Annotated in this window: 115 protein-coding genes; 51 read left to right on the top strand and 64 right to left on the bottom strand. The window is 35.9% G+C overall.

The window, feature by feature from the left end; translation table 11 throughout:
- Positions 1–331: 331 nt before the first annotated feature.
- Positions 332–886, bottom strand: a complete 555-nt coding sequence (locus tag ABMA72_RS16125) for a hypothetical protein (protein WP_393057924.1) — start codon at positions 884–886, stop codon at positions 332–334.
- A complete protein-coding gene (locus tag ABMA72_RS16130; protein WP_393057926.1) occupies positions 886–1,857 on the bottom strand; it encodes a ParA family protein in 972 nt (323 codons plus the stop codon). Before ABMA72_RS16130 ends, ABMA72_RS16125 begins: the two co-directional genes overlap by 1 nt.
- 964 nt (positions 1,858–2,821) lie before the next feature.
- Here ABMA72_RS16130 and ABMA72_RS16135 point away from each other — a divergent pair.
- Positions 2,822–3,628, top strand: a complete 807-nt coding sequence (locus ABMA72_RS16135) for an HNH endonuclease (RefSeq protein ID WP_393057928.1) — start codon at positions 2,822–2,824, stop codon at positions 3,626–3,628.
- A 63-nt stretch (positions 3,629–3,691) separates the two neighbouring features.
- On the opposite strand, the gene ABMA72_RS16140 is transcribed toward ABMA72_RS16135, so the two are convergent.
- Entirely contained in the window at positions 3,692–3,985 is a 294-nt protein-coding gene (locus ABMA72_RS16140) for a hypothetical protein (protein ID WP_393057930.1), read from the bottom strand.
- Positions 3,986–4,436: 451 nt separating this feature from the next.
- On the opposite strand from ABMA72_RS16140, the gene ABMA72_RS16145 reads away from it, so the two are divergent.
- A complete protein-coding gene (locus ABMA72_RS16145) occupies positions 4,437–5,048 on the top strand; it encodes a hypothetical protein (RefSeq protein ID WP_393057932.1) in 612 nt (203 codons plus the stop codon).
- 423 nt (positions 5,049–5,471) lie between these two features.
- Here the strand turns inward: ABMA72_RS16145 and ABMA72_RS16150 are convergent, their stop codons facing one another.
- From ABMA72_RS16150 to ABMA72_RS16160, 3 genes are read right to left on the bottom strand one after another with little or no spacing between them, the layout of a single operon-like run.
- The gene (locus ABMA72_RS16150; protein WP_393058135.1) at positions 5,472–5,897 is read right to left on the bottom strand and encodes a helix-turn-helix domain-containing protein; all 426 of its coding nucleotides are present in this window, start codon (positions 5,895–5,897) and stop codon (positions 5,472–5,474) included.
- Between the two features lie 3 nt (positions 5,898–5,900).
- The gene (locus ABMA72_RS16155) at positions 5,901–6,080 is read right to left on the bottom strand and encodes a helix-turn-helix domain-containing protein (protein WP_393057934.1); all 180 of its coding nucleotides are present in this window, start codon (positions 6,078–6,080) and stop codon (positions 5,901–5,903) included.
- Between the two features lie 23 nt (positions 6,081–6,103).
- Positions 6,104–6,526, bottom strand: coding sequence for a hypothetical protein (locus tag ABMA72_RS16160; protein ID WP_393057936.1), 423 nt, complete (start codon positions 6,524–6,526; stop codon positions 6,104–6,106).
- A gap of 322 nt (positions 6,527–6,848) precedes the next feature.
- Between ABMA72_RS16160 and ABMA72_RS16165 the strand changes: the two genes are divergently transcribed.
- The gene (locus ABMA72_RS16165; RefSeq protein ID WP_393057937.1) at positions 6,849–7,541 is read left to right on the top strand and encodes a hypothetical protein; all 693 of its coding nucleotides are present in this window, start codon (positions 6,849–6,851) and stop codon (positions 7,539–7,541) included.
- A gap of 192 nt (positions 7,542–7,733) precedes the next feature.
- Here the strand turns inward: ABMA72_RS16165 and ABMA72_RS16170 are convergent, their stop codons facing one another.
- A complete protein-coding gene (locus tag ABMA72_RS16170; RefSeq protein ID WP_393057939.1) occupies positions 7,734–8,462 on the bottom strand; it encodes a hypothetical protein in 729 nt (242 codons plus the stop codon).
- A gap of 276 nt (positions 8,463–8,738) precedes the next feature.
- On the opposite strand from ABMA72_RS16170, the gene ABMA72_RS16175 reads away from it, so the two are divergent.
- From ABMA72_RS16175 to ABMA72_RS16205, 7 genes are all read left to right on the top strand, one after another.
- The gene (locus ABMA72_RS16175) at positions 8,739–9,191 is read left to right on the top strand and encodes a hypothetical protein (RefSeq protein ID WP_393057941.1); all 453 of its coding nucleotides are present in this window, start codon (positions 8,739–8,741) and stop codon (positions 9,189–9,191) included.
- Between the two features lie 158 nt (positions 9,192–9,349).
- Entirely contained in the window at positions 9,350–10,489 is a 1,140-nt protein-coding gene (locus tag ABMA72_RS16180; RefSeq protein ID WP_393057943.1) for a hypothetical protein, read from the top strand.
- 60 nt (positions 10,490–10,549) lie between these two features.
- A complete protein-coding gene (locus ABMA72_RS16185; protein ID WP_393057945.1) occupies positions 10,550–14,362 on the top strand; it encodes a hypothetical protein in 3,813 nt (1,270 codons plus the stop codon).
- Between the two features lie 16 nt (positions 14,363–14,378).
- Positions 14,379–14,522, top strand: a complete 144-nt coding sequence (locus ABMA72_RS16190; protein WP_393057947.1) for a hypothetical protein — start codon at positions 14,379–14,381, stop codon at positions 14,520–14,522.
- Positions 14,523–14,545: 23 nt separating this feature from the next.
- Complete coding sequence (locus ABMA72_RS16195; protein ID WP_393057949.1) at positions 14,546–15,394, top strand: serine protease; 849 nt, start codon at positions 14,546–14,548, stop codon at positions 15,392–15,394.
- Positions 15,395–15,397: 3 nt separating this feature from the next.
- Entirely contained in the window at positions 15,398–16,078 is a 681-nt protein-coding gene (locus ABMA72_RS16200; RefSeq protein ID WP_393057951.1) for a hypothetical protein, read from the top strand.
- A gap of 113 nt (positions 16,079–16,191) precedes the next feature.
- Complete coding sequence (locus ABMA72_RS16205; RefSeq protein WP_393057953.1) at positions 16,192–16,893, top strand: hypothetical protein; 702 nt, start codon at positions 16,192–16,194, stop codon at positions 16,891–16,893.
- Positions 16,894–16,936: 43 nt separating this feature from the next.
- Here ABMA72_RS16205 and ABMA72_RS16210 read toward each other — a convergent pair whose 3' ends face one another.
- A complete protein-coding gene (locus ABMA72_RS16210) occupies positions 16,937–17,230 on the bottom strand; it encodes a hypothetical protein (RefSeq protein ID WP_393057955.1) in 294 nt (97 codons plus the stop codon).
- The gene (locus ABMA72_RS16215) at positions 17,227–18,108 is read right to left on the bottom strand and encodes a hypothetical protein (RefSeq protein WP_393057957.1); all 882 of its coding nucleotides are present in this window, start codon (positions 18,106–18,108) and stop codon (positions 17,227–17,229) included. The genes ABMA72_RS16210 and ABMA72_RS16215 overlap by 4 nt, the downstream gene beginning before the upstream one ends.
- Positions 18,109–18,726: 618 nt before the next feature.
- On the opposite strand from ABMA72_RS16215, the gene ABMA72_RS16220 reads away from it, so the two are divergent.
- The 21 genes from ABMA72_RS16220 (at position 18,727) to ABMA72_RS16320 (ending at position 43,208) form a co-directional block, all read left to right on the top strand.
- Entirely contained in the window at positions 18,727–19,110 is a 384-nt protein-coding gene (locus ABMA72_RS16220) for a hypothetical protein (RefSeq protein ID WP_393057959.1), read from the top strand.
- Between the two features lie 41 nt (positions 19,111–19,151).
- Positions 19,152–19,763, top strand: coding sequence for a hypothetical protein (locus ABMA72_RS16225; RefSeq protein WP_393057961.1), 612 nt, complete (start codon positions 19,152–19,154; stop codon positions 19,761–19,763).
- Positions 19,750–21,519 (top strand): hypothetical protein, encoded by a 1,770-nt coding sequence (locus tag ABMA72_RS16230; RefSeq protein ID WP_393057962.1) that lies wholly within the window; start codon positions 19,750–19,752, stop codon positions 21,517–21,519. Before ABMA72_RS16225 ends, ABMA72_RS16230 begins: the two co-directional genes overlap by 14 nt.
- 8 nt (positions 21,520–21,527) lie before the next feature.
- The gene (locus tag ABMA72_RS16235; RefSeq protein ID WP_393057964.1) at positions 21,528–21,869 is read left to right on the top strand and encodes a hypothetical protein; all 342 of its coding nucleotides are present in this window, start codon (positions 21,528–21,530) and stop codon (positions 21,867–21,869) included.
- Between the two features lie 67 nt (positions 21,870–21,936).
- A complete protein-coding gene (locus ABMA72_RS16240; RefSeq protein ID WP_393057966.1) occupies positions 21,937–22,791 on the top strand; it encodes a hypothetical protein in 855 nt (284 codons plus the stop codon).
- Positions 22,781–23,062, top strand: a complete 282-nt coding sequence (locus tag ABMA72_RS16245) for a hypothetical protein (protein WP_393057968.1) — start codon at positions 22,781–22,783, stop codon at positions 23,060–23,062. Before ABMA72_RS16240 ends, ABMA72_RS16245 begins: the two co-directional genes overlap by 11 nt.
- Before the next feature lie 19 nt (positions 23,063–23,081).
- On the top strand, positions 23,082–23,402 hold the full coding sequence (locus ABMA72_RS16250) for a hypothetical protein (RefSeq protein ID WP_393057970.1): 321 nt from the start codon (positions 23,082–23,084) through the stop codon (positions 23,400–23,402).
- Entirely contained in the window at positions 23,403–23,708 is a 306-nt protein-coding gene (locus ABMA72_RS16255; RefSeq protein WP_393057972.1) for a hypothetical protein, read from the top strand.
- On the top strand, positions 23,708–24,430 hold the full coding sequence (locus ABMA72_RS16260; RefSeq protein WP_393057973.1) for a TraE/TraK family type IV conjugative transfer system protein: 723 nt from the start codon (positions 23,708–23,710) through the stop codon (positions 24,428–24,430). Before ABMA72_RS16255 ends, ABMA72_RS16260 begins: the two co-directional genes overlap by 1 nt.
- Complete coding sequence (locus ABMA72_RS16265) at positions 24,427–25,185, top strand: hypothetical protein (protein ID WP_393057975.1); 759 nt, start codon at positions 24,427–24,429, stop codon at positions 25,183–25,185. Before ABMA72_RS16260 ends, ABMA72_RS16265 begins: the two co-directional genes overlap by 4 nt.
- 10 nt (positions 25,186–25,195) lie before the next feature.
- Positions 25,196–26,398: a hypothetical protein gene (locus tag ABMA72_RS16270; protein WP_393057977.1), complete on the top strand. Its 1,203-nt coding sequence runs from the start codon at positions 25,196–25,198 to the stop codon at positions 26,396–26,398.
- A 399-nt stretch (positions 26,399–26,797) separates the two neighbouring features.
- Positions 26,798–27,019: a hypothetical protein gene (locus ABMA72_RS16275; RefSeq protein WP_393057978.1), complete on the top strand. Its 222-nt coding sequence runs from the start codon at positions 26,798–26,800 to the stop codon at positions 27,017–27,019.
- On the top strand, positions 27,012–29,546 hold the full coding sequence (locus tag ABMA72_RS16280) for a helicase HerA domain-containing protein (protein WP_393057980.1): 2,535 nt from the start codon (positions 27,012–27,014) through the stop codon (positions 29,544–29,546). The genes ABMA72_RS16275 and ABMA72_RS16280 overlap by 8 nt, the downstream gene beginning before the upstream one ends.
- Complete coding sequence (locus tag ABMA72_RS16285; protein WP_393057982.1) at positions 29,543–30,931, top strand: hypothetical protein; 1,389 nt, start codon at positions 29,543–29,545, stop codon at positions 30,929–30,931. The genes ABMA72_RS16280 and ABMA72_RS16285 overlap by 4 nt, the downstream gene beginning before the upstream one ends.
- 5 nt (positions 30,932–30,936) lie before the next feature.
- A complete protein-coding gene (locus tag ABMA72_RS16290; protein WP_393057984.1) occupies positions 30,937–32,742 on the top strand; it encodes a hypothetical protein in 1,806 nt (601 codons plus the stop codon).
- Positions 32,739–34,406, top strand: coding sequence for a hypothetical protein (locus tag ABMA72_RS16295; protein WP_393057986.1), 1,668 nt, complete (start codon positions 32,739–32,741; stop codon positions 34,404–34,406). The genes ABMA72_RS16290 and ABMA72_RS16295 overlap by 4 nt, the downstream gene beginning before the upstream one ends.
- The gene (locus ABMA72_RS16300) at positions 34,406–35,467 is read left to right on the top strand and encodes a GspE/PulE family protein (protein ID WP_393057988.1); all 1,062 of its coding nucleotides are present in this window, start codon (positions 34,406–34,408) and stop codon (positions 35,465–35,467) included. Before ABMA72_RS16295 ends, ABMA72_RS16300 begins: the two co-directional genes overlap by 1 nt.
- On the top strand, positions 35,455–38,286 hold the full coding sequence (locus tag ABMA72_RS16305) for a hypothetical protein (RefSeq protein WP_393057989.1): 2,832 nt from the start codon (positions 35,455–35,457) through the stop codon (positions 38,284–38,286). The genes ABMA72_RS16300 and ABMA72_RS16305 overlap by 13 nt, the downstream gene beginning before the upstream one ends.
- A 149-nt stretch (positions 38,287–38,435) precedes the next feature.
- Positions 38,436–41,705, top strand: a complete 3,270-nt coding sequence (locus tag ABMA72_RS16310; protein ID WP_393057991.1) for a hypothetical protein — start codon at positions 38,436–38,438, stop codon at positions 41,703–41,705.
- A gap of 10 nt (positions 41,706–41,715) precedes the next feature.
- Positions 41,716–42,186: a hypothetical protein gene (locus tag ABMA72_RS16315; protein ID WP_393057993.1), complete on the top strand. Its 471-nt coding sequence runs from the start codon at positions 41,716–41,718 to the stop codon at positions 42,184–42,186.
- Positions 42,187–42,374: 188 nt separating this feature from the next.
- Positions 42,375–43,208, top strand: a complete 834-nt coding sequence (locus ABMA72_RS16320) for a hypothetical protein (RefSeq protein ID WP_393057995.1) — start codon at positions 42,375–42,377, stop codon at positions 43,206–43,208.
- On the opposite strand, the gene ABMA72_RS16325 is transcribed toward ABMA72_RS16320, so the two are convergent.
- The 17 genes from ABMA72_RS16325 to ABMA72_RS16405 all read right to left on the bottom strand — a co-directional run bounded on the left by ABMA72_RS16325 (position 43,205) and on the right by ABMA72_RS16405 (position 54,749).
- Positions 43,205–43,768: a hypothetical protein gene (locus ABMA72_RS16325; RefSeq protein ID WP_393057997.1), complete on the bottom strand. Its 564-nt coding sequence runs from the start codon at positions 43,766–43,768 to the stop codon at positions 43,205–43,207. The genes ABMA72_RS16320 and ABMA72_RS16325 overlap by 4 nt on opposite strands.
- On the bottom strand, positions 43,768–44,751 hold the full coding sequence (locus ABMA72_RS16330; protein WP_393057999.1) for a hypothetical protein: 984 nt from the start codon (positions 44,749–44,751) through the stop codon (positions 43,768–43,770). Before ABMA72_RS16330 ends, ABMA72_RS16325 begins: the two co-directional genes overlap by 1 nt.
- A 2-nt stretch (positions 44,752–44,753) precedes the next feature.
- Complete coding sequence (locus tag ABMA72_RS16335; protein WP_393058000.1) at positions 44,754–45,590, bottom strand: hypothetical protein; 837 nt, start codon at positions 45,588–45,590, stop codon at positions 44,754–44,756.
- A gap of 2 nt (positions 45,591–45,592) precedes the next feature.
- Positions 45,593–46,402 (bottom strand): hypothetical protein, encoded by an 810-nt coding sequence (locus tag ABMA72_RS16340; protein WP_393058002.1) that lies wholly within the window; start codon positions 46,400–46,402, stop codon positions 45,593–45,595.
- A 431-nt stretch (positions 46,403–46,833) separates the two neighbouring features.
- Positions 46,834–47,037 carry a hypothetical protein gene (locus tag ABMA72_RS16345; RefSeq protein WP_393058004.1) on the bottom strand — a complete coding sequence of 68 codons (204 nt, stop codon included), beginning with the start codon at positions 47,035–47,037 and terminating at the stop codon, positions 46,834–46,836.
- Positions 47,038–47,288: 251 nt separating this feature from the next.
- Positions 47,289–47,660, bottom strand: coding sequence for a hypothetical protein (locus ABMA72_RS16350; protein ID WP_393058006.1), 372 nt, complete (start codon positions 47,658–47,660; stop codon positions 47,289–47,291).
- 364 nt (positions 47,661–48,024) lie between these two features.
- Positions 48,025–48,852, bottom strand: a complete 828-nt coding sequence (locus ABMA72_RS16355) for a hypothetical protein (protein ID WP_393058008.1) — start codon at positions 48,850–48,852, stop codon at positions 48,025–48,027.
- A gap of 439 nt (positions 48,853–49,291) precedes the next feature.
- Positions 49,292–50,734, bottom strand: a complete 1,443-nt coding sequence (locus tag ABMA72_RS16360) for a DUF4942 domain-containing protein (protein WP_393058009.1) — start codon at positions 50,732–50,734, stop codon at positions 49,292–49,294.
- A 254-nt stretch (positions 50,735–50,988) separates the two neighbouring features.
- Positions 50,989–51,171 carry a hypothetical protein gene (locus ABMA72_RS16365; protein WP_393058011.1) on the bottom strand — a complete coding sequence of 61 codons (183 nt, stop codon included), beginning with the start codon at positions 51,169–51,171 and terminating at the stop codon, positions 50,989–50,991.
- Positions 51,171–51,548 carry a hypothetical protein gene (locus ABMA72_RS16370; protein WP_393058013.1) on the bottom strand — a complete coding sequence of 126 codons (378 nt, stop codon included), beginning with the start codon at positions 51,546–51,548 and terminating at the stop codon, positions 51,171–51,173. The genes ABMA72_RS16365 and ABMA72_RS16370 overlap by 1 nt, the downstream gene beginning before the upstream one ends.
- A gap of 55 nt (positions 51,549–51,603) precedes the next feature.
- Positions 51,604–51,951 (bottom strand): hypothetical protein, encoded by a 348-nt coding sequence (locus tag ABMA72_RS16375; RefSeq protein WP_393058014.1) that lies wholly within the window; start codon positions 51,949–51,951, stop codon positions 51,604–51,606.
- Between the two features lie 269 nt (positions 51,952–52,220).
- Positions 52,221–52,457, bottom strand: coding sequence for a hypothetical protein (locus ABMA72_RS16380; RefSeq protein ID WP_393058016.1), 237 nt, complete (start codon positions 52,455–52,457; stop codon positions 52,221–52,223).
- 14 nt (positions 52,458–52,471) lie between these two features.
- Positions 52,472–52,765: a hypothetical protein gene (locus ABMA72_RS16385; protein WP_393058018.1), complete on the bottom strand. Its 294-nt coding sequence runs from the start codon at positions 52,763–52,765 to the stop codon at positions 52,472–52,474.
- 102 nt (positions 52,766–52,867) lie between these two features.
- Positions 52,868–53,017 carry a hypothetical protein gene (locus tag ABMA72_RS16390; protein ID WP_393058020.1) on the bottom strand — a complete coding sequence of 50 codons (150 nt, stop codon included), beginning with the start codon at positions 53,015–53,017 and terminating at the stop codon, positions 52,868–52,870.
- Between the two features lie 100 nt (positions 53,018–53,117).
- The gene (locus tag ABMA72_RS16395) at positions 53,118–53,492 is read right to left on the bottom strand and encodes a hypothetical protein (protein WP_393058022.1); all 375 of its coding nucleotides are present in this window, start codon (positions 53,490–53,492) and stop codon (positions 53,118–53,120) included.
- Between the two features lie 178 nt (positions 53,493–53,670).
- Positions 53,671–54,090, bottom strand: a complete 420-nt coding sequence (locus tag ABMA72_RS16400; protein WP_393058024.1) for a DUF3846 domain-containing protein — start codon at positions 54,088–54,090, stop codon at positions 53,671–53,673.
- Between the two features lie 302 nt (positions 54,091–54,392).
- Positions 54,393–54,749 (bottom strand): type II toxin-antitoxin system PemK/MazF family toxin, encoded by a 357-nt coding sequence (locus tag ABMA72_RS16405; RefSeq protein ID WP_393058026.1) that lies wholly within the window; start codon positions 54,747–54,749, stop codon positions 54,393–54,395.
- 180 nt (positions 54,750–54,929) lie between these two features.
- On the opposite strand from ABMA72_RS16405, the gene ABMA72_RS16410 reads away from it, so the two are divergent.
- Positions 54,930–55,184, top strand: a complete 255-nt coding sequence (locus ABMA72_RS16410) for a hypothetical protein (protein WP_393058028.1) — start codon at positions 54,930–54,932, stop codon at positions 55,182–55,184.
- A gap of 37 nt (positions 55,185–55,221) precedes the next feature.
- Here the strand turns inward: ABMA72_RS16410 and ABMA72_RS16415 are convergent, their stop codons facing one another.
- The 22 genes from ABMA72_RS16415 to ABMA72_RS16520 form a co-directional block, all read right to left on the bottom strand.
- Positions 55,222–55,617 carry a hypothetical protein gene (locus ABMA72_RS16415; protein WP_393058030.1) on the bottom strand — a complete coding sequence of 132 codons (396 nt, stop codon included), beginning with the start codon at positions 55,615–55,617 and terminating at the stop codon, positions 55,222–55,224.
- Positions 55,618–55,638: 21 nt separating this feature from the next.
- The gene (locus ABMA72_RS16420; RefSeq protein ID WP_393058031.1) at positions 55,639–55,884 is read right to left on the bottom strand and encodes a hypothetical protein; all 246 of its coding nucleotides are present in this window, start codon (positions 55,882–55,884) and stop codon (positions 55,639–55,641) included.
- A gap of 100 nt (positions 55,885–55,984) precedes the next feature.
- Entirely contained in the window at positions 55,985–56,908 is a 924-nt protein-coding gene (locus ABMA72_RS16425; RefSeq protein WP_393058033.1) for a hypothetical protein, read from the bottom strand.
- 242 nt (positions 56,909–57,150) lie between these two features.
- On the bottom strand, positions 57,151–57,303 hold the full coding sequence (locus ABMA72_RS16430; RefSeq protein WP_393058035.1) for a hypothetical protein: 153 nt from the start codon (positions 57,301–57,303) through the stop codon (positions 57,151–57,153).
- Positions 57,300–58,640, bottom strand: a complete 1,341-nt coding sequence (locus tag ABMA72_RS16435; protein ID WP_393058037.1) for a DNA cytosine methyltransferase — start codon at positions 58,638–58,640, stop codon at positions 57,300–57,302. The genes ABMA72_RS16430 and ABMA72_RS16435 overlap by 4 nt, the downstream gene beginning before the upstream one ends.
- 87 nt (positions 58,641–58,727) lie before the next feature.
- Positions 58,728–59,075 (bottom strand): hypothetical protein, encoded by a 348-nt coding sequence (locus ABMA72_RS16440; RefSeq protein WP_393058039.1) that lies wholly within the window; start codon positions 59,073–59,075, stop codon positions 58,728–58,730.
- Between the two features lie 93 nt (positions 59,076–59,168).
- A complete protein-coding gene (locus tag ABMA72_RS16445; protein WP_393058041.1) occupies positions 59,169–59,636 on the bottom strand; it encodes a hypothetical protein in 468 nt (155 codons plus the stop codon).
- 67 nt (positions 59,637–59,703) lie between these two features.
- A complete protein-coding gene (locus ABMA72_RS16450; RefSeq protein WP_393058042.1) occupies positions 59,704–60,591 on the bottom strand; it encodes a hypothetical protein in 888 nt (295 codons plus the stop codon).
- On the bottom strand, positions 60,588–60,890 hold the full coding sequence (locus ABMA72_RS16455; RefSeq protein WP_393058044.1) for a hypothetical protein: 303 nt from the start codon (positions 60,888–60,890) through the stop codon (positions 60,588–60,590). The genes ABMA72_RS16450 and ABMA72_RS16455 overlap by 4 nt, the downstream gene beginning before the upstream one ends.
- Before the next feature lie 105 nt (positions 60,891–60,995).
- A complete protein-coding gene (locus ABMA72_RS16460; RefSeq protein ID WP_393058046.1) occupies positions 60,996–61,520 on the bottom strand; it encodes a hypothetical protein in 525 nt (174 codons plus the stop codon).
- Positions 61,521–61,785: 265 nt separating this feature from the next.
- Positions 61,786–62,412 (bottom strand): hypothetical protein, encoded by a 627-nt coding sequence (locus tag ABMA72_RS16465; RefSeq protein ID WP_393058048.1) that lies wholly within the window; start codon positions 62,410–62,412, stop codon positions 61,786–61,788.
- 287 nt (positions 62,413–62,699) lie between these two features.
- Entirely contained in the window at positions 62,700–63,074 is a 375-nt protein-coding gene (locus ABMA72_RS16470; RefSeq protein WP_393058050.1) for a hypothetical protein, read from the bottom strand.
- 101 nt (positions 63,075–63,175) lie between these two features.
- Positions 63,176–63,460 carry a hypothetical protein gene (locus ABMA72_RS16475; RefSeq protein WP_393058052.1) on the bottom strand — a complete coding sequence of 95 codons (285 nt, stop codon included), beginning with the start codon at positions 63,458–63,460 and terminating at the stop codon, positions 63,176–63,178.
- Between the two features lie 100 nt (positions 63,461–63,560).
- A complete protein-coding gene (locus ABMA72_RS16480) occupies positions 63,561–63,893 on the bottom strand; it encodes a hypothetical protein (protein ID WP_393058054.1) in 333 nt (110 codons plus the stop codon).
- A 689-nt stretch (positions 63,894–64,582) separates the two neighbouring features.
- Positions 64,583–66,049 (bottom strand): hypothetical protein, encoded by a 1,467-nt coding sequence (locus ABMA72_RS16485; RefSeq protein ID WP_393058056.1) that lies wholly within the window; start codon positions 66,047–66,049, stop codon positions 64,583–64,585.
- A 51-nt stretch (positions 66,050–66,100) separates the two neighbouring features.
- Complete coding sequence (locus ABMA72_RS16490) at positions 66,101–66,841, bottom strand: hypothetical protein (protein ID WP_393058058.1); 741 nt, start codon at positions 66,839–66,841, stop codon at positions 66,101–66,103.
- Positions 66,842–66,931: 90 nt separating this feature from the next.
- Positions 66,932–67,924, bottom strand: a complete 993-nt coding sequence (locus tag ABMA72_RS16495; protein ID WP_393058060.1) for a hypothetical protein — start codon at positions 67,922–67,924, stop codon at positions 66,932–66,934.
- 219 nt (positions 67,925–68,143) lie between these two features.
- Positions 68,144–68,665, bottom strand: a complete 522-nt coding sequence (locus ABMA72_RS16500) for a hypothetical protein (RefSeq protein ID WP_393058062.1) — start codon at positions 68,663–68,665, stop codon at positions 68,144–68,146.
- Positions 68,666–68,775: 110 nt separating this feature from the next.
- Positions 68,776–69,051, bottom strand: a complete 276-nt coding sequence (locus ABMA72_RS16505) for a hypothetical protein (RefSeq protein WP_393058063.1) — start codon at positions 69,049–69,051, stop codon at positions 68,776–68,778.
- Between the two features lie 547 nt (positions 69,052–69,598).
- Positions 69,599–69,916, bottom strand: a complete 318-nt coding sequence (locus ABMA72_RS16510) for a hypothetical protein (RefSeq protein WP_393058065.1) — start codon at positions 69,914–69,916, stop codon at positions 69,599–69,601.
- Between the two features lie 521 nt (positions 69,917–70,437).
- On the bottom strand, positions 70,438–70,740 hold the full coding sequence (locus ABMA72_RS16515) for a hypothetical protein (RefSeq protein ID WP_393058067.1): 303 nt from the start codon (positions 70,738–70,740) through the stop codon (positions 70,438–70,440).
- Positions 70,740–70,961, bottom strand: coding sequence for a hypothetical protein (locus ABMA72_RS16520; RefSeq protein ID WP_393058068.1), 222 nt, complete (start codon positions 70,959–70,961; stop codon positions 70,740–70,742). The genes ABMA72_RS16515 and ABMA72_RS16520 overlap by 1 nt, the downstream gene beginning before the upstream one ends.
- Positions 70,962–72,052: 1,091 nt before the next feature.
- Here ABMA72_RS16520 and ABMA72_RS16525 point away from each other — a divergent pair.
- Positions 72,053–73,774 (top strand): hypothetical protein, encoded by a 1,722-nt coding sequence (locus ABMA72_RS16525; RefSeq protein ID WP_393058070.1) that lies wholly within the window; start codon positions 72,053–72,055, stop codon positions 73,772–73,774.
- Between the two features lie 83 nt (positions 73,775–73,857).
- On the opposite strand, the gene ABMA72_RS16530 is transcribed toward ABMA72_RS16525, so the two are convergent.
- Complete coding sequence (locus ABMA72_RS16530) at positions 73,858–75,249, bottom strand: hypothetical protein (protein WP_393058072.1); 1,392 nt, start codon at positions 75,247–75,249, stop codon at positions 73,858–73,860.
- Positions 75,250–75,832: 583 nt separating this feature from the next.
- Between ABMA72_RS16530 and ABMA72_RS16535 the strand changes: the two genes are divergently transcribed.
- From ABMA72_RS16535 to ABMA72_RS16565, 7 genes are all read left to right on the top strand, one after another.
- Positions 75,833–76,360, top strand: a complete 528-nt coding sequence (locus ABMA72_RS16535; protein WP_393058074.1) for a hypothetical protein — start codon at positions 75,833–75,835, stop codon at positions 76,358–76,360.
- A 32-nt stretch (positions 76,361–76,392) separates the two neighbouring features.
- Positions 76,393–77,757: a hypothetical protein gene (locus ABMA72_RS16540; RefSeq protein ID WP_393058076.1), complete on the top strand. Its 1,365-nt coding sequence runs from the start codon at positions 76,393–76,395 to the stop codon at positions 77,755–77,757.
- 14 nt (positions 77,758–77,771) lie between these two features.
- A complete protein-coding gene (locus tag ABMA72_RS16545; protein WP_393058078.1) occupies positions 77,772–79,193 on the top strand; it encodes a hypothetical protein in 1,422 nt (473 codons plus the stop codon).
- The gene (locus ABMA72_RS16550; protein ID WP_393058080.1) at positions 79,190–80,629 is read left to right on the top strand and encodes a type II secretion system protein; all 1,440 of its coding nucleotides are present in this window, start codon (positions 79,190–79,192) and stop codon (positions 80,627–80,629) included. The genes ABMA72_RS16545 and ABMA72_RS16550 overlap by 4 nt, the downstream gene beginning before the upstream one ends.
- Before the next feature lie 212 nt (positions 80,630–80,841).
- Positions 80,842–82,566 carry a hypothetical protein gene (locus tag ABMA72_RS16555; protein WP_393058082.1) on the top strand — a complete coding sequence of 575 codons (1,725 nt, stop codon included), beginning with the start codon at positions 80,842–80,844 and terminating at the stop codon, positions 82,564–82,566.
- Positions 82,567–82,583: 17 nt separating this feature from the next.
- Entirely contained in the window at positions 82,584–84,473 is a 1,890-nt protein-coding gene (locus ABMA72_RS16560) for a hypothetical protein (RefSeq protein ID WP_393058084.1), read from the top strand.
- A gap of 13 nt (positions 84,474–84,486) precedes the next feature.
- Entirely contained in the window at positions 84,487–85,281 is a 795-nt protein-coding gene (locus ABMA72_RS16565; protein WP_393058086.1) for a hypothetical protein, read from the top strand.
- A gap of 293 nt (positions 85,282–85,574) precedes the next feature.
- On the opposite strand, the gene ABMA72_RS16570 is transcribed toward ABMA72_RS16565, so the two are convergent.
- The gene (locus ABMA72_RS16570; protein WP_393058087.1) at positions 85,575–87,512 is read right to left on the bottom strand and encodes a hypothetical protein; all 1,938 of its coding nucleotides are present in this window, start codon (positions 87,510–87,512) and stop codon (positions 85,575–85,577) included.
- 471 nt (positions 87,513–87,983) lie between these two features.
- Between ABMA72_RS16570 and ABMA72_RS16575 the strand changes: the two genes are divergently transcribed.
- The 8 genes from ABMA72_RS16575 (at position 87,984) to ABMA72_RS16610 (ending at position 92,970) form a co-directional block, all read left to right on the top strand.
- Positions 87,984–88,778 (top strand): hypothetical protein, encoded by a 795-nt coding sequence (locus ABMA72_RS16575; protein WP_393058089.1) that lies wholly within the window; start codon positions 87,984–87,986, stop codon positions 88,776–88,778.
- Positions 88,779–88,871: 93 nt separating this feature from the next.
- A complete protein-coding gene (locus ABMA72_RS16580) occupies positions 88,872–89,549 on the top strand; it encodes a hypothetical protein (RefSeq protein WP_393058091.1) in 678 nt (225 codons plus the stop codon).
- A 616-nt stretch (positions 89,550–90,165) separates the two neighbouring features.
- Positions 90,166–90,642, top strand: coding sequence for a hypothetical protein (locus ABMA72_RS16585; protein ID WP_393058093.1), 477 nt, complete (start codon positions 90,166–90,168; stop codon positions 90,640–90,642).
- Positions 90,643–90,649: 7 nt separating this feature from the next.
- Positions 90,650–90,871: a hypothetical protein gene (locus ABMA72_RS16590; RefSeq protein WP_393058095.1), complete on the top strand. Its 222-nt coding sequence runs from the start codon at positions 90,650–90,652 to the stop codon at positions 90,869–90,871.
- A gap of 151 nt (positions 90,872–91,022) precedes the next feature.
- Entirely contained in the window at positions 91,023–91,508 is a 486-nt protein-coding gene (locus tag ABMA72_RS16595; RefSeq protein ID WP_393058096.1) for a hypothetical protein, read from the top strand.
- Between the two features lie 380 nt (positions 91,509–91,888).
- Positions 91,889–92,158, top strand: a complete 270-nt coding sequence (locus ABMA72_RS16600) for a hypothetical protein (RefSeq protein ID WP_393058098.1) — start codon at positions 91,889–91,891, stop codon at positions 92,156–92,158.
- 39 nt (positions 92,159–92,197) lie between these two features.
- On the top strand, positions 92,198–92,449 hold the full coding sequence (locus tag ABMA72_RS16605) for a hypothetical protein (RefSeq protein ID WP_393058100.1): 252 nt from the start codon (positions 92,198–92,200) through the stop codon (positions 92,447–92,449).
- A gap of 245 nt (positions 92,450–92,694) precedes the next feature.
- Positions 92,695–92,970: a hypothetical protein gene (locus tag ABMA72_RS16610; protein WP_393058102.1), complete on the top strand. Its 276-nt coding sequence runs from the start codon at positions 92,695–92,697 to the stop codon at positions 92,968–92,970.
- A 782-nt stretch (positions 92,971–93,752) separates the two neighbouring features.
- On the opposite strand, the gene ABMA72_RS16615 is transcribed toward ABMA72_RS16610, so the two are convergent.
- From ABMA72_RS16615 to ABMA72_RS16635, 5 genes are all read right to left on the bottom strand, one after another.
- On the bottom strand, positions 93,753–94,493 hold the full coding sequence (locus tag ABMA72_RS16615) for a sce7726 family protein (RefSeq protein ID WP_393058104.1): 741 nt from the start codon (positions 94,491–94,493) through the stop codon (positions 93,753–93,755).
- 70 nt (positions 94,494–94,563) lie between these two features.
- Entirely contained in the window at positions 94,564–94,824 is a 261-nt protein-coding gene (locus tag ABMA72_RS16620; RefSeq protein WP_393058106.1) for a hypothetical protein, read from the bottom strand.
- Positions 94,825–95,035: 211 nt separating this feature from the next.
- Positions 95,036–95,560: a hypothetical protein gene (locus tag ABMA72_RS16625; RefSeq protein WP_393058108.1), complete on the bottom strand. Its 525-nt coding sequence runs from the start codon at positions 95,558–95,560 to the stop codon at positions 95,036–95,038.
- A 488-nt stretch (positions 95,561–96,048) separates the two neighbouring features.
- Positions 96,049–96,321: a hypothetical protein gene (locus ABMA72_RS16630; RefSeq protein WP_393058110.1), complete on the bottom strand. Its 273-nt coding sequence runs from the start codon at positions 96,319–96,321 to the stop codon at positions 96,049–96,051.
- Between the two features lie 46 nt (positions 96,322–96,367).
- Positions 96,368–97,309 (bottom strand): hypothetical protein, encoded by a 942-nt coding sequence (locus ABMA72_RS16635; RefSeq protein ID WP_393058112.1) that lies wholly within the window; start codon positions 97,307–97,309, stop codon positions 96,368–96,370.
- 2,309 nt (positions 97,310–99,618) lie between these two features.
- Between ABMA72_RS16635 and ABMA72_RS16640 the strand changes: the two genes are divergently transcribed.
- Positions 99,619–101,223: a hypothetical protein gene (locus ABMA72_RS16640; protein WP_393058114.1), complete on the top strand. Its 1,605-nt coding sequence runs from the start codon at positions 99,619–99,621 to the stop codon at positions 101,221–101,223.
- A 324-nt stretch (positions 101,224–101,547) separates the two neighbouring features.
- Here the strand turns inward: ABMA72_RS16640 and ABMA72_RS16645 are convergent, their stop codons facing one another.
- The 8 genes from ABMA72_RS16645 to ABMA72_RS16680 all read right to left on the bottom strand — a co-directional run bounded on the left by ABMA72_RS16645 (position 101,548) and on the right by ABMA72_RS16680 (position 110,549).
- Positions 101,548–102,381, bottom strand: a complete 834-nt coding sequence (locus ABMA72_RS16645) for a TIM barrel protein (RefSeq protein WP_393058116.1) — start codon at positions 102,379–102,381, stop codon at positions 101,548–101,550.
- A gap of 30 nt (positions 102,382–102,411) precedes the next feature.
- The gene (locus ABMA72_RS16650) at positions 102,412–103,248 is read right to left on the bottom strand and encodes a hypothetical protein (protein ID WP_393058118.1); all 837 of its coding nucleotides are present in this window, start codon (positions 103,246–103,248) and stop codon (positions 102,412–102,414) included.
- 99 nt (positions 103,249–103,347) lie between these two features.
- Positions 103,348–104,931, bottom strand: a complete 1,584-nt coding sequence (locus tag ABMA72_RS16655) for a hypothetical protein (RefSeq protein WP_393058120.1) — start codon at positions 104,929–104,931, stop codon at positions 103,348–103,350.
- A gap of 315 nt (positions 104,932–105,246) precedes the next feature.
- Positions 105,247–105,582 carry a hypothetical protein gene (locus ABMA72_RS16660; RefSeq protein WP_393058121.1) on the bottom strand — a complete coding sequence of 112 codons (336 nt, stop codon included), beginning with the start codon at positions 105,580–105,582 and terminating at the stop codon, positions 105,247–105,249.
- Positions 105,583–106,053: 471 nt separating this feature from the next.
- The gene (locus tag ABMA72_RS16665) at positions 106,054–107,325 is read right to left on the bottom strand and encodes a hypothetical protein (protein ID WP_393058123.1); all 1,272 of its coding nucleotides are present in this window, start codon (positions 107,323–107,325) and stop codon (positions 106,054–106,056) included.
- Between the two features lie 189 nt (positions 107,326–107,514).
- The gene (locus ABMA72_RS16670; protein WP_393058125.1) at positions 107,515–107,907 is read right to left on the bottom strand and encodes a hypothetical protein; all 393 of its coding nucleotides are present in this window, start codon (positions 107,905–107,907) and stop codon (positions 107,515–107,517) included.
- Between the two features lie 595 nt (positions 107,908–108,502).
- Positions 108,503–109,432: a ParB/RepB/Spo0J family partition protein gene (locus ABMA72_RS16675; protein WP_393058127.1), complete on the bottom strand. Its 930-nt coding sequence runs from the start codon at positions 109,430–109,432 to the stop codon at positions 108,503–108,505.
- Between the two features lie 10 nt (positions 109,433–109,442).
- On the bottom strand, positions 109,443–110,549 hold the full coding sequence (locus ABMA72_RS16680; protein ID WP_393058129.1) for a ParA family protein: 1,107 nt from the start codon (positions 110,547–110,549) through the stop codon (positions 109,443–109,445).
- Between the two features lie 259 nt (positions 110,550–110,808).
- On the opposite strand from ABMA72_RS16680, the gene ABMA72_RS16685 reads away from it, so the two are divergent.
- On the top strand, positions 110,809–111,552 hold the full coding sequence (locus ABMA72_RS16685) for a hypothetical protein (protein WP_393058130.1): 744 nt from the start codon (positions 110,809–110,811) through the stop codon (positions 111,550–111,552).
- Positions 111,553–111,563: 11 nt separating this feature from the next.
- A complete protein-coding gene (locus ABMA72_RS16690; protein ID WP_393058132.1) occupies positions 111,564–112,514 on the top strand; it encodes a hypothetical protein in 951 nt (316 codons plus the stop codon).
- Positions 112,515–113,549: 1,035 nt separating this feature from the next.
- Here ABMA72_RS16690 and ABMA72_RS16695 read toward each other — a convergent pair.
- Positions 113,550–113,846: hypothetical protein (locus ABMA72_RS16695; protein ID WP_393058134.1), on the bottom strand; the 297-nt coding region annotated here is incomplete at its 5' end.

Below are 113,846 nucleotides of genomic sequence, written 5' to 3' on the forward strand. Positions count from 1 at the left end.
TTTTGCACTACATTTTTTTGCACTACATTTTTTTGCACTACATTTTTTTGCACTACATTTTTTTGCACTACATTTTTATGCACTACATTTTTATGCACTACATTTTTTTGCACTACATTTTTATGCACTACATTTTTCTTTTTAAGTTTTGCACTGTTGGTCTGACGACACGAACGACAGTAGACCAGGGAAGGATCGATATAGAACTGTGTGCATTCTATATATTTCTTGAGATGAGGACTAAGTGAATAATTCAGGATTGGTTGTGGTCTTACGTCAAGAGGTGGAAGTAGGGAGATGTAGGCCAAGACATAGAAAATTGGCCTACATCTTAAATAGGTAGCTTATTTAAAATTTTGTACTTTGTCTTTGAGTTCGAGTGTCCGTCTTTTATGATTTCTATGAAGTTATGATTTGCTAGCGCCTTTAGAGATGAACTTACTTTTGATTGATTAACATCGTACTTAACAACCATATCCATTCTGCTTAGTATGACGGTATCACTTTTCTGTTCCTTGCTCTCTGCCATTAAACCTGTAAAAAGCTTTTTAACATCTTTGGAAGTTAATTCCTTGTTTTGTATTACAGCAAGGGCTGTACTAGGAATGTCTGTGCTATTAACTTCTTTTTGTAGTTTGTTAATTGTAGAGATCTTGTCTTCTAGTTTGTCTTCTAGTGCTGAGACGCTTTCTTTTAACGTAGTGTTCTCATTTTCTAGCCTTAGAATTTCCTTGTCTTTGCTACTTTGTAGTAGAGTAAGAGAAGACTTTAGTTCAGCAATAATGTTTTCAAGATTGTCTATCTCTGCTTTTGCTGCAATGAGTTCATTTCTCTGGCCGTTTTCTGAGCTTTTTTGCCTGTGTGTCTGTCTGTTTAACTCTCTCACTACTGAATCGTCCTTGTTGTTTCAGTTTGCACAATAGGACAAACAGTGTTTGCTAAGTCAGAGAAGCTTTCTTTTAGAAGTTTTGAGGCCCTAACTCCTTTGTCGAAGATTGACTTTCCATCGTTGATTGAGTTTTGGAGTTCCGCAGTATCCTTAATGGTGAATGGTAAGACCTTTTCACCGAATTCATTTGTCAAAACTTTCCATGCTTCTTGAGAAGCATTTCTTTTATCATTAAACTTGTTAAGAATGATTCTTATTTCTGGTGGATCAATATTCCATTTCTCAGCAGATTCTAAAATATCTTCATTGGTAAGGAAAGATGACTCTATAGACCAAGAATCTGGAAAACAAGGCATAACAACTAGATCGGATGTTATATATGCACTCTCAATGAGAGTAGAGAAAGTAGGGGGGATCTCGAAAAAGATTAGGTCATACTCTTCTAGCCCAATCATTTTCTTGCTCATTAGCGTACTAAGGTTTTCATTTTGAACAAATTTATCAACGCGTCTCGCAGCACTCTTGCATGGCACAATATCTAGATTCGCATACTTTGTTTTCTTGATAGCATCTTTAAAGACAAGATTATCTCTAAATACCTCAAGCATAGTTTTGTAATCTTTACTTAATTCATCAATATTTAAAAGGAAGTTTGATGCACAAGATTCTGGGTCTAGGTCTATAATAAGAACTCTAGCACCTTCTTTAGCTTTTTTTATAGCGGTGTTTGTCGTTAAAAGAGATTTACCTACTCCACCTTTTTGATTTCCAAACGTAACAATTCTCTGAAGAAATCGACAGTTTCTTTTGTCGTATACTTTACGTGCTTGTTCTGAGGTGAGAAGGATTTTACCGGTTTTAGGTTTTGTTCGCTTGATGTTTTCCATACCAAAAAGGATATCTAAGTCGCTTTTGATAGTATTTAAGGATACGTTACAGTTTCTTGCAACTTCACTTGCGTTAATCATCGTCACTCCCTGACAGTTTTGTGCATATTTATACTATTAATCGTAAAGTACTTTTTTCGACTTTCCAAGTACTTTTATTCATATGTTAAATATTTTTTTAATTCATCTGCCATACACATTAATGAACTACATTATAATGAAGTGCAAACAAGTGAAGTTTAAACAGTTGAAGTGTAATCTTTTAAAGTTTAAAAGCGTGAGTCTTAGAAAATTAAATTTTAATAGATACTGAATCAGTTGTTACGCTGATTCTTATTAAACAATAAACAATAAGAACAATGCTTTTTTTAATAATTGGTTAAGCTTTAAAGAAATCAATATATAGGTTTTTATGTTGTAAATAGATCGTGCGCCCCGTTTGAACTTGATGTTAAAGATTGTTTAAGATTAAGGAGGGAAACAGGAATCTTGGCCGAATCATCGAAAAAGGGCAGGTCGAGTATTCATAAGAATTTATAAAAATAAGTAAGAAGATTAAGGGAAATGATACAAAGTTCTGTTGATGATTCTCTCTTTGGAAAAGGTCTGGGTATATAAAATAAATCCTTTTCAAATCTATTTCTTAAAAAGCTTACTGTTTTGTTACCTAATCACTATCGTGACCCTTTGCCCAGTCAAAGATGCCCTGAGTATTTACTAAAATTAACGCTTACAGCTTTAGTGAACATTTTTATGAATCCTTCAAGTCTGTAAGCGTTTAATAATTATGCGAATTGAGATTTTTTGATAAGTAAAACCGATCAAAAACTTATCAGAGTGCGATAAGGTTAAATCAAGGAGACTATCTTACGAGAAAATTGGTAGCGAAAATTGTTTTTAGACATGGTTAGCAAAATGCCAAAGGCAAGGTTATAAGTTACGCTGGCTTTGAAAAACTTAAAAACAAGAAAGCTGTATTTGATTATGAAAAGGCCTATACTGTATGCTTCTATGGTATTTCTAATTTAAAAATGGAGATTAAGTTTTGGAAGAGTTGTTTCTTAGTAACCATTTGTCAAATAAGACTATAGCAAAACTAAAGGCAAAGAATATTCCATTATCTGTGATAGCAAAAAACCTATCTAAAGCTTTAGTGAAATATGATGATAAAGCTAGTATAGTGGCGAGTGTAGCCTCTCGCTGCAATCTCTATGTGATGAATCAAGAAAAGGAAAAGAGTGTTCTTGCTTATTCTTCTTTGGCTGAGTGTTTCTTTAAGGAAAATTATAGCTTGCTTCACGAAATGATAAGAGATAATCCGGCCTTTTTCTATACTGTGTTAAGAAAGCGTAAGTATATCGAGAATATAGATATTCTAAACGAGGCTGTAAGAGAGGTTCTTAATCTTTATGAGGGAGATAAAGAAGTCCTCAAGAGCAAAAGCAAAAGGTCTAAGTTTCTTTATCTTGTTAAGCATTATTGTATGAAAAGATCTCTCCCGAAAAAGTATAGTGGAGAACATCTTGGGGATTCTCGGTTTAATGGGAATAAAAAAAGAGTAAAAAAAAGAAAGAGGATTGCTGTTGAAAACTATTGTCCTTCAGGCTATGAGAAGAGAATTTTCTTCAATAGCAATACGTGGAAGGGTGTGCGTTATAAGGTTTTGAGACGTGATGGGGGAGTTTGTTCTTTGTGCGGAAGAGGTAGGTGTGATGGTGTGATTCTTCATGTAGATCATATAAAGCCTATATCGAAAAACTGGAATTTGAGGGATGACATTGATAACCTTCAAGTTCTTTGTGAGGATTGTAATATCGGTAAGTCAAACAAGTATGAAGACAAGTGGAATTAGCTTGTCTATTTATGTTTAAATTCAAAATAAATTCAAAGATTAGGGAAGAAGGGGTGTTGATATTTATTTATACCCGTTAATCCTTCCTATATTTTCAACTTCCTCTATACGATCATAGATAAGCTCTTGAACCTCTTGAGTGAATATGTGTCTAAATCTAGCATTCTCGTTAATGACCTCCTCTAGCCAATAGAGTGTGCTTAAGCATTTATCATAATTTTCTTTAATGGAAAGGTCATCATTGCATGATGCTTTATCGATTCGTTTATTGACGTATCTAATTGCAGACGTTTCTTGTGCGAAAATATTGTGTGTGAATGTAATTATAGCAATGAGAAGTACAATCTTAGATTTCATGTTTATTTCCTTTTTTGATCTATCGTTGTTTTATCTGTTTTTGTTTTACATCTAAATTCCTTTTGTTTGCTCCGAGTTGTCATTTTTACATGGTGTAGTCGTAATGAGCTAAAGTGGCCCTTGCTTTTTGAAATATGAGGAATAGTTTTTAAGATCGCTTCACAATATTTCGTAGTAATTTATTTTCATCAGGGAGTGGTTGAAATAGTTGTTTGTGTATAGTTCCTGGACAGTAAAAAGTACATGGTTTCGCATGAGTATTTTTATCAGTATTGTGAAAATATTGATCGTTTAATTAGTGTCTTGTGAATCGTTCGATAGGATGATCCGTGTTTTATGAAACAGATATTCACTTCCGAAACCCTGCCCTTGATTCATGATGTCTTGAAAGTTGATAATCTGCTATTCTCGTTTAGTGGCCGCTTAGGGACGCATTAAAAAAGGAGTGTTTATGAATTTAATGCTAGAGAAATTAAAAGATAAAATAAAAAAGCCAAATGTGGCGATTAATTTGCTCGGAGTCGTGATTTTATTATTTTTTGCTTTAATGTTTTTCAGTAAGCTCAATCACTACCTTGATACAGGAGTTGAGAAAACTGAGGCGGCGATGAATGAGCTGGAGTCCTATGGCTTTATCGAAGAACTGGTTAGGACGGAAGGTTTATCTGAGTATAAAAGAAAAAGGGAATTGTTTGAATCCATTCTTGAGATGGAAAATGTTATTAAAGAAGAGGAGCAAATTTTAGTAGATCTCTTTAAATTGTATCCCTCAAGCACTTTACGTGAAACTGAAAATTACATCTTTGGAAATATGCCTAAAGAACAATGGATGAAGTTGCATACTCGTATTGCTAATTATGAAATTGTCAAAGCAAATGATAGTGAAAGAGTGAATATTGCTAAGCGATATTGCAGTAAGAATGAAGGTGTAGCAAAGAAAGCTCCCGTCGTTGCCATTTTAACAAAAGAAGATTTTGCTCACATTGGAGAGAAGGCTGTTGTGGTTAACTGTATGGCCACTTTTCAGGAGTTTTATTACAACTTAGATAATAACAATTTTTAGAAAAGTATTGTACTGGGTTACAAGAAGGATAGATGAATATGAAAAAAGCTGTTTAGAGCTGATGTCGATTGTTCAAAAATACTGAAAAGAAAAGTCTTGCGAAGAGGTTTTCGGAAAAAGAAAGGGGGGAGGTTCTCTTTCAGCGCCATCAGAGTGTCAATTAGCAATAATTTCATTGACTACGTATAAAGCCTCTAAGTAAATTATAGCTTAGCTTAGATGACTATATTAACTAGGTATCAAGAAACCGTCGACCATATCACCACTGTTATTGCTTAAGCAGGTCTTTATGAATACTTGTTTTGCAATAGGCGACAATGAAGAGAGGGAAAAGTTGCTTTCCGATAAATTCAAAGTTTTAGATTTAGTGAGCTGAAGAAATGAGTTGCCTAACTGAAGCTAAAAGATCTTCATCTGCACCTTCTAGTTTTTCAAGAATATCTGAAGGGATATTTGTATATTTCCATCTGTTAAAGAGGGGTCGAATGATCCTAATGCAGACTGAAATAGGAAGAATGCCTTTCTTAAATCGCGAAATTTTGAAAGATCATCACTGCTTTTGATTTCATTGCTTGGTCTTCTAATTAAATCAAGCTCATCTATGTTTAAAGCTTCAGAAATTTTCTCTCGCATATCAGCAGATGGCTCTCTTTTCTTAGACTCGTATTGCCCGTACGCAACATTGCTTATGCCGATATTTTGTGCGATTTTGGTCTGTGTGAGTCTACGTTCTAACCTTAGTCGCTTAAGGTTTAAAGAAATCAGTTCTCTTATGCTTAAACTCTTGTCATTTTTCTTGTTACTACTGACCTTTCTTCCTTGCGCGACAGCAAAATAGTCCAGAGATATATCTTAGAAAATAGAGAGTTTTAAGACAGCTTCAAAAGGAATTGTGGAGTCGCCTTTCTCCCATCTCATATATGTGGAAGGATTAACTTCACAAGCTTCAGCTACACGTTCTTTTGACAGTTTTTTGTCGAACTTGATTACGCGTAAATCTTTTAAAATGTCGCAAATTTGCTTGTTTTTCATAGTGGAATAACATTTAATCTCTATTAAGAAGAGTGTCTGATGCCTCCACCCATGTCGCCACCGCTGAAGCCACCACCATCGATGCCAAGCTTTGATCCACCGCCCATGTCTCCACTATCATTATTTAAGCAGGAGTTTATAACTTCATCTGTAATACTCTTTAGGTTAATGGGAATACTTTTCCATTTAGTGCTATTTGGAAAAGGGCTTTTGAATTCTTGAAGAAGAGTAGTGAAAAATAATTCTCGTAATTCCTCCTCTGGAAATCGAAGTAATTTGTCAGGAGGTAAGTGATTGTAGCTTAAGTAGTCTTGCCACTCAGCAGTCATGTGCTTTAATTCCCCTTTATAAAAGAGCCTGTATTCAGCACGAATAAAGTTTTCAATTACATCGATGTCGATTCGATCAGCTAGTATTCTGAATTGAGATATTGTTAGATCTTTCATATTTAAATTCTATATTACAAAGTTTTATGGTCAAGAATTGTGTACATTTTACAATAGTCATTTTATTGCGCATTTTATGAACAGTAAGAATTATATGTTTTCATATAGGATTTTAAAATAACATTCTGAAATTTTTATTCGCATTATTGGTCACTTGAAGATAGGTGGATGCTAGTTAACGGTTATGCGAAAATACTAGATATTTACGAAACTGGCCCTCAAGTGGGCACTTGAAAAACTTATATAATTCTCTAAAGTTGCTTTAGTGTAGAAATTAGCAAAGGAAAAGAGAATGAATATTATCTTATTAATTATAAAGACTGTGTTTATAGTTACCGCGATCTCGTGCTCTGCTGTTCATGCTGAAAGTAATTGCGAGAGAATGAGAGAAATTTTAGACGAAGAGGATTTTACAAGAGTTTCGTTTAATGATGATTGCTCAAAAGCGACAATTCATTATAAGAACTTCCTTTTTGATCGTCTGTACTTTTCAAAATTTGAACGGTCTGGCCCAAGTGAACTACGTAAGAGCTGCAATAAACTAGGCTCTAAGTCTGTTTCACATCAGGACATCGATAAAATGAGCAAAGAAGTGGTGACTGTTATGTTCGGGTTTTCATACGAATACGATAAGCTAGAGCTTAATAGATTAGATGATTTATTATTTCCTAATGTGGAAACGGTAAGCTATGACATTGATCATGAAGCAAAAAATAGTGTGACTTACACAGCCGCAGAGCTTGACGAGGAAGCCAATATGGTGATTTTCGAGTCAAGAGAGGGTAATGAACATGGTTACATTCGCGCTGAGTTTAACTTGGTTTTGGATGTGTCTGGTTTCAATCCTAATCATAAAAGAGGGGTTAGATTTAAGACCAGTATTCTAGGTTACTGTCTATTGACAGATAACGGGGATCTCGTGCCGAGGTTGAACAAGAGTATCGATTCAACGAGATTAGATAATAGACTAAAAAAATTATTTAAAATTGAAAGGGTCGTATCACTAGGAAGCTAGAGCAGGTAGTACGTTTAGAGTGAATCAGTTTTTACGATATTCAACAGAAGCTAAAAGATATGAAAGCGAATAATGATAGAAAGGTCTTGATTTTCGTTTAACATGAACATGGAAGCTGGCCCAGGAATCCCCGAAGGTATTTCTTTTTCTCAAAAACGTTTTGGCCCAGGAGTGACAAGTTTCTTCAGCTTGTCACTTGGTCTTGTTAGGGTGTCTTAAGTATTCTTTTAAGGTAGAGTCTTCTAGTTGTATCTCAAACCCATTTTTTTCAAGGGTAGAAGAGACAGACTCTATAAAACGATTGTCCCTTCTCAGGTCAATGTCACAGTAGAGTTTGATGGTTTCTTTATCGGCCTTTTTGCAAACTTCTTCTATGAGAGCAGGGAGTGATGTGCTGTAATATTGACTTTCTTGTATGTGTTCAATTTTATATTGACTGTTCTCATTTATTGATAGGTTTAGAGATGCACTTGAAAAACTTGTTTTGTCATCAAGAGAGCAGAATATGGACTCATCTCTTCTTAGAGCACCATGAAATTTAAAAGAAGTCTCTACTTCTTTTTTGGTTACATATTGCTCAACTTCATCATTTGCTAGTTGTCTTTTGAATTCATTGTAACATGGGCACTTGTCAGCACCATTGCTATTGGTATGTATGAATTTAGGGTCAATATTAATCCATACAAAAAAGAGGACTTGCTCATGGTTGTATATCTTAAAGAAGGCCCTTATTTGAGAAAGAACATCAACGGCCTTGTATTCATTCATTTCATATTTAGCAAAATCTCTGTGAATGGGATTGCTTTGTACTTTTTGAATTGCTGCCTCTAGGGCCTTAAAGATTTGAGTGTTTTCTTTACTGGGATTGTCAGTAAGGTGCTTGATTGCATCCTGCATTTTTTGTGAATATTTTACTTCCATTACTGACTGTTCCTTTTTGTTAGATGTTCATTTTGTAACTTAAATAAATTTATCATAATTGACCATGTGAATCAAGTAAAAACACAAAAAAGTGGCATATTTCTCATTGCAAAATGGTAAAAAATGAAATAGATTACTATTTAAGCAATTGAAAAATGGAAAAATTAAGTTTTTTCCGTTTTAAACCGACTAGAAATGGTAAATTTTATACAGGTAATTGATTTATTGTTTTTTATCTATATTATGCTGAAGAAAGCAATGAAAGAGGAATTAACTATGATTACAGATAACGGAAACATTCAAATTAGAGAGCTTGTTGACTATCTTTGCAGTGCTCTTGATCTAACAAAGAAAGAAATTGCTCGATTAATTGGAGTCTGCGAGTCTTCGATTCAAAAAAACATGAAAGAAGATCTTCTATCTATGGCCAAAAAGAAAACAGGTAAGAGAATTGGAGTATTTGTTCTTGTTACAGCAGAATTAAGAGCAAAAGGGTTTACTAAGGATGCTATCTACAATGGGCTTCATGAGCCTTCAGTTCATAATCTCGCCCTAGGCAGAGATGAGTCTGTAGTCCAAGTACTTCAAGGCGGAAGAGATGTTGATCCAATGCTTCTTGCTAGTCTTGCAGAAAAAGGTGTTGAAAAATACCTTAGAAAGGTCGCTTTTGATGAAACAGCAATGAGAGACAGAGTCACATCGATCATTAGAGAGTCTTTATCGATCTAGGAATAATTTACTATTTTATTATATCTTTGGCCCCTGCAAGACAGGGACTTTTTTATTTGAAGCTTAGAAAGTGTCTATGTTTTTTCACTTGTTGAAATATGTACAATGTAATAGATATTAGTCATTTAATACTATATAAAAAAACTTGAGAACAGTATATGAGGTTATTTAAAATGAAATTCTTAACAGCACTTTTAATTAGTATTTCAGCGTTTGCATTTTTCGGTCCTGCAAAAACAGTTAAAGTCGGTGACAAGAACTGGCAAAAAGCCCCATGGAAGTATTTACACCTTCAAGGGATGTCTGGTTTAACAACGTATGGTGAGCAAACGATTCCTTTGGCGGTTCATAAGAACTGTAACGATGTTGACGTTGAGCTTGTTGCGAAGTCCTACTCAAAAGTAGACCTCGGTATTCAGAGGCACGTGGACTATATTAAAAACTTCTGTGTTTCAGCAAAAGCCCACGAAGAAAGATTGTATAATTATATCAAGAACGACCCTTTTGGCTTCTATGATGACGCTAAATTAGGCATTGGTTTTGCTTATGAATATGGCTTCTGGGACGTAATTAGAAAATTTTTTAAATCGAAAGAAGTACTTGAAAGAATCGAGTCTGATCAAAGTTTCGCATTTAATGTTATTCGCAATCTTGCTTATGGAAGAAGGCTTGATCCCTACGAGGTGCATGAAATTGGTACAGCTTTTCCGAAGGCCAATAATCACACGATAGCTTTAAATTTCCCGATTTTAAAAGACGTAGTCAAGTTAGTTGACATGAGAAACCTGTATAGTGACAAGTATGGAAAAGGTGATCAATCAAACTTTTCAATCTGGGGAGATCGCTTAAGATGGACAGGCACTGATGGAATCAAAAGAGAAATCGGGATGCCTGATGCAGAGGTGTATAAATTTATGATAGAAGAGACTAACGCAGAACCATTTTCTTCTACTTTATACTGGAGAAAGAATGGAGAAAGCGATCAGCTTTACAAATTTCTGGATTCGTACATCTTTCCATACGAAGAAATCACTCAAGTCAGAAGCAACGATAAGCTAATCTTCGAAACTGCCTTTGATTATATTAAGAAAAATAACACCTTTACCTGCGCCGAACTGAATAATAGCACACTCACTTCCAAATGGAGGAGTCATGCACTTGTGTATGGAATGAACATGAAAGTTTTAGATTTTATCCATGATTCTTTGTATGAGAAGGGCTATTTTGAGATGTGTCCAGAGCTTGTGCAAACTTTCTTTGGCGACTATCTAGAGAGGTACTATCAAGGAAAGTATTGATATTGCGTAAAAAAACATAAAAAATTAACTAATTACACGGTAATAGCCGATAATTAATCTATGAGATCAATTTTTCTCCTGCTTACATTGTCGGTTATTTTTATCTCTGCTTCAGCCGATGCAGATGCGCCACACCAATGCAACTATGGTACAGAAGATGTGTTAGAAAAACACGTGAGAAACCCTAAGAGGTTCATGGAATCAGAAAGGTTTTTGGGATGTGTAGAGGATGAAAAACTCAAGGAACTAGGATTTGAGCCGGAGAAAATAAGTATGCCACCTTCTGCTCGTTTTCTCTATACTGCACCAAGATACAGTGTAGAGGGCGACAAGGATAACTCAATTCTAGAGTACTTGAAAAACAGAAATCCGACAGATAAAACAAAGCGAAGACGTGGCAAACTAGGGGAGAGGGAGAGGTTTGGCAAACGATCAAAATTTTCAATGTATTCCGGTGGTATAAGTACAGGGAATAAGACAGACTGCGACTGCTTGCCTCAGGACGGACTAGATGATTTCTGGTTCAATTCAATTAAGAAAGACATAGAAAAAGAAAAAAAGAGTTTTCAGGATTTCAATAGAAAACTTATATCAAAGCAATATGAACAACTTGCTCAAGACTTCTTAACAATTAACGCTTTGGAAGCGCAAGGATTTATTGAGCCTACCCACCTAAAAGCAATTTACAGTTCTTGCTCACTATCTGAAATGAATAAAAGCATTCGAAGCTTTGATTATGGCGAAAACACATCTTTGAAAAAATGTATGAGTGAATTAGGTGATGCGCCCATTGAGGCACTGGTGGGTGAGGATGTATTAGCAAGTTTCATTGGTGCAAATAATAAAGATCCAAATTCTTGCATTCCTTATAAGGCCTTCCTCGATCTCACGCTTGATTCGAGCATAACCTCTGCGATTCCGATGCTAACTGATGACTTACACTTAAAAAGCGTCGGTAAGGGGATCGCTCAAAGAATGGGGTTTGGAAAAGAATTAAGTCCCTATAAACAGAAAGAGGTCGACAGAAATTCCAGACTTGTTAATCAGTCTATGTTCACTCGTTTTTTACATAATGATAAATATGTAAAAAAAAGTGTCCGACCTATGATTAAATCCCTTGATATTCTGAAGGATATCGTGTCAGACCCTGAGGCTTATCTAAGTTCTGTTCTCGATAAAGAATCTCTTTCACTTGCGAAAACTCTTCACAGTGATGACGGAAGAATTAACGAAGAAGATCTTAAGAGAGTTGTAAAAAATGCTCTTAAGTCTGATCACCTAAGAAAAATTGTTGAAGATCCTGTTCTTCATGAGACAGCGGGAGGTTGGTCAAATATGTCTCTTGAGGGCGCTATTAAATACTATGCTAAGATGAAAAATGCCTGTAGTAAATCTAGTATAGATTGTGAAAAAACACGTGGGGAATCACAAAAGATAAGAGAAATCACGAAAAGAGCAATCGAGGGTGGGTACAAGGCGATCAAGGCAAAATATTTAAAGAGCGCACTAAGAAGTAAGCCCGTGATTGAGGATATAATCAAGGAAACAGTAAAGAAATGCGAAGCTATTTCAAATCCAGAAGTATTTACCCAACTAGCTTGTCCATTTGAGGCTGAAAGGCCTGAAGTCTTTGTAACAAGTGGATATCCCGATTCTTATTTATTAAAAATTGCAAGAGCCCCGAGTGGTTGCAACAAAAAGATTATTGAAAACAGCAATCCCACATTGGGAGCAGGGAGCCTGGGTGGATTAGGTGAAACACTGAGTCTTGCAACAAATGAAACGGAAGTCAAATACAGATATAGTGACAAGAAAGTAAATGCAAGTTTGATTGAAGAATTAAAATACTTTGATACTGTGTCAGGCTTTATGCCGAACACAGGGGAAGAGGGCCTAATGTCGGTTCCGAAAGATTTTAATGAAGCGTTCTGTAAAGCGGAAAATGAAAAGTCATGTGAAGATCCGTCCGGTTGTAAACCAACATTAGAAAGTTTTTTTGAACAAAATTCTAAGAACGGAATTAAATCAATTGGAGACAAGCTTGCTGAAATGAGAGATTCAATAGGGTGCTCTACGGTTGAGAAAGGAACGAGTCTCGACAAAACTTGTTATATGATAAACAATGCGCATAAGCAGATCACAACGGGGGGGGAGCTTGCCACATATGGCTTTGATGTAAAAATGGATCAACTCTATGCACGAATAAGGGAGGATTTCCCAGATGATTCAAAACTCGGACAAGAGAATCTCGATAGAGCCAGAGGCTTATTAATGATAAGTGGTTCTATTGCGAGAATGAGAGAGCAAGAAAAATTAGACCCTCAAGTAATAAAAGCTCTTTATTCTTCATCAAGTGAGACAGAGGCAAAGTCTTCAGATGTTTTAATCTCTGGAACACCAGATGATATAGGTCGCCTTATAAAAAACCTTGATAATAATATGGGACTTAATGAATCATTGCTAGACTATCAGTCTAAGAAAATTAAGATTGACCCACAAGAGACATACATTGACATTTCAAATGATGACATCTCTACAGAAAAGATCCCTCTTCCTATAAACACGTCTCCGCGTGAAGATATGGCCACTGTTAATATCCCGCCTAGTGCTAATCAGGAAGCACCTTCAAGCAGCAAGAAAGGTAATAGGGGTAACGGTGATGATCGCAGTACTCCCTCAATTATCCCGAATGCCTATGATAATGATTTAATTGGAAGTAAAGCAGATAACTCACTAACCTCACAGCCAGTATCATCATTAGGCGAGTCAAGAGAGATCGTGAAAGACCAGAGATCTTTAACAAGCTCTTCGAGGAAAGATAAAAAGAATCCGTTTTCTACTCCAAATAATACTTCAAGAACTAGTGGTGTTTCAGATGAGATCAGTGCAAGACGAGCCGAAATTCAGGCCCTAAAGGATCAGTTAAGTGGAATTAAAAACTCTACTTCATCAGGCAATGAACAGAGCCCTAGAGGAGCGACCACGGGAAGAGGTTACAGTAATTCAAACGGTCAATCTAGACAAGCTTGGGGGGGGAATAATTCATCATCAAGAAATTCATCTTCAATGAGAGGTGCTTCTGGGCAATCATCTGGTGCAATAAGGCAATCAACGGCCTCGACAAATTCAAGAGGCGATGATCTAGAAGGAGTTTCGAACACTTCTTACAAACCAGTAGATGCTCCAGGAAGCTCAGGTGATGGCAAAGGAGAAGCATCGGTAAAAGGCAGTAGTGGACTAGCAGGGACTAGCTTTGGTGGAGGCGAAGGTGCAGGTGGTGGCGGCACAGGGGCCAGTGCCGGTGCAACGGCAGGAAGAGGGCCAGCAAGCCTTGGGGAAGGCGAGGCCGTACCACCAGTGATCAAAGATTTAGAATTTGCAAAAGATTATTTACCGGTACTGATTAGCGATAAAGAGTTTAAATACGGAAAAGGTGCCATTCTTGAATCAAAAGGTGTATTTGCAAAGAAAATTCAAACACTAGAGGTTTTTGAGACAGCAGAAGGAACTAAGAGAACTTTTGTTCATACTTATGACTTTCAACCGTCCGAAGAAATCAAGAAGGCCTTAGGTATTTCTTCAGTAGAAGGTAATAGAGAGAAGATCAGGAAACAATATGAGTTTCAATTATCAAAGAGAAAAGAGCTTGTACAAGAGGCGAAGAAGCTTGCAAGATCTAAAGATCCAAAAGATAAAAAAACAAGAAAAGAGAAAATAGCACTAAGGGAAAGAATTGATGAATCTATTGATATGTTTAATGAATCCGTAAAACAAATCGAAACAAGAGTTGTAGTTTCACAGGCGGAAAGGGCCAATCTTGTTGCTAATGCAAAAATATTAAACGATTTATTACAAATACTAGAAGAACAATAGAAACAAAGGGGAGTTTATGAATAATGAAATTAGTTTAAATGGAGGAGATGGAAGCGGAGGCCTCAAGCTAGGTGGCGAGGGCGGTAGCGGTGCTCAGTTTACTGATGGAGGAGAAGGCGGCGGTGGTGCAGGAGGGGGAACAAAAGTCTTTAGTTCGTAGCCTCTTTAGCCGTTAAGCTTAATATGCAATCTCTATTCTTATTATTTAAATTACTCATGCTTTTTGTTGTTAGCAATCAGGTGATTGCTCAAAGCATTGTAGGATTTAAACGTCTTGACCATGTGAAAGAAGTTAGAAAGAAATCCATACTTAAGCTTGAATTAATAAAGAATGATAAAGTCGTTGAGGTAGCAACTGCATTTTTCACATCAAAAGATGGTTATGTTCTGACTGTTAAACATGTATTCCATGAATTCGAAAAAAGAAACAAGAAAAGTAATGATAAATGGGCACTAAACCTTAGGGATTCGGAAGGCGAATTGTTTCGTAATATTGATATTGTTGCGTGTGATAATTCTGAAAACAATCTAGATATATGCCTCTTAAAAGTAAGAGGGGTAAAGAATGTGAAAAACTATATTCCAATTCAAGACGGTAAAGAGGAAAAAATAGGACTTCATATCGATCCAGATAGAGAGTCGAATTCTCACTTGAGGTACTTCACCTACGGGAATAACTATAGTGGTGACTTTTTATGTGTCGAGTATAGGCTTCTTCGTTATCATAATAATCCAAAAGAAAATCTAAGAGGGAATTACGCAAGTACAGGCTACAACGATATGACAAATCTTTTGGAACTAGTGGAGTATCCTGAGCAAAAACTCGTATATGATAAAAGAGGTAGGATTAAGAGCGATCCCTTGGCCGGTTTTAGTGGTAGCCCAGTAATAAATAGCTATGGAAACATTGTCGGTATGCTTTCACAGAGATGGTCAAGAAGACAGAAAGACAAGTATGTGAATATGAAAACGAGCACCATGGCCATACCTTACAAATACATCTTGAATTTTTATAATAACAAAAGGAACTAAACTATGAATAAAGTAATATTAACGCTTTTAATAGTTCTATCAGCTAAGTCGGGATACGCAGCGGATTACCACGAAAATGGCCTAGAAAGCATTCTTGGCTCACAAACTGGTGAGGAAGAGCTCTCTGTATCATGTGGCTGCGCGGAAGTCTTAAACAAGTCGAATTTTAGTTGCTATAACGGTGTTTCAGCTTTCACATCAAAAATCGATGGTAAAAATGGTGTGCAATTCAGCAAGGATAATGAGAATTATTTTGTTTCTTTTGAAAGTGCAAGAAATGGTCGAGAGAAAAACTACTTCACTATTCTTGGTGAAACCTTCAGGGTGACGAACAATGGAAAAGGTAGCTTTAGTATAGCAAGATATAACGGAAAGAAGAAGATTGAAGACACAATCAAGCCAACACCTTGCACTTTTAAGCAAGGTTCAAAATATCACAATGGTCAACTAGTAAAGGCCATCGAAAACTTTTCTAAATCGGGCAAAGACGTAAGCTTATTTCCTTTTAGAAATTACAGGGCCTGTTCAAAGCTCTCTAAGGATTCAAAACCTATTCAGAGGTCACTTGCCATGATTAGAGAAAAAAGCTCTAATAAGAGGTCTGAAGCCGTTGAAAAGGCATATGAAACCTTGAGAGATAGCAGCAAGAAGAAGAATATCAACAGCTCAGGTAATTCACAATAAATACTCTCTAGAGCCAAGGATATGGGCCAACAATAAAAAGTCTAAATACTTGTATTATTAGGGATTAACATATTTTTCTACGGTTTTGAAGAAAAGTAGCCGATAATATAAGTATGAATAAAATCATTCTACTAATTACATTCTTTTCGTTATCAGCTTTTGGTAACGATTCTTTTCTTGAAAGCGTAAAGGACAGTCCTTTGCTAAAGAAAGAGGACTCGATTGACAGAAGTGAAGAGGCCATTGGGTGTGCCTGTAGTAGAGGACTAACAAAGTACAGTGATCTGTCTTGTTTCAAAGATGTTGTTGCCTTTACAAACAACAAAGGTATCTCGTTCATTTCTCCTGATTTTGATTCATTTCATGTTCCGTTTTCAGATCTGAGAGAACTCGAAAATAACTCAGTTATAAAAGTTGGTAGTCTTTATTTAAAAGTAAAGAAGATTGAAGGCGGTTATAAATTAGTTGATCCTTCTATAAAGGTTAGTGACTCATTTGTTAAAAAGACATACGGAGTCAGCGATAGTGCATTTAGTTCTATATCTCCTTTAGTAGGAAGACTAAAAAGCAATATGAAAAGAATGTCTTCAGGGCTTTATGAAAAGGGGTTATTTGACCTTAAGCAATTGAGATCTTGCCAGAAAATTTCTTCAGTAGATAAAAAATTCTCAGATTCGTTTGCAAGGGTTCTAGACAATTCAAGTAGCTTAAAGGATAGAGAAATTGCGTCGGAAATAAAAGATGCAACAATCTATCAGAAAAGGGCCAGCGGAGGCGAGGGCGGCGGCACTGGCGGCTATATAAATGTTCAATAAATACTTATTCGTAATATAAATAAAGGGTCCTATGACCCTTTATTTATTTCTTCTTTATAATTCTTCCATCTATTAGCTGAATATTTTTAATACAACTTAGACAAGGCACTGCTTTATTATTCTTTAAAGTGATGATCTCTTTTTTTAGCAAGTCTCTAACTTCAACTATGTCATGATTTTGAGTGAGGACATCTGAGATATCTTTTATATTGAAGATGTGTTTACCAAAGACAACCTTAGCATCAGGAAGGGCCGTACCAGTACCACCGCCACCTCCTGGGCCAGCATAAGTACATAAGGAAAAGACAACAAGAAAATGGATTGCTATTTTTTTCATTGGAGATTCTCCTTTTGCAAAAGGGGGATCTTCTGCTTAACACTATAAATCCCAAAAGACATAACCTCATCTTTTTTAGATTTATCTACGGATTCAGCTTTCCTAACAAACTCGGCCTGTTCCTTAGCTTGTCTCAAAATTAACTCATTTCCTTCCTTTGCTATTTCTTTCGATGTTACGATGTTGTCGTAATAATATATTCCTCGTCCATTTCTTATATCAAGCTCACTGATTGAGTTTAGGCTAATACTCATTTGTTGTTTTCTAAATGTTAAGTTGTTACTTATAGCTGATTTGTTGAAAACAATATGTCCGATATCCCTACGGTTATCTACAATGTTATTTATTTCAAAAGAGTGAATAAGTTTTTCGGCCTTACTTTCTCCAAACATGCCGATAATTAGATCGTATGAGGCAGACTCTTTAGTGTAGAGATATGCGTAAAGGATCTGTGCATCGGCATCATTGATCGCACTTAGGAGATTTGGTGTAAGCTTATCTGAAATATAACTCTTGTTCCAAAACTCTTCACCTATTTCATTGCTAATATAGGTAACTAGATCTGCATCTGACTCTAGATATTGTTGAGTATCGCTGACAAATTTGAGGCCGTATGCTTTCATTATGATTTTACATATTGCTTCTGCACCTAAGAGAGTTTTGCCTTCTTTGGCCCTATGTATGTTAGACCTATTAACACCTGTAACTTTTTGGGCGACCGCTAGGGATAATTTATCAGGGAATATCCTATAAAAAACTTTGCTTAAAGCGAGTTTTGCTTGCTTATTACAAAATTCTTGATTCAACGATCTGGGCAATTCGTTTTTCTTTTTAATCATCGCTTCGGGATATTCGTTTCCCGTTTGTGTAGTGCTCATTGAAAAAACCTTTAATTTGTTCATTTAACATCAGTCACTTTAAACCATTTCTTTGTTGCGTACGCAACACCACAAGAAGCAGAAAGTTACATTTGGTTCTGATATTCAATACTTATATTAACAAAATTATTAGGAGTAAAAGCCTGTAAAAACAGATCTTTATAAATTCAGAGCTGAAAATATGAAGATAATACTCCTTAGACTCCCTTACGCTTCTGATTTAATCGAACTGTTGCGTACGCAACAGATAATACTAAGAAGGCCAAATAACTCTTGCCAGTATAGAAGGATCGTTATTTTCTACAAAGTGAACAAGTTGAAATTAGGTAAACAGTGTAAAAAGTTCATGGTTTCGCATAATTTTTTTTAATGCCTATCTGAAATTATTTAACGAGAAATCAGTTAGTTAAATGATTGGTCAGGTAAAAATCATAAAATGCGAAACATGGTTAATGATTCGAAATTCGCACAAAAACAGCTAATGAATCGCGCCGTTTTTTTTAATAATATGTGTTCATCGGATGAGTTAGGACACCGAGCCTTTTCTCAAAACAATATTAGCAAAGTGAGCTAGCTCATCCAGTAAAACACACACACAAAAAAACACGGGGGAATTATTTGAAGAAAGGAATGGGATTTATTGGATTAAACACATCTGAAAACAGACAACAAGTAATGGCGATGAGCGAACTATCTGTCGAGGTAGCGCTACTTAGACTACTTGTTGAGAATTTTGTGGGGGCAGTACAAGAAGTAAATGCAGTAGGGAAAATTGAACTTGGTAATTGCAAAGAAAATGTCCTTCCATCGATTATTAGAATCATAAACGAAGGTAGGGTTCCTCAACTCGTTTACGAAACTCCAATTGAGCAACAAAGACTTGTGTTAATGGATGCTCTCTCTGAAGCACAAGATCGAAACCTAATGAGAGAGGCCGATGTAATCAGCATCAGAACAAAAAAAAGAGTTTTAGACGGATTGGTTGAAGGGGAAATTTTTTAATCGTAAGACGCGTTGTTTATTGAACTATTAAAGGAAAAATCATGGGTGCAAAGTATAAGAACAGAATAACTTTAGACGGTGTTTGTGTTTCTGAAGTAAGAAGAATCAAAGTACCATCAGGAGCAGATTTTCACTCGTTTTATCTTCATACGGTAGAAGAGGAGAAGACAGATGGCCGAAAAATGTATCATGATTTAATTTTTCAAATCAACGTACCTAGAAGCATTGCTCAGAGATTCAGAGCAATTATTCCACTAATTAAAGTAGGAATCGATTTACAAATCAAAGGAAAACTCAGGGCCAGAGAAAAATTCTACGCTAACGGCCTTATTGCTTATCCTCTTTCCTTAAAGGTTGAATCGATTGAAATCGTTGGGTCTAACTATGGATATAACCCTGACATTGTTGAGAAAGTTTCGAATATCATTGATAGAAATGATGCCGTTACACAAAGCTACAATAAAAGGCTCCCTTCTCAGCAAACTAAAGAAGAAAATGATCCATCTAGGAACTATAAGAATAGGTCGGACAATACACCGAGAAGACCTCCTGCGCAGTCCTTTAATGAGGTAGGCAGTCAGAGTAACTTTAACGAAAATCAAAAACGCTTATGGGATAGCCTAGAAGGTGGAGTAACCAATGAGCAACAATAAAATCAATAACAAAAATCTTTCTGCATTTGGGGGCAGAGGGTGGCACACGCTATTACCGTGTTTTCTTGCACTAGTAATTCTTTCATCATGCGGAATCGTAGGACAAGAAGAGGCAAAAAAGGAAGACACGGGTACTTCAAGATCATCACAGGGCCAGACGACAAAACCTAGCTCAGATGATGATCTTGACGGTATAGCTAATAGCAATGACGGCAACAAAGACCTATGGGAGAGCTTGGAAGTAGAACCTCATGGAGTAGAAGTAAGTATCACACCAGTATGGAGTGATGGGGTTAGCTTTGATTACTCTTTTAATTGCAGTAAAGAGCACTATGCCAAAATCGAGAAGGAAGTTATTAGAAACAGAGTCTTAAGTGAGGCATATCAAGTCAATAATGAACGCGGGACATCGATGCCGGCGGGCCTTGACAAAACGATGGGATGTTTTAGAGCTAACGAAATTGGTGCGATTGAGCTTGCTAATAATGATTATAAAAAATCAGAAGGAATAAGACTTAAAGCAAAAGGGAATGTGAAGTTTAAGATACCACAAGGAGTTTTCCTAATTGAAAATATTAGATTTGCAATTGGTAAATATGACAGCAACAAAAACATATTTACAGAGCTTGGTGATTTTACATTAATCGATCAAACGAGAGAAAATAAACAAATAAGTGTCGCCGGAACAGCTTCAAGTGTGATTAGTGTGCCGTTGCTACATAGTGACATAATGTTAAATACAGAAGGAAACGAGGATATATTCAGTTTAAACAACGGAATCTTTATTAAACTAAAAGACTATACCTACAAAACAAGCCTTGGAGAAAAGAGGTACGTAAATACGTATAAAAGCTTTAAAGAATCGAGGGCCACGCTTAGGGTTATGTCACAAGAAAAGACTGAGGGGTTTACTACAAAAAATGTGGGCCTAACTCTTGGAAAAATTAAGGACTTATATGGCAGACTCGGGCTCAGGTCACACGACAACAGAATTGTAGGTGTATTTGATAAATATAACACATCTCTTGATTCAACAGACGTTTTAAGCGCAGACATTAACAATCTCGGTAAGGGGATGGTGTATGCGCTAGGTTTTGAAAATAACCTAGAGGCAACACTTCCGTTATCCAACGATAACATTATTGTTCACATGGAGAATCTTGATCTCTTAAAGGGTGGAGGATTTGAAAAAAATCTAGAAGTTTCAAAAGCAGATAAGATTGAGTTCAACGCGAAACTGGGATCTACAGTAAATCTTACTCTAGATTTAAAAAGAGCAAAAGCTAAGCTTGTGAATCATCAGATTCGTACTAGCTATGAATACTGCGTACCAGGATCAGTTGGTAGAGTAAATTTTGAATGTCATCATGCGAACTGTCACTACACTCATCAAAGAATTGGTTTTGATGAGGCAAACTTTAATGACGTAAGTGAGTATCTAAAATGGGTAAAATTAACGATTAATGGATACGAGGTTGATCTCGAAAATGTCTCAGCAAAGATGGCGACTGACTCTAGTGAGGTTCATATTCGATTCAATATTGAGCCTTCTTTATTAGAAAAGGGTGTCCATGCCTTAAGGAACGAAAACACAGTAAAAGTAGAATCTATCGATAGCAGCATATCACTACTAAGAAAACGAGTTAATGCGGGCGATTGTGACACAAGAAAAACAACAATGAAAGGTGATGTTTTACAGACCGTGAATGAGAAAACAATTTTCCAAGGATCGGTTTCTATAAAGAGCGTACTTTAGGAGGGTGAATGAAAACGATTCAGACTATTTTTCTAATCATTGTTCTAACATCTATTGGCAAACCAACGATTGCTTATGATTACAATGACTATAATCAAAGAATACAGATGTCAGACCTTAAACTAAAAAAGCGTATTACGAATAATCGTATTGCATGGGGATTGGCCACTGGTATCGCGTCATTCCTATTAGCACCAAAGCCTTTCAATAACAAGATGCTAAATGGTGTCATTTTTTTCGGTATTGGATTTGGCGGCAAGGCCCTTTTAGACGGGTATAGCGACAGAAGACCAACTATTACAGAAGAATTTGAAGAACAAAGAAAAAGGGATTTATTTAATGGGCATTAAAATTTTTATAATTCATATTCTTTGCTTGGTAGTGCTTGGAGAAGCAAGCGCGAAGAATGACAAAAACATGTACGACAAATTTAATAATATGTGGCAAGGCCCATTGGTAATGGAGCCTAATGAAATAGCACAGAGTCAGATTGATCTAATAAAGATCAATAAGGACTACTTACTCGATCCCAAAGATGACCGATTTTGGAGAGAAGGGAATCATGTACCAGACGAAGGTTTACTTGAATGGTTAAAAGACCCTGAAAGCGTCGAAAAGGCCATGAACTATCATTTAAGAATGTCTATAAAAGACAAGACAATGAAGACACTAAGGCGAGTTGGGGAAGTTGCACACAGAAAGCTTATTGAAAGTGGGCAAATTAAAGATGTACATAACCAGATGGCCTATTTGCGAGAAATTACAAAGAACCATCCTATTTATAAAAACGAAAGAGAAAAAGAGAGTTTACTTGAAACTAAAGAAGATTCAGTTGTGACTTCCTCATCGGGAATCAGCAAAGAAAAACAATCTTCTGGTAAAGAAAAGAGTAATACTTTCATCTTCTTTATGACCGATCCTAATTGTCCAAACTGTGAGGCACAGGCGAAGATACTTAAAGAGTTCTCAGACAAGGTTATAGTTCTCCAAGCTCTACCCGTAGATCCTGCAAGGGACAATGAATATCTCAAAGGGAACACGATACCTAGAGACTTCAAAAAGTACGAAGGGCTACCAGATCCACAACTCTTAAAAAAGAAGTCGAGAGTTGAGTGGTTTGGAAGTGAGTTTAAAACTGCATTGAAACTGCCATTTATTGTTGTGGCCAACTACAGAAAGGAAGGTCAAAAACCTAGAACATCTGAGTTTGAAGGTCTAGTTACCTCAGAAGAGATTGTAAGTGCGATTAAGGGGGTTGAGAGTGCTGACTAAGTTTGAAAATGTAGCGTTTCTTGCAAACGCAGCATGGGAAAAAACATTTCAGTTCAAGCCTGTTCAGTTGAAAACTCAAGATGCAACCCATGTGTTTAGCACATTTGGCACAATTGCTTACTACTTATTTATTGCGCTGTACACCTACCTTTCTTATATGGCGATTAAAGATCTGATCTCAAGCAAGGGTGATAAAGAGAGGGCAGTAATGAGAGGCATGGGAATTGTCGTTATGGCGATCGGAATTAATTATCTTAAGAGTATGTCGTAGACATAAGGGAGAAATAAATATGTTACCTGTTAATAGAAGTTTTGTACAAATTAAGTGGTTTCTAATCTGTATTCTTTGCGGAATCAATGTTCAAGCTGACAATAAGGGGAATTTCGGTATTCCACTTCCGTCAGGAGGAACCTCAAACACGATTATTTCAGATAGCTTAAAGTGGTTTAATTTCAGTACTGAGTCAGCGGCCAGAGTTTTGCTTCTTGGCGCTTTCGGTCTCCTGATTTGGTCTTTATTTAAGAAAGCATTTCAGACTACTGCGGTCTGTGCAATAGCGATCGTTTGCTTAGCTGTTTATACGGATGTTAGAGGATGGGTATTTGGTTAAATGGTCGTCTACGATGAAGATCACATTGAAAAAATACCAAACCTTGAAGTTGAGTCATCTGCACTAGGTATTACTGTGACAAACTGGATAATTATCATATCGACTGGATTCTGCTTTCAGTTTATTAGTCCAAAAATGATGATCCTTGGAACTTTAAGTGCTGGTGTCTTAGTAAATAGAAAATCGTCTCTTGATAAAAGAGGGTTTCCAGTGTTTTTAAATAGAAAAGTAATCTACACACTAGAGAGATTAAGAATCTACAAGCTCTTGTTTGGAAAACAAAACAGGCTGAAGGAAAAACTATAATGACGGACGCAGTTAGACCAGGCATTAACACAATGACGGAAAAGTTGGATCAAGGAGGATTGCTATACTTAGAAAAGAAAATCAATCGTTATTATTCATTCATAATCGTTGTTCTTGTCATTGTATTGATAGGGTTACTTGTTGTTGTTTACCATCTCGCTAACAGAAAAGAGAGAGTGGTCATCACTCCTGCTGTACAAAGAACTATTGTCGTGGATGAAGACTACATGATTTCACATCCTTTTGCTGAAGCTTTTTCGAGAAGAATAGTAGACCTAAGTGAAAACTGGAATTTTCAAAATCTTAGATATAATCACGAAGAACTAAAGAAGCTTTACTATTCACCTGAGCTAATAAGTTCACTAGAACATAATGCCGAAAGTGACAATCTTTACGAACTTGTTAAAGAGAAAAAAATGGCGTCATACTTCGATATTGATTTTAAGAAGTCTGAAATTTCACAGTGTAAAAAAATCCAAAGGATCTGTGCTTATATCGTTGGAAGAAGACATTTAATGGTTAACGGAAACAGACCTTTAGATGAAAGAGAAGTTGCCTATTTCATTATGGGTAAAGTTGTAAACCCAACAACAAATCCAAGCCAGATGGCAATCATCACAACCAGAGTTGATGTTTTTGACAGAGATAATGATCGAATATCTGACGCAAAAGAGTTGTATGAGATTGCAAAAAGTGGAGTTATTCCAAAGAGGCGAAGATGAAAAAAATTATTTTATTATTTCTTATTATGTGTACAAATTATGCGTATTCAGGAGTTTACGAGGTATCTAGCATTTCTGAGTCAATTATGGCCTTGCCAGGTATTCCGAAATACTCAGCATGTATCCCTAATAAACATGCGACATTTCGTTCTCTATATGAACTATCACAGGCCGGAAGCAGCAATCTGAAGATGGCAAACACGCTCCATAAGCTTAAGGGCATGGATCTATCAAAATCCCTTGTTGTTATGCCAAAAAACAAAGAAGGTGAAGAGAGATGTGTGTTTACACTTCAAGGTGGAGGAAAAGTTGAAGCTGTTTTGAGATTTAAAGCGAGGGCAAAGTCGCCGCTTGTAACACTAGGAAAAAAGTTTGGTGCGAGTTCTGAGAAGTTAGCAACCCCTGAAAAGTCGTCATCGTTTTCAGATGCGTTACTGATAGGCGAATATTTTGAAAATCAACTTCCTTCAGGTTTTACAGTTGTTCACTCGTTACAAGCAAAACCCTTAGTTATGCTTAGGAAAGATACGGGGAAAAAGCATGATTATAGAATCATTTCAGTTATTACAAATGGATTTGATACAAATATCGCAGAAATCATCATTCCTGAGAGATTGAATAGCTATGAAAACAAAATAGACGACCTTGGAGTACTGTATGCCCACACTATTTTAACGGGCAAAAAGGGTTCTAGGCTAATAATTTCTTATAGTAATAAAGTTACTATTGATGAACTGATTGGATACTTAAAGTAAGGATAAGGCCATGTATAAAAAACTTGTTTCTATGTTAATTGTAATTGGCTCACATAATGCACTCTTTGCATCTGTGTCTTTTGGAGAAAGCTTGTCAAATCTATCTTCAAGCACTCCAAATATTGTGGATGATAGAGTTGACAAAAGAATGGTGGGAAGTAGAACGACTCCTCATGTTTCGGGGCTAGGGGTATCTACACTTGAGCTACAATCACTTTTAAGATCTGCAAGAAAGAAGTTTGAAGAAAAAGGGAGCGAATTAACGAGGTTGCCAATTATACCTGATCTTCCTACAAAAAATACTAAGGAAGTTAATAATAATGCAAAAAACGATAATTCAGACAAAAGTAAACCTTCATTGCCGCGTAAAGGAAGTGAAGTAACTGACTCTGTTTCATCAACGGCCAGTGCACCTATAAGAAGATCGTCGAAAACTGCACCGAAAAAGCCTAAAAAAAGGTCAGTTCAAAATAGTTCGATCACATTTTTTAACACTCATATCCCAACAGAAAACCTTGATAAAAATGCTTTGATTTCAGCAGGTGCGAGCTCTATGGGAGAACTTATGCTTAAGCTTGAGATAGATACTTCCTCTGAAAAGGATAAGGACAGAGCAGATATTCGACTACACGGAGCCTTTGTGGGGCCAAATAAGCTATATGTCGATATGAGTAATTGTCATATTATTTTTAAGCCAATCCCGAAGTATAATACAGAAAGAGTAAAAGGTGAATTGAAACGAATAAGCTGTGTATCTGATGACGGCAAAGAGTTTAATGAAGAAATCAAAGGTCATATTCGAGATGCAGAAGATGAGGCGATAGGCTTAAAGGCCATCACTGACATGACAAATATGCAAAAAGGTGGCGCTTGGGCGGCCGGTAGTGCAATCACAAAAGCAATAGGAGGGGGTCTAGCACAGACTCAGGTTACGAGTGAAATTTCTCAATCGAGTGGCATCGTTGACCCCGTTACAATTTCAAATATTACAGGATCACAGGGAGCCTTTGTTGCAGGTAAAGCAATTGAGGCAAGTCTAGGGAAACATGCAGACAAGATGAGAGATTACTACTGGAATCTAGTGCCTCCTCTTGTCGTTGAAGGTGGGAGAGAAGTTATAGTTTGGTTTGAAGAAGGATTAGAAGTACCAGTGAAATACCTAAAAAAAGAGTCAAAGGATGACTTGTTATTTGATTCATTGTCTATTTATTAGACAGTAAAAAGTACACGGTTTCGCATAGTTCTTTTTTTAGATCATGTGAAACTAGATTTACAAGTTATCAAGCATTTACGTTATGTCTCATGGTTGCTTTCTTTTTTGCGAAACCTCTATTGGTTTTGCGAAAAAGCTACGAAATTAGCTAATGAAACTGACTCTGTTTTTTTGTAATCTAGCATCAAGAAAACGGATGCGATTGGTTCTATCCCATATCATCATCACATCAAATTGTCTTATTACCACTGTTGTTCAAACAGACCTATGCCAAAGACATCCGTTTTATTTATTGGAGAATTGATGAAGATGAGATTAAATATTATATACCTAACATTTTTTATTTTTTTTACTTCTTGTTCTGAGATGCCTATCGGGAATCACCCGACCAAGAGGCTAATGGGCCAACAGTCAAAATATCAAAAAAGCAAAAAACTAATCTCACGTGAAAAGCAAAAGAGCTATGCAATTGACGGAGAGAATGTCTATATAAAGGTATCTACATACCCAAGGGTTAGGTCAGGCAATGCGATTGAAATTGAATCAACTTATCTTGTACCCGTCAGAAAAAAGAAAAAGAAAGACCTTAAGAGTATTTTAAAAGAGGTGATCAATGAATAGGATCGCTAATAAGACAAAAGAATTTGTAAAAAATATTCTCAAACAAAAAGGCCTACAAAGACAGTACATTAATGTTTTCACAGACTATGCTGAAATTGAAGGTAATTTTCTAAGAATGAACGATGGGGGCCTTGTTTATTCCTTTGATGTTGATGGCGTTTATGACGAGCCAATGATGCCATACCAACTAATTTCGGAAATTGATACATATCTTACACATTTTAGAGATGTTCAAGATACCTTCAAGGAAAAGGGTTATGATGTTGTAATTCAGCTAATAAAGTCTGTTAGAGGAGATTACAATCAGGAAACTCATTCTACAGATAATGATAATGTTTTCGAAAATCTTTACAATGACAAACTGAACTACCTTAACAAATACGTAGGAGTAGCGCATGAGCAACTTTCAATAGTTGTAAGAGTTACTAGCGAAGAACAGAATGAAAATACAGATATTTCAGACATAGGAAAGAAATTATTTACGACTCTATTGAAAGATGATCTAGATTATGGTCGTTCTTGCAGCGTTGAGTGTGAAAAACTTATTAAGATGACTGTTGCAGGGTCTAAGTTAAGCCTTAAAAGAATACCTCCTGAAGTTATCCTTAAAAAGGTTCAAAACAAAATTGTTCCAAGTGAATCATTAATACCTAATCACGATTTCTACGAAAACAGATTCTACTTTCATGGGAACGTGTCAGAGATTGAGAGGACGGGTACACTATTACACACAGACACTAGAGACGTGTCAGTAAAGTCATCTGTTTTTTATCTCGATCCTGGATACGACGTTAGAATGATGACGGGACTCAGAGACTTTATTCATGCTCTCCCGACTCTCGATTTTGATATTGTGCTTACTCTTTCAGATTTCGAAAGCTCTACTCCGCTTGACATGAAGATACGACACTTTAATTTAAGTGATAAAGACATTGATGATGAAAAATTAAGAATATCGCCGGACAATCCACTTGTGAATACATCACTAGTCGTTGTTGCTTACGGTATTGAAGAAGAGTTTCATAAAAGGATTCGAGATAATAGCTTAAACAGTATGATGGCAAAGATCTTACCTGATCAAGCTTGTCCTAAATATCAATTCGCATCTTCTCTAGATGGAAACTGTACTTCGTTCGATAATAATAAAATAGAAAGATGCAGAAGACTACCCTTATTTAGAATGAGAGGAATTTTACCAATTTACGAAGCCCCTTCACATTACAAAGAAGGGGGAATGACGATGTCACGATATGGATCAGTTGCCTTATTGGAGGAACACTTTAAAGGACAAGGGCTTGGGCACATTGCTGTATGTGCAACAAGTGGATCTGGAAAATCTACTACAATAAACGACCTAATATGTGAGTTTCAAAGAGAGCACCCAAATGGGATCATCAGGGTTCTTGACTACAGAACATCTTACGAGAAACTTGCGGAGGATTCTGGTGGTAGAGTAGTTAAGGTTGCAGAGCTACTTAATAGTGAAGAAGGCTTTTCGCTTTTTAACATTAAGCAGAGAAGAGAGGAAGATATTAACTCTATGGCTTCTAATATTATTACAGCCATAGAGACTTACTCGAAAGATTATCGAGAACATATTCTTGATATGCAAATCATATCTACGGCCCTTAAGATTGCGTACACTTCTAGCAGGAATTCAGAATACTGTCTTAAGTGGGATGATGTAGTAAGAGTAATGCCACACGTGAAGGAAGAATTGCTAAATCATCAAGTGGGAGAGCAGTCATTAGACGAAAGAATTCAGACAATAAACACACTTGGCTCAATCTTTAAGATTGGAAACTTGAGAAGTATTTACAATGTCGATGCAAAGATAACCGAAGCGAGTTCTAGGCAGTTTGAGGTATATGACCTGATGGGGTCGGGTGATGAGAAGAGAATGCTTGTGAGTTACTATGTAGCGTTTCTCAGAATCAATAGAGACTTTGCCATGGTTGATGAATCAGTGCCTAAGTTGTTCATTATTGATGAAACAAATGTATTAATTGGAAAAAGCAATGATAAGGACAGTAGGTTGGCTAGAGCAGCCGCTCGTTTTGCAGTTGATTGTGGTGAAACAGGAAGAAAGAGTAATCTTAAATTTATAATTTCCTTTCCTAGTTTTGAACTTTTGACATCTAAAGCGGGCAGAACTTTGTGGGAACTTTGCCCTATAAAGAAATTTTTAGAAATGAAGGATATGTTTGAGTCATTCAAGGCACATTATCAAGATACATATAATCCAGCAATGCTACAAAACATTGAAAGCCTCGTAAAAGAAGAGTCTCTTTACAGAACAGCAGTTTTCACAATTGATAAAAGGGATGGGAATGATGTTAAAATGTACAGTTCATTTTCATATTTATCACCACTATCAGAGGCATACTTTACTACGACTCCTAATGATTTAGCATTCTATAAGAGAGAGAAGTTGGATAGCGGTGCAAGAGAGGCGATAAAGAAACTCCACGAACAAATTTTAAAAAGAAGAAACACTCGCCTTTTAGAAGCAGGAGTGTCGCAATGATCTCTAAAATATTATCTCTATACCTATTAAGTAGTCCTCTTGTTTACGCAGAAAAGGTCTACTCGCTTTTCCCCAAACCGGTAGCTCTCCCTACAAAGGCATCTGTAAAAATAATTGACAGCAGAATAGGGCTTAGCACACGTCAGGTTTGTGGATATAACGATTGGAGTTCTATTCAGGCCTATATTCCTGCTGAGCTTGCAACGGGGAAGCACTGGGAAGGTGTCGGGGCAAAAGCTGTCGCAACAATGAAAGACACAGCGACAAACGTTTTCATTGGATCTACAGATCAATACTTAATGAATGTTTCGCCATCTGCATATGCTGTCATGGATAAGTATCAAAGAATGGGTTATATGCAATACACCCTAGACAAAGATGATTGTAAGACAATGGAATCTCTGATTGATTCTACAGGCTTAGCGAACTCACCACTTACTCAGTGTATTAAAAATAGGCCGCCAGGAATGAGCTTTTCACAAGCAAAGACAGCTTGTCAGAACAGGGTTAACTCGGACTTAAAAAAGAGAGCAGGAATGGAGGAAAGGTTAAGCAATGTCGAGGAAAAAAACAAGATCCTCAAGACAGAGGAGCCAACACTAGAAAAGTTCATAAGCATTATCTTTGGAGATGTTCAATCGAGCGGAACGACTAAGAAAGACGGAAAAAAAGTAAACAGAGGAGAGATTGTAAGAAAGTTTTCATATGAGATCATCTCAGGAATAACTTTAAAGGGAACAACAATAATTGCTCAGCATAATAATGTTAGAGCATCCCTAAGTAATAGTTTTTTTAAAAGCAGAGAAGAGACTAAGGACGCTTTATACATAGTCTTAAATGAGGCATCAAAATTACTAGACAAAGGATTTGGTGACGAAAAGATTAATGGAATAATCAACAATAAGTACTTTAACCCTGAAGGGGATAGCTACTTTATTGGACAAAAGCTTTCATATATTGGGGAAACTAAAGACGAGATAACACCTTTAATTGAAGCAGAATACATCGTATCCCTTGCTAAAATGAACACATCAAACGATGAGGACTTTTTTAAAAAGAAAGGTACAAGAGCGAATGGTGTAGTAGGGCGACTAGCAAGCCTGAGAAGCTACATTGAAGGAGAAGAAACACTTCTTGCAATTAAATCAGAAACAGAAAATAAATGTATGTTTGACCCAAGGCTGCAAAGCAGAGAGTACCAGATTAACTGCAAGGGCCTTATTAATATCATAAACACAAGTAGAGAGAGATTACTTAGTGAAAAAAGAATGTCGGAAAACCTATTTAAGGCAAAGCAAAGAGTAGCAGATATTGCACTAAGATCCCAAAAAAATGAAGTCAATGGTGTATTAATTGATAATTTCATGAAAAAGGATGGAAAGTAATCTAGATGATCGCACTAGGAAACTTACTAACAGAGGGGATTCAGAATAGCGGAAACGAGGTCGCTATTATGATATCTAATGCTCTGTACACATCTCCGTTCGGCCACTTTGTGAAGCAATTTAGTGTAATGATGATTATTCTAACAATTGCAACTAAGCTTGGAAAAGTAGACAGTGAATCATTCGAGGTTTCAAAAAGAACAACAGGATACCTACTAGCGGCAGTATTTTCGTCGCTCTTAATAATGCCGGCCCCAAGTGGAAGACCGTTTGGGATGGCCATGTTTGAAACGATTGCAGAAATGCTTGTTAACACTTTGGAGAAAAAAGTAATTGCTCCGCTCGTAACAGGTGGAAAAGAAGGATTCGCTAACAAGACTTACTTGATGGACATGGTTAGCGAGTCACTGAACTGCGAAGTACCAGAAGAGGAAAAGCCAATTCTTGAAGCCTTGAGAAAAAAATGTATTCCACACGGAAAAATAGATGATGGAACTCGTAACATTGCACTAATTGACTTAGTTTCAGGTACGGTTTTGGATCACTACGGAGCCCCTTTCGACCTTGATAAGCTTAGTGAAAAGTCGTTTACGATCACAAACAAAGGTAGAGATGTTCAGATTAACTGCAAGGATCTCAGAGACACATTCATAAGTAGAAGACTAGAAAACCTAGAGAAGAAATATTATGGAAAAATCAAGAAAAATGCGATTGATAAAAGTACATTAAAACTATTTAAGAAAGAGTATCCAACAGACAAGGCAATGAAGAACCTTGTGAACATAAAACATCAATGCATGAATTACAATATCAAAGGATATACAAACGACCTAGCAGAAGCAACAAGAAGTGCGCAAGTAAGTAATGAATATATTGATGCAGGAAACTGGTATAACAGTGTTACTGGTTTCGTTTCTAGAATGTGGAATGGAGCAATAAGGTGGACTGGTCTTTCTCACGAATCAGAAAGAGCCACACTTGAAAATCAGTACAGAGAAATGATCCTCGATTTTCCTTATGCAATTAGCATCGCCTATCTTGCCCTTCAAGTATCGTTTTCCTTTGTTGTTTATGTTCCATACCTTACTGGGAACCTGTTCTTTGTAAAGGCCTGGACTACGGCATACTTTGCAGTTGTCTTAAGCGGATATGTGTTAATCATAATGAGGCTAGGATACTCAAATATGCTGCATTCAATACCAGAGTTACAGAGTTTTGCTGAGAGCTATAGTTTAGTTGGGACAACCTTCACATTTTCGGCAATAGAAAATATTCAAGACGAATTGGCGAGAAGTATAGTTGCATACTTAAAGTTCGAACAACGAGTTCTAATGTTCATCATGGCAGGGGTTCCGGCAATGGGTGGACTTATGATGTTCAACAGGTCTTCGACGGGCGGTCGAATCGGTAACTCAATGAAACAACTCTTTCAAAAAAATGGAGTTGGTCAAACTAGGAAATTTGCAAGTGATGTAATGGATCAGTCTTCTATGCTCAACAAAGTAAAAGAAGGTGCTTCCAATAAGTTTAGTGCCGGTTCAATGAAGGTTGCCTCGGCGATTGATAAAGGTGCACCAATAGTATCTGCGACAAAAGCAGGAGCTTCCAAAATTGGTGCAGCATCAGCATCGATGGCAACAGCAGGTGCTTCAAAAGTGGCCGCCATGGCAACTGTGGGAGGCCCGATAGGAACAGTAGCAGGAGTGGTAAGCATAGGTGCAACTCTAGCAAAGAAGGGGATGGATGTTGCTACAAGTAGCGGTGGTCAACAGAAGAATGACTCTAGCACTGAGAAGGGGGCCAAACAATGAAAACAAAAAAAGCACTTTTAATTGTAGGCATGATAGGGGTGGTAAATTTTTATTCACAAGCAAACTTTGAAACAGGAGTGGAAAAAATTTTAAATTCAGATGAAATAAAAAGTGATTTCGGTGAAATAATGAGTAGTATTGCTTTAAATTGCCTAGATCCTAGTAGGCTTCAACAAAACTACGTAGAGTTTATCGAAGAGATGAGCCGATTAGCCAAAGGTTTTGTAGAGGTTGGGCCAGCTCTCGCAATCTTAACAGGTACAGCTAAAAGATATCCGAATCTTTGCAATGTGTATACAGATTACCATGCCTCAACGATTGAAACAGAAAATAAGCTTATGTCTAAAAAGACAGATGGGCCTATAAGTATAAAAACTTATTCGATGAATATTTCATACTATTGGCCAAAGTATATGATTGATGTGACAGAAACGGGTGGATCACCTGCATCGTTTTTCACGGAAGGCAATTCTCTATACTCTTTAAACAGAAAAATATCTGACAAAATAGAACTAGGAAAACTAGACGAGGCTCTAATTGCATCTGCGCCGAGTGAAAGTAAAAACTTCTTAGCTCTAAATGCTTCAGTTTCAAAAATGAACAGAATGAGGATTACAGGATCAACAGTTATGCCTACACTAGAGGCTCATGCCTGGCCCGTTGCCTTGTCTCATAAAATCGCGAAAGATTTTACGGTCTGTGGCCCAGAAAGAGAAAAACTTGGTCTAAGTGCAGGAGGGATAAAGTGGCCAGTTCCAATGGTTCCTATGACGTGTCCCGTTGCAACGAGTGAAGACATACCTTTTGCATGGGATACTGGCGCAATTGACCTTATTTCAGCAGATGGACTAACAAGAGCTAAGGCAGGAATGGATATACGTTTATGCGGAGCTGACATTGTGCAAAGAGCAGTTGGTAAATTCTCAGGGAAAATATCAGAAGTGGCTCCTCCTTTAGAAAAACTTCAGGGAGAAACTCCCGTTATGAGATCGGCCCTAATGGGGTGTTCATTCCCTTTATCTAGCTCAGAGGGAATGGTTAATAACATTAGAAAAAGTGCAAGCATGAATCCTTTATCAAAAGTTTCATGTACACCATGGGGCGCGCTTTACCCGAGATCGGGGAAAACATACCAAAGAAACGATTACACTTATGCAAATACGGCCCTAAGGTTTAAGTCACTAGCCAATGATGTCTTCGGTCTTGAAATAGGGGCAGATGAGAAGGTTTCATCATATTATCCATTCGACACAAGAGCATTTGGCCTCTACTCATATGGTGACATTAGAATGAAAGACTCTTCAACAGATCCATTGTTTATTGCTAAAGAAGTCGCAAACCAATCTCTTTCTCTATCATACAAAAATGTGCTTGGCGCAAGTGACAGAGTTACTGCTACGGCAATTGAAATATCTAGGCAAGACGCAATCAAAAAAGGAAAAATAAGGCCTTTTGACTCGAAAAAGAGAGTTTACACAATTTGGGAAAAGATATCATGCGTATCTCCTGCACAGATTCAAGAGATAAAAGTCATGGGGCAACCAACTGTTCGTAAATACAACTCATGTCAAAAGGCAATAAGAGTTGAAGCGTACAAACTTTTTCAACAAAAGTATTTACGAAGGCTTTGCGACTTAAGCGGTCAAACATTAGGAGTGAAATAATGAGTTCTATCAAGGGAACAACCAACTCTTTTAGACCAGTATCTTCTATTGATAGTAACTCTATATTCAATGAAAGAAATAATGGATCTACTAACTTCAGAAACCTATTAAAAGAAGCAATAAAAATGAAAGCTTCAGATATGCACGTAGAAAGAAATATGTCGGGTGGCTATGTCAGAGCAAGGGTAGACGGAAGCCTTGCGGTTATAAACGAAAGAATGGCAAAAGAAGATATTGTTGAAACGATTTCCAGCATTAAAAGAATATCAAAAATGGACGAAAGTACGGTTGAGATATGCCAGGACGGAGCATTTTCATTAAACATTAATGATACCAACTACAGATTTCGAGTTGCCTTGTCTCCAACAGTACACGGTGAAGAGGTCGTCATAAGAATCATTTATGATGAACAAACACTAAACTTAGAAGAAATGAATTACAGTGAAGAATTTGTATCGATTGCGAAAAGGTCTATTACTAAGTCTTATGGATTAATTGTTGTCACAGGGCCTACAGGGTCTGGGAAATCAACTCTGCTACAGGCAATGATTTCAGAGGTTAATAGTTACGACACAAAGATAATTTCGATAGAGAATCCGGTAGAAAGAATCATTCCAAACGTTACTCAAAAAAGCATATCACAAAAGCTATCGTGGTCGGATGCAATCAGATCTTCATTACGAGAAGATCCAGATGTTATTTATGTCGGAGAGGTTCGAGATAGAGAGAGCGCGATGCTAGTGATAGAAGCGGCAAAAACTGGTCATTTAGTAGTTACAACGGTTCACGCAAACGATCCAATACAAGCGGTGGACAGGTTTCATACATTTGGCATTGAAAAGAGCGATCTTAGTTCTGTATTAAGACTAGTTACTGCTCAAAGGCTTCTAAAAACAAAGGAAAGTCGTACCGACATTCCTTCTAGGATTCCTGCAATATCCTTTAATGAATATAAGAATGGAAGTATTTCTTATTTTAGTCCTACCCTTGATGAAAGCCTAGAGAGTTTTTATCAAGAAGGAATCATTGATGAAAGAGAGAAAGACAAATGGCAAAGCTAGGCAGTCAAAAGAACAGCGAACAATCAACAGAAATAAAAGATTTTGTATTTTGGGCAATTGTGATTATTGTTCTTTATGGGCTTATGCACTTGGTTTTCCCAAAAGTGTTCTTTCCTTTAACTTTCGCATTGTTTAGCAATGCTCTAGCAATACTGTGGAACTTCATTCTACTGATCCTTTCTTTTCTCGGCCTATACTATCTTGTTATAAAACCAGTTAAAAATTTTATCTTTCCAGAGCAGAAGAAACTTGGCCAGAAGCTTGAGTGGTATGAAAGTCACTACAAACATATTTCACCACACAAGGCACATATAAACCGTATTAGGTTCTCACTTCTTTCCGTCTTGATATTTACAATCTATTTTATGAGAAATCACATAGACGCTCTTTCATATTACAGATTTTACCCGATAGTAAAAGACGGTGAAGTATCACAAGAGGTTTTGGAATTTGAAAGACTAGTTTACTCAACAGGCCTTCAAGACTATCAGGCTATCTTTATATTGCTATCAATAACATATTTTATGCTCTTGCTAGAAGGGCGAATGCGATTGATCGCAAGAGGTACAAGTGTCGCGCTTGATTTTATTTACAATAATTTTGAATGGCGAAAGGATGTCGAAAAAATAAATACAAAGCTGAACGATGAAGACGAATTCAATTTAAGAATGGGGTCTAGATTCATGTCTGCCTTGAGAGAGGACATAATAGACGAGTCAACGGTTCATGAAAAGGAGGTCATTCTTCCAGAAGAAACACTTAGAGGGAATATACTGTTTATTAACCCAACGGGAGGGGGGAAGACACAATCTGCAATTATTCCTTTTATTAAACAGTTTATACACTGGAATGCGAAAAATGCACTAAAGAAGGCAACTGGAATTATTCATGATGCTAAAGCAGAACTTACTGAGAAAGTTATTCAAATCTGTAAAGATGCGGGAAGGGAAGATGATTTAATTATTCTTGAAATGGGGGGAAAGGATAAAACTAATATCATCCATCAGGAAAAGATCTGGACGGATGGTGACAAGGCTAACGTAATCTCATCATGGATTATCAACTCATGGATCAATTATCAGGGGAAAGGGCTAGGAGAGCCATATTGGGAGTCTCAAACCGATGCTCAATTAACAAAAGTAATCACCCTGCTTCATGCTAAGAAGCACAGTAGAACAACTATTTATGACGTTGCTCATGAGTTTGGCGAGCTGGCCGGTGGTTTCTCTGTAGAGGAAGTAAATAGTCGAGGAGTACATCAGTCTGTTGTTAATGGGTTAGGAAAAAGACTTCTCGCATATAGCATAATAGATAAAGAAGAAAGCGAGAAACTATCGTTCTTAAAGTCTAAAACTTATCAGGTTATAAAGGTGGAGGATTATTTTGCGAAATGGAACGAAAATGAAACAGACGAAGAAAGATTAGATATATCTCCAGAAGAGTTAAAGAGAAGAGAGTATGTAACGAAAGTTGAGGAAATTCTTGAACAAGAAATGATTAACTATTTTGATGAGCAGTCAAGTATGTCTGCTTCAGAAATAGAGAAAGATATAGAGAGAATAAATAAATTAATTAAGAACGGGGCACTGAACTCTAGCGCCATAGTTAGTCGCCAAGAAGAATTGTTTCACCTTGATGAAAAACTGAGAAAAGCGAAGGCCCAGGAAGAAGAAAAGAAAAAGGATTGGGACGAAAGAAAGTGGCAAATACTTGAAATGGTTAAAATCATTGATAACTCAAGTGAAATATTAACAAACCTGTCACTTCAGATCGCTAAAGAGCTTGATATAGATCTATCAAGTCATATCGATGATGAGGCCAAGGCCGACCATCATAAAAAATATCTTAAGCGTGTTATCAAGACAGTTGTTGAAGCAGGGCAAGGTCTAATAGAGTTTACACAAAGAACACCTCAGTTAAGGGCCTCTGTTATATCAACACCTCAATCTTTCTTTTCTAAGTTTACGACTCCTGATGCTAAAGATTGCCTGTCATCAGAGGATGGAAATATCAACTTTAGTAATATTATTGATGAAGGAAAGATTCTAGTTCCAAACTTACCGGCCATCGATCTAGGTGAAAAGCTATCTGGTGCGCTACTGACTCTTATAAAGATTAGATGGCAAGCAGATGTTTTGGCCACTCCTGAGCACTTAAGGATGATAAGGCCAAAAATTCAAGTAATGGATGAGGCGCAAAGATATTTAACACTTACAAATAATAATGATGATTTTTCATACCTTGAGTTTTCAAGAGGATTTAGGGGTATAACAGCATTAACATCACAGTCGGAATCTGCCCTTGCATCAAAAGCCGACAAAGCCGCCGTTTGGAATAAAGTTGATGGAGTTGTCAGAAGTAAGATTTACTTTTCTACAAGTGATAAAGAGTCTCAGAAATCAATTAAAGAGTCGTGTGGAGAACACAATGTTAAGAAGATATCTCGAACAGTGCAAGAAATGGCAAATAACCCAAACCTAGAGACTATCACAGAACTATACGAAGGTAACTCAAGCCTTTCTTTATCTTTCACAGAGTCGGAAACAACAGAGGCAAAAGTCCCCACTCATGTAATAAACGACCTTCCACCATACTGCGCCATTGGGAAAATATGGCTACACAATGAGATATTAACAAGAAGGCTTACATTTATCCCTGACTACTGGAAATGGAAGAATGATAAATGGTCATTAATATACAAATGTGGTCACAAAACTAAGTACAGAAACGTAACCAAATGGGGAATTATTATTGGTAACGTTCTTAACATCATACAAGGAATGCCTATATGTATTCGCAAGTTCGCAAAAGTAATCTAGTTGTAACGAAATCCATTCGTCAGCACAATGCTAACGTATTAGCGAAGCAAAACGAGCTAAGCAAGGTTCTTTCAAATAGAAATTTTTATCAAGATAATTCCAAATCTGTAGCAAGTAGTGTTCTTAGTGGACGAGTCAACAAGAGCTCAATGGAAGGATTTAAAAGGGAAAAGCGACTAGAAAAGGAAAAAGATCTTGAGAGGTTGTCAAATGAAGACCTCATCGCAATGATGCCAACGAACGAGGAATATGACCTATACTTGAAACTAAAGCATGATGTATCTAAAAGGGGAATGGATTCATATAAGGAATTTAAGTTTTCAAGCCCTGACGTAATGAGGCAAGTTAATAAATTAGAGAACGATGGTCTAATTAAATTGTCTAATCACAGGTATTCAATCATCGAGCAAAAGGTTCCAAAGGGTCTAGTTACAAGGAAAGATTTTGAGAAATCTCTATCCAAAGAAGAGATACAATACCTAAGAGCATCTAGAGAAACTACGGGTATAAAATATATTACAGAAAAAGAGGAATCGTTTTTATTGAAGCTAAAGGATCAATCGAAATCGATGTCTTCGAAATCTGACATAATCAACTTTGCAACTAAAAATGACGTTACTATCTCGGAGGTAATGTACCTTGAAAAAAACGGTTTCATAAAGACTTTCTTTGAGTACGAAAAAGAAGTTGGAAATGTAAATGAAATAGTAAATAAAGGAAATACTTTATTTACTAAAGACATATCTAATATTGATAAAAAAAGCTTGGTTCAGAATATTAAACTAAGTAATGATAAAGCTGAAATCAGAGAGAGCATTGTTGTTTCTGTAGGTTGTCAGAAACGTGACTCCATAGACTTTTTTTACAGCGAAGACCCTAGAGTTACGAGCCTAAGAAAAGACTATAGTAGAAAATATTATATTGACTCTAGCAATGCCCCACTAATTCTCTCGGACATTAAAAAGGAGGGGCTGAAAAGAGATGAAAAGTTAATATTCGTTGAAGAGAAAATCCCGCTAAGAATAAAAGAGGAAATATTAGAATTATCAGGTAGAAAAGAAGAACTTGGAGATCCTTTTTTAAAAGCGAAGGCCCTTGAGTTGTATATTAACGATCCATCTTTCTTATCGAACAGTGATGACCTGAATGTTCTGAAGGGTGAATACATACAGTTTCTTGATCAAGAAGAAAGGGATCGCGTTGATTTTTTATCTAATGTAAATGATTTGCAGATCGGTTCAGAGGCTCAGAGAAGCGGCATTGTTTTTAGGCACAATAAAACTAAGGAAGATGTTTTTTCTTCATATGATGCTTATGTAAAAGAACAGGGTATAGAGAGATCAACAACTGATGTTTTCTGGGATTTTGCAGAGAAACTAGGAGTGAGAGAACTGTTTACGGATCGTGATCTAGACAAAAGAGGACTATTAAGCCAGAAGTATGTCGGCCCATACACTCAAAAAGAGTTTAATAGAGTTCTTGAAAGCGTTAATGAAGATGTGAGAAAAAATTTAAATGATAAAGCAGTTTATGGCTATAGGCTCTGTCAAGACACTTTCAAGAAAAATAATAGTGATTTTAAGAATTATGATTCAAAACTAATTAACGAGCTTTCTTCAAAGTTCTTTGGCCGTTACGATAGTTTTTCTGAACTACAAAAAGAAATAACTAAACACAACTTTAAAAGAGAAGACCAAGACGCATTAAAAAAAGAACTTTATGGGAGTATTAAAAGATTCGTAGAAATTGACCACTCCCCACAAGTGATTGCTAGAAAGAATTTTGATCCAATTGACGGGAGACTATGCTTCAATGTTCACAACAATGACATCAGAAGCGTAATGAACTTGAGTGAAGACTTAAAAATCGACAGGGGTATCTCGACAGAAGAGGCTAGATCATTCATACTATATAGAGTTAAGGGGGTTGATGGCCTTACGTATAAAGAAAAACTTATGGCACTAAAGGTTGCCAATACAAAATCAGCTATCGACAAAATTAACTCCTCGCTCTTAACAATCGACGAGTTAAACTATGTAGAACACTTGAGGTTTAGAAAAGATAAAGGCTCATCAGTAGAGGATCTAAAGAAGTATGCTTTAAAAGATTGGGATATTAGTGCTGAAAGGTTTAATCACCTTATTGAAAAGGGGGTTATTGAAACAAGCCCCATTACTAAAAATAGTCTTTCAGAAAGCCTTGAGAAAGGTTTTAGGTTTAAGAATGAAGGGGAGGAGATTTTCGCTCAAAGATACATTGAAGGTGAGTACAACAATGTAAAAGAAGGTAGTAGTTTTTACTCACACCTTGTAAATGTTGCAAAGAAAGAATATAGTGTGGATGAGAAAAGGCTTGGTGAACTTATTGAAAGTGGAGCCATACCTATTAATAATAAATACGTCCAATCTATTCAGTACAAGCCTGAAAATGTAGAGTTTTCAAAAATGAGAAGTGGTCTCCATGGCCCAATCTCTCAGTTTCCAAACCTGACATTACATAAGAAAGCTGATTTTAAGCCAGTTATCAACAGTCGAAAAGCTCATAAGATCATTGAAATGCTAAATCAGGGCAATCTTGAAACAATCAACAAATATTGCCTTAGTGAGTCCTACTTATACAGAAACAAGATATATCCAGGATCTCCTCGCATGGTTGAGCTCTTAAAGAATTATAAAAACCTCAAGTATGGCCCTCAGGGGATAATTGGTGCAGGAATCCCTCAGGTAATCCTAGGTCGAGGAATTGTAAAATCTGACGTGCTGATGGAAGTTAATCGATTCAAACAAATGACTAGAGCGCAAATTGTAAAAATGGGAATCTCAAATGAGGAGCTAGACACTATTTCATCTTTAAGCTTCATTAAAGAACTAGGGTTTGAAGGAAAGTTTCTAAAAAAGCACATACTTCCTACAATTAAAGGACAGCTAGAGTATTACTCAATAGAACACGATGGTTTAGCTTCCGGCAGAGGTGTCTTGGAGGAGTTAACAGATAAAAAACTTATTGCTAAGTCTCAGCAAAAAAGAAAAGACCTTCTCCCTCATGACCTGAAAGTTGTAGACGCAGTTAACGATGCAAAGGAAAGACTCAAGGAAAAAGAAGTCAAAATTCTTGAAACTATCTGTGAGTATCAACAGTTTGGTTCAAGTAAAACTAATGTCTTGAATAATCAGCGTACTACAGAGCACTTCATGGATGTAATCCTAGAAGTCGAAGACAGGCAGCTAAATGTACTGTCTGGGGGTAACGGGGAAGGTGTAATAGCAGTAGAATACGGAAATTACACTAAAAAAAGAATGCAAGAGAAACTTCAAAATTCAAAATTTGATCACGCATATATCTACAGTAATAAAACTCATCAGACCAAATATATTAAATGGTTTGGTCACATGGAAAATGTAACATTTTTAACTATTTAAGGAGAAATAAATGGAAAATAATTCAGAAGTTGAAAAGGGCACTCTACTAAAGAATAACAAAATAGAACAAGAGGCGAAGGAACAAGTACTTACCAAAAAGAAGAATAAGTTCCTCAAGGCCTCACTCAATCTAAACAGAGAAAAGGGAAAGGATGGGGAAATTATCGACATCATTGAAGACATCACGTCCTCGCTGCAACCCCTTAAGATTAAAAATACAGACATTTTAAAAGCGATGGTGAGATACCTTAAAGAAGATGAAAAATTCAGAGAGTTTCTAAAGATGTCATCTATTACATATTCTGATATGACTACCTACAGATTCTTTGGGTATAACATCAAACGCTTAGAAAATGGAGAATCTAAAATTGATAAGGATTATTTCCTAGCTGAAATCCTCCCAAACCTTGGAAAAAAAGAGCTAAATGAGCTTATGGAGCTCGGCTTTAAGGGCTTTCAAGAGAAAAAACTCATACAATAACACTTACCATAAAAAACCGTCTAATTGGCCCTGATCTACTCAGGGCCTACTTGTTTATACAATAGACAATTCTACCTCCACTGTTCACTTTTTACACACAACAATCTTTTAAGTCACTGCTTTCACTTGTCTTGTGTATGGCACAGTATTTGCTCCTAGTAAGGCACAAACAAAAAAATGGGTTTTATATGGAAGCAGTTAATTTAGAAAGAAAAATGAAAACACAAGTCCTAGAAAGAACTATTCAAGACTTTCAAATAGCAGTTAACACAAGATATGAGCCAGGAGAGGCTGTAAAATCATACATTGATGTTACGAAAGCATCTAAATCTTCTTTTTACAGGCTAAAAAATGGAAAAGCTACCATAAAGGGAGGGCTTCCTAGTGATGAAGCTGGGTATATAGCTCTTTATAAATTCATCTATAAGCGAGACGATTTAAAAGTAGAAGATCTACCCGATGTTGTAAAACACTTAGTCCTTGGTGGCTATAGAGAGTTCTGCGACAATGGTGATGTAAATAGCTACAAAGCACTTCCTTCTGAACAAGAGAAGCTTCAGAAGCTACTTTCTCATTCTGACCTACACAGAAATATCTATATCATGACAATTACAAACAAGCACAATAATCCAACTTTAACTAGAATTAAAAACATGTATGGCAATGCAGGTCTGAAGGTTCTAAGAGAACTTCAGTCTTTGTCAGTTTTAAAAGTGAATCGCTATGGCACAATCCTTCCTGGTCGCGTAAGAGCTGACTACAATAAAGAAGCTGTTTCAGGTTTTATCAATAGTATGATTAGCGATATCGGATCGCGAAAAGAATGCGAAAGGTCTAAGATCCATGACAATGAGATTGATCTTGCTTGGCTTATGAAATACAGAGTTAAGCCACTTAGCGATAAAGGTGTTAGACAAGCCATGCTAATATTAAACGAAGCACTTACAGCAATTAGTGAGCTTGAAGAAGGCCCAAATATGTTCGAGGCAGGGTTTGTTTGCAAATCAAATAGACTGTATTAGTAATCTGTATCAACAAGTGCCACCCTGAAACTCGAAAGAGCTAGAGGACATACGCTTTTTTCGTACAAGTCCTTTTCTTTCTTCGGCATTGTATCGAGCATTTTTTTACTAGGTTTCTTTAGAGATATTAGTAAGTCGATATCGTTAATGACACGAGAAGGTAGACCATAAGATGTAGAACAAAATCCAATTTTTATATTTGATACCTCGAAGTAGGTGTTGAACTTAAAGCTAACATTCTCTACAGGTATCTCTCTCTCCATACAAAAACAACCAACAAGTAATATATCGATAAGCCCATTTATGGTGTTAGATTCAGTTAACCTAGTCTTGATAAGACCCATCTCTTCAACTAGGGCTTGCTTAATTTTAAAAGTCCTAACACTCCCCCTAGTTCCTCTATAGATATCAAAGTATTCGTGATTTTCGTAAATAAATCTTTCTAGCCTTCTTCTTTTTGTTAAATCTTTCTCGATAGTTAAGACAAAAGCACCTTTGCAATAGCGAAGGGCATTGTTAAAAAAAAGGATAAAATCTTTCTGATATTTTGATTTCTTCATTATTGTCCTTGATTCAAGATGTTACCATGTCCGAGAGAGGGATCGCTTTGCCATCTTAGAAAATAGTAAGAACATTCATAGTTATGATTCTCATAATCAAAACGATCCCCATATTTTTGCCTAATGTGTGACAAATGATGCTCAAGGTCTGGCCTAAAGTACTCCCAGTTGAAAACCTGAAGGCTTAAAGGTATTGTCCTTCTTGTCCTTACTTCCATATAAACTCGACTAAGCAAGTTAGAACATAATTTGGCCACAAAAAACGAAAAAGCCGACACCAAGGAAAGAAGAAGGACGACTAATATGAAACCATGCCCGTCAACATCTTTCCCAATATTGCGCTTTTCTTCTCGATCTATAAAGAATGCTCCCCACGCTAAAGGAACTATGGCGATAAGGATTATTCGAAAAATATTAAGTAGAAAGAAATAGTAATTACCCAAAAAAAGAGCTTTAAACTCTCGCGCTTTGCGATACTTTATGATTTCAAAAACCGATTGCGATGAAAAGTATTCATCATCTACAACATTAACATTATAACCGTTTTCGCCAATTAGGATGTCTCTGGATGCTACTACAATAACATCATCGGCTCCATGGCCTTTTCTTACGACAAGATCAGCCCCCAAAAAATTATCAGAAATGCGTACATCTGAAACATTCAAATGTGTGATATAGTTAATTTTAGAAATTTTATTATTTAAAAGTTCTTTTCTTTTCTTTAATAACTGTTCCTCAGAAGGGGACAGGCTAGAAAATTTAAACTCACCTAAAAATCTATTGTCTGTTCTCTCAATCCCAAATTTAGTGGATATGTAAGAAAGCAAAACTACAATAAAAGCGATGCCCAAAAGGCAATAAGCAAGAATTGACCATTCATCCCCATGTCCTAACAAAGCACTATGTAACGCAAAATAAATCGCAGAAAATGAAACAATAAAAGGCGAGTTGTCATATATAAACAGGAACTTATCATCTTTCAAAATTACCTCCTATTATTCGCTAGTATGCCATTCAACTTTTCATAAACAGAAATGTAACGAACTGGACTAATGTTTTTCAAGCCAGAGATAGCCTCCTTGTTTTTTTCTTGCATAAAAAGAAGGGCCACACGATTCAACTCTAAGGCTTCACGATAGTTATTATCGGCAAAAAGCAGTTCTTTTCTTATAAGTATATATGCCTTTTCCCAAGTGCTAGAAGAGCTGCTTAGAACCTTTATTTCTTCTAACTTTGGAAATTGCGGATCTGTAATAAACGGAACCTCTATCATGTACAGTCTTCCGAACAACCTAGAAGCTATTTCATTTACAACTTCTTTGCGAAAATTATTTCGTAGCGATTCAGAATAAGAAGAATAATAATCTAGAGTCATTCCTTCGACATCATTACTATAAGTGTAGCTGTCAGAATACAATACATCACCAGAGGGTATCTCTGTTATCTTAATTGAAATATAAGAGTTTCTATAAAGACAATAATTGCGGCCACAAGATGAACTTGCCATATCGACAACAACCTTGCCCACTAGTTCATAATCAGCTCTCCCTGATCTACGAAATGCAACCCCTCTAATTTTGTCTTGCACAGTATCTCTAAGCGTTTCCTTGCTCTCCACTCTTACATTGTTCTTGATTAAAATGGAAGAAAGTGCCTCCGAAGGAAAGAATCTTGGATCATTAGTGTTGATGGCAACACTAATGGATCTACCTGAGACATCTGAAAAAGTATTCTTTTCTTTAAAAGGATATTGAACATTTGACACAACACTGCTGCATGAAAATAAAAGCGATAATGTAAGAAATAACAATAGTATTTTCATTTTTAATCCTCCTCGGATAGGACGTACACTCCAAACACATAGTCTTTATTTATGTCCTCACTAGGAACATCTCCTAGCTGCTTATCTAATTCGATCTTCTCAGTTCCGGTTAATTTTTTCTCTATTCCTGGATACGAAAGCTTTTCAGTATGAACAGAGTCTAAATTCAAGTTCTCATAATTAGTTATAAGTTTATATCGACCATAGCCAAGAGTCCTTTTTGACTCTAAAGTATTGCTTAAAACTTTACCTGAAGAAACGTAATTCATGATATCGTTATACATTTCTGTGCATAAAGATTTAGTATGTTTAGACGAGAGGGCAGGTGGAACGATAGCAGAGTAGCCCAGCTCGGAGAAATGTTTAATGCGATCTGAAATCGTAGCTATGACCTCCACGTGCTCAGGTATCAGTACATCATCGAAAGGATCTGCAATTACATTTCCAACTGTCTGAAAGAAAGCAGTCTTACCATAGTGCAAAGATCCTGTCTTAGGTGGGCCATTTAGCCTAATAAAAGCCGACGAAATAATCCCTGACAAAACCCTTGTTTTAGTTATGTTGTCATCTCTCTTCGCGATAATTCCATTTTTAGCATTGAAACTATCTGTAATCTGAAGAACTCTAATCCTCGCCCTTAATATCTCGCTTACATACTCAGGGTGCTTCTTAAAATAGTCCCTCACTGCATATCTAGAAGATGGGCCACTATAAAATATTGACGTAGGGAAGAACCCATCAGTGAAAACAGAGATATCAGCGAGGACTCTTGTGATTTCAAAAGTCGAAAGTCTCTCTGTTTCATTTGTCATAAAGGCTCCTACTAAAATTGATAAAAAGAACAGGTTAAAGTAGAGAAAAAGACTAAACAAAGCCATTTCTCACATCACATATAATCTCACGTATAAACTCACATTACAAGCTAATTCTCACATATAATCTCACGTATATTCTCACATATCATCCTCCCTCTATTTAGCGGAGCTAATTTTGGGGGGAGGATGTACGTTTGAAGCTTGCTGAGAACGCAATAATTTTGAGAACTTAGGAGGGGAAAATGTCAAATGCTAAAATATAGTGATATTAGGGACTTGGGCTATGAGAATGATGATTCATTGAAAAAATGAAATTAGCTAATAATTGAGAAAATAGGAAGAAGAGAGTTAAGAAGGATATTTCAATAGAAGTTTTTTTTGGAAAAAGGTCGAGGCCCTTTTATTTTAGTGGCCCCGACTATTATCAATTATGAAAACGGATTGTAATAATCTAGTTCACTATTTAGAAATTCGTCAGAAAATGAACCACTTAAAAGGGTGTCAATTTTTGCAAAAATATCTCGACCTCTCCCACTTAAAAGAAGATCACTATTTGAGCCCTTGATCTCTTGCTCGTAGAGATTACCAAGTAATTGAACTTTTTCTTGTTTTGTCATTTTGAAATTAATCATTTTTTTCTCACTTTGTTAGTGCCATTACGGCTTTTGTTAATGTCATAATTAATTATAAACGCTAAGAAAAATAAAAGTAAGGCCGAAAAAAATGCCGGCCATGAGAAAGAATAAAATAAAAGAAGAAATAGAGAAACTGATTTGAGAAATAAAAAAAACTGCTAGGGGCAAAATGTGTGAGGTGTGCAGTCCCAAACGCCCCCAATGCAGAAGCCTTCTTAATTCAAAGATAGGCTTTTTAGAGCTAGGGGTTAAGCGACTTTTTTATATGAATCAATTGCAGATTTTTTAGAATTTGCAAGATTATATAGAGTTTCGTAACTAGTATTCGCTAGGACGCTGACAAGATTGTAAAAAGAATTTGAAAAGATGATCTTATCAACGGTTTCAATATGTGACCTAAATTCGGCCCAAGACGTTCTTAGGTGAATCGCTAAAAGAGAATCGGAGTCAATAATCTTTTTCATGTGAACAAGTATTACAAAGTCATTCTTAGACTCAAGTTGAAAGATATTTTTTTCAAAACTTGAAGAATGAAATTTGTGAGACAAGGCCCTAAAGAATCTAATTTTATTCTCAATTCCTTTTAAATAATTTTGATCTTTCTTTGTTAAATATGACATTTCTTTCTCGCTTTGCTGTGCCAATTGGCTTTTGAATATAAATATATTATCGGCGAAAACCTCTGAAAAGTAAAGGCCAGAGAAAAATTAAATTGATATTTTTCACAAGCCGAAGGCCATAAGCGGAAGGCAAAAAAGCAGAATAGAGTAGAGGACTATTGAGCGAGACAAGCGGACTTTTCTAAAAAGTCCAAACTCAATACCTCGATATAGTTTAAAAAAATTACACCACTAAAGCTTGCCAAATATTTAAAAATGCCGCTTTTTCTTCTCTGCTATCAGATAAAAAAACCATGAGTACATACTAAATGAGCAAGAGACGCAAAAAAGGGCGCAGCAAGAACCGCACCCAATTAATTAAAAATTAAACAAGCTTGTGACTAAATACGATAGAATCATCACGACTAAAACCGATAGAGAGAGATTCACTAAAGCCGTGATATATTCCACCCTCGTATGGCGCTTTATATTCAACAACTTTTAACTGAAAAGTCATTTCTTTAACCTCCCTGAAACTTTTACTAGTGATCTCGCTAATTTTTTCTTTTAGTGATTCATAAAGCTCTACCTTATCCATTTTTCTATTTTCTTCTGTATCGAGAAGGAAACCAATAGTTTCTCTAAAATACTCTGACTTTCTGCATCTTTTCTTAATTGCATAACCTACTAGTTGTATCCTTAAGGTTGGCATATTCTCCACCGATTTGACGATCTCGCCCTCTGTGTAAACTTTTCCATTTTCGTAATCGGTAAGCTTTCTGGCCTTTGCTTTTTTTTCTTCTAAGATTTTATTAACGATGTTATCTGATCTTTTCTTCGCTTCTGTTAAACCATCTGCCAGTAGTGACAACTTCTTTTTTTCACACTCTGGAAAATCGTATCTTTCAAACAGTTTTTTGATATCAACTGGATTAGAATAGCGTGAGATTGTAACGGTTTTTATATCGTTATCAGCTAACACCATGTACTTAAAAGGTGAAAAAGTTGTCTTTTTTGGTGAGCACCACGCTTTTCTTGATTCGTCGTAAGTTGCATAGCAATATCTTGTGCCTCTATTTGTCGTCTCAAGCCAATGTTTTCTTTTTGTGTACTTTCTTCTTGAATTTCTAGGCGACAGATTAGAGTTATCAATCGTTAACTCTAGCGCAGAATTAAAGTCGGTGTAGTTGTTAAATAGAATTTGACTCTTCATAAGTTTTCCCTTTTGTTGTTTGCGAAGTGTTCGCGATTAATAATGTAATAACATTATCGGCCAATACTCTAAAAAAGTAAAGGCCTAGATGTAGTTTTTTTTTATTTTTTTCGATTTTTCTTTAAGTGAAAGTACCTTATTAAAAGATAAGAAGCAGGCCCTTGTTGTGAATTGATATCGTTAAAAAATGATGCTTGCGTATTTATAATAGTGAGCGAAAGCGAATGTTGTAAATACGAAAAGCGAACATTTTTTATAAGAGTTCTACTCAGTGGAGAATTAAGCGAAACGGTTTGCCACCGACTCCATGTTTGCACGATCTCTGCAACTCTTTGCGCCTGCGGATTGATTTTCGCAACCGAAGGGTTAAGAAAATCAAAGTGTAGAGCGCAAAGGATTCAATAAAGGGGCGACGGATAGAAACCGCCACCCAAGCCCCCTAAGAAGGTAAGCAACTAAGAAGAGGAAGAGACTTCATACTAACATTTCTTAAGCTCTTATAACTTTCATTGAAAACATTATAATTTGATTTACCTTCAAAGTTTTTAACAAGTTCTTTTTCTTCCTCATTCATTGATTCATAAGACTTATTAGAATAATCGTGAGGAAGCCAACCTTTTTCTTTGCAAGCGTCAATATTGAATCTTCTTAAAAGTTCTTTGTCTTTAAATCTTAAGTGCATAGTGCCTTTTTTGAATACTGAAACTTCAAAAAATTCTGTGTCTATTTTTCTAGTTTGTCCGTTTTTGATCGCTTCAACGACTATATCGTCCATTGATCTCTCTGAAACCCTACCGTAATAACCTAAAACGACTTCTAAATCGTCAAGAAACTCTTTTCTTTCCCAACTGGACTCCGAAGCACCTAACCAAAAATTAAGGGGGAGAACTATTCTCTCGTTAATTTTAAATGCGTTATTCGTTTTCCAAGCGTTAACAAATTGGATATTGTCTTTGCTCGATTGGTAAGGTTCGCTATCTTTACGATAAAAAGCATACTTAGTGCTTTCATCGAATATATAAAGCAGACCCTCTTTGCAAGCATTAGGGTAGAGCATTGTTAAGTTGATCACGAATTGTAAAATGTTGCTTTCAGAAAATGCCATCATTTTCCATTTTTCAATTTCGGACATGAATCTATCTTCTGAATGGTTAGTAATCTTTTTTCTTACCTCTGGAAGCTCTAGAACTCTTTTCCAGAACCTTTCTTTTAAGAGATTAGTTGCCTGATTCACGAGTAACTTGACCTCTTGTGTAAGGGTTTGGGGATTCTCTCCATAACCAGTCTCGGCCCCTATAACTGAAATATTTAAAATATTGTTAAAGATGGAGTGGTTTTGAAAAGCTTCGACAATGAAACTTTGTATTTTTTCACGTGAACCATTGTAGGATTTCACTAAACCTTCAATAGTGTTTTGTTCTAACGCGAAACTTTCTTCGAGATTAATAACATTTTCTTGATCTTCTTTAACTCCATCAAAAAAAGAATCTTCAAAGGTTTGTCGCTTGTCTATATAAATTAAAGCAACTTCTACGCGAGTTTTTCTTTCTGCATTTAAAAACTCTTCATTTAAAAACTCAATACTTGCGTTTAGCTCTTCTAGTCTTTGTACGAGTCTTCTTTTTTCGTTTGTGTGTGGGTTTTTGATTGTTTGAGCATTTAAAAGGCAAACTATCTGCCCTGAAAACATAATATCAATGGCCTTATGTAAATGATGTTCCCCATCTGAAAAAGGAAAATTTGCAATAATAAGATCGAACTGTTCACCAGAATTATAATTTAAAAAATCTGAATCAATTACATTGAAGTTTTTCCCTCTTAGGGTTGCCTGTAGTAACGGATCTTTTTCAATAGCAAATGTTTTTTGATTGTGATGGTGCATTGAGGTTTCCTTAAGGAACTCAATTATAGCACCAGTGCCGGCAGATGGCTCTAGGATTCTTTTACAGTCTCTAAAGTCTTTAACTTTTGACTTCATTTTTAAAAAAGTCCCGAAAGGTGTAGGGTAGAAGTCTTTGTTTTCTCTAAATTCTCTTTGCATAAATTGCTCCTGATTTTGTTTGCGAAGTATTCGCGATTAATAATTTAATAACATTATCGGCCAATACTCTAAAAAAGTAAAGGCCGAACTCGGAACTACTCGCAAGAAGAAGAACATAGAAGACAAAAGGTCGTTGCACAAACTGGAACTTCACAAGAACAACTTACGCAATACTTCCAGTTTTTATAACCTAAGTCGCTAGCGAGGGAAATGGCATCACTCGCTCCGTCTGACTGATACTTCAACTCTATAAGTTCTTCATTATTTAGTACGCTCATTACATCCCCGCTAAGTGAAACCTAATCATTTCGAGAGTGTTCTCAGTAGCCCTAGGGTCTTTTTCTACAAGCTTTAATAGCCCTCGAAGATCATTAGAGTTTGCTCTCCATAAACTTTCCGCTATTGCTCTGTTATTATACGTCTCCTTGTATCTATTAAACAACTCTATAGCCTTGGCGCTGTACTCGATATCGTATTCGTCAAGAATTTTAAGGACGGTTGATCTAGGTATATCTTTGTTGATGACAACGGTCTTCTCTACATCCTCTCCTTGTTCTTTGTGCTGATAAATAAAATTAAAAACAAAAAGACCGGTCGTTTTGCCATTAGTTAAATCAATTTTTAAACTAAAATCTTTATCAATTACTCTTTTCATTTTTTTCCTTTTGTTGTGAGTGATTTCACTCTAATTCTTGTCGTATTATAATCTATTAAATGTATGCAACTGCCGGTGCAGGTACAAACCCCAGATAGGCACACTCATGAATTATTGAAACGATTTCCCATTCCCCGTAAAAATCTTTTGCCTTCCTTTCAAATGCCTCTAGGTCGTAATCAGCATATGGGTTTCCAGAATCATTTTTAGCATCATAGATAAGCTCAGAAACATACCAAGCACACAAGAAATCAAAACAATTTTTTATCTCATCCATTGAATAGGTAACGGTATCCGGAGCCTCTGGGAACGAGCAATTATCTTTATTCTTTTTCTGTAATTTAACAGATGCCTTGCTGAAGGCAGAGACACTATTGAAAGAAATGTTAGAGCTTATTATCACTATATTTTCCTTTTGTTGTTTGCGAAATATTCGCGATTAATAATTTAATAACATTATCGGCCAATACTCTAAAAAAGTAAAGGCCGGAACGAAGATATTTTCAATAAATTTTTTCTGTATCAATAATAAAGTCGCATGCAGGACAAATGGTTTTAAAGTGTTCAACTTGATCTATGAAAGTAGAATCAATACCGATGTGATAACCGCATACACATTCAACAACATCAATTTCACATTTTTCTATATTAACAAATTTTGGAGAGTTCATATTATTCCTCAAAAAACTTATATTCGTGTACTATTGCATGACCTATTTTATTTTCTATTTCTACGTCTTTTAACTTGAATATATAGTAACCCTTAGGTAAATCCCTTGGAGCCTCCTTAAACGTCAAATTCATCTTCTCAACTGCCTTTCCGCTTAAGATTCCTCTAAAGTCGAAAGTGTGACTTGTTACATTTTTTAAGGTTTTTTTATTCTCGGTAAAGAAGATTATAGATTTCAAGACTACTCCTTTTTTTAACAAATGTATCTAAATGGGTCTAGGGTTGCTGCGACTTTTTCAATTTCCTTGTTGATTATTTCTTGAGTACAGTCCTTTAGCTTAGGAGTACTATTGAGATCAATCATACAACCCTCTGTAGAGTCAAACGCCATCATGTTTAAGGTGTCTTTATCAGATTGACTGAGCTTGTCCAACTCAATCGCTCTCAAAATATTAACGTGATGAGAGCAGTTAGCTTTTTCAATTGCTTTCATGAATACGTAAAAGTTTACTCGCTTAATTTTATTTCTCATTTTTAAATTGCTCATAAATGTCCTTTTGTTGTTTGCGATCTCGCTTTCATATAATTTACATATAAGTTATCGGCCAGCACTCATGAAAAGCAAAGGCCGAATTATTATGATTTTTTCCTATTCCTCGCCATCATACAATGCAAGCAAGTAGTTATTTGATACCCCATGCTTTTGCGCTAAATTGCTTACTGCTTCATGAATATCATTATCGCATTTTTCTTGTTCGATCTTTAGTTCTTCCAGTAGTTTCAATTGTCTTAAGTTCATGCAATGTTTCCCTAGTTTTGTATGCGAAATTCGCAATTAATAATGTAATAACATTGTCGGCCAACACTCCTAAAAAGTAAAGGCCGTGAATGTATTATTTTTACAATAAGTCGAATCTAAAGAATAGTGATTCATTCTTGTTGTTTGTGTACCTAAAATAGAAGCATGAGGAATCTAACCAAGACTCTGAATCGCTGAACATTTCACCATCTAATACAAGATTCACATCTAGAATAATAAGGTCGAAGACGCTTGAACCAATTTTGAAATGAGTTTCATTGAATGTATTGAAGCTGAATACTTCACTGCTCTCATGGAGCATTGTAACCGCTCCGCTTCCAGCTTCTATGAAAATTGAAAATAGATATAATTCACTTTCATCACTCCCAATTGTCTGCGTTAAGTTAGCTAGAGACATAATTGAATCTTCTATTCTCTTAATTGTATCTGAGTTTAATAAAGAGGGTTGGCCCATGATTTTCCTTTTGTTGTGAGTGATTTCACTCGTAGTTAATATGATGATATTATCGGCGAATAATCATAAAAAGTAAAGGCCAGAAAAAAATAAAATAAACAAGCCCTAAAGAAAGTGAATATGGAAAACAAAGGAATAGGTTTAAAAAGGGAGCATGTTTACCATGCCCCCTATGTTTTTAAAGACCATTTTCTGATCTGAACTTAGCATAGTTTTCGTTGCTAGAATCTAGGATTTGAAATTGAAATTTATCAATCACTAGGTTTGGGTCGAAGTCCACATGATTCTCTCCCTTTACTCCAACGATAAAAAAATCACCTGCGACAATACAAAGAACTTCTCCTTTTCGAGAAATTTGAACAAACGGAACCGCTTCATCATATAGAGCTTCTTCGTTAGCGTACACATCAAAACAATCAATGCCACTTTCTTGGTGATATAGTTCGCTTTCTGTGAAGGAAGTATTTTTCTCAATGTAACCTTTAACTATTTCCTGTTTTGCTTCTAGAGTGTTTTTAATTTTCTCAATTCTGAATTTTCTGTCTTTGTTGTCCAGTTCTGATCTAAACACTAAAATTTCGCTAGCAATAGTTTCCATAGTTTTCCTTTTGTTGTGAGTGATTTCACTCGTTATTAATATGATATATATTATCGGCCAATACTCCTAAAAAGTAAAGGCCTGGAAGAAATAAAATGGATATCTTTTTATGGGCCGAAGGCCATAAGCGGAAAGCACACAGGGAGAGTAGGGCAATCATCTAATGAGCGAGACAAGCGGACTTTTCTAAAAAGTCCAAACTCAATACCTCGATATAGTTAAAAAAGTTACACCACTAAAGCTTGCCAAACATTTAAAACTGCCGCTATTTCTTCTATGCTATCAGCCAATGAAAATAACAACTATGAATCAAACAAAGCCTGCGCCGCCTCTAAACACTTCTTGAGTTCACTAGAAGTAAGGTCACACATCTTTTTTAAAAAGCGATCTGTACTCTTATCAAAGCACCTCATTTGGTCTACAGCAACCTGACAAGGTTTTATTGTAGAGTTAATCTGTGGTCGAAATGGGTAGTCCTTGAACTGGGTCGTACACGGGGCCACAACAACAGTCCTTAGCCCATTGTTAAATACATTACTAGACAGTACAACACATGGACGAGAACCATTACTGCCTTTCCCTTCAATCTCTGTTCCAACAGTAGGATTAACTGAAACCCACCATACTTCGCCTCTTTTGGGATTTACTTTATTACTCATGCGCTTATTCCTCCATAGACTATTGTTATAACTAAATTATAACTTTTAACAACAAACCCTGTCAATAAACGATCTAAGTTACTGTAATCGCATGCCACTTAGTGTAATAAAATTATAAGAATTAAAGCTTTTTCTTGACTTTCCGATCTGTATCTATATGATTAGAAGTAGGAGGTAATTATGCTTATAACTAAACTAAGAAAAGTTGGTGGTTCTAGGGGAGTCATTCTCAATAAAGAGATTCTAAGGGAACTTGATGCAGACTTATCTGACGAGTTTGAAGTGACGATTGAGAATGATTCAATTGTTTTAAAGCCTCATAATTCAATTCTATCGGAAACTAGGAAATACTTTGAAAAGCATGGAAACGTAGAAGATGAAGAAATGCTCCTTGATGCAGACAGTGAAGTCGGAAGCGAAGAGTGGGTTTTTTAAATAATAAAAAGAGACTGAAAAGTCTCTTTTTTATTTCCTATAATTTTTCATCGAAACAATAAACCTTCTTATATTTATTAAAAAACAATTTACAGTTAAGAGATTCAAAAATGTCATAGTTTTCATTGTTGAAAAAATGACCATACCTGTAAGGGTCGTATGACACTTCAAAGCCAGAGTGTTCATTTTCAACTTTAACAACAGTTCCATTAATCCAAGCATGAACCTCTTTTCTTTTTTTACTAATGACTCTCTGTCTTCCATTTTCATTAACATGGTATTTAGTTGGAATTATGGCGATCTCCTCAAGGTGGGCGACAACTCGACCTTTGTATGAAACACTCCATCGTCCATTGTTTAGATTTCTATAAACCTTAACATTTTTCCCTAAGAGTTCTTTGTAAGTCATTATGGTGATAAAAGATTTGCTCATATTTACCTCTTGTATTGATTGTTATGGATTTTTGTAAGTATCGAAAGGCAGGCCACATGCCTCTATCATATCGCAATCATGCCCCGATTCTATTTCGGAAACCCTCTTCTTTAAAGCGTGTAGAAGTTCTTCATTGGTAACATTCATTTTATCGTTATCGGTTTCTACACTAAAAGCTATGGTGTAAGCGTGGTTGAATCTTTTACTTAAAATACTTTCCCATTCTTCTTGTATATCTTTACTGTTAATACATGACGACTTTATCATAATTGTCCTTTTGTTATTTTGCGATCTCGCTATTTATAATTAATATTATCGGCCAATACCTATACAAAGTAAAGGCCTAACTAGTGGCTAAAAAATCACTTTATACATGATTGATAGAGAAGTATGCTAATATCGCATCTATCTCATTTGAATGTTTGATATAACCATCAGAACTTACTTTAATATGTCCTATTTTTTCCATCGCAGAATGAGAATATAACCACTTCTTATTTTTCATTTTTATTGCTGAAGCCAAAATTCCTGTATTAGTAATGATACCAACTTTTTCATCTGACTCATTACATATTGTTAGCGAGTCATTATTTTTCTTGATATAGCCGTTAAATAGGGAAGGGTTATGATTATAATCTTCTTTAGAGGAAGCAAGCTTTAAATTATCTATGAAATGAATTGTGTTTGTAATCGTCTTTGTTATATATGGGTGGTCATGCCTATTAAACCAGACGTAAGACTCGGAGCTTTCGCACCAATCTACTTGGCTTATAAAATACATCTCAGCCTCATGTGGCCTAAAGCCTGCCTTGATTTCATAACCGTCTATACGACATGAATCAACTATAGACCAAACTTTTTTCGGAAACAACTTGCTTACAACTTCTGCAAAGACTTCATTATCGTTATCGAGCAGGCCTGGTATTTCACCAATATTTTCATTATCTGTGAAAGTTTCAACACCTTCACAAAATGCAGTATTGTCAAAGTGAACCTTAGGAAGAAAAGATTCTTTATAATTGAACAGAGTCAGTGAGTTGTTAATATATTTCTCTAGAAAGAAGTAATACATTACGCTTAACTCTTCTTCGAGTCCTAAGGCACAATTAAAGGCATCAGTTATGTAATCGGGTTTATTTTCTAAATTATAGTAATTAATTAAATAGCCAAACATTAAATCTTCACCTAACTGGTCATGAAAGTGATTCCAGACTAGATCAAACTTAACTTTGAGTTCTTCACTATATTTTTGTGATGATCTCTCCTTAGGTGTAATAGTATTTAATTCCATAACTTTCCTTTTGTTGTGAGTGATTTCACTCGTTGTTAATATGATAATATTATCGGCGCACTCTTCAAAAAAGTAAAGGTCATGCTCTCAATTAATAATAAATACTGCCTATTGATTTTAAATAGGTAATTTTAGAAAAAGAGGCGGTATTACCGCCCCTCTCTTATAATCCTAAAACATACTCTTTTTGAATCCTAACTAGATGCGAATCAGTCATCACTTTATGATAAAGCCACAGATCATCAAACTCCAGAGGAGAGTGAAATTAATTCCTCCCCACCTTGAAGTGTAAACACACATCTCTCTTCACCTTCTTTGCTTTTAAAGGCTTCTGCTATCGGGTCAAGTTCTGAAAAGTCCACAGCTTCGAGCAAAATAATCTTGTCTGAAATCATGCAGCAATCCTTACATTGGCCCTCATGCTAAAGAGGTGATCTCCTACGGCCCTAGCGAGTATGTAGGCATGTGCATATAAAATGGACTGTCCTAATCCCTCGTGAGCAGTTGTCTTAACAGCGTCTTTAATCAGCTCTTCTGGGATACCCTTGATTCGTGCATGTTCAACAGGCGAAAATAGTCTAACAAACTCTAGGTCTTTTAACTTATAATGAGGATTTGAAACTTGTCTTTTAGCGTAGAACCTTGGGATAACACCAACAAAAGTGGAATCGTCACTAACAAAATTGCACTTGAAGCTTCGTCCACTTTCTTTGTTCTTTTTCTCTCTTTCTCTGAATGTCTGAGTACTAAAAAAGTCGTGACCAGTGCATTCGAGAAGATCACCGATCTTGTTATACTTTCTTTCTGGGATGTACTTTTCAATAGAGTCTAAACTAAACCCTTTGGCAATATTTTTGCTCATAGCTACAAACCAGTATCTTTTTCTAGTCTCTAATGCGTCTGAGTGACTTTCATCTAAAATGATTTCAAAAATTTCATACCCTGTTCTTTTAAGTTCTTCTTTAAAAAGTATATATGTAGCGGAGTCTTTTGCCTGAACAACATTTTCCGAAATAATAACACTTGGATTGGTTTTACCAATAACTCTGATCGCCCCAATTATTGCTGTAGCGTCCGATTTATGTTGTTCTGCGTACTTGTTACCGTTTTTCGCCTTGCCAAGGTTAGAGTGACCAGTGCAAGGTAGAGAGATTTTCATAATGTCTAAATTTGGAAGAATATCTGGATTACATTCTTCGATATTACCGTAAACTGTTAAGAGGCAATCTTTCATTGTAGGATTGTTTTTCTCTGCTAGGTGAAGATACTTTGGCTCTCTCTCCATAATTAAAGAAATATCTGTATCAATACCACTTTCTTTTAAACCTTTATTTACTGCGTGTGCTGAGACACCAATTCCGTAGCACAATGAGCCTTCTTTAAGCCTTGGCGAATTTAAAGCTCTTTCTTCTCTTTCACGTTGTTTCATGGCTTCATAATGTCTTTCAACTCTGATCTTTCCTACTTGAATAGTAGCAGTGATAAGTTCATCTTTCCCGAAAATTTCATTTACCCATTGACCACACATATCAATTAGGCCATCACCATTCTTCCCAGAAACCTTTTTGTCTCCAAGTTCATCGAGCGTTAAAACAATAGTGTTATCATCGATGATTTCACGAGAATACTTTTCACCTTTACTCCAATTAAGCCGGTCTAATTTTGCTCCATGTAGCCAAACTCTTCCACCTTTCTTAGTTTCCATTACACGTGTATTGATTATTTCTTGCATACGTTTTCCTTTTTTTGGGAGTGATTTCACTCAGATAAATATTATAAATATATTAGTTTTTGAGACTCTAAATGCCTCGTATGAAACTTACTGCCACGTAGTAGGTGCAAATTGCTCTAAAATTTCATTTAAGTAGGATTTAGGAGTAGAGTCATAAAACTTTTCGATAACTTCTTTTCGATTATACATTACTTGCTCTAGTGTTCCGATCTTAATGAAGTAGCCATCTACGATAACACCGATGTTTGGATTGTTAAGCCTGAGGCCTTGTGAGAATACAACATCAGTTTCCAAGAACAACTGATAAAAAGTTCCTTCTTTACTTTCAAGGAATGATTCGAGTCCAACTAGCTTCTTTTCAACCACATTAGTAACAACTTTCTCAGATCTACAAATGTGAATAATTTTAGCCTGTTTTCTTTTGATTGCTTTCATAAGTTTCCCTTTTGTTGTTTGCGAAATTCGCAATTGATAATGTAATAACATTGTCGGCCAATACTCTAAAAAAGTAAAGGCCTATATTAATTATTAAGCTATTTTTTTATATGAAATATTGCTGAAATGAAAAGCCTTTCCATTATTACACTTAATTCTAAATAGTGTGTTTGAGTGCCATTCTTTGTTATAGTGACTTATGACTTCTTTTGCATTTTTATAAGGCCTATCTTTAAAGGTAACGGTCATGTCTTTCCCAAAGCCTTCCATGAAGTTACTAAGTAGCATAACTGAGTCTTTTACTTCAGAAATTGACATTATCCTAGTTTTTGAGACTAGCTCAGTTGGGAATATCAACTTTTCTAACTCACCAGATAGCGAACTTTCCTCAGTTAGAATTATCTCAAAATAATCAGGGTGTCCCTCGACTAGTCTAATAGAATCTAATACCTTATTTAACTCTTTGACATCAAAACTTATTTCATTTAACAATCGTGGATTGATCTCTTCCTTAATGAATGTTTTTATCTTTTCTTTATCTAAGTCTAATAACGTATTCAATTAATCCATCCTTTGATTATTGAAATATTATAATAGGCTTCCAAATTTCATGGAAGCCTAAAAATGTTTACGATGTCAAAGGTAGTGCCCATACTCCACGCTCAACGGAAGTGAAGTGCTGTTGGAGGGTTTGTCTTACCTTGGCTTTCCAATGCTTATTACTAGCTAGTTTTTCTCCTGCGATCTTCTCGACTTCTAGATAAATATTACTTAGGCGGTCTTTTCCTTTAAGTTTGCCCAGAGCTATTCTGATGAGGTTTCTCCAAGTCATAGAGATATTTTGTTTAAGTTCTCTTGCTTTATCATATGAAACTGAAATTAGCGATTTACTCTTCCTCTTCCATATAATTAAATATTCATGCAAAATAGGAATAAATTTTCCATTGTAGGACTTAAAACTTGAAAGATGATTGTTTTGCTGTTTGATGACAATAGAAAGAAGTTCATTGCTTGGAAGTAGCTTGATTAAATCGGATTGCATAGGGTAGTACTGGCCCTTTCTTCTCATATCTCCAATAAGAGTGGTATAGATTCCATTGTTATTAGTAGCGTCTCTTTGATTTAGAAGGATCAGCTGCGATTTTTCTAAAAATTCTTCGTAAGAATGACAATTACTAGTATCTCCTTCGAGCCTCTGATTACCCCATACGTGGCCAGAATATTTAACCATGTCATGATAAGGGGGGTGTGACCAAACAAGGTCAGAATGATGACCTACGGCCTCTAGAACAGAGTCCTTAGTGAAGTCAAACCCTTTGTGTAAATCTAGACCGGTATAATTAATATCCAACTCCCTACAAACATCTCCAGAAGTTCCGCTACCTTCACAAATATCGACGAAGTTTCTAGGTTGAAAATGATTGCAGAGATCAACGATTAGATGTCCTGAACAATTCCCCCTCCACTTACTATCGCCCCATTTTCCTCTGTCTTCATAAGATACAATACTTTTCATTCTAGCACCTCTTTGAAAAGTAATTTAAAGCCATCCTCATCGTTATTTTTAAGAAGTTGGTAAACCAATTCTTTGTTTTCTTTTTTAACCTCAAGGTATTTATTTCCTAATACAAAAGTAAAAACAAAGCCGAATCCGTTAATTCGTGCAATAGCTTCGCTTATTTCGAAGAAGTCCAGAAACTTACTTTGTAGTTCATCAAAATCAAAATCAGAACTGGTAAACCCTAGCTCTTTGAAAAGTAAAGCATCAGCGGCACATAAATAGTCGTAACAGTCATAAAAACAAATCTTAAACATAGTCTTTCCTTTTGTTGCTTGCGAAGTATTCGCGATTAATAATGTAATAACATTGTCGGCCAATACTCTAAAAAAGTAAAGGCCGAACAATAAAAACTAATAATTTTATTTTTCTTTTGTTGCCGTATTATCATTAATAATATGCTCTATTAGGTTTTCAACAAGAGAGTCAATATCGTCGTCATCATATAGCCCAATTGCATAAGAATATAGGTTGTCATTGCTCTCAGTTAACTTCTCAGTTCGACTAATATCATAAGAACTCTTGTCCAAGGCTTCATCATTAACAAACCTGTTTGTTTCAAGAACTATTTTATTGATCTCAAAATCGTATTGTATATATATCCTACAATAATTCGCCTCCCATGTTTTCATGTCTTTTAAGAGATATTTAACAGCTTGTTTCTTTGTCAGCTTGCTCAGTTTCCTTTTGCATTTTTCACAGGTGCTAGGTGACATCTTTATATCATCCCAACCGTTTCCTCTAATTCCTGACGATGTTCCACACAAGCTTTTTCCCCATGAGATATCCATTGAACAGAGGACAATGTGTAAAACCTTGCCCCCATCTTTTTCTTCCCCATTACTACATCTTCCGCTTTTCCTTCTTGTAGTGACCTCTATACTCATGATCTCCTCTGATGGTTGCAAGACTGATTATTGTTTCTGCCCCTAGGTGTTTTGATTGCTTTATTGTCTTGATAGGATTCAATGTTTTTCATGTTTTTCCTTTTATTGTTTGCGAAGTGTTCGCGATTAAAAATGTAATAACATTGTCGGCCAATACTCCTAAAAAGTAAAGGCCAGCAACAACATTATTATTAAGTGGTTATATTAGTTTGTATTATATGAAAACAATATGCCTTGAATTTAAAACCAAGGCATTAATGAAATCTTACCTAATAGAGTTAAACACCTTCTTCTTTACATTGTAGTAATCAATTACTGCTTCTTCATGCTCTTTCTTGATTGTGTAGCTTTCAGTTTCGGAATCATATGTTGCCAATCCTGCATCAAGAAACCTTTCACCCGCAATTTGGTGATTGCAAATAATAATCTTCCGATGAAGTTTGTAATAAGTCATAGCGTAGCGTAAGCTTCTTATTATGACTGAGTTTGACCCAATTTTATCAATTATATACTGATATGACGGAACGTACATTTCTACAACTCTATCATTGTCTAAAATGTAAACTGCTTCATTATAGTCAAGTTTGCAAAAACCATCTTTTATATCAATTCTAGTACCATGACCAGTACATGCAAAACCTCTGTCTTCAAATTTTTTTATGGTTAACTTAACGGACTCCCTATCGTGGTCTTGGAGTGTAAACTTGTTGTATGCTATATTGATGTTAAACGCTCTTGAAAACTTATTTTCATCTGAGGAAAAGTCTCTTTTTTCAATTACTGAGAAAATATTATCATCAGGGCTATTTTCACAGCGGCTCATTTCCTCCATTTCTTTTTCTGTTTTTAAATCATACCCAGTTCTGTCTGCTCTATTTAATATGTAAATCATTTATGTCCTCTTTCTTAATTAGGTAGAATTTCTTTTATGATAGAAATTGTTTTATCTTTATTAAAATAGCCGATAAAATATCTGTCGTTGATCTTTACAATAGGTGAGTCTGGTTTTGCCAACTTAGAGTCGGGGATAATCATTTCTGCATTTACAAAGAAGCTCACGTTAAATATTTTTTTACTTTTCATAATTGTCCTTTTGTTGTTTTGCGATCTCGCTTTAATATTTGTACAAGTATATATTAACAGGCCACGGTGTTGAAAGCAAGGCCTTATGTCATTTTCTTATAGATTAGTTTTGAGTTTCTTGAATTCTTCGATTGTTAAAAGTCTTAATGGATACTTACCTAGAGGACGAGGGCTATCAGAAGTAGTGCTAATGAACTCCTTACAAGACTTAGACTCAGGATAAAGGTCGATATGATGAATTATGCAATCATGTAAGTTATGAAATTCTAAACAATCCTTCCCATCAGTGTAATTATAGAAAAAGAGACACTCTTTATTATTTTGTTTAAAGGTAATACTTTCACCTGACTCGAAAGAAATCTTAGAATTTATGAGAAATGATAAGATTTGAGATTTTGATAAATTTAAAAGAAGAAGTGAATGTAAATCACATTTTTTAAAACTTGATAATGATAAAGAAGAAGTTTTCATAAGTTTCCTGTTGCTGTTTAGCGATCTCGCTATAATTAATATTCTAGAAAAAAATTACCGGCCCATAATTCAAAAAACCAAAGGCCGGTGAAAGATTTAAATTATAACCAACGGAAATAGAAGTTGGATTCACCAAGTCTCTTATACATGCCAATTCTATACTCGTGAATATAGTCCACAATATCACCCGATACTTCGTTGTCTAAATCTCTTTCGTTTTGGAATGCCTGTTTCATAGACACGGCTTCAATAACACCATTTAAGAGACTCCACTCATCAGGTTCAGAAGTCTCCTTTACTTCATCCTGTTTAAGGTTAAAGTGCTCAGAGATGATTATCTGTACCGTAGTTTGATCGATGTTATCATTAGTTGTAGCATTTGCCATGATTGTCCTTTTGTTGTTTGCGAAATATTCGCATTGATTAATAATGTAATAACATTATCGGCGAATACTCTAAAAAAGTAAAGGCCGTAATATGTATTTTTCACATCCATCTGAAATAATATTCAGACTTGGAGAGTCTTTTAAAGCATCCGATTCGACCGTCCTCAATACAATCGATAGTATCAATCTCTTCTTGCTCTAAACAAGTATCATTAAAGTATGCGATATCTTTTCTAACAACTTCAACATGATTACCTGAAACAAGCCACTCACTAGGCTCACCGTAAAGTATGACTTCACTAAATTTGACATTAAAGTGATCTTTCAATAGTGCTTGCACCTCAATGGCCTCAACTTTTGAACTGTACCCATAAGAGAATGAATCGTAATTTTTGATCTGCTGAGAGAATTTCTCATTTAATAGTTCCTGCATAGACACCTTCTTACCCTTGTTTGTATTATGAAATAGATATGTTCTTAGAGTGTGACCTTGAATCATTTGGAAAACATCTCGTAATGAGCGAATCGCCGATTCTTTCTGTTCTTATATAGTTATATGAAACTTCAACATTTAGGCATTGAAGCTTGTTGCAATCTCTTAATACTGCTTTGATTACAGAGTTTTTAACCTTGTCCTTAGCTATCTCATTATATACATCACCGACAAGAACAGTGTGATTATTCGATCTCCATTGCTTTTTCTTGACACCGTACCAATTAGCCGTAATTCTGTAGCCATCAGTGCTTGTTGATATATTAATATGCTGTTCATTGCTCATAACTGTCCTTTTGTTGTTTTGCGATCTCGCTATTTATATATAAATAATATTATCAGCTAATACTTATAATAAGTAAAGGCCAAACATAGAAATATGAATGATTTCTCCTCTGTCAATTAACGAGAATCCAGAGCACCTGCTAGTTAAACCAGACCCATAAGAAACACTTGATCTACAGCAATCTATCGAAGCTTTATCAATTAAACCTTACGTATATACATATATCTGCATCGTTAACTATTTAACTAACATTAGTTTTTTCGTTCTTAAGTATTCGATCGACTATAATTAATCTACAATTGCCTGTGTAGCATATTCGCCACAGAATCCTATTGAGAAAATATTAATTATGATATTCATACTGCTGAATAATACTATCCCAATCGATCTCACTTTTGTCACGGGCCATATTTTCATCATATCTATTGCTTACATCTTGTGACTTCGCCTCTAAAGCAAAATTAATATGGAGCTTTGTAATATGGTTTAAGTGAGTGTGGTAAACCCCATCGTTCTCGACAAGTGGTGTGTTTGCGTGAGAGATAAAAGGCTCATCTAAAAATGATAAGTCCGTGTCGGCTCTCATGTGGATACCTACCTCAAACATCGCCTGACTATGAGTTGAGATCCTTTCACCTGATGGAGCTTTTGAGCTTTTAGTCGAATTGATGGTTTTTGCCATCTTTGTAAGCAAATTCTGAATGCCGTTCTCATTTAGTTGCCTAAGTCCAAGCTTGCTTATGATATTTGACAGGTTGTACCTTACTTCTTTTTTCCCTTTAGGGATAGCATCTTTAAGATTTTTACAGAAGCGATCTACAATCGCACATTTTTCGAATTCTCTTTCCGCAAACTCAATGTTGTCAAAAAATTCAACAAGATAAGTTTCACCACTTTCAGTTTCTAAGTGAGAATCGGAAGGTGATAGGCTATCTTTATCAACTGGTCTAGCTAGGAAACGAGGGAACTTATTAAAGTAGATGCAGTCATTGTTAACGAAAACATCTTCACTCTTATTAGAATCTATTGCTCTTACTTTCTTGTAGTCTTTTAGAAGAAGACTAGTTAGATAGTAAAAGTAAGGTAAATTCTTCTTGTCATCCCTTTTTAATCCCTTGCTTCTGTCTGGTGGAATGATTTCGCCCTTTTTTACATGTGGAAAAATCTGATCCCACAGGAAAGTACCTCCATTAGGGAGAGTCATACCTATTGCTGCCCTGATGGGTGTTGTAGAAATTCTTTTTTCTAGAATTGGTATAACACTGTTTACATTGAACTGATAACCTTCAACAGACAGGTCTACGCATTTACTGAAGCCATCGTTCTTATCTGCAAGAGCTAGTCCATATTTTTCAAGTAGAGAGGGGAGGGTATCATCTAAGTGCTTCTTGGTTACTAAGGACTCGTGGTCGTGAATTGTCTCAATAACTAAAGCCTTCCCATTGTCTAGCTCAACAGAGTATTTCTTGGAATAGAACTCTTGAACACTATAAGAGTCTACAATTTTCGCCGTATAGCAAGGAAAGCTTGTGTGTAAAAAAACATTCTGATCGAACTTGTACCAAGTCTTAAAGCCTTTATTTCTTAGCCTTGCGGTTAGAGCAAGTCTATTAATTGTTGCAAGTTGAGCACCTCTTAAAAAAACGGAGTCATCAAAGACAAAACTACTCTTACTTGTCCTTGTAAAATGTGCAAGGGAGTCCAGATCCAATTTGTAGTAATCTCTCATCTGGGAAAACTGCGTATTCAGATTTCTCAGCTCTTGATATTTGCTTTCATATTTTCCAATTGTTAAACTATTGATTTGCATATTATTTCCTTATTTTTTTGTGTGAGTATTAATTGATCTCGTTTACATTCGTTAATTAGTTGACTCTTTAATTTTAGCTACACAATATTTCATACTACTAAACCGAAACGGGGCCGTGCTACTGAAACCAATTCCTCTCATGATTAAGTCTAGCGTCTCTTCTGATGCAAGTTTTTTACTCCAAGTAAAAACAGGCGCATAACTATCCCTTATTACAATAATATCATCTTGCTCACCAGGATTCATTTTTGTAATGATCTTGTTGATTTCCTTATCTTTAGAGAGAATCTTAGAATCGTAATTTTTGACCTGTTCTTCGATATTTACCCTGTTGTTTTTTTTATCTTCTTCAAGCTTCAGCATTAACTTTTTCTTTTTTTCTTTCAACCAATCTTTTTCCTCTAAGATTTTATCAATCACAGAATCCCAATAAAGAATCTCTTGAGTGGAAAGACGGTCATTCTTATTTATTTCTGAGATTGTTAATTCTAAGCGGGAACAAGAAAGCAGGGCCTTTCCTTTCTTGTAGAAAAGGCTCTCGTTCGCAATGCTTGACTTGAAGATACCTGATGTATTGTAAACTGTTAAACTTTTCCAAAAGTCATCGCAAGGGGTAATATTTAAACAAGAAAAAATAGAAACAACTTCATGTAGCTCTAGTGACTTCTTTTCGAGGTTTTTAGTTGAAAAGAGAAGATTGTTGGTGTCTTGTGACATTATATCTAATGTATAGCCTTCGTCCAGTTTGATTACTGAAGCTCTGACGTTAAAGGTTTCTATAATTGATTGCATGGTTATTCCTTTTGTTGTTTGCGATCTCGCTGTTTGTCTATACTGACTTTATCAAGCCCTACCTTAAAAGGCAAGGCCTTAATGAATTATTTAATAGCCATGAGCTATAGCGTGACCATGTCTCAGAACTAGCTCATATAACTCTTCATCTGTATGATTCGCATATTTTTCATTAGCAACTTTTAAAGTATCAGCCAATCCAGTTCCTGAAGTTCTAGAAAAGGCTCCGTTCTTTTTAGTTCCATATATAGAGATATCTTTTTCCCATTTCTTTTTTTCGAGTTCTGCAATTAAATCAATGGAGCTCATATTTGTCCTGTAAGCATAAGCAATCTCCGCTTGGCTCTGGTAAGGACAAATCTCACAGTTACTTGGTACAACCTCACCGTACCCAGAGCGATCGAAGTATTCGATACAGTCCTCTCTCGTTATATCGTCTTCAATTAGATTGAATTTAAAATCGATACAATCCCTCATCCAGTTAAAAGCTCCCTTTGATGATTGATACATAAGTGTCTTGTGAGCTCTGATCTCTTCGCCTTTAGAGAAGCCAATAAATACTTCAATTTTTTCGCCTGACAGCTCTACATACTTCTGAATCCATGGTTTGCCAGTATCTTCTTCTTTATTAAATTCTAATTTTGCTCCTGTTATCTTGCTTCTACAGTAAGCATTAAGGAAACGATATATAGGTTTAACTTTTAGGTTGTCCGTACAACTTTTCTGCCCAGGCATTGGCAGTGTGCTATTCTTGAACATTTGATGAAGCAGTGTCTTCCAACTCTCAGTATGGTATCCGCTATGTTCACTTAGGACATGAAACTCATACCCTCTATCCGTTGCCATCTTGTGTTGTCTGCTCACGTTTTGATAAGTTTTATGTTTCTCGTTACCTGTGTCAGAGAAAACAAATACAAGATTCTTGTCGCGATAGTTTTTATTCCTGTAAATATCGCTATTGAATATTCGTAAACTTTCATAAGTAGAGTCTTGTCCACCGCCATGTGATACCACAGCAAGAGGAGGCAGAGAATTCTTCTCAACTAAGTGGTCTTGATTAAAAAGATCTAAGTTATCTTGCACGAGATTGTCCTTTTGTTGTTTGCGAAATTCGCAATTGATAATGTAATAACATTGTCGGCGAAAACCTCTAAAAAGTAAAGGCCGAAATAAAAAAATATTCCACTTTGAAATTTACAGAAGGAAAAAATAGGGTAGTGGGTTACTAAGCGAGGCCTGGTAAAATTTGCTTTTCATAAAAAAGCAAGTGATCCATTTAGACCTCTTGCTCTAATGAAATATTCACATTTGGTTTACTAGTCTTTTGTAGAAGCTAATTCTCTCAGGCATGTCTCTACTATTCAGTGCTTTAAATACTTCAAAGGGATCAATATCTAAGACTTGTCCAATCTCTCTGTAAGATAGGCCTTTTATTTTCTCTCTAGCATTCGCCTTCAGGGCGAAGTACTTTCTTTTATAAACTTCGTTAATGAGTCCGGCGAGACTGTACTCCTCAAGTTTAAATGGTAAATCAACATTGTGAGAATTAATTCTGACACCTTCCTTTTTCTTTTGATCTAACCATTCATTGAATAGGCTGTTAAAGTGGACAAGAGGGACTAAATCGGTTCTTATTAGTTTCTTTAGCTCTATTGCTGCATTTAAATTTACCTCGTTTTCAAACCAAGAATGTCCAAGGCAAATCCCTAGTCCATCTAGTCTCAATTCAAAGTCAGAAATGGCATTTTTGATACTAATAAGAAGCTCAACACTTTTCTCACTTAAAAGCTTTTCTAACTCTATACTGAAATTTAATTTATCCATGTAAAGTCTTTTGTTGTTTGCGAATAATTCGCTTTAATTAATCTTATGCAATACATTGTCGAACAGTAATCTAAAAAAGTAAAGGCCATTAAATAAAGTCAAAAAAAGACTTAAGAAGCAACCATCAGCTCAATCTCATTAATACTTAAAAACTGAACGCTCTTCACGAGATCGTAGTTTTCACAGCTAATTTTACGAATTTTACTTAACGATTGAAGATAATTATTCCACTCGTTATTTAACCCAACAAACCCATTTTCATGATTAACGGCCATTTCCTTTAGCGAATAAATGGCACCAACACTAGATGAATCAATATTCCAAGGTGTATTCAAATTAAAAGATGCTTTAATAAGAACTCTATCGAAAAAATTATAAATGGCCATTAAGCCTCCATCCAAAGACAAGACAAACTTCTCGTTAATTAACTAATTAAGTTATCGGCAAAAAATAAAATCTCATTAAAAATGCCTTGCGAAAAAAAATAATACGAATATAATTAAACTAAGCCGTAACTCAGAATGTTTGAAAAGTGCAGTCCCAAACGTCCTCAGTTACGGCTTTTCTTATATGAAAAAGGCCCATAAAAAAGGGCCTGTAAGAAAAGTCACAGAGGAAGATTGAAAAAAGAGATAGATCATCAGAACAGACACTCTTCACCATAAAAACACCTTTATTTATCAGCTACAACATCTGGAAGAACTGTCACGGGTGAGCTAAGCAGGGTAACATGACCAGTGCCACCGCCACCTCCTGGGCCAGCGAAACAGCAAACTGCAACCACTGTTAGTAGGACAGATATAAGGTACTTTGATATGCGATATAAGGCTACTTTGAATATTAATTTTGCTAGCATGATGAATCCTTTTGTTGTGTCACTAAGACGGTTTGTTCATATAAAATTTTATCAGGCCTTATTAGAAAACACAAGGCCTATTCATGATTCTTTTTTCTTAAAACATAATCACTAAACTTTTCTAATTCAACTATATTAACAATAGATAGAGGGAGGGGTCTGAGGCTTCCGATTTTATCCCTTACACTAGCATCTAGATCTCTTCTTGAGATGTTTAAAGTGTCGCTTGAGAAGGTAGTTTGTGAAGACATATCCTGATCTAGGTAATCAAAAGAAAACCCGTTTTCTTTATGAATTTGATACAAGACATCCACTTCTAAATCTTGCTCCCAAGATAATCTTAACGATGATCCATTTATGTGTGCCAAGACGACTTTTATTTTAACGGCATTCATGTCTTTCCTTTATTGCGTTATTTTAATTATTGCTTATTAGCTAAAAGTGAAATCATATATTTAATTTTTAATATGTTCGCCTAGGCAAATATTTAATTAATTTTACATAATCAGTTGTGGTACTAAGAGATACACGATCAAATCTTTCCTTAATATAATTATTATAATTAGTATCGAATGTGTGCGACAGATTAAGCTCGCTTAAAAATGGTCTAATATCTTCAATCTCTACAGGAAACAGATATCGATACGAGGGCTTCTTGTCCTTATCACATTCAAACAAGTCTAGATTAGTGTGGTTATCCCTAAGACAAAAGAGAACATCATCGCAATCTTTGTAAAAAATAGATGCTGTTATTCTACAGCATGAATGAAAAGATAGTTTTTTATAGTTTGCTTTCGCATGAGGCATTTGTTTCTTCCTTTTGTTGTGTCACTAAGACGGTTTGTTCATGTGAGATTTTAACAGGCCTTATGAGGAAACACAAGGCCTAAGTTTCGCTAGCTCAAAATCAAACAAGCTAAATTGACTGCACTAAAGCATTGGCCATTCTTTCATTTTCCCCCTTAAGGACTTCGATAGATTTTTCAATTAACGACTTATAGAGGGTTAAGTATCGCTCTCTTTCTTTGAAGCTAGGCGATAATGTTGCTGCATTATGAACATAATGACAGATGGAATAAAGGGCAAATATCAGATCTGGTGTAAAGCTAAAATCCTGATGTTCAATGGCTTTTAAAATCGAGTCAACCTCATTTTTTGAAACATCTGCTTGTTCACAAATGTCTAAAAGGAGACATTTATCAAACATTGACGAGTGCATTAGCAACCTCCTTTTTTATTTTCAATTTCCCCAACTAAGGTTTTCCCATCTCTAAGCAGAACCTTGTTAAAATCTCTAGGGCGAATTAACATGCTCGTTCCACAAGTAGTTTTTTTTGCGAGAATAGACCTTCCTCTCATGTAAAGAAAATGAAACTCTTCTCCGAATAATTTTATTTTTTGATCTTTAAGGATGAAATCAATTACTTTTGTGAAGTTCATTACCGCCTCCCTTGTTGTCTACGAATACAAACTGATTCTCTCCTTTGATTCTTTTTCTTTTTACGGGGGAAGAACCATTAGGAAGTCGAATATTTAAAAAATCCTTTGGTGCGATCCAGATGAATCTAGCGTTTCCTCTTAGGCTTTTATCATCGCAACAAACGCGTTCTGCCATAAAGCAAAACTTGTAAGTCTCTCCACAAGAAACATAATTATGTCCCTTAAGAGTAAAAGCTTGCCCTTTCCTATAGGGAAGGTTGTCATAAATAAATCTCACGCGATCTCCTTTTGTTGTGTCACTTGGACTAATTAAATTTCTAGTTCTAAGTTATTTGCTTTAAGGCCATGATTCAGAGCTGTAATACTTTGATCACTATCTGAGTACAATAGATTCGATAAACTATTGATTGATAAATTAAATTCGGTTGAATTTAAATTTTCTTTTACGTGGACTTTATTTTGATTAAAATTAACATTCTCTTTCTGAGTGAATATCTTATAGAGTTTAAGATAGCGCCCACCGAACCCAAATTTTTTTAATGAAGAGGTGAGGTTGTCCATTGAAATAGGTGAGCTGGATATGTCCTCTAAGAAGGGGTATGGATAAATATTGGAACACTTATAAAGCTTTAAGGTTTGATTGTGAATAGATAGAGCAAATCGACTAGAGCTATCTTTTGATAAGAAGTAAATTATTTCATTAGTAGTATCTATGAAATTGAGATAGATTTCGGGGATCATTATTTCTCACTTTGTTGTGTCACTAAGACGGTTTGTTCATATATAATCTTAACTGGCCTCTGCATTTTTGTAAAGACAGAACTTGTGCAAAAAGCAAACGATTCTTAGAGGGCTAGGAAAAAAGTTCTTATTACTTTCATCAAGATAAGAAAAAAATCAAAAAAAAAAGCAACAAAGAGCACAGTTGATAAATAATTAAAATTATGGGTCTCAACATATTTTTCTTTTTCAAGAATCTACTACGAAAATATAGGTTTAACCATGCTGAGCAAGCTGACTTTACAAGCTGTTGTTTCAATATTTTTCATGGACTGTATAATCAAAGGAGACGCTAAAAGGACGGGAAGAACATGAAAAAAACAATTATCTACACAACCATCGCTTTATTAAACTTACAAATATTCGCAGAGAGAGAGTTGTCAGACTGTATTAGACTTAAAGATACAGGTTTTGAAGACGAGGCTAAAATCTGCGCAAAGAATATAGCGGAAGGAACAAGTAACTATGGTGATTTTTGTGTTGACTGCTTACCGGAGCTCCCGAAAAGAAGTGCATGGGCTGAAGTAGCAAAGGTTGCAATTCCATCACTGGCGGCCCTAGGGGGAGTTTACTTTGCCTCGAAACATCAAGCCGACTCTCAAGAAGCATGGGCGAGTGCCTACTCAAATGGAATAGCTTCTTGTCACGGAACCATAAACAACTATCATGCCTACATAGATGATCGTGGCGCTAATCCGATTCTTCCAAAAGAGCAAGCTTCATTAATGAGACAATGCAATGGACACGGAATGGGTATGTATGCAGGAGGGCTTGGTCTGTCAAACGGAATGTACGGTGGTGTTTACGGCAACCCTTATAATCAAATGGGCTACAGTACGGGAATGCTATCAGGAATGGGAGGGCCATACGGGGGCTACTCAAACTATAATGCGAATGCAAATATATACATAAATCCTTTTGGCTCAGGGATGGGATCAGCTCTTGCAGGACTACTCACTGGTCGCACTGGAATAAATATAAATGGAAATTTAAACCTAGGCGGTGGCTTCGGTTTTCCAAACGGTGGAATCGTAGGAATTCCAAACGGAGGTTTCACAGGGAGCCTAGGTGGTAACTACAATGGCAACTGGGGCGGTGGCTTCGGTTTTCCAAACGGTGGAATCGTAGGAGTTCCAAACGGAGGTTTCACAGGGGGCCTAGGTGGTAACTACAATGGCAACTGGGGCGGTGGCTTCGGTTTTCCAAACGGTGGAATCGTAGGAGTTCCAAACGGAGGTTTCACAGGGGGCCTAGGTGGTAACTACAATGGCAACTGGGGCGGTGGCTTCGGTTTTCCAAATGGTGGAATCGTAGGAGTTCCAAACGGAGGTTTCACAGGGGGCCTAGGTGGTAACTACAATGGAAATTGGGGCGGTGGCTTCGGTTTTCCAAACGGTGGAATCGTAGGAGTTCCAAACGGAGGTTTCACAGGGGGCCTAGGTGGTAACTACAATGGAAATTGGGGCGGTGGCTTCGGTTTTCCAAACGGTGGAATCGTAGGAGTTCCAAACGGAGGTTTCACAGGGGGCCTAGGTGGTAACTACAATGGAAATTGGGGCGGTGGCTTCGGTTTTCCAAACGGTGGAATCGTAGGAGTTCCAAACGGAGGCTTCACAGGAGGCCTAGGTGGTAACTATAATGGCAACTGGGGCGGTGGATACAACGGAGGCTTCGGAGGTAACTACGGAGGCAACTACAATGGTAATTGGGGCGGTGGATACAACGGAAATGGCGGTTATTCATCAGGGGGTAATTATCATGCCGGACACCAAGCTCAGCAGTTTCAAAGCTACATAAACGGCCTACAAGGGCAAGCAGTAGCAGAAGGAAATACAATGAATCAACAAAACTCATATTATGCAAACCAGGCACTATATCAAAACCTTCAAAATGCCCAACAAAACATTTTGGCAAATAATGGTTATGGTGCTTACAATTCCAACTGGGGGGCAGGATCGATGGCCAACGGAAACCTCAACGCAGAATTGAGCGTTGGGGGATATGGTAATGCCGGATTCGATTGGAAGCTATAAAGATACCTGATCTAGACTCGAATGAAATTTTAAGAATCACAATACAGGGGCTATGTTTAGCCCCTCATTGAAAAAAAGAGCTATCATTTATTCACAAAAAACTCGTTACCGTTAGCATGCACTTTCTCAATAGATTTATGTCCATTAATTACTCCCTTTGAAATAAGAGCCTTACTGATGGCCACATTAACCCTGTGCTTAAAAATAGTTACAGGTTTCTGATCCCATAAGTCCATAGGGAGATTACCATATGAAACGGAAGCATAGCGAGTGAACTCAAGATCATTAGCTTTTATAGTTGTTCTGATATTTGCAAAATCTTGATCCCTCTCGATGGTAAAAAAACTAGTGCCTCTACTCTTGTCTAATTTCTTTATCATTTTACCAAGTTGATTATAGATATCCTCTAGGGTCAAAAGAGTGCAGTTGAGCTTTTCTTTAATCGCCTCTAAATTATAACGAAAACTCTTCTTCCCTTTAGGGATACTATCTTTAAGATTTGACAAGAGTCTTTCACCTACTGCGGACTCTTGAAACTGTAGTTCAGAATATCCAACATTGTCGAAGAACTCAACATCGTAAAAGGCTCCACTGATCTCTAAAAGACTACCTTCACATAAGTTTGGAGACAAAACTCTTTTTGCTACAAAGCGAGGGAATCGATTAAAAAGAATGATGTCTTCATTGATATAGAGATCTTTTGATGTAAAAGCCTCAGTAACACTAAAGTAGTCATCTTTAATAGAACTAGCAAGATAATAAAACAAGAACCTTTGAGATACTTTAGATAAAACTTTTTTATCAGAAGTAATCGGAGACATTGGTATGCCATGCTTAGAATATGGAAAGATGCGTGTAACCCACCTGAAAGTATCAACGCTAGATAAAGGGAAGGCTGTAGTGCCAAGAAATGGCTCAAACATAATCTTGTTCTCTATAAGATACTTATAGTCTTCAACGTCAAAGGAGTCCCTTTTCCTGAAATTAGATGCAGTAAAGAGAGTCTTTGCGCGAACACCTAGAAAATCCTCTATATTCGCAATTGTTTTATTTAGATGTTCGCCTGTGACTAATGAAGAATGATCGTGAAAATCTGTAATAACTAGGGACTCACCACCCTCAAGCCCTAAGATGTACTTGTCTGGATGCTTCTCAAGGGCCTCTTTATCAGATACGATCTCGCCTGTAAAAACTGGAAAACGGGAATGAAGTAAATACTTCCCCTCAAAGAGAGAAAATAGGGGAAACTCTCTTTTTTTCAACCTAGTCCCTAAAAGAAGCCTATGGACACAATGAAAGACCTCTCTTGATATTACCTTATCTTTCCAAAACTCGAAATGACCATTTGGAGCCCCTAAGTAAGAAGTTAATGAGTTTAAATTTATTTCGTTCTGAATGACAAATTTTTTATATTCAGAAATGCACTCTTCCTTCATTAACTTACATGGCCTAGTGTATGAAATTTCTAAATTCATAAGACTCCCTTGAATACTATATCCATAAATAAAAACATCAGTATATGTGAAATTTGATTGTAATTACGAAAATTGTTATACTCCTTTTTTGGTGTCATTGAGACTATTAACCAGATAAATAATAGCAAGTTTTAAGCTTTCGATCAACAAGATCATCAAAGATCAAAAACAAACTTTCTTGGCAAAATAAAAAACAACTACAAACAATAAACAACTACACACCTTAAGGTTATCTTAAGTTTAGGAATGAAACCCGAACGTAGCACAGAGATAAACAAATCAAGGATAAACATCATTAAAAAAAATTTAGATTCGACCTGTAAGCCCCCGAAAACTAGTCATAAAAACCATTAAAAAAAATCAAATAATACAATAAAATCAATGGCTTACAAGGCATATTTTTTCTTAAAAATCTCTTATAAAACCACTTGTAAGCTACTGAAATCACATTAAAAAAAACATAAAAAACCATGATTTTGAGCTCTTAAACCATGTTGAGGCCCGTAAAATCTAGCACTTACGAACCCGCTTTATTAAAGATGAGCACGTCCGATATATTTGAACAAGAGGAAGAGGAGTTCAAATGAAAGACAATAAAGTGCATTTTCCAAAAAGTATCAGGGGCCATTATAAGTACACTAAAGCAGAAGTGGCTTACGGCTCGCTTGCGCTTTTGTTAAGCATTGGGCCGCTCTTCTATATCGTAAATTACACAGAAGTAAACAGTTCAAACAACGGCTTTTCGATTTTCTTTTTTATGATTGCTTTTTGTACACTGGTAATTGCCTTAAAAAAAATGAATACGAAAAATGGAACTAAGATTGGCAAGAACTCGATATTAATAAAGAACGATAAAGAAGATGTAATTTTCGCTATTGATGAAATCGCACATATTCAAAGAGCGCAAGGAAAGTCTGTGTTCATGCTCAAAAGTGGCGAGTCGTACATAGTAGAAGAACTAGGCCTTATGAAATCAAATTTCGTACATAATAAAATTAATCAAACAATCAAGAAAGCGTCAAAGGCCAGAAAGCCTGAAGAAGTTAATCAAAATATTGATAGAGTAGTTGAACCCATTAAAGAGTCTGAAGAATGTATAATCCTAGGCTGAGCAACAAAGGCTTTACCTTGGTGGAACTTGTAGTGGTAGCAGGTTTCCTTGGTGTTATTAGTATTTTGTTTGCATCGACTTTTCAGCAATCTAGCAGGGCCCAAAAAAGAGCAGTCGCAAGTATGGAAAAGTATTCACTATCAACAAGAATTGCTCAAATACTAAGAGAGAAGGACTCGTGTACAAATTCTATTGGCCCAGGAAAAGCTATTTTCGAAGGAGCAAAACTTAATAGTTTTAAAAACAGAAAGGGTGCAACAGTGCTTGAAACACAAAAGAAGTATGGTGGAAGCACAATGACTATTGATGATATCGAACTATCGGAAATAGAAACAAACGTAGACCCTGAAGGTAAAAAATACGGAGAATTGGAAGTACTGGTAAAGTTCAAGGATGTCAGTAAAACGAAAAAAGGAAAGAGGGTAGATCTCAAAAAATACCCTATCAGAATATCTCTTGATGAAGATGACTCATTTATTGCCTGTGCTTCAGATACAGAAAGCGCAGTTATCAGAGCGCGTATTGAGTCCTGCAAACAACTGAAAGGGGATTTTGACCTCATTAGTAAAACGTGTGTTCTTGTAGACTTTTCTCTTGCTCCAGTTGAGCCACCTTCACTTTACGAAGGAGTTTCAACACAATACCTAGAGGATTACAGAGATCAAATCTTAGAGAATCTATATGTGAACGAAAACGGCGACACAATGACAGGGGAGCTTAATACGCTTACAGGACTCTGTATCAAGGGGAATTGTAGAAGAACTTTCGTAGAGCAACTTTGTCCGAGTGGACACGTGATAAGTGACGTAAACTCAGATGGAACAGTAAAATGTGCAAACGTAACGTGCCCAGATCCGGCAACATTCTATATAGGAATTTCAAGTAACGGGACACCTATTTGTAAAGCATTTCCATCAACAACTTGTAATACAAATCAATATGTAGACCAAGTTAATGAGGATGGATCTGTTGTTTGTCGTCAACTTCCACCAGGAACAAATAAGTCATGCTTGCCTGGGGCAATAGGACGAATAGATCCAGACGGGAATCATGAGTGCTCAAAACCGCAAGAACTAGCAGGAAAGAGTTGTCCTATTGGTTTTGCTAACAGAGGACTCGATAGCAATGGAAACATCTTATGTGAAGAGCTTAATGGATCGCCTAAACTTATGTCTTGTCGTTGGATGGGGAGAAAGAGTGCAGACGAAGGTGATTGGGGAAGACGATACTGCCCTTCTGGCTATTCGCAACACGGTATTTATTTCAAAACAGGAGTTGCTACCGGAACGATCAAAGAACAAATTACAGAAAGCATGATTGCAGCTAGACACGATGGTAACTGGTTTACGAAAGACATTGAATATGATGTTAGATGTTGTACCTTGGTGATTGAGTAGGAGATATGATGTTCATGAAAAATCAAAAAGGTATAGCTCTTGTAAAAGTAATGATGGTATCAGCACTTCTTGCTAGCCTTTCGGCCCTTCTTTTGAATTTCACTAAATACCTCTCAAAAGAAACAAAGAGAGGGCAAGAAAACTATGAAATCGAGAACATAACAAATACTATAGCAAGCACTCTACTAAATTCAGCTTCATGTGTAAAAACCCTAGGTCACGGAGAGATTATTGATGAAGGGAAACTGATCGCAGGAATCAAAAATAGAAGAGGTCAATTTATTATAAAGCAACTTGACAAGTATGGTAACGGTCAACTGACTATAAAGTCTTTGCAAATAATAAATTTTACAAAGTCAGTTATGGCATCAGGAAACTATTCTTCTAATGCGGATCTGGAAATCGAAATAACAAAGAATTCAAGTTTAATAAAAGGAAACAGAAACATAACAAAGAAATTCTCATTAGATATGGAACTTGACTCATCTTCTAAATTAATAAAATGTTTCTCATCCCATGAAGAAGCCATCATGAAGTCTTTAGAGAAATCATGTGAAGACAACGGTGGAAGCTTTGATGCTGCAAGTAAAGTTTGTACTAGAAAGTATTATGATCCAATAACAAATCCAGCTAATGAAAAAGATGTTGTCACAACGATGTACCTTGAAAGTTTTGAAAAGAATTCTCTAGAGGATCTTTACGTGAATACAGAAGGTGACACAATGACAGGAAGCCTTGAGAGTTCAAATGGTTTCTGCATTAATGGAAATTGTAGAAAAACATTCTCACCACAGGTTTGTGGTTCAGGAAAGGTAGGAAATAAAATCAACACAGACGGGACGGTAGAGTGCGTAAGTGTAACCTGCCCAGACTCAAAGACATTTTATGTAGGACTTAGGCCAGACGGTACAGCACACTGCAAGGCCTTTCCGACGAACACTTGCACAGAAAAACAATATATTGCAAAAGTTAATGATGATGGAAGTGTTCAATGTCGAAATTTACCCGAAAAAACAGATAAGGACTGTAGAACTGTTAACGGGAAAGTCGGTGCGATTGGACGAATTGACGAAAACGGTAATCATACTTGTGTAGAACTCCCTAACAACTACGGTAAGACATGTCCTAATGGGACGTTGTTTCAAGGTTGGCAAACTAATGGAGCGCCTTCATGTTACGTACCAAACCCGCTAATTGGCCGAGATTGTAGATGGGCGGCTCCTGTTAATCAAAATTCTGAAAACTGGGCTTATTCATACTGTGCTTCAGGTGAGCACAGAATTGGAAAAAGAATGCGTGTCAGTACATCGAAAGGATGGTTTTACCAAGAGGACACGGAAGGAAGAGCAGGAGTAAAAAGAAGCAACGTAAATACAAGCTACTTTGTCCAAGCTCGATGTTGTACTTATAAGTTCAGAATGAGAGATAATAGATGATGTTTTTAAAGAATGAAAAAGGCTTAACTCTTGCGGAGATAATGGTAGCTATTGGGCTATTTGGCATTGTCTCTCTAGGTGTTTTGAAAATTATTCAAACTACCACAGAAGTCACAAAGAAATCAAAGATTGATCAAGAGCTAATGAGCTTAAGAACTACATCATCAGCAACCCTTTTGAATTCTGATTCATGCACTCAAACAATAGGTGTGGGGCAAAATGTTACTGAAGGACTTCTTATATCATCTATAAGAAACAGGAGAGGCCAAGAGATAATCTCTCTTAATCAAAATTTTGCAAATGGGCAGATTACAATTAAATCATTAGAACTAGTTGATCTATATACTGAGCCCGACACCTCTGGAAACTTAGTTGGTGATGTGTTTTTAGAAATTACTTTCTACAAAAAAAGTTCGCTGAGCAAGAAAGGTGTTGATATAAAAAAAAGAATTCCTCTTAGTTTAGAACTTACAGCATCAAATGATTTAATAAGATGCTTCTCTGCTGAAGAAAACGCTCTCTTAACATCATTAATGGAAATCTGCCAAGGGAGAGGGGGAGATTTTGATCCTGTAACAAAGAGTTGTCAACTTAAAGACTATAATCATGTATCACCTGATACCACAAACTATCAAGACATTGTCTCGACTAAATACCTTGAGAATTACAATGTCCAAATGTTAAAAGAAAAATACGTTGATACCAAAGGCGATACGATGACAGGAGATCTGAATAACATTGTATCACTTTGCATAAATGGAGAATGTAGAGAAACTTTTACCAATCAGATCTGTCCGACAGGAAAGGTGCTTAAGAAAATCAACACAGATGGACAAGCTGAATGCGTGAGCGTGACTTGCGATGATCCGAAAAAGTTTTATGTTGGACTAAACTCTGACGGTACAGCACACTGTAAAGATTTTCCAAACAACACTTGTTCCCTAGATGAATATGTCTCAAAAGTTAATGATGACGGGAGTGTGGTTTGTACAGAATTACCGCCAGAGCCAGATAGAAACTGCTTAACGGTAAATGGTAATGCCGGCGCCATCTCAAGAATTGACAGAAACGGCAACCACACTTGCGTAGAAATGGAATCATATTACGGCAAATATTGTCCATCAGGACAGGTTTTTGCAGGCTACATGTCAGATGGTACACCGTCATGCAAATATGCAAAACTAGAAGTTCAAAAAACATCAAGATGGACTTCGTTTTCATACGCTTCTAATGGATGGATTATTAAAAGTTGCGGCTCAAATGAGTATGTTTGCGGAAAAGAATATCAAATAGGTGTAGGCTCGGGACATATTCAATACGACGATACAGAAAGCTATGTAGGAATATCTGGAAAAGGTGACACATATAAATTAAGGGCCAAATGTTGTAAATACGTTACTAAATTTACCTTAAGTGACACACCACCAACACCATAGAGGAATAGATGATAAAGAAGAACTGTGAGAATATAATTATTTCAACTCCTGACGATACACAAAAAGGTCGCAGTTTCTTCTTTATTAAAATATGGGCCATACTAGCTATGGCCCTTTTTCAACTTAAAGGATTCTCTGAAGCTTTAACACAATCATCATGTACAGATGGAATTAGAGATCTTGTCGAAAAGAGAAAAAATGAGTACATAAGCTTGTATGCGAATATTGAAGACCGAAGCACCAAGCCGGCTTCAAAAAATGATAAACAAGTCGTTGATACTGGCGGTGTTATAATCATTTTTGACGACAATGGAAACCCTAAAGAAATCAGATTAGGAAAAGGGAGCCAAAACAACTCAGACACTAAAGATGAGAAAAAAACTGAAACACACATGGCCCCAAAAGGGCTTTTAAAAGATCTTAATAAAGTAAGTTTTAATTATGAGTTTGACTCGATGAATGGATTAGTTGAAGTTACTCCGTTAGTGTCAGGAAGAAATATAAACGAGTCATCCTACAAAGACATTAAAAGACTTATTCTCTACGCAATCGGTATTGATTTTTCAAATGACGGGAAGGCCCGTTTCCCTGTATCGCAAGAAGACTGTAATCAATACAAAGGGGTCGAGCAAACAGAAATCCTCTGTGCATCTGATAAAGAATTAGAAAATATAAATCTAAAAGAGCTAATATATATTGCCAATATTAATCATCTCATCAACGGCCTAGAAGGTGACGCCTGTGGACTGAAGATTAAAGACTTTACAAGCCTTGGTATTGATCCATACAAAATATCTCTTTATGCTGACAAGGATTCGAATAACACCGTACCTTTCTCTTCCCTGAAAAGGTATTCTGATCTTTACCTAACACCATTCTACGGCCAAGACTCACCTAGTGAACTATATGTTTCTTATGAGAATGGAAAGAGAGTAAAGCTTAAGGCTTTTAACGAAAGAAAGGCTTGTAAAAGCGACAATCAAACATACTTACCTAGATTGACATCAAAGGTAACGAAAGGTGATGAGGGTATTTTTAAATGTGAAATATCAGCTCAAATTGGAGGGGGCGATGAGATAGGCTTCAACGACACATATTTTACAAACAAGAAAATGATAGAAAAAAGTTTCTATGAAGAAGTAAAGCCTACAAAGATTGTATTAAACAAAAAGGATGCTCCATCAGATAGGAGCAAATCTTACACAGACCTCAAATGCAACAATTCCTTAACTGAGTGTTCGGCGAAGGTAATCGGTGCATACGCATCTTTTGAAATTAATGCTACCTATGATGATAAGGAGATGGTTTCTACTGTTTGTGAATTTAAAAATGATGAAAGCCTGAAGATGAAAGAATACACAGTAGAGGGAAGTGACTGTAAGTTTCAGTTCCCAGAAAAAGAAAATACGAGCATTCTTTACTATAAGGATGATGAAACTACTTTGCTTCTCAAGGATGAAATCTTTAAATATAAGGGCAATATCTATGCGAAACAAGTTAATGGCAGCGGATCAGTACTTGGGACAGCTTTTTGTGAAAAAAATAATGAAGTACAAAAAAATGAAAACTCCAAAAATTCCAAATACAAAGTTTCTTCAAAATCTACTAAAAACAAGTGTTCAATAACTGTACTTGTTGACGGTAAAGAATCTAATGATGCAGAAATCAAAATAAATGATTCTGCAAATATGAAATGCGAAAACAACATATGCAAAAAAAAGAACAGCTATAAAGATGGGAGCGTTGAGTACATAGTAAAATTTAAAAATGGCCTTGAAAAGAAGGAAGCTTGTTTAATTGGGGCAAAAGAGAAGAATAAAGACGAAGAATCTTCAGAAGACGAAGGATCTTTCCAAAGATTGACACCTGCACCACTACAGGAAATAAAAATCCCAAGTGGACAGCCGTTGTCGCCACCGATCTTACTTAGCTTATAACAAATAGGAGAATAAAAATGAAAAAAATTTATTTCTTACTAATTGTCTTATCATTAGAGACTAGGGCGAAAGTTGTGATTCATGGAAATTTATCTGGTAGTCAATCTGGAGCTAAAGACGCAAGTTACGTGAAAGTAGGCGACTCTAAAGAGAGCAAAGAGGTTGAGTGCAATAGGGATGATGGAATATCATACGGTTTTCTCACAAATGTTTTACTGGGGAAAACACCTGATTACACTGTTTCAGGGAATGATATTATAATCAGCCTCCCACAAAGAGTCAGTGCCTGTCTTGGAAAGATCGAGGCTGAGACAATAACAAATCAACAGACCAACAATGTACATCTAAAATTTAAGGCAAAAATAAAGAGTGGCCCTTATAGTAATAAAGGGCTATCGCCTGAGCAAGAATACGAGCTTTGCATGAAGGATCTGGCTTTAAGTGAAAATGGGAAGTATGAATATAACGACCTTTTAGAAAAAGGACATATTGCACCACCAGAGACTATGACCATAGGATTCGATAACGTAAATCCAAAAAGAAACTCAAAACTAATAATTTCCTCAACACAAAAGGATCTTGAATATCGTAGAGACAACCCTTTTGACATTTACAAGGGAGAGAAAAACACTATATTCACAGACCCAAATTTTAACTGCATGGACTCATTGAAACCTAAAGAAAGTGACGTAATGCTAGTTAAAACCTCGACATATAGGGAAGTAGAAGAATCTATAGCCATTTGTGAGAAAGGTGACTTAGCAAGTATTTACGAAAAGCTAAAATCCCTCCGTTTACAATCAAGCGGTAACTACCATCAATTGTCGAGCCTACTATCTAGTGTTCAAAATAAATTAATAAATGAAAGAGCAACAGAAATTATTGCCAAGCTGGAAGAGATTGAGGACTTAATTGCTCCGTCTGTTGAAGATGTCAAAAATGGTGATGAGTTTGGTGTAGGAAAGAAAAAAAGAAAAGAACTTCTGAAGAAATATGCTGAAACCATGAACTACTTTTCAAAAGAACTTTTGCCAATACTGAAAGATGAGCTAATTTACTTACAAGGAAGACTTGAGGAACTTGGAGATAGCGGCAGAGAGCAAAAGGAGAAAGATAGAATCGAGGAAGAGATAGAGGGCATCCTAGATATCGTTGCCATGTTTGACCGACAAAAAGAAGGAGGGTCAAAATACAAAAGACTAGTAAAGGCATTGCGTGAAGGAAATATGCAAAGATCAGGAAAGAAAATATTAACAGGATTAATACTCGCACAGGAGTATTCTGAAGCTAACAGCAAGAAATCCTTAGAGAGAGCTAGTAACCAGAGTGATAAAAGAATTTCAAGAATAGAAAGAAGCGTATTGGCTGACTGGGGTGATGAGGCACTAATCAGGGCCGGTGATAAATCCCCGATCCAGAGAAGGAAAGAGATCATCGCAGGAATTAATAAAAGAGCGCATCAAGACAAAAAAAGATTTTCTGCAAAAATGAGTCACTATGATGAATATATTCAAGACTACACAAGAGAGCTAGTAAATAGCTACTGTTCTTCAGGTGGTAATTATCAAGACTGTATGACGGTTAGAAGTAAATACCTCCCTAAGATATATAGCGAGTATTCCAACTGGAGAAATTCGGCCACGAGTAACTACTACAAGGAATTTAACAAAAAGTTCACAAGTGCCCAGAATGAACAAAGGGAGATATTAAACAGATTCAACGGTCTTTACAGTAACTACAAGCTAAATGAATTACAAAGTAAAGTCTCTAATGATTACAATAGCAATTTTGATCTTTGGACGGGGGCTGACCCTACTGAGAATAATTATTCACCATTTGGATTTGGTTTTCCGAGTCTAAACACAGGAAACGAGAGAGATCTTTTCTCAGATTTTTTTCTATATTAAAAAGGGAGTTTTTATGAAATTATTTAATATTGCACTTGTTATTATAATAATTGCTTCATGCAGAAGTAGTCTTAAAGAAAAAACATCTGACGGTGAAGATAAAATGATCACGAGAAGGCATATGGTATTAGGTGAGTCGATCTATAAAACATATGATTTCTACTTAAAAGAATACCCTAGAGCAAAGAGAATTGATGATGCGAAAATGAAAATGATACTAGGTCAAAAGAACTGGATTAGTATGTCTAGAGATTTTGAGACTAAAAATATGAATGAGCTAAAGCTTTTTGCCAGTGCAGAGAATGTGTTCAAGAACAAAGAAGAGGTAAAGGCCATTACGAATAAATCAGTAGGTGAATACACTTTCACTAATGCCTACAACTACTATTTAAATAACAAAGAGAAGAATAAAAGAAAAAGAGAAATTATACAGTCTGCTATGATTGGAAACTGGAAATATCAGCATTGGCAAATGATTAGCAGTGCAGCCGTTCTTTCCACAAAGGGACTCGGCAAAAAAGAATCGTTCGACATGTATCTCAACATACTAAGGGCGCAAGTAGAGCATGAAACAATCATGATTCTATATAGCTATAAAAACACATCGGATGAAGAAGTAGAGAAGTATTACAACTTAAGAATAAAGGAATTGGCCGAGAAAGAATATATTGTCGATAAGTATCATAGAGAGATGAGACTGAATATCATATCATTAATAAAAAATGAGATCGGTAATAACATTGGATACTTCAGGACTAAAGAGTTTAACTCTGTAGTAGAAAGGGCAGTAGCCTCATCTAAAGAATAAACGTGTAGAGGATAGCCTTGATGATTAATGAAATTATCAAGGCTTTTGCTTTACCTTCTAGGCAGTAAGTTTAAATTGCCTTCCCTAACAATCTAATCTTAATATACGCTACAACTGACATCGATACATAAATTAGAACATTAAAAAGTACAGTCAAAATGATACTTGTAAGAAATGATCAAGCTGATTGGTCTGACCGACCAAGAGTTAGGTGGAGCCCTTAAGCCAGAACTCCATCTTCATACCTACTATTAATTACGTTTCTAAAATTTTATCAAGAATTAAAATATTAGCTATTTAAGCTCATACTTTATCAAATTGCCCTTATTGTCTACTTCGTCGTAAGCCTTAGAAATCCTATGGAAAATATTCATTTCTTTGGTTCCTATTTTCTCTTGATCATAATTTAGGGAGCCAATCGTTCTCTTTTTATCTTTGCGAAAAAGAGATCCGAATGGATTTTCATTAGGATTCTTCTTTTTTGCTGTTGAACCTCCTCTTCCCCCAACGAAAGATGGCCCTCTCCCCCCAAGGTATTTTGAATTTGTACCGGCCCCAATTCCAGCAATAGTCTTACCGCCTTTAGCTCCATCTTGCCCCTGAGGACTACTTGATGATCCACCGCCACCGCCCCCTCCAGGACTACTGCCACCGCCACCACTTCCTTGTGCAATTGCTCCACCTTCAGAAACAGCGGGTGCATTAGCATTAACATGTCCTAAGCCGCCAGATCCGGCTTTTGTCGGATTAAATACCTTTGAAGTATCTACTCCTGCAACTTTGGGATCGGATGTTTCAGAAACACTTGCAAGACTTCTTTCTTCCTGTTTAGATTCTTTGTAGGCTTGATTTGTTCCTAATCCTCCAACATTATAGTCACCGAAGCTTGGAACATTTACAGTTGATGAAGTGTTCATTCTGCATTCAGAGTGTGTTGGATTAGCGTCACAAAATGCCATATACACATCCTGATTGGTATAAAATTCTTCTGGGATTGTTATTGTTTCCATATCTTCAATTTTCCCAATAGCATTACCAATCATATCTTGTTGCTCGTCTAGAGTTTCAGCGATTAGGTGTTCTTTTGTTGCATCAATACCTGCCTCTGAGGCGATAAGATAACCTGCTTGTCTTGCTTCACCATTTCTTAAAAAAGAGAATTTACTAAAATTTCTCTTACAAATATCAAGAGCAGAGAAAGTGCTTCCATACTGTACAGTTGTTGAGATACTAGAAATATTAACAAGGGCCTGTTGTATAGGTCTTTTGCAAAGCTCATCATTTTCGAAATAATCCTCTGAGCTTGGAATGAGTCTTGATGCGCCTAAAACCGCTGTTGCATGTGCAATTCTCGCAACCTTTCTTTCTTCGGCCATCTCTTCTTGCTTTTTCAGTCCTTCCTTCTGGGCCTTAAGAGCCTCTGTCGTGATGTTCGCTGTTGCATCGAGATTCATCATATTGAGTTGCTGTTCAGAGGTGAAGTCCATCGCATCATACTGTTGATAGGTATCGTGTGCAGTCTTCCCTAAAATAGCAACATTTTGAGCAGTTATCAGATCGCTACACTCATCATAATCTAGAGTCTCAAGGCCACTTAATTTACAAGTAATTCTTCCATTGAGCGAAGTTAGCTTTTCAGGTGTAATATAAGCATCTTTTTCGTCTCGCTCCATTTCAAAATTTTGCCCGAAAGCAGTTGCTACCTGAACACAAGACATTAGCTCATCGATTGCATTTGATATTGTTAAAAAATCATCCTCTCCATCTTTCTTAAAGACAGCTATTGCTCTGACGTAATCTAAATTATGACTACTTCCTGATTTATAAAGATCTTTTGAAATAGTTTTCCAATCTGAACCATTAAGAGATGCTATCTGGAAGACTGCTTGACATACATGTGACGAATAGGAACCGGCATATTTACTTGACGATACTTGGTAGCTATTATCTTTAGCATTTGCACAGTTTTTCACTTTTAGGAAGTCAGAGTTATGAGCTCCATGACACTCTTTCCAATTAGGAGCATCAGGTAATGTCTCGGTTTGTTCTTCAGTTGCTTCAGCACCGTTTACCACTGTGTTATTAGAAAGAACTTCAGTATTTGCCTGAACGGAATCAACCTCTGAGGATAGGGCATCCTCTAAAGTGGGAACACCTTCTAAAGGATCGCTATTAGTAACAACTTCCCCTGAGCCTAAAACGTAGTAAGGCGCAGAGATCAAGAAAAACAAAAAAAACTTTAGAGAAAAACGATTTACAGAGTTCATTAAAACCTAGCATCTTTCTCCTTTCGATACCTTCTTATTATCGTCTAATTCTACTTAGAGCTTTAATGGATATTGTAATTCACTGTATTTATGAGTTAGCCGTAAAAAATGATAGCCTTGATCTGGTGGCACTGAATAAAAAATAGACACTAAAAATTACACAGTTTCATAAGAACTATATTTATCTTGTTGTGAAAACATGAATAGTCAAAACGGCAACTTAAAAGGCCGGTTAGAAAAATGTCTTGAAATACGAAACTCTCAAGAAGATACGAAATTACAAAAAATCAGATGTCGTTAAAGTTATTTATTTCGCGATATTTCGCTGTATATTTAATGCAAGAAAGTAGTGAAGCTTGCTTTTCTCTAATGTTAAAGGTTGGTTTGTTGTTCAAACACTACTTTCTTTCTTTAAAACATTAAAAAGGGTTTGTTATGAAAAAAGTATTCGGTATGTTTCTACTATCTTTGACAATTGTTTCATGTGGATCATCTCACAAAGTAGACGATGTGGTTAAGAGGTACAGGGTTGCAGAAAGCTTCATTTGGGAAGATAACGTTAATAACCTTGATGAAGTATATGAAAAGAACCTGAAAACGGCGGGATTGAGTAACAAAGAGATTAACTATGAAGCATTGGATATTATCAACAAAGAACTAAAGAGTAAAAAGTGGAACGCGTATCTTACAGAGTTTGTTAAAAAGAATATTGAATTAGTAGAAAAAGCTGATGTTGAAGAGTCTGAATGGATCGGACACACAGAGGCCCAATCCCTAGATTTACTACTTTCTCCTGCGCATACAAAGGAAGCAAGAAACAAGTATCTTAAAGGCCACATTAAAGGTAGAGTTGAAAGGTTTAAAGATCTTGAAAAGATCTACGGGAGTGTAGACAACGCTCTAGGTAAACTTCTTGGTTCAGTTGCAGTTATGGCAACAAAAGATCTTTCTGAGCTCAGAATGAAATCTCTATATAACAAAATGAAAAACACCAGAAAATCGGAAATAATTAACAATATCGCATACGGGACAAAAGAGATGTCCGCAGATGAGCTTAAGAGGTACGTAGAGATCAGGGAGAAAATTCTCCCAAATAACACACTATTCAGAGAGAGAGCAACAACTTATGCTGTTAATAGAATGATTAACAATATCATAAGAAAAGTTTCAAAAAATAAAAGCGATGAAAGAGGACTTACAAACAAACTGAAAAAGCTAGTAAGACGTTAATCTAAAAACAAGATAAGAAACCAAGGGCTTAACTCTTGGAGAAATTAAGTAGGTTATATTTTAACAATATATTAATCGAGAGGATTATAAATTATGAGTGCATACAAGGTGCTGATCCTTATTGTCTTATCATTAAATGCAAGTTCTAAAAACATTTCAGTCGAGAGTTTTCGAAACCTCTTAAATGAGCAAAACAGGCTCTATCGAGACGTGAAACCAGGCACAAGTGTACGCTTCGTTACAGAACATTTTGATACGAATTTTAAAGATGACAGCCAAGAAAAGACTTGCAACACAAGGTCGATTGTTACCAAAACTGTAATTGGCACAATTGGCAACACTCGATTCGTCAAAACTGAAGAAGAGATGGATTTAGAGATTGCGAACCCTTGTCCGTCAAGACCTAGCTATTATAGTGGCAATATTATCGCAGAGGATATAAGAGACAACCTTGAAGAAAACGACGATATACTTATTAATGAAAGATCTGTGATCGAGTATATCGAAAAAGGTAGCTACAGGATAATTAATTCCTTTGGAAGTAAATTTACAGATGAAACGGTTGTAAACCTAATCTCGCCAAATTTGTTAGCTGTAACAAGCCGAGAAAACGAGTCATTAAAATTTAAAGCCAAACTTGAAAGCTATTTTAAAAAAGATATCTCCGAGTTTGACTTAAGTGACTCTACTGTGTGCCGCTGGACTCCCACTTCAGACAAGATGAAATACTTGAGCTGTGAAGACCATATTGACTTGAGCTTTCTGAATTGAAGTTTGGAAACTGGATGCCATCATAAAAGGCAGTGCAAAAAGGTCTACGGTGGCTTAAGTTAACATAGTGCTTAACCAGTAAAAAATTACTGCAAAATAAAAACCGAGGGGAGGGTTTTGAAAAAAAGTAAAGGCCCCAATGAAACACGTCCCGACAAATGACATAAGGGGCGCGTTTTTTTTCATCAGTCATAATAACGAACAGGAGGCCAGAAATGAATAAAACAAAAGCCTATTTGAAGGAATATGCTAATTCGTTAAGGGAAGACGACTTTCTAGAAACAACGAGTCTGAGTTATATAAGCAAAATGTTTAACATATTAAAAGGTTACACATACTTACTTTTTCTGGTTCTTATGAGCTCGATCATAATTACCATTTTAAAAGTGGAGGATTACTCCAATCTCCTCTTGGTTAGACATGTCTTCATAGAAACACTGGTAGAGTTATATAAACTTGCTATTCTTGCTATTCTTCCAATAGTACTTCTGTCATTGTTGTATGTATTAAAGGTCGCTTTTTTACATATTACTGATAAAATTAATGAATAGAGTTACAGTCGTAATGAAAAATGAATTTTTTGATTTATCTACGGTAAGCAATCAAGGGAGTCGATTTGAACACATTTAAAGGGAAAGGCAAGAGATATATAACAAGAGTGGTTTTCATGTCTCTAACAATCGCCATAATGAGCGTATCGTATATGAAAGGGCAAGCTGCCGCCAAAAAAGAAAGAACTAAAAGCCTTAAGGCAATGAAGAAAGACTATCTAATAAGCAGGTTAGTCCCGATCGCTACAGAACATCTCTTAGAAGAACTTGTTAGTACATACTACAGTAAAAAAGATCATGCAATAAAGTCTCCCGACTCCTTGCCTGATTTGGCCAATCTAGCAGTCTCTGGGAGAGGTCTATCAAAAGATGAGGCGACTTTAATGAGAGAATATTTCCAAGATTATTACTACGATTTTTTAACTTTTAAGCCTATCGAGGAAGGTGCTCATGTTTTATGCGTAAGCAACAGAATCGAAACGGCTTACAACTTATGTTTTAATCATGCAAAGAAAGCGTTAGCAGAAATAAGAAAGAGGTAGACTAAAATTGAAGAAGATAAAACTACTAACTGTTGGCCCACAAAGCGACAGTATAAAAACTTTTTTAAGTGTTCTAAAGTATGAATATGTTGAATCAGTAGAGGAAGCTGATTTACTAGTAATTAGTGAGAATTTCACTCCTGTATTTAATTCTATACATGACAGAATGCTTGAAAATGCTAGCTTTCTACAACAAAATACTGGAAAACCTCTTTTTGTGAAGATCTAGGTCTTTCTTTTCTATCTTTTCGAAGTGTTAATCGATATTGGGGGACATAAACTTATCTGATTATGCAATTACAGTATAATAAAGAAAACAATGTCGATTTCCGACAATATAAATAAGGCGAATTTCTAACAAGGAAACAAAAGGGGTCTTTATGAAAACATTACGGAGAAAAAACCTTAGCATTGATGTGTTAAGCAAAAAGGATAAGTTTGAAAATTATTTAAAACAAAGAGAATTCTCTGATGAAACGATTGATGAATTGCTTAACTTAAGAGAAGAGGCGCTACCAATATCAGGCCTAGACTTGCACTACTTTGAAACGATGATAAGACGTCAAGAGGAAAAGAGAAGCTTTTTAAGACAAGTGATTAACCTTGAATTCGAAGAGTATATGATCTTGATTATTTATAGTATCGCTTATGTCTTTCTTTCAGTTGTGAATAAGACCACAATCTTATTTGGTGAAACCACTAGGGGGCAAGATTTATTCTTTTCATTCTATGTAATAATGCTGCTCGCAGCTACAATCAAGTTTGCTTTTGAATATAAGTTACCACAATTTGTCAGATTTACTCTTATTGCAATATATTCTATTTGTTTCGCGTATGTCGTTAATCTTGCGACATCTTCATTTTAAGTAGTATTGCCTAGCAATGAATAACTTTTCACCTAAGGGAATCAATTTATGACACAGAAAAATCAGAATTATCTCAAGATTTTAACACTTCTAAAAACATCAAATAGAACCGTCAAGGAATTCGGTGAAATCTATCGAGTGCACGAAAGGATTACAAAAAAATAAAGATGTAAACATACCAACAGAGGAGATAACCTAGTTGAAAATGGAGATAATAAAATGAAGGGATCGTGTTTCTTTTATCGATGGGAGTTATTCTATATAGCCTTCTTTTTCTTTATGGGCTAATAATTGTAATCAAAAAAGGAAGAATTGAGCAGTACTTTAGAATTACGGGGCTTAGAATCAGAAAACTTATAAAGTCCTTAAGGGAGTAATTAATGGACATAAATCTATTGAGAAAGTGCATGGTGGGGGATGACCAACAAAGTAAAATCATTGAACTATTTTGTGATAAATTCTTTATCAGCTATGTTTACGAAATAAATGACAGAATTAAAAAAGATGTCTTAACACTAAATATTTTTGAAATTCTTGAGAAACTTGACGATGCTCATTATGATCTTCTTATTAGCATTATAAAGTGCATACGCGATGAAGAAGGAAAGCAATATTTACTTGAAATCATAAAGCCATTTAAAATCAAGTAAGAAGGGTAGTGCCTAATTAGGGGCAAGGATAGTATAGTTATGACAAAAGGAAGAAAGGCGATAAAGAGATATTACAAAAAACACTGCCTTGATCGTATTCGTAAGCGCACGACAATACGAATCGTGGACGAAGCACACAAGCTTTTAACTTTTCCATCAAGCGAGACAGTTCTTAGCGGCTTCAGACGTGCGTATGTCGTTACAAGCCAGCTACAAGAAGAAATGGAGACTCTTGAAAAGTCGCCAGAAGCAGAGCAAAAAAAAATGAATACCTACTGTACTTTTTCTTAATAGATGTAAAAAGTCTAAGTAGCTAAGTAAGGTTTTTTAACACAGGAGGGGGGTTGTTTATACATTATGGTATCGAAGGAATCGTGTTTCTCTTATCAATGGCGACCATTCTTTATATCCTTCTTTTTCTATATGGGCTAAAGGTTGCAATCAGAAAAGGAAGGATTAAGCAGTACCTTAGAGTTACAAGGCTTAGAATAAGAAGATTTATAAAATCCCTAAGAGAATAAGGTAAGGAAGAGAACATGAACAAGAAGAGATCGAATCCTAATATAAAGTGCTTAGTTGCAACATGGTTAACATTAAGGTGTACTCCGGTTTTGATAATTATTTTCGCACTAGTTGATATAATTAAACCACTTAATCAGTTACTTTCTCCAAGTCTCGACGTCTTTTATGTTGCAGGGACAATCTTCTTTCTGAGTTACACATTTGGAAATAGTTTCTGGAAAGGTACTCATAACAACTTATATGACAAGTTAGATAGTCTACTAGATATGGAAGATAAAAGTGAAAATTAATTTGAATTTTGGAGAATTATTCTTTTACAAAAAACGTCCTCAGTACTGTGTTTAACTTTTGTAATTTCTCTTTGTCGCGTGTGTGTTCAAGAATGTCTAAAAAAAGCTGATAGTGTTTGTTGTCTAGTTTTTGAGTAAGAGCAAACACGTCAATTTTTGGCTCGAAATAAAATATATTCTCACACAATTGCACAACTCTTCTGCTTGTGTCGTTGTCATTTTTGAAGCATTTCTCTAATAGCTTTATGTCCATTTTTTTATTATAACAGCCATTGACTCAGCTTGTTATTATTGAAATAGGGGTAAATATTTCACCCAATATAATAGAAATTATATGATATAAGCGACTGAAATCACGTTACGCTGACGTATGATTCTTATTTTTTAAAAATAAAATGACGACAAGAAAATTGCAATACAAAGCTTTTCGATAAGGGTTGATAACGCTGAAAAAAAAATGCAAAAAATCAAATTCGCACAACAATAAAGGCTCAAATAAAACTGAGGTAATTAAAGCCTCTTTTTATGCCTACAAGGGAGTTGGAAAATGGCTACGAATACAAGGCTATAAACTGGATGCACATAGATAATTTTAAGCAGAATGGATGGGAAGAGTTTGATGCGACTTTTAATATGCACTTTATAGTAATGAGAAGATCGCTTTAGTCAGAAAACTCCTTATTCCTTTTTTCACTGAATCCATAGTTCCAAACTTGCCGGCCATCGATCTAGGTGAAAAACTATGCGGAATCTCGCCCCATTTTCATCTGTCTTCTCAAGGCTTATGAAATAGAGCTTGCAAAATCTTCTAGTTCTTTAGTGAGATTTTCTAAATTGCTCCAAAAGCGATCGCTTGTTTCTTGATTTATCTGATTTCTTGCTCTTTGCGTATAAAACCTACTCAATAGCTTAAGGTCACTAGCAAAGATGGATCTGTTTCTTGTTTTATTAGTGAAAATCTCGCTTCTCCTTTTGAATTTTCTAACTAATGTAGCTATAGCACTTGCCCTTAAATCCTTACTAGGTGAATTCAATAATGCTTCCTCTAGTGATCTTCGCTTTCTCTCATGCGTTACTTTGAGTTTTGACGAGAGTTTCCTCAATTCGACAACATCTATAAAATCAATAAGCCTTTTGTTATCTATCTTAGCGTTTAAGCGTCCTCTTCTTTTAACCTTCACTCTACCACTCTCTATTTCCCACAAGCCTACGTCATCAGGAATTAAGGACATGATCCTTGGGAAAAACTTTGAATCAGAAACCACAACTACCTTATCAAAGTAATTTAAGTATGTATTCACCTGACTTTCTAGTCGTCGGAGACTATCTGCTTCACTCTTAATTTCAAACGCAATCAGTTTATCGTTTATTAGAATCGCAAGATCTACTCTTCTTGCGAACTTTCCAATAGTAAGCTCGTTCATTATTATCGATCTCTTATTAATAAGCCCTTTTTGCTTCAAACGGTTCAGAATAACAGCTTTTAAATCGGCTTCCAGTAATTTTACTTTATTCTTCTTCATGTTGCCTCTGATTGCCCGCACGTGGTCAGGATCTCTACACGCCGATAACTCTATTTACAATGTTTTTATACTATTTTTTTGTCATGATTCTTATAACTTCTGACTGCTTACTGAGTTCGGCAGTCTCATACGCAGTCCTTGTTTCATAATCAAGGGTTGCGATCTTTAGGTTCAAAATGGCTTGTTTGATATTTTTAATATTTTGTTGTGCCCACTTCTTCTCTGCTACAAGGTCTAAAATCGCCCATAGGTGATAAGGCTCCATCTCTTCAACTAGGTTATTCTTAATCTTACATCCGTAGTTCCTAAATCCCTTCGCATCATCAACCATCACTTATTTCCTTTTTAATCGAATATTTTACGACTCATTTTTTTTACTTAGTTCACAGAGACAGAGAAACCAAACAAGAAAAATAAAAGACATGCCAACACAAAAAAACACTAGCATGAGTTTATCTGTCACGGGCATTCTTAAGAAAGCCTCAAAAGTATTTGAGATTTCTGGTGGCGGGAGTTGAATTCCTGTCACCAGTACTCCTTTTTTATTGTCTTTTGGATCTCACGCGATAGATCACTTCAAAAACATAATTAAAAAAGCTTATTAGAGATTGCTCATCGAGTTCCTCTTGTATTGAGTTCAATGTTTCAAAGAAACTGAAGTTGCTATCAAGATATTCTTTCGCCGCATTTAATACTCTATTTGCTTTATCTTTGTCAGAATCCACTATGAAATATTCTCGATTTATACTTTCTCTCGATCCCCCTCTTTCTTGAAGAACAAACGGATCGTAAAGAAGTGCCAATTCCGTAAAATTTGCTAGAATATACTGAGTCTTATCTAGAGTATTGGGATTGGTTAATTTTTCAGATATGTCATAAATTATTGCATCCTTAGCAAAGCGCTCTAATTCTATTTTGATTTTTGGAATTTCTTCCTTCGTTATATCTCGTGTGAAACCTGATTCAGAGATACAGAAGTCAATGACATCACCCGTAATCTTTTCTTTAACATCTTCTTCAAAGACGCACATTATATCCAATCTTCTCAATGTGTTGTTTCTACTCATTTAAACCTCTGCTTACCTCTGTAAGATTACAAAATAATTATTTTTTCATCACGTTTAAATCATATTAAAGTTTTATCTCATTCCAGTTTCGATAAGCTGCACTTACCGAACAGTTCAAAAATTGAGAAGCCTTGTATGCTATTTTCGCTAAGCCAAGCTCCATCGTCGTTATTGTTTATTATAATGTACTACAATATAATAAACAATAACGAATCTCGATGTGAACTATGGCGCAAGTTATTTCAGATCCCTTAGTAGACCCGACTATTTATTGTACTTGAATATGAAAAAAGAAGTGTCTCTATTCTCGCCGAGGAGAGGTACTGAAGTACAGTGTTTTACAAAAAGAAAGAAAGTTGTTCTCTCTAAGGAAGGTGTAGAACCAGTAAGATCTTGCTCCCAACTTCAATCAAGCGACACCTTCCTGGTACAGCTTCAATAGTGAAAATAGCCCTTGTGAGTAATTTATTTCTTCTCTAAGTACTTCATCAGTAAAAAAGAATCGACCTCATACAATAAATACAACATGCAGCGGCAGCTAAAAATATATAACCATTAAAATTCTTTTCTTCTCTTTCGCTTGTCTCTTGCTTTTTCTTTGTATTGATATCCTCAAGGCGTTGTTTTAAATTCAAAGCTACAAGTTCTGCTTGAAGCTTCTCAGCGTCTGTTAAGTTGCCATTTTGTAAGAATCTATCTACGACTTCCAGTTTTTGAGACACCCTAGACTCATTTAATTTATCATCATTACTTCCGTTCATCTTATTTATCCTTTCTTTCAATACTGAGCAACATAGTGGAATCATTTTATTTTCTTATACTCTTAATTCCACCTGTCGATTTTGTCTTCTTAATCAAACCAGGAATTGAAACCTTTTTATTTTTTTCTTTTTCGACTCTAAGATTATTCATGATCCCTTCATCTTCACACTTTGCAATTATTGAATGGATTGCGCTAGGCTTGTATGATTCAACATCACCATAAGCTACCCTGTCTTGAAAGAAACTATTTAAAGAATCAGACTGAGAAATAACGGAGTCCATAATGCTATTAAGTTCTGTTTGTTTCGCTTCACTTCTAACTTGCCTTACGTCTTGTTTCAGGTTTATCATTCTCCCGATCCCCTTTAACATAATTGACTCATCATCTTTAGCTAAGCATTTTTTAAATTCATCATTTTTATCCAGATAATCGCTTACATATTTACAAACTCTATAGTCCACTTCTGTTAGGTTTGCTCTCATCCCCTTTTTAAAATTAGGCTCAATTAATGCCTGGCTAGTTATTCTATCAACACTACAATTAGCATCAACATTGTCTCTGAATACAATAGTCTTATTCATTGGATAAGCTTTCATATTTCCTTTAGACTGTTGGTAGTCATACCACTTCATAACTTGCTTATTCCCCTCCCTGTCAATTACAATGCTTTCATACTTTCCGCTTGGGGATCTCTTTATAGATATATTTACATATTCTTTGGCAGTTCGCTTATTGGGCATCGATCGCTGTGTCTCAAAAGCATATTTTTGAATCATACCACCATTGCCTAACTTCTCCGTAGTGTAATCGACACTGTTGCCATCAAACTCAACCTCTCCCGTATCATAATTGATAGAGACATACTCATTAAAAGAATGCGGCATAGATTGACCCAAAGCTCTTGAGCACTCCGAAAAATTATTTCTCTCCATCGCAAGAGAATTAAAACTAAAAAATAAAAACAAACCAATCTTTAAATAACCCATTCTCAAATCCTCCATTATTTCTATCTCATGACTTATCGAAAATATTCAGAGAATGTTTAGAAAAAACAATTATTTAGAGATCGTTTCTAATTATTGAAAGAATGATTAATTAAAAAAATGTAAAAAGTTGACCTACTCTTTTTCAACTTTAAAACATGTTGAAGCCCAAAATTATAAGCACTTACAAATCGAGTGAAGATATAAAAAAGCAGACCGATAATGATAAAAGGCTTGCAGGACTCTCACACCTATAAACACAACAAGAATCAAAAACTCAAGCTAATTAGGGCCAACGAAAGATGGCCCTAACTTACATCTAAATTTCACAAAGAAGAGTCCTGTATTGCTTAATCAGTTACTTTTACATAAGCATAAAAAAGGTTGCCTATATCAAAAACCTTAGTTTCAACCTGTGGCTTAAATGAACTATGAGTATTATTAATGAAGATGGTGCCAAAAAATATTAAAAATAGATTTTTAAAAAGTTTCACGCTTTGCCGTGTTTGATAACTAACTAAAAAAGGTAGCGACAGAGAAATGATCATTATTAACCAAAAAACTTATCAAAACATACAAAGGATAAATCACTATAGGAGAGATGTGACTTATGAAATTACTTACATAATTCCCCTGTCGCTGTTGTGATTAATATATATCAACTACAAAAAAAATCATTAGAAAATGAAGCTTAAGCTAAAGCGAATTTTCGCAAGGGTACTGAAGGTTTCATAACAAACCATTGTACGAAAAACAAAAAGAGAACTAGCTGAAATGAGGTAAAGTAATTTCTGAAAAATTAAATAATAATGTATGCGAAACCATGAATTTATTACTGTCTATAAGTTGTTCACTTCTACTGAAGCTTAGCTAGAACAAAGTCTAGCGGAACTTTTACCTTAACAAAAGAATGTGATCCTTCCCTAGAGCTTGGGGGGATAAACTGAGAGAACCTAAAAAAGAGCCCTTTTTGATACTCCCCGTTTCTTTCAATAGATTGCCTTACTGTTAAAAAAACAACTAACCCACTGTGATTAAATTTGGTTTTATAAGTCACTTGTCCAAACTCATTGCAACTAGCCTTAAAAATGTACTTTTTAACACTAGAGGGCGGCCAATGGTTATCATTCCTCATAACAGGAAGGGGTGAAGTAGAGTAAAAAGCAGGAAGATCCCTCGCGTTGTAGACATAGACGTCCTCCCCCTTACAGCTCCATCTCCCATCGCTAGAAGTTGCTACCTCTGAGCCTATTGATATTGACACCATGGCCGATGCTATTGCCTTAATAAAATAAAGGCCAATGAATGAAAATGTAATTATTCTCATAAGTACAACTCACATCTAAAAAACCCAACCGAAGCTGGGCTCTTGAAGTTAAGTATTGAAATGTTTTTAGAATGTTTTCACTTTAACATAAGATTCTATAAAAAATTAATTTTATTTCGCAGCTTCTGTTTTACACAAGAAAAACCATCGGACTATTCCATTATTTACTTGAGCAGCAAGGCCAATAGGAAAAAATATTTTTTTCAAAAACCGACCTTTGACCACAGCCCACAAATAATACGCTAAGAACAGACAAGGTATCATAAGGCGCTGTTTTTACAGGCCTTAACATAAAATAAAAGTCGTCAAATAAAGTATCCTTGGGATTTGAGTAATCCAAAGTAATAATCAAGTATGGATTAGTTAAGTTATTAAAATTACAGGCTTCAACATAAAAACAAAACCATGAATATTACGCTAAGTGGTAATCTGAATCATATTTAGGAGCAAGAGGGACGGTGTTTCAAAGCGAAAACTTAAGAAATCCTTAAGAATATCTCTTGTAACATGCTAAAAATACACAAAATATCTAAAACCGAAACAAAACATTATAAATTGATAATGAACTATCTTTCGTAAAATTCATGTGATTCCATTTTGATCACGAGATTGTCGTAATATTTGTGGGTTCTGTCGTAATATTTGTGGGTTCTGTCGTAATATTTGTGGGTTCTATCGTAATATTTGTGGGTTCTATCGTAATATTTGTGGTTTCTATCGTAATATTCGTGGTACAAGACTCAATAAGTGTCTGAAATCACGTTTATCCCACAAATAATACGAAACAGTATGTAAGTAAGTAAGTAACTATACAGTTGATTTAAAAAAAACAAAAGAAAATGAAACGTAATATTCATGTATGAATCATTTAATCTTTATATTCATAGGTTTTGTCTTTTTTCTTAATTTTCATGATTTCTCATTGCGCAAAATTAAGATATGAACAACAATAGTATTATCGTTACTAATTCTCACGGAGAGAGATATGGATATCCAAGACGGATCTACAAGCAACATTCTATGCAATAGCTTTGTTTTAGAGCTGAACTATGGCCTTGCCCTTCCCTCAAACTTCTACAAGTCAAATGAATTGAAAAAAGATGAAGTATTTAAAACTTCTACAACGATAATTAATTCAAAAAAAGAAATGAAAACAGTTCAAATAGAATTAAAATCAAATGTCGGCCTCAAGGGTGGGTATGAAGACGATGTTCTACTGGCCCTAATGACAATTGCAAAAGACCAAGAAGGCAGAAACATAAGAGAACCCAAGGGAGTAAGAAGAGTCTATTACACATATGCAATGATAGCGGAGATGCTTAACCATAAAGAAGAGATGTCTGAAGCAACACTTAAGAGATTGATTAAAAACTCAATTGGTAGAGTTTCCAAGGCAATTAAAATACTATCTGAACAAAATATCAGATGTGTCACATTTTTATATCAGGGCGATGAGGGCGAGTACTACTATGATAAACCAGACTCATTCAAGCCACTTATTTACACAGGAACGGTGTCTAGAGGAAAAGGTATAGATGGATTCGAGGACTGCAAAGTAATTCATTGGGCAGAGTTTGATGAGAGGATTTTTGATAACCTGAGTAAAGAATATATGTGTCTTTTAAATCAAAATGATTATCTGAATTTAAAAGTTGGCCCTCAAAGACAAGTTTACAGGTTCCTGTGCTCAAAAAGACAGGTGTATGGAAACGAGTTTAAGTTTAACCTTTCAGAACTTGCTCGAATGATGAATATGGAAAACTCCAATAGACGTAGAGAGGTAATAAAGAAACACCTTGACGCAGTTTCGAAGAGTGTTCTAGGGATAGATTTTCATATAAGAAAAATGATTGATCGTGATGATTGGGACATACTCATTGAGTTTAGCGATGCAAAGAAGTGGCAACAACTCCCTCCTCTGGAGTTTGATGAAACGTATCAAATATTTCAAAAATATTATGGATTAGAGTTTTTAAATGATTTGGACTTTGTAGAAGCCGATCTTCTGTCATTGCGTAATGGAGTAACTAAGAAGTTTAAAAAAGCTACAGGGTCAGAGTTTATAAAGTACAACAGAGAAAATATTAATGTTTGCGATATGATAGTGGATATAATTCTTTTTCAATGCAAGTATCAAGGCTTCAAAATCCAGACATGGAGAGGACTTGTTATGAATCTTCTAAAAAAAGAGATAGAAGGAAACTTAGATTTTCCTGATGGATATAGATCGTTTGTTACCCATAGGCTCGCTGAAAAGGAAAAACTAGATCAAGAGGAAAAACTTAATCGACAAATCGAGAGAGAAGAAGAAATTCGCAAGGAACGTGAGCGTTCATTAAATGAGCTTTTTAATGAGTATTGGATCACTATCACTAAGACTAATAAACAGTACGTGGAAGACTTAAGAAAGAGGGCCGAGGAAATTGTCTTGGAAGAGGATGGGCCGGATAACTTCGGGCCATTACTGTATGAAGCAAGAATCGATAACAAGGCCAGGCTTCTTGCTAAAGAAGAATTTGTAAATGGTGATTTTGTGGAGATTGTAAAAAAGAAATCGAAAAAGAATAGAAGTCGATTACTTGAAGCTTAGCTGGGTTATGAACAACAAGGGAAGGACTACTGATTTTGGTCTAATATTAATTTGTGACTCTATTTATAAAAAAGACAAAATAATGAGCCCTTCCTTTGTTAATTATATGCAAATTCTTAAAAAAATCATTTAGAATTGCTTCATCTGATGATCCGTGTTTTCATAAAAATTCTAGCAACTCAGAACAAATGCAGGAAATCAAACTAGATAAGTAAGTAGCTGAATTGTTGTATGTAAAGTTTCGTATTTTAAGAAAAAAGACTGATGCGAAATCATATATTTTTTACTGATCAAACATAAGACAGTTAAAAATTAAAAGTTACACTAGATAGAATTGTAATAATCCTTAAGCATGAGAGCGTCCCTTTCTTTGTTTGGCGAATTGCATATCATGTAACCACCACATCCATTATTTTTAAGGGAATTTAGTAACTCTTTCCAATTAAAATCAGATTCTCCAAGATTTAGATTTTTCAACTCCCCTTTTGAGATCATATCTGTTCCAGAAATATGTATGTGCATATTACTAATGGCCTCTTCTCCAAGCTCATCTCTTAGCCTCTGTATTACGTAGTCAAACTCTCTCTCTGTATTATAGGTCTTTGTACGTGCATACAGCCTTGAGAAGTCCATGCAAGGGTGGCACGAGTTGACCTTCTTTGTAAGCGAGATTAACTCATCCAATGAACCGAATTGAGATACTTTTCCGGTGATTCCTGGTCTAAGAGAGACGTCGATATCAAGTCTATTTAACCTTTCTTCAATGACATTCATGGACTTTTCCACGAGATTGAAAACATCGTAGGGCGAATCTTTCATATAAAATGCAGCATGAAATGCCATTGACTCAACTCCACACGAGTCTGATATTTTAGCAAATTGAATAAGTCTATCAACTGAAGAATCAATCTTATCCTGCTCTCTTGCATTCAGGTTAATGTACTGGGGCCCATGAGATGTTAGTGGAATATCTAACTCATAAGAAACCCTTCTCAGTTCTGAAACCATTTCCTTTTTCATTCTTAGTCCGTGGACGAACTCTAGTTGCATACAGTCTAGACCAAGTTGGCCGATCTGCTTTACCCCCTCTATTAAGCTATTTTTATTAATGGTAGAATTTGGAACACCGGCCGTTCCGAATAGTATTTTATTTCCCACAATTTCCCTCATACGAATTCACATGGAAGATTACTCTTCTTTCTTTCCTGACTTGATCCACATGCGCAGTGTACCGTCTTCTTTAATTTCAATATTTGATGGTGCGACGATCTTAATATCACTAAATGCCTTTGCTCCAATTTTTTCTGACAGTAACATTCTTTCATTCATTGCATTGTATGTAATCTCATCAGAAAGCTCATCGTCAAGGCCATATATCCAAGTATCCCTTCTTGTTGACTCTAAGATATAAGCATCTTCACTATTTCTAAGAACAGTGAGGGGGTTTGATATAACACTCTTTAGCCCTTGTGCCTCTACTCTTAAATTAAAGCTGTCGCTCTTATTGTTCATGTTTTTTAAGACGATTCTTTGAATAGTGTTACCATTTTCAGATTGAAATACGTCTAGCGAGTAATTATTAATTTCCGCTCCATCGATAAAGATTTTGATGTATTTTTTTACATCCCCTCTTTTTTTCACTAGGGAATGATCTAGGGGTAAATACACAGAGCTATTTGAGAAAGAACACTGTGTAACACCATAGGGATAGCAATCTGCATGATAGTCAAGTTTTAGTTGCATCATTCCTTCTATGAAATTATTGGTATCTACTTCTCTTTTTTCTTCAATGTTTCTAATACTTAATTCCATATCTATTGCGACGATAGGATTAGAAGGAATAGTTTCATCTAGCAGTAAGTCATTGTTAATGAATTTGATGTTTTTGTAATACTTAAATAGATTTGTTGTGTAGCTATTGTGGATTTGTACATCTTTGATCTCATTAAGGACTTTTTCTTTTCTGTTTTCTGCCTTGTTCCCTCCACAAGACAAGGTAATAAGAAGTAATGGGACTAGACTCATGTTTAGAAAAATATGTTTAATAAAAACTCCTTTGTAGTTAAATGAATTCTCTTCTTGTGTGCGATAACACTTAATTTCGTTTTATCCTACTTTGTATTATTAGTATCCGTTGTGAATTGGCCTGTTGTAATCTTTTTCTTTAGAAGTTCTTAATTCAAATCCAGAAGTGTGGAAAACATCACCATTTCTAACACTATCTAGATCGTATTTGATAAAAAACTCTAGGTCTGAATTGTTGCAATTCGTATTTAAAACCTCAATGTCCTCACTAATATTTCTCACTGGATCAAGTAATTTAATTTCTACTTTGTTATGTTTTTTGAAGTATAGCTTGTTATTTCCATTGCGTTTGATTTTAAGAATGTAGTTTCTTTCATTTTCTTCGCCATCTAGATCTAGAAGAAGAGAACTTTTTAACTCGTCTCTCTCAAGATTTTTTCCATTGATGGATACACTTATCTTATTTAGAAGCTCGTCTACAGGAAGATGATCTTTTTGATACTCTACTGACCTAGTGTATTCTAGCTCACAGACATCGTAGTATCTACCTTTTGTAGGATATGAAACCTCAGAGTCAAAACTGCGTAGATCAAATCTTACTATTGCTTCGTCAGTGTCATCCATATTCAGAACTAGTTCTGTTTTGCTATGCCCCCAACTTGGATATTTACGATAGTTATTTCCACCTGAAATAATTTCGTATGGACTAAAGGGATAGAAGCCAATTAATCGTTTTTTAGATTTGGTGAAAGATTCAAAATTGTAAAGTGTTTGTTCGTCAGATCTATAGTTATGACCACTGTTCATGATCTCTTTAGCCTCTTCTATAATTTCATTAGAATAATGGTTTATATTCATGGTTTCTCCTAGACCTAGATGGTCAGAGATGGATTCAAAAGTCTGGTTGTTATCATAAAATAATGTAACAAATTGATTAGCAATAGAATCAAGGTAGTCTACTCGTATATTAGAATTATTGTTAAAGTACACTTCTTTAAGAGAAACAAAGTTCCCCTCGTTGTTTTTAAATACAATGTCATCGATATAAATAATCAAATCATTATCAATTAAAGCTTCCTTTAAGGGGGTTCCAACGAACATAGCCTTGTTATCAAAGTTGATAATGATTTCATCGTTTATTCTTGCAACGTTATCGGTGTCGAACAAATTGAGCTTGCGTACATCATTGATGTAACGGGTATCAGCTATGTCAGCAATTCCAACTCTTACGCTTCGAACTTCCTCGACAAATGAAGGGACTTTTACACTAAGGCTCCCTGAAAAAATAACGTTTCTGTGACCCTTGTGATATGTTTTTAAATCGTTTTCTTCTTGAGTTCCGCATCCAATACCTAGTGCAGGGATAATGGCCTGTGCCACCCTTTCCGCTTTTCTAATGACCATACTTGATAGGGATTTCTTAAACCCTTCACTCAACTTCTCTTTACTACAGACCAATGAATTAGGGCTATCACTATATCCATATTTAAGCACAAGATTTGAAAAATCTGCACTGATTTCTTCGGGGTTAGCGATTGAGTGAGCAGGTTTGTCGGAAGAACTACTTACTCTCTCTATTGAATCAATAGAACTCTCAGTGCTTAACTTTGTTGAGCTTTCATTACTGTTACAAGATGCAAGTAATAGAGTTGTTGTCAAAGTAGAAAGAAGAAGTTTTTTCATATTAATTCCCTATTGTAAAAAGCAGTCAGTACAGTTGTTTTTTTATTTTTGTTTGTTTTAGTTATATTCGTGTTTTGTGCTGACTGCCTTGTGTTGATTGTAATTGAAGTAATGGCCGGAATCATTGTTAAATCATCGAAGATCGTGTGTTGAATTTCGCAAGTTGCAGAAAGTTTCGCATGGCGGAAGTCTGAGGGGGGAAGGGTTGTAAGTTACTGATTAGTTCTAAAAAAGAATCATAAAATGTAATAAAATGCGAATATGAAACCGTGAATTTATTACTGTCTAAAAGATGTACGCTAGATTTTGCAGCCCTTAACTTCGAATTTCGAGTGAGTTAGTGTAAATACGAGGAAGCTCTTTAAAGTCTTTGAGTTTTAGGTGCTTGTAAACTTTTGATTGCATATAGTTTGGATTTTTTAAGATTTGGTTTTCATGAAGAATAAGAGGTCTTGTAAAGTTTTTCTCTCTAGAGCGTATCTTCATGATCATATTCATCACAGTCATTTCAATAAATAGCGACAAATTAAAAGATGATATGATAACGAGATCTACCTCATTGGGACATTGGGTGAATTCATATGAGGGGATCATGGTATCAAGAATTTCAAAAGTGGCCTTGTTTAAGTTTCCAATTGTTATTATTTTCAAAATCATCCCCCCCATCCCGTTTTCTTTCTCATATTAGGAGTCCAAATTTTCTCTAGGATAGAATTTAAGTAATAATATTTGATAATTTTTTTAACATTAAGCATATATCCTTCATAAGAACAAGCGAGAAGGATTAATAATGAACAAACCGCCTTAGTCCCTTAAAGACCACGCTTTTCCTATCTCGCTTGCCTTCGGCGATACTAGCGAAAGTTGAAACTCTATTCACTATAAAAAAAAGTGTTGGGGATATTGCAGTTTCGCAACAAGTGGTAGTTTCGTAAAATGTAGCCTATTTAGAATGAAGGATATGAGTAAGGATATGAAAAATGGATAGATTTTGATTGTATAAAAAAATACGAAAATGATGATTGATCGTGAATATTTTACATGAAGAAATAATTAATGTTTAAAGATTGCACAGTGTATCTGCATGGTGAGAACTATTCCCCCACCATGCAGACTTTAAATTTAAGGCCTATATACACAACGGAAGCCTGCCTGATAACTTTCATGGTCTTTAGTCCAATAAAAACCAAAAGAAAAGGCTGAACCTCTTCTTCCCCTAATGACAGCGTTTTCTGTTGTACTGTTTCCTGCGTATGCCATCCAATCCCCTACTCCTTGATCTATTGTATAGCCGCCATTTGCGGAGTTGAAATCTTCGTCATTTATTTCACTACAGCTATAACTAATGTCTTGAAAATTGTTGAAGCTTAAATTTGTTTCGCATCCCCCTTTTACAGGCATCCCTTGAAACCCAACAGTATCTCTATCCCAGTCTGTCCATTCACCAGCACTTGTTGTCATGTCGTGAACCTCGTTTCCGTTAGTGAGTATGAATTTATTGTTATTGTCTCTCTCATTACCCCAGTTTAAATTATCGAGCTCGACAGTGGTTCCATTTGGTAAAATAACATCATATTTTCTTGTTCGCCATGAACATTCACTTCCATTGTTTGACCCGCCTTTTTTTAAGCACCCTGAGCCAACGCTTCCTTGCGACCAATTTGCATCAACTGTCTCGATATCACGAAGAATTGCCTGCCATTCGCGATTAGAGATAATGTCATAGCCTTCCCCAAGTGCTCTGCATTTTGCAGAGGCTTCATTTGCGGAAATACCGACCCATGGTATAAAATCAGGAGAACTAATGGGAGTGTAGTTTTCATTTGCTAGTTTTAGATGGGTCTTATTTCCCTCGCCTTCTTGAATAACACCATCATTATTGTCATCCTTCCAAGCCTTTGCCTCATATTTCATAACATAGAACTCAGGAAGAGACATTCCTCCTGCATTTGAAGGAACCTTTACCCATTCATCACTTAAGGCGACTCCGATATTGTCCTGGGGAGGTGCAGACACAATAAGATTGAATGTCTTAGTTAAGGTTAGTGTTTCGACAGTTAGGGTTACAGATCCCGTTTGAAGAGGTGTAAGAGTGACATTACTTACACTTTCATCAGAGCTTAGATTTACAATTGTGCTATCGGAAATAGACCAACGAACAGGTAGTGGAATGCTCCCCTTTTCTTCATTTAGGGCGAGAGAATATAACTCTTGTTCTTCCCCATTTACTAGATCTAGGTTTTCTTCAATGGCTTCAAGGCCATCGATTTGCTTAGATATTATTAATTCTGTTTGTTCAAGATCATCGACGGAAATGATGCTCTTGCATGAAGCAAAAAGAAGCGAAAAGATAAATACTTTTAACGCTTGCTTAAAAAGTGAATTGAGGTGCATTGTACATTACGTCCTTCCTCCATCGATACAGAAACATTATCGGACAAAAACCATCAAACATGAGCAACTATTTTTTAACAAAGAATTTTCAAGGGCTTGCTTGATATGCTCTTGTATTGCTAAGCGATATTTGATCGCTATAGTGCCAAGTATTACTGCGCTAAATAAATAATGAATATAAACGTGGGGCTAATTTTTATCTACTGGACCAACGTCCTGTTGATAAAAATTAGTATTATTGGCACTAGCTTTTTGCCTCGAAGAAGTAGCGATATCTTTTAAATGCCTATTGATTATAATGAAAGCTTTTTTGGATTCTGGATGTTTTTTAGATAATTTGCTTAATAAAGGAAGTGTTTTTTTGTGTAACGCTGTTGCCTGATCTTCGATCTTTGTAGCTCTCCCTTCTGCTTCATGAAGTTTGTTTTTCAAATTCTCAATGATAGAAAGAAGTTTAGCAATCTCTATTTCTGAAGGAGTCATTACTTCAGTATTTTCATGAATTTCTAGATGCGCTTCATTTTCCAGTGCTGTTGTCATCTCTTTAGGGATTGTGTTGAATTTGTAAGAGTTACTTGTCATAAAAATCATCTCGGAAAAAAGCAACAGCAACATAAGGAATTAATACAAAGAGTGTGAAAAATGCAGAGGCCTTGCATTGAATGTTTTCGCCTCTGCACAATTGCGATAAGTAGGGAGTGACAAAACCTAACTTTCGAGATTATGAGATGATCACTACCCTTGCTGTGATATTATAAAATTCGGAACAAAAAGAATTTTACTTGAGCCGATTTGTAAGTAACTAAAAAAAGAGAGGTTAACATAGTAGGACAAGTTTTTACTTAGTGGAAAATCGCCGCAAAGAAGAATTTCATATCAAATTTACATTCTAGCTCATCTTTCAGTATTGGCAAAAGTTCTCTTGTTTCTCTCTTTAGTGACCACTTCTTCGCCTTGTCCCGATTCTTTGATATGAAAGTAAGCAGACAAGACAAAAATGAGTATGTAGACTATGGGGATTATCCATAGCGACATCTCCCATAAAGGCATCAAGTTTTCGATAAAGCTAGAAAGTATCGGTGGATTTGAGAAATAAGTTCCTGTGCTCATGCGGTCATCCTTTTATAGAGTTTTTCTGTTTTTAAAATATACCCTGTTCCTTTTGGAATCTTTTTACTTAGAGTGATATTTCTGCTCTTACTTCTTCTAGCATTGCAACTAACTTCTTTTCTAATTTTTTCATTTCCCTTTTATTGTGTTTTTTCCAAGCTTCGCTACTTTCAAAAGAGCTAGTTGAGTCCTGGTAGTAGAGCACAATTCTTTTTTCAGGTAGCCCTTTCACCTTTTTTCCAGCTTTTTTCAGTTCTTTCTTTTCCTGCTTTCTTTTTTGAGCCTCTTCAAAGTCAGTGATTAGCTCCCTCACTTCTTTATTGAGCCCTTCTTTCTTTTGCTCGTCGCTCAAGCTTTTGTCTCTTTTGTATCTTTTGCATATTGCTGTAGTTTGCCTCAAGAAGCCCTTGTCTCGAATATTGAGCTTTTCGATAAGACCTCGCAACTCAACTCCAATAGCGAGATAGCCTAGCCACTCGTAAATGGTACTTGGGCTTTTTCCGAAATAATTAGCTACGTCTTTGATTGTGAAAGGAATTCCACTCTCTTTGGCAGCGTCAAGAACTGACTGAACTTCTTGGCCTTTATTAATAATGTGGATCTTTTTTTGAAACTCATTCGTCGAAATTGCATTTAATGCTGCCTTGAATTTATCATCTAAAATGATTGCTTCAATTTCCTTATATCCTAAATATTTGTACGCAGTAAGTCTTCTCTCCCCTGATCTTAACTCGAAGACTTTGTCTTTCTTGTTTGGGATTACATGTATCGGATTTTGTAATTTTTCGTACTTGATACTATTAACTAATCTAATAAACTCTGGATCTTCTAGGTCAATAACAAGTCGTGCCTGATTAGGATTAGGTACTATTTTATCTACGGGTAACTTTATAACTTTATCGGCTTTTAACGGCGCATTTCTTCCAATGATCCCGTTCTTACTGTTGGCACTCTCACCTTTTCTTAAATTTAGAGAAAATCTCTCCCTTAACTCCATTGTTTACTCCTTAAGCTCTTGGTGAAAGGAAAGCGAATCTTCCCTTGTTTTCTTTTTTGACTCCTTTTTCTAGGGAATCACAGACTTCGATTACTTCATCAGTAAAATTTGAAAATTCTTTAATATTAAACTCGTCAGCTTCGCTGTGAAGAAAAAGAGGCCATCCAACATCGGACGCTTCCGCTAATGGGCCTGAGTGACTTATGACTTCTTTAAACATGTGTTCGCCGTACATTCCTCTAACGACTTCCTCAAGTTCTCTTTCTCTAGCCTCTTCTTTTTCAAAGATCGCCCTAACCTCTTCTTCGTTTGCTTCCTTTGGAATGTTGAAGCGAACAGGACTGATGATATTGTAGAGCACCTTGATCCTTTCAGTGATGTCAGAATTATCACGATCAATCGTAAGGAAGCAGTCATTAAATTCAGAACCAGTAAGTTTAAATGCTTTAGCGCTTGACTGTTTTGCCTGTACAGGAATAATCATTAAGTCAGCTACCTGCATTGATAGTCTGTTGAATTTGTTGTTTTCTGGATTTGTGTCGTAAATAACAAAATCATAACCAACTGACATTTGTTTAAATAGTTCGTATGTGTCTCGGTAGATCTGGCTTGCATCAGACTCTTGGTCGTTACTATCGAAAAAGCTCTTGTTTTCGTTTTCTTCCCTTTCCTTGCTTCTTAAGAAGTAGTCGATCTCAGATAGTTTTGAGTTCCCACCCATTACGTCTAGATCTTCACATACTTTTCCAATTACTTCTGATATTTCTACATTCCCTTCCAGTATGTCATAAAGAGAATACTTCGCCTCTATCTCGTTTTCGTTCTTAAGGATGGAGCAACTTATATTTGCTTGAGCATCGAAGTCACAAAGAAGCACTCTCTTTCCCCTAGCGTTTAGAAACCAAGCTAAGTTATATGCTATAGTTGATTTTCCAACACCACCCTTATTTGAGCCAACATATATGTGTATGGCCACTTTGTTCTTTTTCTTTCTGCTTTTTCTTGCATCTTTATATGCTACAGTAGTTGATTGTGGCGAATCACCTCTTTCCTCTCCTACTGCGAGATTGAATTTGCTTACCGATACTTCTTTTTCCTTGGTTGGATCACGAAACATTTAACTCCCCTTTCTTGGTATGGATTTCTTTACAATTATGCCATGCCGTAATTTTTTAACAAGTGATTCCTTATTAATATCGGCCCTAAAGCGAATAACTTAAATTAATTATACATACTTAGAAATTTAATTGCGAGTAGGCAAATTAATTCCATCTTGCATGAAATAAATTAAAGAATAAGATAATTAATACGAAGAGTAAGTGAAATTAAAGAAAATATTTACGGCATGCCGTAAAAAAACCGTAAAAAGGTGGCGAATGAACGAGATAGCAAGAGCTTTACTAGAAGACGACGAAAGAGTGGAGTTTGAGGTTCCGAGTTTCTCGGGTAAATCATTAAGTTTTCCAAGTGTTGCGACTTGTGCTGTGTTTTTCTCAATAATTGCTTTTGAGCTAATGGTTATCTTTAGAGGTAAAGAGTTTTATTCATCAATAGGTTTCACCTTAATAGAGTCTTATGTTTTAGCGTTCACTGTCGAGGCTTTTTATATGTACTTTTCTGCTCAAAAGGGGAGGCTGTTAAAAGCTTTGGCCTTAATACTTTTTGCAGTAAGTGTTGTTACCTTGAGTTATTACGCTTACCAGAGTGACAAGAACGTAAATAGTCACGTTCAAGCGCTTGAGTCGGATATAAATGACGTAAAAGCTAATATAGAGAGAATTGATCTCGGCTTAAAAGAGGTGCTACGTGAGAAGAGTGAGATCCGCAAGGATATGATTGCCTATAGAGATAGGGAGTTTATCTCGAAAGGTAACGCTATCTTAAAGCCAAGAAGGGAGGCGGTTAATGAGAGAGAGTCAAAGTTGCTTGCAGATCGCGAAGAGCAAAAGAAGCAACTCAGGAGACTGGAGAAAGAATACTCATCTCAAGGGGTAATAAAAAATCTATCAATAATAACGATGAAGACAATTATAACAATCGTGGTGTTTGGAGTGCTTCAGTTGGCAATATGTTTATCGTTAAACGGTGTTTTGGAAGAATTAAGAAGCTTTAGGAAATAGGAGAGGAATATATGGATAAAGAACTAAGTAATCTATTAGGTAGTCTGCAAAAGAGATATTTTTCAGAAAAAAAGAAGTATGTAGATACTGAGAGAATTTTCTGGACGCCTGTTGAGCTAGTTGTAACAAGCTTTCCTGAGAGTCGTATCGAATCTGACAGATGGGTGAGGGCGCATGGGAAGATTTCGTTAAATATGAGCCAATTGGAGCCTGAGCGCAGTGTTCCTTATGGGATACTCGCTAGAGAAATGTTTGAATACTTCTTTAATGAATATGTGACAAACTTAAATAATGGAGTTCAGGAACCTTCGGTTTTCTCGTTTTCATCTGCATCTGAGCTTTTTAATAAGGTTAAAGGAAATTGCTCAGGTACTAGGGTTTCGCAAGATCAAAGAATTTTAATTTTGGAGATGTTGTTAAATTTTGAGAGTTGCGCGATTCGTTTTACTAAGTGCTTAAGTGAGAACAGTGTTGTTTCTCGAAATGATCTTTTCTTTAGGTCGTACAAAGGGCCTAAACATGACAAGGTGAAGGGGATGCCTTCGTCAACAACTTCGGGTGAGATATTAATTCAGCTTGACGATATCACGTTTTACAAGTTTTCAGAATCGACTAGAGTTCCTACGAAAAGCTTTATAGCGAAACTTGCTGGGGCAAATGTGATGGCGCGCGATCTTAGTATAGTTATTGCGAGATTGTGTTATTCATTAGTTAAGAGAAATACAGATTACCAGGTGCTAGGTAATACTGAGTTGAGAATGTATCTTGGTAAACCAAATGAATGCACAGTTAAGAAATTTAATAAGGATTTAAAAAGAGCTGTTGAGTTACTTAAAAAGAACTATGAGACAGCGTTTCCTTTTGATGAATATCCAGCTTCCTTAATTTCCCCGAAAAGGGGTGAGTTACAACTTCTTGTTACTAAACCTTCTCAACCAGATAATATCCTTGCTTGCGGTTAATTGTTGCTTCTTTGATCGCAGCTGTACTTTTAATATTAAATTTCATTTTCTGTAATAGGTAAGGCCCTTTTTATAAAGGGTTTTATCCTATGTTCGTTGTTTCCTTTGTGTGAGCAATCTGGCACGATCTTCTTGGTGCTGTCATTTAGGGGTTCAAGTTTCTCTCCTTGTTTTAGATATTGTAATTAGTTAACCTTTACTGTAAAATACTAGCATCCCTTGTGCGACTAGGGGGCTGGGTCAAGTTCTCCCGTAACTTTAGTTATAAAACATCGGCCTAACGGCCACATAGTCGCACTATCTAGTTCCTTACCCATAGTTTTTTTGTTTTCGTATTGTTGTTTAGTTTTGAGATTTATAAGACTGTAAGATTATTGCTTTGGGTTGTGCTTTCATATAGTTGAAGCAGTTCTTTAATTGACCTTTATAAGAAGGTTCAAGTTTCTCTCCTTTTCTGTTCAAAAGTACGCTGTTTAGAGTTTTTTAAAATAGAAGAAAATTAATATTATATATTTAATATTAATATATAAGAGATAGGTAATTCAATGATGATCGGCCTCTGGCTAATAATTGGTTCAAGTTTCTCTCCTGAAGGTTCAATATTCTCTTCCGTTGGTTCAATATTCTCTTCCGTTGGTTCAAGTTTCTCTCTTGATTTTAAGGAACGGGATAATTTATTGAAAAATCATTGATCTTTAAGATGGTGATTAACACGTTATCTTGAGCGAAGGTTCAAATTTCTCTCCGTTGGTTCAAGTTTCTCTCCCTCGTGGGTGATCCTTCGCCTTGTGGAGCGCAGATTAATTGATGGTTTTTTAAAAGTTATCGCTTTGCAAGAAGTGAGAAAACGTATCACACATCAGCTGTTGCCAATAGGCATAACACAACTCAAACACTCAACTTTCTTAGAGGCGTTTTAAGCCTCCGTAATTGAGAGTGTGACATAAACCACATAAACACCCTTGTGCGAAGCCAGAGTGGTCTTTAAGAGGCTCAGCAGGTGTTGAAATAGGTAATGCGAGAGCGAAGCATTTGTCAGCAGTAGGTGAGTGGACTAGATCTGCGCACTACATTTTTTTGCACTACATTTTTTTGCACTACATTTTCTTGCACTACATTTTCTTGCACTACTTTTTTTTGCACTACAATTTTATGCACTACAATTTTATGCACTACATTTTTATGCACTACATTTTTATGCACTACATTTTTATGCACTACATTTTTTTGCACTACATTTTTATGCACTACATTTTTTTGCACTACATTTTTTTGCACTACATTTTTTTGCACTACATTTTTTTGCACTACATTTTTTTGCACTACATTTTT

Origin of the sequence: Halobacteriovorax sp. CON-3 (assembly GCF_043196995.1) — a bacterium.
In the GTDB taxonomy this organism is placed as follows: Bacteria; Bdellovibrionota; Bacteriovoracia; order Bacteriovoracales; family Bacteriovoracaceae; genus Halobacteriovorax_A.

Bases quoted from the DNA above. Each gene is read 5' to 3' on its own strand.
- ABMA72_RS16470 (WP_393058050.1), bottom strand. From the start codon at position 63,074: ATGAAAACTTCTTCTTTATCATTATCAAGTTTTAAAAAATGTGATTTA.
- ABMA72_RS16510 (WP_393058065.1), bottom strand. From the start codon at position 69,916: ATGAATGCCGTTAAAATAAAAGTCGTCTTGGCACACATAAATGGATCA.
- ABMA72_RS16430 (WP_393058035.1), bottom strand. From the start codon at position 57,303: ATGATTTCAGACAAGATTATTTTGCTCGAAGCTGTGGACTTTTCAGAA.
- ABMA72_RS16605 (WP_393058100.1), top strand. From the start codon at position 92,198: ATGACAAAAGGAAGAAAGGCGATAAAGAGATATTACAAAAAACACTGC.
- ABMA72_RS16635 (WP_393058112.1), bottom strand. From the start codon at position 97,309: ATGGGTTATTTAAAGATTGGTTTGTTTTTATTTTTTAGTTTTAATTCT.
- ABMA72_RS16360 (WP_393058009.1), bottom strand. From the start codon at position 50,734: ATGCACCATCACAATCAAAAAACATTTGCTATTGAAAAAGATCCGTTA.
- ABMA72_RS16345 (WP_393058004.1), bottom strand. From the start codon at position 47,037: ATGATTAATTTCAAAATGACAAAACAAGAAAAAGTTCAATTACTTGGT.
- ABMA72_RS16160 (WP_393057936.1), bottom strand. From the start codon at position 6,526: ATGAAAGATCTAACAATATCTCAATTCAGAATACTAGCTGATCGAATC.
- ABMA72_RS16420 (WP_393058031.1), bottom strand. From the start codon at position 55,884: ATGATAAAGTCGTCATGTATTAACAGTAAAGATATACAAGAAGAATGG.
- ABMA72_RS16325 (WP_393057997.1), bottom strand. From the start codon at position 43,768: ATGAAGAAATCAAAATATCAGAAAGATTTTATCCTTTTTTTTAACAAT.
- ABMA72_RS16560 (WP_393058084.1), top strand. From the start codon at position 82,584: ATGAAAAAAATTTATTTCTTACTAATTGTCTTATCATTAGAGACTAGG.
- ABMA72_RS16280 (WP_393057980.1), top strand. From the start codon at position 27,012: ATGAATAGGATCGCTAATAAGACAAAAGAATTTGTAAAAAATATTCTC.
- ABMA72_RS16525 (WP_393058070.1), top strand. From the start codon at position 72,053: ATGAAAAAAACAATTATCTACACAACCATCGCTTTATTAAACTTACAA.
- ABMA72_RS16580 (WP_393058091.1), top strand. From the start codon at position 88,872: ATGAGTGCATACAAGGTGCTGATCCTTATTGTCTTATCATTAAATGCA.
- ABMA72_RS16405 (WP_393058026.1), bottom strand. From the start codon at position 54,749: ATGAGTAATAAAGTAAATCCCAAAAGAGGCGAAGTATGGTGGGTTTCA.
- ABMA72_RS16275 (WP_393057978.1), top strand. From the start codon at position 26,798: ATGGGCCAACAGTCAAAATATCAAAAAAGCAAAAAACTAATCTCACGT.
- ABMA72_RS16190 (WP_393057947.1), top strand. From the start codon at position 14,379: ATGAATAATGAAATTAGTTTAAATGGAGGAGATGGAAGCGGAGGCCTC.
- ABMA72_RS16295 (WP_393057986.1), top strand. From the start codon at position 32,739: ATGAAAACAAAAAAAGCACTTTTAATTGTAGGCATGATAGGGGTGGTA.
- ABMA72_RS16320 (WP_393057995.1), top strand. From the start codon at position 42,375: ATGGAAGCAGTTAATTTAGAAAGAAAAATGAAAACACAAGTCCTAGAA.
- ABMA72_RS16225 (WP_393057961.1), top strand. From the start codon at position 19,152: ATGGGTGCAAAGTATAAGAACAGAATAACTTTAGACGGTGTTTGTGTT.
- ABMA72_RS16390 (WP_393058020.1), bottom strand. From the start codon at position 53,017: ATGAACTTAAGACAATTGAAACTACTGGAAGAACTAAAGATCGAACAA.
- ABMA72_RS16465 (WP_393058048.1), bottom strand. From the start codon at position 62,412: ATGATTTACATATTAAATAGAGCAGACAGAACTGGGTATGATTTAAAA.
- ABMA72_RS16655 (WP_393058120.1), bottom strand. From the start codon at position 104,931: ATGAAAAAACTTCTTCTTTCTACTTTGACAACAACTCTATTACTTGCA.
- ABMA72_RS16565 (WP_393058086.1), top strand. From the start codon at position 84,487: ATGAAATTATTTAATATTGCACTTGTTATTATAATAATTGCTTCATGC.
- ABMA72_RS16460 (WP_393058046.1), bottom strand. From the start codon at position 61,520: ATGAGTATAGAGGTCACTACAAGAAGGAAAAGCGGAAGATGTAGTAAT.
- ABMA72_RS16615 (WP_393058104.1), bottom strand. From the start codon at position 94,493: ATGAAGAAGAATAAAGTAAAATTACTGGAAGCCGATTTAAAAGCTGTT.
- ABMA72_RS16515 (WP_393058067.1), bottom strand. From the start codon at position 70,740: ATGCACTCGTCAATGTTTGATAAATGTCTCCTTTTAGACATTTGTGAA.
- ABMA72_RS16140 (WP_393057930.1), bottom strand. From the start codon at position 3,985: ATGAAATCTAAGATTGTACTTCTCATTGCTATAATTACATTCACACAC.
- ABMA72_RS16620 (WP_393058106.1), bottom strand. From the start codon at position 94,824: ATGGTTGATGATGCGAAGGGATTTAGGAACTACGGATGTAAGATTAAG.
- ABMA72_RS16400 (WP_393058024.1), bottom strand. From the start codon at position 54,090: ATGGAAACTATTGCTAGCGAAATTTTAGTGTTTAGATCAGAACTGGAC.
- ABMA72_RS16210 (WP_393057955.1), bottom strand. From the start codon at position 17,230: ATGAAAAAAATAGCAATCCATTTTCTTGTTGTCTTTTCCTTATGTACT.
- ABMA72_RS16350 (WP_393058006.1), bottom strand. From the start codon at position 47,660: ATGTCATATTTAACAAAGAAAGATCAAAATTATTTAAAAGGAATTGAG.
- ABMA72_RS16255 (WP_393057972.1), top strand. From the start codon at position 23,403: ATGGTCGTCTACGATGAAGATCACATTGAAAAAATACCAAACCTTGAA.
- ABMA72_RS16440 (WP_393058039.1), bottom strand. From the start codon at position 59,075: ATGAAAGCAATCAAAAGAAAACAGGCTAAAATTATTCACATTTGTAGA.
- ABMA72_RS16690 (WP_393058132.1), top strand. From the start codon at position 111,564: ATGGATAAAGAACTAAGTAATCTATTAGGTAGTCTGCAAAAGAGATAT.
- ABMA72_RS16520 (WP_393058068.1), bottom strand. From the start codon at position 70,961: ATGAACTTCACAAAAGTAATTGATTTCATCCTTAAAGATCAAAAAATA.
- ABMA72_RS16530 (WP_393058072.1), bottom strand. From the start codon at position 75,249: ATGAATTTAGAAATTTCATACACTAGGCCATGTAAGTTAATGAAGGAA.
- ABMA72_RS16365 (WP_393058011.1), bottom strand. From the start codon at position 51,171: ATGAGCGTACTAAATAATGAAGAACTTATAGAGTTGAAGTATCAGTCA.
- ABMA72_RS16415 (WP_393058030.1), bottom strand. From the start codon at position 55,617: ATGAGCAAATCTTTTATCACCATAATGACTTACAAAGAACTCTTAGGG.
- ABMA72_RS16130 (WP_393057926.1), bottom strand. From the start codon at position 1,857: ATGATTAACGCAAGTGAAGTTGCAAGAAACTGTAACGTATCCTTAAAT.
- ABMA72_RS16340 (WP_393058002.1), bottom strand. From the start codon at position 46,402: ATGACAAATGAAACAGAGAGACTTTCGACTTTTGAAATCACAAGAGTC.
- ABMA72_RS16195 (WP_393057949.1), top strand. From the start codon at position 14,546: ATGCAATCTCTATTCTTATTATTTAAATTACTCATGCTTTTTGTTGTT.
- ABMA72_RS16490 (WP_393058058.1), bottom strand. From the start codon at position 66,841: ATGCAATCAATTATAGAAACCTTTAACGTCAGAGCTTCAGTAATCAAA.
- ABMA72_RS16250 (WP_393057970.1), top strand. From the start codon at position 23,082: ATGTTACCTGTTAATAGAAGTTTTGTACAAATTAAGTGGTTTCTAATC.
- ABMA72_RS16630 (WP_393058110.1), bottom strand. From the start codon at position 96,321: ATGAACGGAAGTAATGATGATAAATTAAATGAGTCTAGGGTGTCTCAA.
- ABMA72_RS16290 (WP_393057984.1), top strand. From the start codon at position 30,937: ATGATCGCACTAGGAAACTTACTAACAGAGGGGATTCAGAATAGCGGA.
- ABMA72_RS16200 (WP_393057951.1), top strand. From the start codon at position 15,398: ATGAATAAAGTAATATTAACGCTTTTAATAGTTCTATCAGCTAAGTCG.
- ABMA72_RS16500 (WP_393058062.1), bottom strand. From the start codon at position 68,665: ATGGATAAATTAAATTTCAGTATAGAGTTAGAAAAGCTTTTAAGTGAG.
- ABMA72_RS16650 (WP_393058118.1), bottom strand. From the start codon at position 103,248: ATGAGTCTAGTCCCATTACTTCTTATTACCTTGTCTTGTGGAGGGAAC.
- ABMA72_RS16285 (WP_393057982.1), top strand. From the start codon at position 29,543: ATGATCTCTAAAATATTATCTCTATACCTATTAAGTAGTCCTCTTGTT.
- ABMA72_RS16535 (WP_393058074.1), top strand. From the start codon at position 75,833: ATGAAAGACAATAAAGTGCATTTTCCAAAAAGTATCAGGGGCCATTAT.
- ABMA72_RS16270 (WP_393057977.1), top strand. From the start codon at position 25,196: ATGTATAAAAAACTTGTTTCTATGTTAATTGTAATTGGCTCACATAAT.
- ABMA72_RS16305 (WP_393057989.1), top strand. From the start codon at position 35,455: ATGGCAAAGCTAGGCAGTCAAAAGAACAGCGAACAATCAACAGAAATA.
- ABMA72_RS16640 (WP_393058114.1), top strand. From the start codon at position 99,619: ATGGATATCCAAGACGGATCTACAAGCAACATTCTATGCAATAGCTTT.
- ABMA72_RS16180 (WP_393057943.1), top strand. From the start codon at position 9,350: ATGAGGTTATTTAAAATGAAATTCTTAACAGCACTTTTAATTAGTATT.
- ABMA72_RS16680 (WP_393058129.1), bottom strand. From the start codon at position 110,549: ATGTTTCGTGATCCAACCAAGGAAAAAGAAGTATCGGTAAGCAAATTC.
- ABMA72_RS16475 (WP_393058052.1), bottom strand. From the start codon at position 63,460: ATGGCAAATGCTACAACTAATGATAACATCGATCAAACTACGGTACAG.
- ABMA72_RS16240 (WP_393057966.1), top strand. From the start codon at position 21,937: ATGTACGACAAATTTAATAATATGTGGCAAGGCCCATTGGTAATGGAG.
- ABMA72_RS16235 (WP_393057964.1), top strand. From the start codon at position 21,528: ATGAAAACGATTCAGACTATTTTTCTAATCATTGTTCTAACATCTATT.
- ABMA72_RS16685 (WP_393058130.1), top strand. From the start codon at position 110,809: ATGAACGAGATAGCAAGAGCTTTACTAGAAGACGACGAAAGAGTGGAG.
- ABMA72_RS16155 (WP_393057934.1), bottom strand. From the start codon at position 6,080: ATGAAAAACAAGCAAATTTGCGACATTTTAAAAGATTTACGCGTAATC.
- ABMA72_RS16260 (WP_393057973.1), top strand. From the start codon at position 23,708: ATGACGGACGCAGTTAGACCAGGCATTAACACAATGACGGAAAAGTTG.
- ABMA72_RS16545 (WP_393058078.1), top strand. From the start codon at position 77,772: ATGAAAAATCAAAAAGGTATAGCTCTTGTAAAAGTAATGATGGTATCA.
- ABMA72_RS16310 (WP_393057991.1), top strand. From the start codon at position 38,436: ATGGAAGGATTTAAAAGGGAAAAGCGACTAGAAAAGGAAAAAGATCTT.
- ABMA72_RS16395 (WP_393058022.1), bottom strand. From the start codon at position 53,492: ATGGGCCAACCCTCTTTATTAAACTCAGATACAATTAAGAGAATAGAA.
- ABMA72_RS16185 (WP_393057945.1), top strand. From the start codon at position 10,550: ATGAGATCAATTTTTCTCCTGCTTACATTGTCGGTTATTTTTATCTCT.
- ABMA72_RS16145 (WP_393057932.1), top strand. From the start codon at position 4,437: ATGAATTTAATGCTAGAGAAATTAAAAGATAAAATAAAAAAGCCAAAT.
- ABMA72_RS16550 (WP_393058080.1), top strand. From the start codon at position 79,190: ATGATGTTTTTAAAGAATGAAAAAGGCTTAACTCTTGCGGAGATAATG.
- ABMA72_RS16670 (WP_393058125.1), bottom strand. From the start codon at position 107,907: ATGACAAGTAACTCTTACAAATTCAACACAATCCCTAAAGAGATGACA.
- ABMA72_RS16215 (WP_393057957.1), bottom strand. From the start codon at position 18,108: ATGAGCACTACACAAACGGGAAACGAATATCCCGAAGCGATGATTAAA.
- ABMA72_RS16175 (WP_393057941.1), top strand. From the start codon at position 8,739: ATGATTACAGATAACGGAAACATTCAAATTAGAGAGCTTGTTGACTAT.
- ABMA72_RS16610 (WP_393058102.1), top strand. From the start codon at position 92,695: ATGAACAAGAAGAGATCGAATCCTAATATAAAGTGCTTAGTTGCAACA.
- ABMA72_RS16265 (WP_393057975.1), top strand. From the start codon at position 24,427: ATGAAAAAAATTATTTTATTATTTCTTATTATGTGTACAAATTATGCG.
- ABMA72_RS16335 (WP_393058000.1), bottom strand. From the start codon at position 45,590: ATGAAAATACTATTGTTATTTCTTACATTATCGCTTTTATTTTCATGC.
- ABMA72_RS16455 (WP_393058044.1), bottom strand. From the start codon at position 60,890: ATGTTTAAGATTTGTTTTTATGACTGTTACGACTATTTATGTGCCGCT.
- ABMA72_RS16205 (WP_393057953.1), top strand. From the start codon at position 16,192: ATGAATAAAATCATTCTACTAATTACATTCTTTTCGTTATCAGCTTTT.
- ABMA72_RS16625 (WP_393058108.1), bottom strand. From the start codon at position 95,560: ATGAGTAGAAACAACACATTGAGAAGATTGGATATAATGTGCGTCTTT.
- ABMA72_RS16355 (WP_393058008.1), bottom strand. From the start codon at position 48,852: ATGAAGAGTCAAATTCTATTTAACAACTACACCGACTTTAATTCTGCG.
- ABMA72_RS16410 (WP_393058028.1), top strand. From the start codon at position 54,930: ATGCTTATAACTAAACTAAGAAAAGTTGGTGGTTCTAGGGGAGTCATT.
- ABMA72_RS16425 (WP_393058033.1), bottom strand. From the start codon at position 56,908: ATGGAATTAAATACTATTACACCTAAGGAGAGATCATCACAAAAATAT.
- ABMA72_RS16300 (WP_393057988.1), top strand. From the start codon at position 34,406: ATGAGTTCTATCAAGGGAACAACCAACTCTTTTAGACCAGTATCTTCT.
- ABMA72_RS16600 (WP_393058098.1), top strand. From the start codon at position 91,889: ATGGACATAAATCTATTGAGAAAGTGCATGGTGGGGGATGACCAACAA.
- ABMA72_RS16385 (WP_393058018.1), bottom strand. From the start codon at position 52,765: ATGAGCAATTTAAAAATGAGAAATAAAATTAAGCGAGTAAACTTTTAC.
- ABMA72_RS16170 (WP_393057939.1), bottom strand. From the start codon at position 8,462: ATGGAAGTAAAATATTCACAAAAAATGCAGGATGCAATCAAGCACCTT.
- ABMA72_RS16595 (WP_393058096.1), top strand. From the start codon at position 91,023: ATGAAAACATTACGGAGAAAAAACCTTAGCATTGATGTGTTAAGCAAA.
- ABMA72_RS16675 (WP_393058127.1), bottom strand. From the start codon at position 109,432: ATGGAGTTAAGGGAGAGATTTTCTCTAAATTTAAGAAAAGGTGAGAGT.
- ABMA72_RS16665 (WP_393058123.1), bottom strand. From the start codon at position 107,325: ATGCACCTCAATTCACTTTTTAAGCAAGCGTTAAAAGTATTTATCTTT.
- ABMA72_RS16230 (WP_393057962.1), top strand. From the start codon at position 19,750: ATGAGCAACAATAAAATCAATAACAAAAATCTTTCTGCATTTGGGGGC.
- ABMA72_RS16450 (WP_393058042.1), bottom strand. From the start codon at position 60,591: ATGAAAAGTATTGTATCTTATGAAGACAGAGGAAAATGGGGCGATAGT.
- ABMA72_RS16575 (WP_393058089.1), top strand. From the start codon at position 87,984: ATGAAAAAAGTATTCGGTATGTTTCTACTATCTTTGACAATTGTTTCA.
- ABMA72_RS16435 (WP_393058037.1), bottom strand. From the start codon at position 58,640: ATGCAAGAAATAATCAATACACGTGTAATGGAAACTAAGAAAGGTGGA.
- ABMA72_RS16480 (WP_393058054.1), bottom strand. From the start codon at position 63,893: ATGCAGGAACTATTAAATGAGAAATTCTCTCAGCAGATCAAAAATTAC.
- ABMA72_RS16505 (WP_393058063.1), bottom strand. From the start codon at position 69,051: ATGGCCATTTATAATTTTTTCGATAGAGTTCTTATTAAAGCATCTTTT.
- ABMA72_RS16485 (WP_393058056.1), bottom strand. From the start codon at position 66,049: ATGCAAATCAATAGTTTAACAATTGGAAAATATGAAAGCAAATATCAA.
- ABMA72_RS16315 (WP_393057993.1), top strand. From the start codon at position 41,716: ATGGAAAATAATTCAGAAGTTGAAAAGGGCACTCTACTAAAGAATAAC.
- ABMA72_RS16370 (WP_393058013.1), bottom strand. From the start codon at position 51,548: ATGAAAAGAGTAATTGATAAAGATTTTAGTTTAAAAATTGATTTAACT.